Below are 115,343 nucleotides of genomic sequence, written 5' to 3'. Positions count from 1 at the left end.
TCGAGGGTGGGGTTCGGCAGGAGCCGGGCCTTTACCTTGCCCGCCTCGCGGATTTCCTTCTCCTGCCGGTATGCCTGCAGCTCGCCGTTGTTTTGCAGTGAATACTCGATTACTTGCGGCAGCGATCCCCCCTGCGCCTCTCCCTGCACCTGCAATGAGAAAACAGGTACGAGTATCGGCGCAAGGAAGAGGACGCGCCGTGTGAATGCGGTTCTTCCCAAAGGACTGGCCTCCTATTCAGTTATTAAGGACGGTTTTTGTGCGATTGCAGCTGCACGGGAGGGAGAAGGCGCATCAATCCCGGGAGGGATCAGGACGCACTCCTGCCGTGCGGGTTCAGGCGAGTAACTGCGGAGGTATGAACTTTGAGAGGTAGACTTCGGGGAGCGGCTTGAAAGGCTCAGCGGTTGCTACGTCGGTGACGACGGGAATGTAGCAGAGGTGAAAGAGCTGGACCGGCAGCGGAGCATGGCAGGCGCAATCGATGCAGCTATCGCAGCCGTCGCTTTCGGTGTGCTGGTCGAGGGGAATGGCGGGGGAGTCTTGAGACGCAGAGGGATCGGTCTGACTGGACGCAGAGATGGTGCACCCCTCGGCATGGGCGCGCTGATGCATGCCGTTAATCGCGACAAGCAGCAGGACCAGGAGGAGAAGCCTGCAGAAAAGTTTGACCGGGATTGATTTGAGCATCGCGGCGACACATTAAGGCAATCAAGGGGAAAATGCAAGAATCAATATAAGGCGGGGAGTCAGAGTTGTAACGAGGCGTTACGTTCCCCCCTTTGCGAAGGGGGGACAGGGGGGATTTGCTCTTCAGCAAATGTAGGCCGGGATAAGCCGAAGGCGTTCCCGGCGTTTCCCGCGGCATCTTGGAGCTGCCACCTTTCTGCCGGAAACGCTCCGCTTATTCCGGCCTACATGGACGGCCTTCCCGCGGTCCTTCCAGCGGCGCTCCCCGCGGGTCCGGTGGCACGCCCTGCCGCGCCTCCTCTTTCGGCTGCTCCTGCCCGGGGCGCGACCAGGGCCACCGGCCGCTTACCTCCACCTCCAGGGTGAAACTGAGGAACGTCCTTATGGCGACGATCGCGCCGAGAATGCCGACACTGGTAAAGGTGGGCTCGATGGCGACGGTGCGGATGATGTCCGCCGCCACGAGAAACTCGAGCCCCAAGAGGATGGCCCGGCTGAGCTGCCTGCGATAGGCGGCGTAGAGATCGACGGTCGCGTTCCTTCGGAGATACCCGGCTACTCCATGTGCAGTCGACAGGATCGCGCCGATGGCGATAACCAGAATGCCGGTAGCCTCCAGGGAGACTGCGGCAACCTTTATGAGTGCCGCGATGTCCATCCTCTCACCTTCTCCCCTACATCATCATCCCGCTGTTTCCTACCATTACCGTCGCCGTCCTTGTCTGCGAGGTATCAGATATGCCGGTAGCCCTGATGATGTACATGCCAGGCGTAGCGGGCGCGGTGTAAAGCCCGGTGGAGCTGATCGTTCCGCCGTTGGTGCTGACCACGCTCCAGCTGACGGCGAGGTTGGAGGTGAATTGCTGCGTCTGCCCCGGACGCAGTCTTGCTACTGACGGTGATATGGTCACGCTGCTGGTGGTCGCTGATCCCGGCTGGTGGATATTTCCGGTATTCATCGTGCCCCCCATCATGTTTCCCATGGGGCCGTTGTACACCTGGCTTCCGTTCACATACATCATGGTCACGTTGCCGTTCGCGTCGATGCTCATCTTCACATCATCGAACATCCTGTCCATCCCCTGCCCGATGGCAAAAGTGCCGTTCATCGGATCGGTATCCCCTGCCCCGTACGCATCGAGGAGAGGTCGCATCTTGTCACGCATGTGCATCCTCGACGTGCTCATATTGGCGAACATCGAGTTCATCCTTCCGGGATCGGGGTGGTTGTAAAAACCGTTCAGCGACGACATGTTGCTGAATCCGCCCATCTCTCCCACCATGAGAGTGGTGAGCGGATTGATGTTCGCTGTCCCGGACCCGCCGCTCATGGAATAGAGCGAACCCGCCCGAAGCATGAACGGCGGCGTCTTCCCGGTCGCGTTGAAGGAGAATCTGCCCGTCTGCGGATCGATCGTCGTGCTCATTTCGGGTGAATTCGCAGCGTCCTTCATGAAGGCGCTTCCGTTCATCGGTGCTCCCGTCGCTGCTACCCCCGACACGGTGACAGACGCGGCGGGCGTGCCGCCACTATCTCCGCCGCCGCCTCCGCAGCCGTGCAAGACGGATACGATGATGCATGCCACCACAAGGAGCGCTCCTTTTCCAGCTATCACATGTCCGCTCATCCCTTTTTACCTCCATTCCCGATATAAAGCCTTCTCCTGCCGCTACGCAGCACGTTCTCCCGGTTCTTCTCGAAAATTATACCGTGATGGTAATCCGATACCCCCCAATGTCAATTACATGACAGAGGCACCTGCGGACGGGGTGCTACACTTTACAGGAAGGACCCTCATTCAACAAGGGATGAGCTCAGAAGTCATCTGACGAATGGAAGAAAAAGATGAGGAGGTGCCGTATGAAGGTGCGCACTGGTACTTTGACGACGAGACAGAAGAGATTTCTTACTGCAGCGGCAGCGGGTCTGGTTGCGACCGCTCTTACCGCGGTATCGGACCGGCTCCTCAGCGGGCTGGTGAGCGAGAAGCAGAAGGCGCGTGACCGCGCGCTGAGAAAGGGGAGCGCGCACGAGATCGCCGGGCCGTATTTCGCCGAGAAGATTGCGCGCAAAGAGATCTCCGAAACGGGGAAGAAACGGGCAAGGACCGTCTTTAGCATCGCCTATTCCCTCATGTGGGGCGCCATCTATGCCTCTGTCAGGAGGAAATACCCTCGCCTTTCCCGCTACGGCGGAATCTCCTTCGCCATTCCCTTCTTCCTTGCCTGTGATGGGATGATCGCTCCACTCCTGGGGATTTCGCCGAACCTCAAGAAGGTTCCGTGGCAGCCGAGCGCAAAGGAGATGGCAAACCACGTGGCGTGGACGGCCGCGGCGGAGATGGTGCATCGCGTCGCAAAAAGATAGGCAAAGGAGGGTGCCATGTCGCGCAAAAGAGACTTTATGAACCGGGAGCTCCCACCGTGGCTCAACGCGATCCTGGTCTTTGGGACACTGGTGACGGTGGTGTACATGGAGATGAGGCGTCCGCTGCGCAAGGAGCGTCAGGACAAGGTCGTGAGGGACACCCGCAATCTCTTCATGTCCATTACCACCGCCGCCACGATCGCCCTCACTGAAAAGCCGGTCACCGCGCCCCTTTCCCGGGCGGTGGAACAGCACCGCTTCGGGCTTCTCAAGCTGCGCCCGCTGCCGCCCTGGGCGGAGATCATCCTCTCGGTGGCGCTCCTCGACTACACGCTGTACATGTGGCACTACCTGACCCACAAGGTCCCGTTCCTCTGGCGCTTTCACCTCGCGCACCATGTCGACCTCGACCTCGACGCCTCCACGGCTCTGAGATTCCACGCCGGAGAGATGCTCCTCTCGGTCCCCTGGCGGGGCGCGCAGGTGGCGCTCCTCGGGATCTCCCCCTTCAGCCTCGCGCTCTGGCAGACCATCACTCTCATGGAGATCATGTTCCACCACTCCAACGTGCGACTGCCGTACGGGGTGGAGCGCCGTTTGTGCCGCGCGATCGTGACGCCGCGCATGCACGGCATCCATCACTCCGCGATTCGGGAGGAGACCGATTCCAACTGGTCCACCATCTTCAGCTGGCCCGACTACCTCCACGGGACGGCGCGGTTGAACGTCCCGCAGGACAAGATCACCATCGGCGTCACCGCCTACCAGGACCCGCGGGAGCTGACGGTGGGGAAGGTCATGAAGCTCCCCTTCACCTCCGGCCGGCCGAGTTGGATCACCCCGGATGGACGCACGGCGCACAGGGAGGCGCTGCCCGCCCCGGTCACTTCGCTGGCGCCCGAAGAAGCCGCGTGAAAGCATCGGCTCCCGCCGCCGAAGAGGAATGGTGAGACTGCACTTTTAATGAGTTGACAGGCGCAGCCCGATTGTGGTTACGTGCTTGTAACAGTGCAGTCCATCGTTCTTTTTGTTGTGGTGGGGGTCGAATGCCGGCTGAAGAGTACAAGGCACGATTGAGCAAGATAGGCGAGTTCCTGATCGCCAACGGAGACATCAAGCCCGAGCAGCTGGCGGATGCCCTCGAGCAGCAGAAGGGGACCGGGAAGCGGCTCGGAAAGCTCCTGGTGGAACTCGGATACACCACCGAGGGGCAGATCGTCGCCGCCCTGCACCACACCCTCGGTATTGACTGCGTCGATCTAAAGAATTGCGTCGTGCACCGCGAGGCGCTTTTGCTCGTTCCGAAGGACCTGGCGGAAAAGAAGCACCTTGTTCCCCTCAGGGTCGAGGGCCGTCGCCTCCTGGTGGCGATGGTGGACCCGCTCGACTACATGACGATCCAGGAGATCTCCTTCCGGTCAGGGCTCACCGTCGCGCCTCTCGTCGCCGCGGAATCGGTCATCCACGACCTGATGGAGAAGTATTACGGCTCGTCGGCGCGGATTGTAGAGCTTCTCACCACCCTTCCGGCAGACGAGGTCGAGGCGATCAAGGAAGTGCGGCTCGATGCCGTACAGCAGGGGCGGGACGAGATCATCGACGCCGCGCCGATCGTCCGGGTTGTGAGCTTTATTATCAACGAGGCGGTGAGGCGCGGAGCCAGCGACGTGCACGTGGAGCCCCACGAGTTCGATGTGAACGTGCGACTGCGCATCGACGGCGAATTGAGCAGCCTCATGCGTTTCCCGAAGGCTGCCCAGGTAGCGGTGACCTCCCGAATCAAGATCCTCGCCAGCCTCGACATCGCAAACCGCAAGGTTCCTCAGGACGGCCGCTGCGCAGTAAAGATCCTCAACAGGCCGATCGACCTCAGGGTCTCCACCATGCCTACCGTCTTCGGGGAAAAGGTGGTGATGCGCCTTCTCGACCACGCGACCGGAAAGATCCCGCTGGCGAAGCTCGGCCTGGACGACGAGATGTTTCGCCCCTTCTTCCAGATGACGAAGTGGTCGCGCGGAATGATCCTCGTTGCGGGGCCGACCGGCAGCGGGAAGACCACCACGCTGCACGCGGTGCTCCAGCAGTTGCAGACCGACAAGAAGAATATCGTGACCATCGAGGACCCGGTCGAATTCCGGCTCGAAGGGGTAACGCAGATCGGGATACACGAGCGGGCGGGGCTGACCTTCTCCTCCACGCTGCGCTCGGTCCTGAGGCAGGACCCAGACATCATCATGGTCGGCGAGATACGGGACCACGATACAGCAGAGATTGCGGCGCGCGCGGCGCTTACCGGTCACATGGTCTTTTCCACCATCCACACCAACGACACGGTCGCGACGATCGCCCGGCTCTACGACATGGGGCTAAAGCCGTACCTCATCAATGCGGCACTCTCCGGCGTTATGGCGCAGCGGCTGGTAAAGCGGATCTGCCCCCACTGCCGGGTGAGGCTGCAACGGGAGGAGCTGGCAACGTACGGCATCCCTTTTCTCACGGTGGCGTACAAGGGGAGCGGGTGCCGCGAGTGCCAGATGACCGGCTACAAGGGGCGGGTGGGGATCTACGAGTTCCTGCCGATAACGAAGGAGATCAGGCACCTGATCTCGGCTGGGGCAGACGAAGACGAGCTATGGGTTGCCGCCCGCGCTGCCGGTACCGTCGCCCTCATCGATGCCGCCTGGAAAAAAGTGGAGCTCGGGGAGACCACGATCGAGGAGGTGGCCATCAACATGTTGGGCGGGACGATGTCCGCTTCGGAAGCGCCTCGTATGGCACAGGAGGAGCTTTCCCGCGACTCCGAAATCGTCACCCTTCCCGCGAAAGACGAATTCTTCGGCGCAGAGTTCGACGGAGCATTTCAAGATACTCAGAACCAGTTCGTCGGGAAGTAGCGGAGGGGTTGGATACACCGATAAATGGGCCGGCGCTTCCGGATACCGGAACTCGTTCCCAAGCTCCAGCTTGGGAACGCACTTGCCCGCGAGTCTCAGCCTCGCAAAGCAGTTCCACAGCAAAAAAAAGCCCTCGGCTACCTGAGCCGGGGGCTTTTCTTTGTTCGGTTCTTTCGGTACCCCGCTAAGTCCTACGCGAGGGAACCTTCAAAGACCATTTCAACGACGCCGCCGAGTGCTTCGCCGTCATAGAACGGCACGTTGACGACCGTGATGATCCCGTTCTCGACCGGCATGGTGAGGTAGTTGATCTTGATCTTCTTGTCTGCGAAATCCTGGTAGATCCCCTTCAGCTTCTCCATGGTTTCCGGCTTGTGGCAGCCTGCCATGTTCTTGCCGACCTCGAGGCCCGGGATGTTGAGCTCGTTGAACAGCGAGAAAGCCCGCTTGTTTGCAAAGGTCACATTGAAGCTGGGGTCAGATACGATGACTGCGGTGTTCAGGTTTTCCCATACCATTTCACTCATTACTTTTCTCCTCCCGCGGGCAAATGTGGTTACTGCAGTTGTTCAGTGGCCGCATCGGAGCCTTGCCCCACACGTACAACTACGCGCAGAACGAAAAAGGCGTCTTACAGCGGAACAATAAAAAGGTGTTCGTCTTGTATACGATGAGCGGGTCTTATGTCAATAGTAAATTGGGCTGGCTCCATCTGTGACTGGCAGGGGTGTTTGGGAGAGGGCGTTGTGACAGAAATCAAAAGGGCCCAACTCATCTCTGGGCCCCATCTGTTTCCGTGGAAAAGCGTTTTAAAGTACTGCACCTATCTCCTCATCGGCAGAGGACGATGGCTGAACAGCGCGGAGTGGACCCACTTGAGTCCGGAGTAGATGCCAAGGAGGATCCCGGTAAACTGGATGACCAGTATCGTCAGGAACATCGCCGACAGGTAGATGATCAAAGCTATGGAAGAAGCGACCAGCATCACCGGGAGAAGCAGTATGTTCAGGATTCTGAAAAGAGGTGATTCCGAGTTGAACACTTTGAGTCTCATGTTGAAGTTTTTCATGGCGTACCTCCGTCGCGAGCCCGCTGTTATACTTCGTTCTCCCCTTTCTGGGGCGCCGTCTTTCGCCGTGGTTCTATACTTTTAGCAGCATACGGCGTACCAATAATTGACCCGGCTCGCTGACCGTCAGACGCCCATTTTCCGCCCTTCACAGGAGGTACTTACGGTATGCCGGCAGACCCGTCCTGCCGTGCAGGAATACGTCCTGAATAACAGGATTGGTCTCACCAGACGGGACGGCAAAGAAGGGAAGTGGATAGGAAAAGTTGATTTTGGCAGGCATTTGTAGGCCGGGATAAGCCGCAGGCGTTCCCGGCAGCAGTTGGTGTACAGCTGCCGGAAACGCTCCGCCTATTCCGGCCTACATTTGGAGGCGCAACACCAGCTACCTTATGAGCTCTCCGCCGAGCGGCGAAAACCTCATCAGGAAAAAGCGCAGCGATCCGGCCGGGGGCTCGTACGCGATTTCCAGCCCGCTGATCCTGTCCCGCATAGCGTAGAGTTCGATGATCTTCTCGGCCGCGTAGTCCATGTGCGATTGGGTGTAAACCCGGCGCGGGATGGTGAGGCGCACCAGCTCCAGTTCGCAGAGGTTGTGCTGCGTCGTCTCCTTGTTTCGTCCCGCGGAGACGATGCCCCGCTCCATGCTCCTCACTCCGCTGTGGAGATAGATGGCGCTCGCCAGCGCCTGGGCCGGGAACTGCTCCTGGGGGAGATGGGGCAGGAACTTTCGTGCGTCGAGGAATACCGCGTGTCCGCCGACCGGCAGGACTATCGGCACCCCCGCCTCCTGCAGGAGCGCACCGAGGTAGTGGGTCTGTCCGATGCGGTAGGCGATCCAGTTGTCGTCGACCGACTCACGGATCCCCTCGGTGAGCGCCTCCATGCTGTACCCGGCCATCCCGCCGTAGGTCGGGAACCCCTCGAAATCGAGCAGCATCTCCCTCGCCTTCGCCCCCTTTTCCTTGTCGTTGAGCGCCAGGAACCCCCCTATGTTAACCAGATGATCCTTCTTTGAGCTCATGGTGCAGCCGTCCGTAAGGCTTCCCACCTCCCGCACGATCTCGGCTATGGTGCGGTCGCCGTACCCTTCCTCCCGCATCTTGATGAAGTGCGCGTTCTCCATGAGGCGGGTGGCATCGAGGAGCAGAGGGATGCCGTACCTGGAGGTCAACTCCCGCAGCGCCTTCAGGTTCGCCATGGAGAATGGCTGCCCCCCCGCCATATTGGCGCACGCCTCAAGGTGCAGGTACGCTATGTGCCGCGGGCCCTCTGTCTCCCCCCAGCGCGAGATGCAGTCGTCGATAAGGCTTTGCACCTTCGCGAGGTCCACATTTCCCTTGAAGGGGTGCCAGAGCGTCGCGTCGTGCGCCTCGTCGATGATCACGTCCCGAAAGGTCCCCCCCGCCCGCAGGATATGGACCTTCGTGGTGGTGAAATACATGTTCTTGGGCACATAGATCGGATCGCCGCCGTAACGCTCCAGGAGCGGCTTTATGTAGATGGTGGAGAGGATGTGCTCCGCGCCCCGCCCCTGGTGGGTGGGAATGACTTCGCGCCAGCCGTACACCTCCTGTATCGCCCTCTCCAGCGGATAGTAGCTGCGCGACCCGGCATAGTCTTCATTGCCTCGCAGCATGGCGCACCACTGCATGTCGCTCATGGCGGAGGTGCCGCTGTCGGTGAGAAGATCGATGTAGATGACCGTCTGCCGGTCCTCCTTCAGCAAGAACGTGTTGTACCCGGCCTCCTCTATCGCCTCTTGCCGCGTCTCGTATGACGGGCACCCCCCCCCGCGCATCTCGATACTTTTGATGCGATACGGCTCCACCGGGTGTACCGGGAGCCGGGCCAATACCTTATCCGTCGCCGTGCCACAACGAAGCGCCACTGTTTCTTCCAGTTCCAGCAGAGACTCCCCTGCACGAAGGGGGCTCTTGCACCCTGCGATGCGGGCAGACAGCAGTTCGAGTTTCCTTTCGGCGGAAAGATCTCCGTCCCCTCCCCTGAATCTGATGGCATCAAGATTTGCGCGGAGCTTCATATTTCGGTCCTCCGTAGGCATCCGTTGCACAGATGCATGGTGCCTCTGTATCTATATTGCATCGGCGCACCGGTCGCGCAAGAGGGTGTAGGAGAGATAAACCCTTTAGAAAAAAGAAAAAAAGGCAGGAACCGCAAAGACGCAAAGAGCGCAAAGAGAAGCGGAACCTGTTGCCTGAAGTTCCTCACTTCTCGTCGCGCTCCTGAGCTTTTAAAAGGCGCACGTTGAGCTGGAGACAGAGGTTCCAATGCTATTGCCTCTCTTTGCGTTCTTTGCGTCTTTGCGGTGAAACGAGCCTTTGACTTTCACATCCCCTGTTTCCTGCTACGTTTGACTCGTAAGGCACCCGAGAGCCAGAGCCGCCGGAGGTGGCAGAAAATGCTCAAGATCATTCTTCTCACCGTTCTCTTTTCCGCCACAGTCTTTCTCTTCTGGCCCGGCCGGGTCTCAAACCTTTTCTACTACCCCGACAACGTCTCCTACGGCACACCCGCAAATTACGGGCTTCGTTTCCACGAGGTAGCTTTCAGAAGTCATGACGGTACCGAGCTCTCCGGCTGGTTCGTCCCGGCACTCGGAAAAGCCCACGGCACCGTCGTCCACTTTCACGGCAACGCCCAAAACATGGGCTCCCACTTCGCGTTCGTCGCCTGGCTCCCCGCGCAGGGCTTCAATGTTTTCACCTTCGACTACCGCGGCTACGGATATTCCGCAGGGGCGCCGGATCGCGAAGGGGTCTACCAGGACAGCGTCGCCGCCCTCTCCTACATCTCCACACGAAAGGACATAGACCCCTCCCGGCTCCTCGTCCTCGGGCAGAGCCTGGGAGGTTCAAACGCCATCGCCGCTCTCGGGGCGAACGGTTTCAGAGGGGTCCGCGCCGTCGCCATAGAATCGGCATTCTCGTCCTATCGCAGCATCGTCAGAGAGAAAATCGGTGAGATCCCCGTCCTCGCTCTTCTCAAGTGGCCCCTCTCCTATCTCCTCCTTGGCGACCGCTACAGCGCGGAGCAAGTAGTGGATCGGATCTCTCCCGTCCCGTTGCTCCTCATTTACGGGACGAACGATCCTGTTGTCTCTCTGAATCAGGGAAAGAGACTTTTGGAGAGAGCAAAAGAGCCGAAGGAATTTTGGACAGTGACAGAGAATGGGCATCTGGAGACCTTCATTCGCGAGGACTGGCCGTATAGAAAAAGACTGGTGCAGTTCTTTTTAAAATCGCTCTCTGAGATACCTTCCGCAACAGGCAGCAAATGATGCTCAATTCTTCTTCAGTCTCAGAAAATTACGTCCAACAGGCTAAGACTTCTCTGAGAAAGTACAGGCTATGACAGAAAAGTTTTAAGAAATGAGAGAAAAGTGGTTGTAGCCACTGATAAGGATAGTATCATTTATCTGTGGGGGAGCTGGCGATGGAGTGGCCACTTCCGAAAAGCGACGCCACAGCAACAACTTGCCGCACCAGATTTCGTTAGTGCTGCCGCACCGGAGGCGTTGATGGAAATAGACCTGACGACACCGGCGCTCCTTTTTCCGGCCATCACCCTGCTGCTTCTTGCCTTCACGAGCCGGTTTCTGGCCATAGCTTCACTCATCAGGAGCCTGCACGAGCGCTACCAGCGCAATCCTGACGAGACGATCGTGGCGCAGATAGGAAACCTGCGACACCGACTTATGCTGATCCGCAACATGCAGCTTTGCGGCGCGTCGAGCGTCCTTTTATGCGTTCTGTGCATGTTCGTCCTCTTCGCCGGGAACCTGTGGCTCGGCAAGCTGATCTTCACGGTCTGCCTCATACTCATGATGATCGCGCTGGGCCTGTCCGTCCGGGAGATCCAGATTTCCGTCAATGCCCTCAACCTGCAGTTGCAGGACCTCGAGGTGAAAAAGGGAACCCGCGAATAGTCGCGGCAGGAAAAGGGTGAGCCGATGAACAGCCTGGCAATGCGATTGCTGCACTTTTGCGCCTTTGCTCTTACCATTTTGCCGTGCAAGGGAAATGCGGCGCTCCTGACGGAAGACACTACAGGGTCGAGCACCACAATGGCGGTGGGCGGGTGCATCCAGATTGCCCTGCGAGGCAATGCCACAACCGGCTTCGCCTGGGAGCTCGCACCCGGCGCGGAAGATATTCTGGCACTGGAGGGGGAGCCGGAATTCACCGCTGACAGCAGCGGCATCGGGGCGGGTGGAGTATTTACCTTTACCTTTCGGGCCGTGGCCCCCGGAGAGGCGACACTGACGCTGGTGTACCGGCGCCCCTGGGAAAAAGAGATGGCTCCGCTGAAGAACTATCAGCTGAAGGTCTCGGTGACGCCGAAATAGCTTTGGCATGAGGCGTGACAACGATGACGCTTTTCGGAAATGCGGACGTGGTGGCGCAGGCTCAGGGGGCGTACTTCTTCCTGACCGGCGTCTGGCCGATCCTCAGCATAGGCACCTTCCAGATGGTGACCGGGCCAAAGCGTGACCTGTGGCTGGTGAAGACCGTCGGTGCAGTCATTACAGCAATCGGGGCAGCGCTTTTCATGGCGGGGTACCAGTCGGAGATCGTAGGATCGATCGTGCTTCTGGCGATAGGAAGCGCGCTCGCCCTTGCCGCAGTCGATGTCATCTACGTGGCAAAGCGGGTCATTGCCCCCGTCTACCTGCTCGACGCGGCAGCAGAATTCGCGCTGGTACTCTGGTGGGTGGTGAGCCTCTCGGCGAGATGAAAGGGAAGGGGTGGCTTTTCTATCGTCCGCCCGGTTCTGTCAGCGTTTTGCCCTGAATGTGGCACAGGCAATGCCGGCAAAGATCAGCGCTATCCCCACGACGTGGAATGGGCGCAGGTGTTCTCCGAGAAAGAGTACGGCGAGTATCGTGCTGAAGGCGGGCATGAGATGCACGAACTGCCCTCCCAGGTGTGGACCCACCTTCCGCAAGCCGTAGTTCCACCCTCCAAAGGCAGCCACCGAAGCGAAAATCCCCACGTACCCTATGCTGAGAAGAGTCGCCGCCGAAAGCTCCATCCGCGCGCCTGTGCAGAGCTCTGCGCCGTAGATGGGGACAAGGAAAAGGAGGCCGCAAAGGGAGATGGCGAAGAGAAAGACGAACTGGTCGAGCCCCTGGGGGTACTTGCGCAGCGTGACCGAGTAGAAGGCCCAGGTCACGGAGGCGAGAAGGACAAGGAGGTCGCCCCTGTTGAAGGTAAGGGTGGCGATCTTCCCCAGGTCCCCGCGCAGGATGATGGTGGCGACGCCGGCGAGGGAGAGGGCGATGCCCGCATACTGCCTCAGAGAGATGCGCTGGCCGTAGAAGGCGCGGGCAAAGATGATGATGAAGACCGGTATGGCAGAATTGACCAGAGCCGCGTTTATCGCGGTAGTGGAGTGCACCGCAGTGTAGACGAGGAAGTTGAAGAGGGTGACGCTGCAAAGCCCGCAGACGGCGATCAGTTTGATGTTGTCGCGCACCAGCGGCCACTGCTTCTGAAGCCGCGGCAGGACAACAGGCGCCAGGACCAGCAGCGCCACCACCCAGCGCCAGAAGACGAGTGCGGCAGGAGGTATCATCGCAGTGACAGCGCGACTCAGTACAAAGTTGCCGGACCAGATGAGGGCGCTCAGTGTAAGGAGAAGGTAAGGCATAAGGCGCAACTTCGCCGATAATGAGCTTCTGTGTCAAGGGAAAGGTTGATAAGTGAGTACATATCCCTCTTTCACGGCAGACGCCATGATGCAATGTAGGCCGGAATAAGCGGAGCGTTTCCGGCATTCGATGGTGCAGGTACACTTCCGTTGCCGCAACGCAAAGGGAATGCCGGGAACGCCTGCCGGCTTATCCCGGCCTACAGTACAGCTCAAGCACATTGGTCCCGCGCCCGGCTTTTAATTGTTGCGCGTTTGACACCCGAGCCGAAATCGATTAATAATGCCGAAGCGTTACGGCTCGCGAGGTGCCTTATCACCGAACTGAACAGACTATACCGCTACATGCGCACCTGCTCGGGGGCCTACATCGGCGGTGCCTTCCTCCTTGTCGGCACAAACCTTTGCGGTCTCGCCATACCGTGGCTTTTGAAGCTCGCCATCGAGAACCTCCAGCATCCCACGCCGGGATCATTTTCCTCCGCCCAGTTCGCAGCCATCATCGCAGGGACCGCCATCGTCCAGGGGGTCGTGCGCGTCTTTTCCCGCACCACCATGCTGAACGCGGGGCGGCGCATCGAGTACCTCCTGCGCGAGGAGCTCTACGCGAAGCTTCTCACCCTCGACCGTCTCTACTTTTCCAGCTGGCGCACCGGCGACATCCTCTCCAGGCTTGCAAACGACCTCACCAATGTCCGGATGCTCGTCGGCTTCGGCATCCTGAGCCTCATCAACACCTTCGTCATCTATACCTGCGCGATCTTCCTCATGACGCGCATCTCCCCCTTTCTGACCGTCTGCGCCATCGTCCCCTTCCCGGTCATGATCCTCCTCGTGAAGAGGATCAGCGCCTCCATGTTCCGCCGTTCGAAGAGAACACAGGAAGCGCTGGCGCAGCTTACCAGCAGGGTAGAGGAAAACGTTTCTGCCGCCGCCGTCGTGAAGGCGTATTGCCGGGAAGAAGGGGAGATCGCCTCCTTCAGCGTGGTATCGCAGGGGTACCTCGAGGCGAGCCTCGGCATCGCGCGCCTGCGCGGGGCGCTCCTCCCGATCATGGCCTCCACCGGCGCGCTCGGCACCCTTATCGTACTTTTCATCGGGGGGACCCGTGTCATCAACGGCGAGCTCACCCTCGGCGGCTTCGTCGCCTTCAACGGCTACCTGGCGATGCTGGTGTGGCCCACTATAGTATTTGGCTGGATCCTGAACCTCATGCAGCGCGGCGCGGCATCGATGGTGCGGCTCAACGAAATCCTCGATGCGTCTTCCCGCATCAACGAGCCGATTGACCCGGTCCCGATGGAGAAGATCACCGGAGAGATCGAGTTCAGGGCCCTCTCCTTTTCGTACCAGGAGGCAGCGGTCCTGCGCGGCGTGTCGCTGAAGGTCCCGCGAGGGGCGCGCCTCGGCATAGTCGGCGCAGTCGGCAGCGGCAAGTCCTCGCTGGTGCGCCTCGTCCCCCGGCTCTTTCCCTCACCGGACGGTACGCTCTTTCTCGACGGCGTCGACCTGAACCGAATCCCGCTGAAGACTCTGCGCGACGCCATCGGTTTCGTACCGCAGGAAAGCTTTCTCTTCTCCCGCACCATCGCCGAAAACATCGGCTATGGAAAGCCGGATGCCACGCGCGAGGAGATCGAGCGTGCGGCTCGCATCGCGGGGCTCACTCCCGACCTCGCCAAATTCCCGGCAGGTCTCGACACCATGGTGGGGGAGCGGGGAGTCGCGCTGTCCGGAGGGCAAAAACAGCGTGTGGCCATTGCCCGCGCGGTGATCAAGGATCCCGCGGTCCTGATACTGGACGATCCCCTCTCCGCGGTCGATGCCGACACCGAGGAAGAGATCCTGCGGGCGCTCGGGTCGTACTACCAGGACAGGACGGTGCTGATAGTGTCGCATCGCCTCTCCCCCCTGCGCGACTGCGACAGGATCATCGTGCTGCACGAAGGTGAGATTGTCGAAGAAGGGAGCCACGACGAGCTCGTGGCGCTCGGCGGGCGCTACGCCGACATCTACCGCGAGGAGCAGCTGAAAGCGGAAATAGAAAAGCTGTAGGAGCGGCCGGCGATGTACAACTGTAGGCCGGAATAAGCGAAGCGTTTCCGGCAAAAAGGTGGCAGCCCGGTGATGCCGCCGGAGATGCCGGGAACGCCTCCGGCTTATCCCGGCCTACATTTCTACCTCCTGGTAAAGGACAGTGCATGCATTTTGGCGGGCTATACGAAGACGAAATAGTCGGGAAGGTCTACGACCGCAGGCTCATGAAGCGCTTTGTGCGCTACGTGCGTCCGTATGCCCGGCTCATGCTCGCCGCCTTTTTCATGCTCCCCATCATGGCGGCAAGCAAGCTGGCGCAGCCATACATCCTGAAGCTTGCCATCGACAACCACATCGTCACCGGCCGCCTCGAGGGGCTGCCGGAGCTCGCTGCGGGATACCTGGGGGTCATCCTCGCCGACTCCCTTTTCACCTTCGGGGAAGTGTACATCCTCCAGTATGTCGGCCAGAAGGTGATGTACGACCTGAGGGTGGAGCTCTTCACCCACCTGCAGCACCTCCCGGCCCGCTTCTTCGACCGCACCCCGGTGGGAAACCTGGTCTCCCGCCTCACCAGCGACGTCGAGGTCCTCGGTGAGATGTTCGCCGCCGGCGTTGTCACGGTGCTCGGGGACCTCATGGTGCTCGCCGGCATCGTCGGCGTCATGCTCTGGATGAACGTGCGGCTCTCGCTCGTCACCTTCACGGTTCTCCCCTTTCTGATCTGGGTCGCCTTCGCCTTCCGCAAATGGATGCGCGCCGCGTTCCGCCAGGTCCGATCCCGCCTCGGCAACCTCAGCTCTTTTCTCGCCGAGAGTCTCGGGGGGATGGCGGTCGTGCAACTCTTCAACAAAGAGAAGGCGGAAGCGCAGGAATTCACCCGGCTCAACTCGGAATACATGGACGCCAACATCCCGGTCATCACCTGGGACGCCGCCCTCTTTGCCGTAGTGGAAACTCTCTCCTCCATCGCCGTCGCACTCATCATCTGGTACGGGGGGGGCGAGATCGTCAGGGGAACCCTGACTTTCGGCGCGCTAGTCGCGTTCATCCAGTACATCGAGAGATTCTTCGCCCCCATCAGGGACCTCTCGGCGAAGTACTCCGTCATGCAGGGGGCGATGGCCGCGCTGGAGCGGATCTTCGCGCTCCTCGACCGCGAGGAGAGCCCGCCGCCGCAGCCCGCAAACCCGGTCCAGCCGCAGGCGCCACTCAAGCACATCTCCTTCAGCGACGTGTGGTTTGCCTACAACGACGAGCAGTACGTCCTGAAAGGTTTCTCTCTGGAAGTGGGGCGCGGTGAAAAGGTCGCTCTCGTCGGCGAGACCGGCGGTGGGAAGACGACGGTGACGCGGCTTCTCTCCCGCCTCTACGAGGTGAATCGCGGCGCCATCACCATCGACGGAGTCGATGTCCGGCAGATGGAGCTCACTGCGCTGCGCAGCCGCATCGGCGTCGTACTTCAGGATCCATATCTCTTTACCGGGACCATCGCCTATAATATCTCGCTCGGCGATCCCGACGCCCTTGCCCGGGTAGAGCAGGCCGCGGCCATCGTCGGCGCAGATAGGTTCATCAAGCAGCTTCCGCACGGCTTCGATGAAGAGGTGCGCGAAAGGGGTGTGAACTTTTCGGCCGGGGAGCGGCAGCTTATTTCATTTGCTCGTGCCGTGGCCTTCGATCCGGAGATACTGGTGCTCGACGAGGCTACCGCCAGCGTGGACAGCTCGAGCGAGCGGCTGATCCAGCATGGGCTGGAAGGGCTGATGGCGGGGCGCACCACCCTCGTCGTGGCCCATCGCCTCTCCACCATCCGCGATGCCAACCGCATAGTGGTCATTCATCGCGGCGAGAAGGCGGAAGAAGGGAACCACGCAGAGCTGATGGCCCAAAAGGGGCTGTATTACCGGCTGTACCAGCTGCAGTTCAAGCAGTAGAGCTTCTTGTCCCATCCCCATCCTGTCGGAACGGTTCATCCAGGATATTCCGGGAGCGTGGGTACATTGCCACGAAGCACTGCAGGAGGCCTAACGTTTCCCCCCTTCGCAAAGGGGGGAACGCGAGGCCTCCTGCGGCCCTTCATTGGAACATACTACGGCTTCCCCGGAATTCCCGGATTAGCCAAGCTGGAGCACCTGATGAAACACCTGATACTCGGTACCGCCGGGCATATCGATCACGGTAAGACCTCGCTGGTGAAGGCGCTCACCGGCATCGACACGGACCGGCTCAAGGAAGAGAAGGCGCGCGGCATCACCATCGAGCTCGGCTTCGCCCATCTTGACCTTCCTGGCGGCATCCGCTTCGGCATTGTCGACGTTCCAGGCCACGAGCGCTTCGTGCGCACCATGGTGGCGGGGGTCGGCGGGATGGACCTCGTCATGCTGGTCATCGCCGCCGATGAGGGGGTCATGCCGCAGACGCGCGAGCACCTGGAGATCTGCCAGCTTCTCGGGGTGCAGCGCGGACTGGTGGTCCTCACCAAGAAGGACATGGTGGAACCGGAGTGGCTCGAGCTGGTGGTGGAGCAGGTGCGCGAATACCTAGAAGGAAGCTTCCTCGACGGCGCCCCCATCGTGCCGGTTTCCTCCCGCAATGGTGAAGGGATCGACCTGCTCAAGGAGGAGCTCGCCCGGGTTGCAAAAGAGGTGCAGCCGAAGAAAGAGGACGCTCCCTTCCGGCTCCCGGTCGATCGCGCCTTCACGGTGACCGGTTTCGGCACCGTCGTTACCGGCACCCTCCTCTCCGGCGGCATCGCGGTCGGGGACGAAGTGGAGATCCTCCCCCGCGGCATTAGTTGCCGGGTGCGCGGGATAGAGGCGCACGGCGCGAAGGCGGACCGGGGGAGCGCCGGCGAGAGGCTTGCGGTGAACCTGCATGGCGTGGAGTACGGCGAGGTATCGAGGGGGGACGTCGTGGTGCCGAAAGGACGCTACAGCGCGACTTCCCGAGTGGACGTGCGCCTCGATTACCTCCCTTCTGCTCCGCGGGAACTGAAGCATCGCTCGACGTTGCGGCTTCATTCCGCCACCTATGAGGTCGAGGCGACGGTGATCCTATTCGACCGCGCATCGTTGCAGCCGGGGGAGACGAGCTATGCCCAGCTGCGTCTCGCCCATCCGGTCCTCCTCCTTCCTGGCGATCCGTTCGTGCTGCGCAGCTACTCCCCGCAGGCCACCCTTGGCGGCGGTACCGTCCTCGACCCCGCTCCCCCCGGGAGGAGAAGGCGGTCGGAGGAAGCTCTCCAGCTCCTCGCTTCGGTGGAAGAAGGGGGCGATCCGGACAGGATACGGCTCCTCACAGAGTCGGCGCGTCTTTCCGGGATTTCCCTCGACGAGATGTTGAACCGCAGCGGTATTTCGGGAAAGAGAATAGAAGCCGCGCTCGGGTCGCTCCTGTCGAACGGATCGGTGCTCCAGGTCGTGAAGGAACCTCGCGTCTTCCTCGCCCGCACCGCATTTGACGAGCTGAAGCAAAAGCTGGCGCTGGAGCTCGAGGAGTATCTGTCGGAAAATCCGCTGCAGGAAGGTATCGGGAAGGAAGAGCTGAAATCGCGCCTGCCGAAACGTAGCGATTCACGATTCTTCGGGCCGCTCCTGGCAGCTCTTGAAAAGGAGGGGCGCGCCCTCTCCGATCGCGATGTCGTGAGGATTCCGGGGCGAAAGGCAGGGGCACCGGTCGACAAGGCCGCCCTGCAGGCGAGTCTGGAAGAGTCGCTGACAAAGGGTTGGCTCGAGCCCCCTACCCTGAAGGAGCTCATGGAGGCAGGCAACAGCGGGGAGAAGGAGGTGCTGGATTATCTGAACCACCTGTGCCGCGAGGGGCGTGTGGTCAAGGTAAAGGCGGACGTATTCTACGCTGCGCCGGCGCTTGCCGAGATCCGGGAGAAGCTGACGACATATCTAAAAGAAAAGGCTGAGATAACGCCGCAGGAGTTTCGGGATCTCACCGGGCTGTCCAGAAAGTTTATGATCCCGCTGCTGGAGTACTTCGACAAGGAGCGCCTGACGATCCGGCTGGGAGACAGGCGCGTGCTGCGCAAAGGATAGCTGGCAAAGCCTCAATCACCAGTGTGAACAGTAGCCGAACCCCTTGAATGGGAGGTACGTAGGGGTGGCCGCCGAGGCTTGATGTATCCCTCCCTACAATCGAAAAAGGGCCATGCCTCAAAGACATGGCCCTCTTTCGTTTTGCTCAGGCAGCATTGAAGCGCGTCACTGCCCTGTGGTAGCACCGCCTCCTGTAGTCCCGGTGTCCGTAGCACCACCTGCTCCAGACCCCGTGTCGCCGGTCGAACCACCTGCGCCGGATCCCATGTCGCCGGTATCACTCGGCGGAGTCGCGGGTTCAGACGGAGATGTTACCCCACCCGTCCCGGAACCGGTGCCTTGATCACTCGGCACCAAAGTGCTGCCACCGGTCCCTGAACCGGTGTCGGTGCCAGTGCCGGTTCCGGTATCGCTCGGCATGGTGGTGCTCCCGCCGGTGCCGGTGCCTGTACCGGTCCCCGTGCCGGTGCCAGTATCGCTAGGCATGGTCGTGCTGCCGCCGGTTCCCGTACCGGTGCCTGTACCGGTATCGCTCGGGGTGGTGGTGCTGCCACCTGTGCCATAGCTCGGCGCAGTCGATCCGCCGCTGGGTGCGTTATACATGCTCCCGCCTGTCCCGGTCCCTGTGCTCGGACTCGTTGTGGAGCCGCCAGCTCCTGTGCCACCGGTGCCGGTAGTGCCGCCGGTGCCGGGAGTAGTACCGACAGCACCGCCGGGGGCACCGTAAAATGGGCCGTACTCGTAAAGGGTGGCGCCGAGCGGGGCGCTGCTTCCCATGCCGGTACCTCCACCTGCACCAAAACCGCCGCCGGTGCCGCCACCGGCCGCGCTACCGCTCTGGAAGCCTTCCTGACCGCTGGCTGCGCCTGAGGTGCTGCCACCCGCGCCACTGCCGCTCTGCAGGTTCTGCTGCTGTTGCTGGTTGTAGTCGCCGGTCGTGCTGCCGCCGGCGCCGCTGCCACCCTGCAGGTTGTTCTGCTGTTCCTGGTTTAAGTCACTGCTTGTGCCGGACGTGCTCCCACCTGCACCGCTGCCGCTCTGCAGGTTCTGCTGCTGGTTTAAGTCGCTGCTGCCGGATGTGCTGCCACCGGCACCGCTACCACTCTGCATGTCGCTCTGCTGTTGCTGGTTGAAGTCGCTGCTCGCGCCGGACGTGCTGCCGCCCGCACCGCTGCCGCTCTGCATGCTGCTTTGCCCGCTGGTCGTGCCGGAGGTGGTGCCGCCAGCTCCGCTACCGTCCTTCATGCTGCTCCCCCCACAGGCGCCGTAGGAAATACCGGAGAGGGCAACCAGCGCGATGGTGCCAAAGATCATTCGTTTGACAGCTGCCATAACGTTCTCCCTGTGATGCAAATGGTAATGGTGCTTTTATCTTTATAAATTCTACCATTACCTCTTTGGACTGACAGTGATACTTTAAAGAACGCTCAGGAACTGTCTCAGGGAGAGCGGCAACAGCTACGACGCGACGCCCCATGTATCCTTCATCTGGATCTTGTGGAGTGCATTGGCACACGTCACCTCGTGGAGAATTTTTTCCGCCTCCTCGGCCGTGAGGCCGACCTTCGGGCGCGCCCCCATCCAATGAGTCGAGTCTCCCGATGGCTCTTCCAGAGGGCGTGGCACCGGCGGCCCAGGACGGTACCGTCTGTCGAAGAAGAGTGCCGCCTCGTACTGGCGCTTATTTTTCACAACCCACACCTCCATGACCGCACCGGTGCTTTGCAGCACCCTCTCGATTACCTGGTCGTCCAGTTCCATCCCTTCCGGCATGTCCTTATACCAGCTCGTGCTCGTGTTCATAAACCCCTCCGGTATTGAGATCCTTCAAATAATCGACCGGAGAAGTTTTAACTTTAATATTTTCTAATGGCTAAATGTGGATCAGAAAAGCTATCCGGGTTGCGCTGGAGCACAGGCTTCCCAGCCTGTAGCCGCGGCGCCAGCCGCGCGTTCTGTGGCGGCTGCGCCGCCATCGCAGGCAGGATGCCTACGCTCCAGCGCGGCGCCACCCGCCAGCTTGCCCGGGATTTCCGGAGTGAGTGTTATCTGAAGGGGTACGGGGGCGGAGAAACTACCAGATATAGTCCTTCGCGATATCGCGCTTGTCGCGACCGAAGAGGACATGGAAGACGCGGAGCTTTTTGAGCCCCACCGGGGAGAGGCTCGCGAGGGGCAGGTAGATGATGCGCTTCCCCAGTTTCGAGGCAAGCTGTTTCATGAATCCGCGGGGCGGGGTCGGCGCGGCGTACACCACGTCGCGCTCCTCCGAATAGTCCAGAGCCGCCATGAGGAGAAGCTCCGCCTTCGTTAACGCGCTGTCGTAGTCACTGTCACTCCACACGTCGAACATGCGCCGCGGCGGGTAGCTCAGGAGGAACCCCCCATACTCGCAGCGGGAAATCCCGGGCCCCACCACGTTGTCCACCGGCGACGTCGCATAGAAGGCCATGTCCGATTCCTGGTCGTGCTCGCCAAGCCAGGTGATGCAGTAAGGGAAGCGGGTCCCCCCGCGGTCTTCGTCGAAGATTACCACCACGCACCCGACGCCACTCTGCACACGTCGGTTCTCCCTCACGTAGATGCGCCCCTCGTGGAAATTCCTCAGCGTCTCCCGCATGTCGATCCCGTCCAGAAGGGAGACGGTGAACGGCTCCGTCCGGGAGTGCTCCTCGCTCAGCTGCCGCGCCCCGAGTTTCTTCAGATTACGACCATACTCTTCGATGGTGATGTCCTCGGGAGGATAGGAGCAGATGGAGGGATCATCGAACCCCTGCAGCCACGACCCCGGCTGCTTCTCCCTCTTCCTACCCAGCGACTTCAGCGCCGAGCGTCCCTTCACCCGGCGCGGTTCCTTCGGGCGGAAGCGCATACGGCGGGTGCCGGACCAGAGATCCGCCGCGGTGAGTCGCACCGTCGGTATCTCGCTCGTCTCGCGCTGCCACGGATAAAACTTCGCCAGCCGGAAAAAGGCATAGGCGAAATTGTCGTCCACGCAGGAGCGGGCCGAGGTCAGCATCTGGAAGAGGTCCGGAAGGAGCATGCCGGAAAGGAGTGCGCAATTGCGGCTGAAACGGAAGAAGGCCCGCCTCTGCCAGTGGGCGACGGTGTCGCCGGTCTCCTGGCGATAGTGCCGGGCCGCCTCCTGGAAGAGGCGCAGGAGAATCCGTTGACGGTCCGGCATCTCTCCTTCCTCCCCCACCAGTCGGGCGCTGCGGTCAACGGCTTCGCGCAGCACCGCCTCCTCCGGTATCTCCCTTTTTCCCCCCTCGATGAGCTCGAAGGCGTTGAAGCTCTTGCGCATGCTGAGCCTCGGCGTCGGCATCAGCGGAGGGAGCGGAGAGCGGCGCAGCTCATAGAGGGCGGAGAGGAATGGATGTTCCGCGAGCACCTCGTGGCACGTCTCCGGATGCAGGTTCAGCACGGTAACCCCTTCCCGCCTGCTCCTGGTCAGCGGCTGGGCCTGCGGCTCCGCGAAGAAGGCGCGCACCCGGGCCAGGTGGTGCATGCCGCAGATGAAGAGGACCCGCTCGTGCTGATCGGCGAGCTGCTGCAGACGGTACGCCATCCCCTGCTCGCGACGCAGGTCGACCGTTTCCGGCTCGACAGCGGAGAAGCGCGCGGCATATTCCTCGTAGAAGGGAGCGAGCCCTATACGCTGGACGGAATAGGAATCGGGGACGGAGTCGGCGTGGTTCGGGTAGTCGTCGAGATCGAGATCGATGAGGTGCAGCGGGATGTCGTGCTCGAGGGCGAGCCGGGCACCCTCCACGAGGGGATCGGCTGGCTCGATGATGAGGTAGACGGTCTGCTCCGCCACCTGGTAGCTGAGTACGGAGAGCTCCGGCAGGCGCCGCACTCCGCGCAGAAAGTGCTCCCGCAGGGTCGGGGCAAGCTCGATGGCGATGCAGTCGGGGCGCACCTCGTCCAGCGCCTGCCGCACCAGGTGGGCGAACTCCATCCGGTAGTGCAGGATCGGGAGGGCGTGGACGTTGCCGAATCTTTCCAGGTAGAGTTGGGGCATAGGATCAGGTGGCCTGGGGTTATAATGAAGCCGGCAGCAGTGCCGTGCCACACGGTGGGACGAACGCTACAGATACCTCAGGGCGTCCTCGCCGAGGATACTTTTCACCGCGAGCGCCAGAAGCTCCCTCGAGTCGTTCCCGGCGTGCTTCATCTTCAGTGCGAACCGCGCGATGTTGATCCCGTCGCGCACCGAATACGGCTCGTCCGCCGCGTGCCCTCTCTGCAGGAAGTCGGTGACGTAGCGAAGTATGGCGACGTCGGCAAAGGGGAGGTTCTCCCTCAGTATCGCGAGCTCCTCATCCGCCTCGGGGAAATCGATGAAGATCTGGGGCTGCAGCCGCGAGTGGATGTACTCCGGTACCTCGAAGGTGGAGGAGTCCTCGTTCATGGTGACGACTATGCGGAAGTCGGGATGGGCGGAGATCCGGAGCCCGGTGATAATCGACTCCACGTACCTGCGGTCGTCCAGGAGCGGCGCCAGCGAGGCCCACGCCTTCTCGCTCATGCGGTTACCTTCGTCGAGGATCAGCACCCCTCCGGTTATCATCGCGGAGACGAGCGCGGACGCCGCATACTGGATCGTGCCGTCCGGGCCTATGACCGGCGTGATGATGAGGTCCTCCGGGCGGGTATCCATCGTCGCCTGGAAAAGATAGACATCCCGGCCGAGCCGCTCGGCCGCCGCATACCCGAGGGTCGTCTTCCCCACCCCAGGCTTTCCGATCAGCCGCGGGTTGAAGGGAAGGTCGCGCTCGTCGATCACCATCCACGCCGCCAGGAGCTGCTTCAGGAGCTCGTCATCCCCCACCCAGCGAAGCGGCAGCTCTATCGGGTTTGCCAGCGTCACCGCGATGCCGTCTATAATTCTCTTTTCCATGCTTTCTCCCTGACTTTTCACTGCATAACAGAGCAATTGAAGCGCAAAGGCATCGAAAACGCAAAGGAATTCGGCGCCCCCTTCCCTACTGAGACACCCCGTGCACCAGATCGGCCAGGCACTGCATGAAGATGGGAGAGGAGTTCAGCGACTCGGCCCTGACGAACCGCTCGATCCCCAGTTCCTTTGCCTCCTCGGCGTACTGGATATCTATCTCGTAGAGGGTCTCGATGTGATCGGAGACGAAGGAGAGGGGGACCATCAGCAGGTTCTTGCGCCCGCCGGCTGCCAGTGTCTGCATCATCTCCTCGGTGGAGGGCTCCAGCCATTTCACCGGTCCTGCCTTGCTCTGGAAGGAAAGGTGGTGGCTCACCCCGGAGACCCGCTCCATCACGAGGCGCACCGTCTCCTTGATCTGGTCGAGGTACGGGTCCCCCTGGTCGATGAAGGACTGCGGCAGGGAGTGCGCGGAGAAGACCAGCTCCACCTCCCCTCTTTGCGGAAAGTTCCCGAGCGCTTCCTCTATCTTTTCCACCAGTGCCCGTATGTAGAGGGGGTGGTCGTAGAACCGGTCAACGTAGCGGAGCTGGAAGGGGTGCCCCGCTTCCTTCAGCACGCGCTTCAGCTCGTTGAGGCTGGAGCCCGTGGTGGCCCTGGAGTAGTGCGGGTAGAGGGAAAGGGCGACGATTCTGGAGATCCCCTCCCTTTTTATGGCGGCAAGCGCTTCCAGCGTCGAGGGGCGCGAGTAGCGCATGGCAACGAAGGGGACCACATTTGCCCCGAGGAGCTCCTGCACACCGCGCCCCTGAGCCTCGGTGAGCTCCAGGATCGGCGAGCGCCCGCCTATCTGGCGGTAGTACTCCTCCACCTTCGGCGCCCGCTTACGCGCGATCCTTCTCGCGATGAACGGCTGCAGGAAAGAGGGGCCAAGCCTGATGATGTCCCGGTCGGTGAAGAGGTTTACCAGGAAGGGCTCAACGGCAGCCAGAGAATCGGGTCCCCCCATCTGGAGCATAAGGAGTGCGGTTTTTTCGGCCATGATCACCTCGTGTGGAATCTGGGGCTGAAGAAAGCGCCGGAGGTGGTCCCCGCGCCGGTTCAGCCTGCGCGGTATAGTAGCCGAAAGGTTCAGCCTGTGTAAAGACGGGAGTGGGAGGGGAGGCGGGTGGTGAAGGGAAAAGAGGGGGAAGGTTCCCCTCCCCGAGGCCGGGGAGGGGAGAAAACGGTAGCGGGAGTTACTTCACGCCGTGCTTTCTGAGGTGAGCGGAGTACGAGCGGTCGGTTCCCTTTATGTGGTTCACCAGCCAGTCCTGGAGGAAGTCCGTAACTTCGGCGGTGAGAACGACTGTGCCGGACTCGAATTTCTCCTGAAGGTCCAGTACCTGCCTTACAAGGTCCGCGTGCAGCTGGCAGTGCTTCTCCGCGTCGGGATAGCCGGTCTTGCGGAATGCTTCCTCTTCGGCCGCAAAGTGGCTCCCGGTGTACTCCACCAGGCGCTTCAGGATGGAGCCGATGATCTCCTTCGTCTTCTTCTCCTGCATCGCCTTGCTGAGCTCGTTGATCATCTCGAACAGTTTCTTGTGGTGGCCGTCGAAGAGCGCTATGGAGGTGCTGAAGCTCGCGTCCCAGACGAGGAGCTCGGAGAGACGGAAGTGCCCGACCAGTTCGTGCAGCTCGTCGACCTGCTGCGCGAGCCTCGAGGTAGCGTCGCTGGTGCCGCGCGCACTCACCACGTTGCTGTTCACCACGCTGGTGATCATCTGGATGTTGTTGGTGATTTCGTGGGTCGTCGCGGTCTGCTCCTCGGCCGCGGTGGCGATCTGGCTGACCTGCATGGTGAGATCGTTTATCTGCCCGAGTATGCCGGCGAGTGCCTCTCCCGAACGGCGCGTCTCAGCCGTTCCCTTGTTCACCTGCTCCACCCCTTCCGACATGGAGCCGACGGCGGCCTGCGTCTCCTGCTGGATCGACCTGATCATGCCGTCGATCTCCTTCGTCGCCTTCGTGGTCCGTTCCGCCAGAGCGCGAACCTCGTCCGCAACGACCGCGAAGCCGCGCCCCATCTCTCCTGCTCGCGCCGCCTCGATAGCTGCGTTCAGCGCCAGGAGATTGGTCTGGTCGGCGATGTCCTCGATGGTGCCGGCGATGGCGCCGATCTGATCGGAGCGCTTTCCGAGCCCGGCCACCGTCTGCGAGGTGTCGGTGACTCGCTGGGAGATGCTTTCCATAAGGACGGAGCTGTTTCGCACGATATCGGCGCCACGGGTCGTCTCGTCGGTAGCGATCTGTGCGTTTTCCGCGGCGTGGAGACAGCTGCGGGCGATGTCGCTGGAGGTGGCGGACATCTCCTCGCTGGCGGTGGCGATGGTGCTCGCCTGCATCGCCACATCCTCTGCTGCGGCCATCGTCGCCTCGGTAGTCGCCTTCACGAGCACTACCGAGTCGCGCACCAGGTCGGTCACGGAAAAGAACTTGTGCATCATCCTGTTCCAGTCGCCCAGCATCAGGTTGAACGCCTTTCCGAGGCGGGCGATGTCACCGGTCCCCTCTTCCTTGACGCGCAGCGACAGATCCCCCTGGGCGACCTTTTCGAGCGCGATGGTGACCTCTTTCAAGGAGGCATCGCTCTTTCGTGAAAGGACCCAGCAGGCAAAGGAAGAGATTGCAAGGATGGCAACCCAAAGAAAGAGAGCGACGGTGATGCTTCCACTGCGGTTGCAGGTGGTGAGGATTGCTACGGTAGAAGTTACGATTGCGGCATTCAGCGCAAATGCTCGTGTCGTTTGGGACATTAAGAAATCCTCCGTGGAACCGAGAGAAAGGTATCGGTGACAAGGAGTCATTTCGTCATATCTTTGGAAAACTTTAGTATTGGGCGAAAAAAGACCAGCGGCTGACCCTTTGGGCTCCCCGTACGGGGGGTACTCAAAGGATCAGCCGCTGGCTGATGCTGCACGGTACGAGAAGATCTTTCCGTTCGTCCGCCGTTCTTACCGCTCAAAAGCCGGAGAGCGGGGCGTCACCATGGGGTGTGCCTGTCTTGCGCGTAGTACACCACCACCTTTTTCGAGTCGGGAGATGCGGCAGCATCGTTCCCGGCGCGGGATCCCCTGCTCTGCGCCGCCTTATCCGGCGTGTCAGGGGCAGTGTCCCGCGCAGAAGAGCCAAGGGAGAAGATGATTCCGCACGACAGGATGATCATGATCAATAACAGTCTTTGCCAGATTCTTCTCATAGCTCGCCTCCTTCTTGCGGGGATGCATTTCCTAAATGGGGCAACCTTTTATCTCAGCAGGAGGGGGTGGGGGGCGGGAAGTATAAACGTAGTTTAATGCGACTTCTGTAGTAGTCAAGACTAATCTATTTTCACGTCGCCTCGTCCGAAGGGGCGCGCGGGATCACTCAGAAAAATAGAAGGTCCGCCGGCCAGATCCTGAAAAATAGAGAAGAGATCCAGTATTCTCCCCTAATGAAGGGCCAAGACTCATCCTTTCACTAAACTCGGATGGTGGGGATGTCGTGCGATGCACCTCGAAGGAAAGAAGATTTCCCGGAAACCTTCTCCCTCCACCGGGTCCGGTGCACAGTTTGACACCTGCTCCCTTTAATGGTAGCCTTTTCTCGTCTTTTTTTAATTAATTCAACACCCTGCTCCTTTTTTCCAAAAACCGTCTAGCTGATTTGGAGGTCCCGTGTAGGTGGAAAGCGCGGCACCCCCGGTTTTCCGTACCACTTCTGCGCGATCGGTGGCACTGCCGAACAGCACTTCCGCAGCGGGTGCTGATCACCTGGCTGAACCGCGGGGATCGTACCCGATGCTCAGCTGGTGGCGAAGAGGGGGCCCCGTATGCCTCGACTCGATGCAAGGATAAAGACCGACCTGCTGGCGAAGTTTATCTATCGCGGCAAGGGCGGCCAGACCGAGGAAACGGTCACCATAAAGGAGCTCAGCCTCAGCGGCGGTTTGCTGAGCGGCTCCGCGCATATCCCCGAGCAACTCTTCCTGCTGGTCCTGAAACTCCCCCTCAACGGTGAAGTAGAAGTCGTGGCGGAACCTGTGCGGGTGAAGCACGGCCTGGTCGCCGTCCGCTTCTACTATGCCAACAAGGCGGCGGCTTCCCTCCTTTGGCAGTACATACGCGATTTCCTGCACAACGACGGTTGCCCCTATTGCGGCTCAAAAACCGAATCGAAGGGGGACTCCTGTCCGGCCTGTGGCCACTGCCTCAACTTCGACGACGATACCTATCTCAAGTTGCACATGAAGGCCTCTTTCGTGGAGAGGATCCAGAGCCGGCTCGACCGGCTGGACGGGGAAATGCTGCAAAAGGTGATCGGCTTTCTGGACGCCGAGATGGCCGAAAAGGTGAACCAGTGCCACGAGGACATCTTCATCGGCCGCTCCCCTCACCTGCAGCAGGTCTCCACGCTGATCCGGAAGGCGGCGAACACCGACATGAACGTGCTGGTGCTCGGGGAGAGCGGGACCGGGAAGGAGCTGACCGCGAAGGCGATCCACGAGCGGAGTGTGCGGAAGGGGAAGCCGTTTGTCACGGTAAACTGTGCCGCCATACCGGAAGGGCTCCTGGAGGCGGAGCTCTTCGGCTACGAGAGGGGGGCCTTCACTGGGGCGGTCACCACGAAGAAGGGAAAATTCGAAATCGCCGACGGCGGGTCCGTTTTCCTCGACGAGATAGGGGATCTCCCGCAGCTCCTGCAGGGGAAGCTCCTCAGATTTCTGGAGGACCGCATCGTCGAGAAGGTGGGGGGGCACTTGAGCAGGAAGGTGGATGTGAGGGTTATCGCCGCCACGAACTGCGACCTGGAGTCGATGGTGCGCGACGGCTCCTTCAGGATCGACCTTTTCTTCCGCCTGAACAGCTTCACCATCAAGCTCCCGCCGCTGCGCGAGAGGGGGGAGGACAAGGTCATCCTCGCCAGATACTTCCTGAAGCGGCTGAGCAAGAGTGAGGGAACGACCTTCAGGGAGTTCTCCGAGCGCTCCATCCTCGCAATGCGCAAGTACAGCTGGCCCGGAAACGTACGGGAGCTGATAAACAAGGTACGGCGCGGGCTGGTGATGGCGACCGGAGAGGAGATCGAGCCTGCCGACATGGAGCTCGACGGCAACGCCCTCTTCACGGTCGCGAGCAGCAGGCCCCCGACTCAGGACACCCAGCGGGAGATCATCATCGAGGCCCTCACCCAGAACAACTTCATCATCTCCCACACCGCCCGCACCCTGAAAATCAGCCGCCCCACCCTCTATGCCATGATAAAGAGATATGGCATCAACCTCCCCTCCCGGAAGCCGAGCGTGCTGTACCTCGCCGACTGAGCCCTCACAGCGCGCCCCTTCGCCGTGCCACAGACGCAAAAAGGGCAGCCGATCGGCTGCCCTTTTTACATTTCCATCGTGTAGGATCCCCCCTCCCTTGACGGGAGGGGGATAGGGGGTGGGTGAAGCTGCCATCTGCTTAACTCGTGGCAACTTCCCCCCTACCCTGTCCCTCCCCCGCAAGGGGGGAGGGGACTCGCAGTCCTCTATTGCCTTACTTCTGCGACAGCCTGTGCACCGTCTCCACCATGAAGATGGCGTTTTCGGGGGGAACGGTGGGGAGGATGCCGTGACCCAGGTTGAAGATCAGGCCCGGGCGGCCGGCGTTCTCGTCCAGCACGCGCTGCACTTCGCGCTCGATGATCTCTTTCGGCGCGAAGAGGACCGTCGGATCGAGGTTCCCCTGAACCGCCATGTTCCCGAGCACGTCCCTCGCTTTCCCGAGGTTCACGTGCCAGTCGAGCCCCATGACATCGCCGCCTGCTTCCTTCACGATCTCCAGCATGGTGCCGGCGCCCTTCACGAAGTGGATTACCGGGATGTTGGTGCGGTTCAGACCGTTGATGAGCCTCTGGGTGTAGGGGAGGACGTAGCGCTCGTAGTCGGACGGGGAAAGCATGCCGCCCCAGGTGTCGAAGATCTGGATCGCCTGCGCGCCCGCCTTGATCTGGGCGTTCAGGTACTCCATGTCCATGGTGGTGATCTTTTCCATCAGCGCCGCGTACACTTCGGGCTCTGCGTACATCATCTTCTTCAGCGCAGCGAAGTCCTTCGAGCCCTTCCCTTCCACCATGTAGCAGGCGAGGGTGAAGGGAGCGCCGCCGAAGCCGATCAGGGGGACCTTCGCGGCCAGTTCCTTGCGCAGCATCTTCACGGCGTCAAGGACGTACGGTACGTCGCGCTCCATCTCGGGGATGCGCAGCGCCTCCACGTCGGCCATGGTGCGGATCGGCTTCTCGAAGACCGGCCCCGGGACGAAGTCGAGCTTCATCCCCATCGGCTCGATCGGGGTGAGGATGTCGGAGAAGAGGATCGCCGCATCGACGCCGAGGATGTCCACCGGCTGCACGGTGACTTCGGTAGCGAGCTCCGGAGTCTTGCACAGCTCCAGGAAGGTGCACTTGGAACGCACGCGCATGTAGTCGGGGAGATAGCGCCCCGCCTGGCGCATGAGCCATACGGGGACCCTGTCGACCGGTTTGCCCCAGCAGGCATCAAGGAAAGAAGTATTCATGTAAAGCCCTCCAATATAAAGTGAATGAATCAGAAGTCGTATGTCTTACGGCAGCGTCCCGGGGAAGCCCCATCCCCACCCTGTCCCTCCCCTTGAAAGGGAGGGGACGCGGGGGAAGGGGAAGCGGGGCTTGCGCGGCGGTCGTTCAGAGACCCTCCGCTACCCCTTGTTCTGCTCCCGCTGCATCTTGATCGGGACGTAGTTGCAGAACGGTTCTTCTTCCATGTAGTCGCCGTGCACCGCATCGGCGCGGGCGCGGCACCCGCCGCAGACGTTCAGGTACTCGCACTGACCGCATTTCCCCTTGTAGCTCTTGAAATCGCGCAGGTCGTTGAAGATCTCCGAGTTTTCCCAGATCTCCCTGAAGGGGGTCGTCTTCACGTTACCCGCGGTGCGGTGGAAGTAGGAGCACGGTTTCACGTTGCCGAAGCAGTCGATGAGGCAGATCGTCTGCGCCGCGATGCACCCCTTCCCGCCGCCGGTGGAGAAGGTAAGGGAGCGGCGCTCGAACTTCTCCCCTTCCGACTTCGCCTTCTGCGGCACGATGCGGTAGTAGTGCGGCGCGCAGGTCGGGCGCATGAGGATCTCGTCCTCCATCTTCTCCTGGTGGTAGTGCCAGTCGAGGATCTCCTCGTAATCTTCCTTGGAGATGAGCTCGTTCATGATCTCCTCGCCGCGGCCGGTCGGTACGATCATGAACATGTACCATGCGGTGGCGCCGAGGGACTTCGCCACCTTGAAGGTGTTGGCGATGTCGTGCTGGTTTCTCTTGGTGAAGGAGGAGTTGATCAGGAACTTCTGGCCGTGCTTCTTGAACAGGTTGGCGGCGCGCACCACCCCTTCGAAGGCGCCGGGGCACTGACGGAAGTCGTCGTGCACCTCGGGGCAGGAGCCGTCGAGGGAGAGGGAGACCATCTTGATGTCGGCCTCTTTCATCTTCTGGCACACCTCGTCGGTGACGAGCGCGCCGTTGGTGGCCATGCACATCCGCAGCCCGAGCGAGGTGCCGTAGGCGGCGAGCTCGAAGATGTCGGGGCGCATGAGGGGCTCTCCGCCGGAAAGGACCACCACCGGCTTCGAAAAGTCGGCGATATCCTTCAGCAGCTTTTTCCCCTCTTCAGTAGTGAAATCCCCTTCGGACGAAGTCAATTCCGAGGAGCAACGGCAGTGGACGCACTTCAGGTTGCAACGCTGGGTGGTCTCCCAGGCGAGCCATTTCGGTACAAACTCTTCAGCCATGGTATCTCCCGTATGGCCTGGATCGGTTGCGTTTCAAGCAGCAGGGGGCTGAACGGCGCATGCAAAGGATGGAAATTGCACCAAATCTCGATCTGCCTAGCGACTTGTGTTCGACAGGTTCGGACCTGTACCCGCTTGAATGGGGCCAAATCCGTCTCCAGGGGAAAGGTTAACGAGCGAAATCCTAAATGAAAAGGGCGGAAAACTCAAGAACAATCGCCTACTCCGACATTTTCCGGTTGAAGGTAAATACAGCCAGTGCAAAGGAAAGGGCGGCCGTGACGACGAGGTTTACGAGGTACTCCGGCGCGATCTCCCCTTTCAGGAGAGCGTCCCTCGCCCCCTCGAAAACGGCGGTCGTGGGGAGGAGCCGTATGAAGGGGAGGATCGAGGGGGGATACGAGGAGAGGGGGAAGAAGATCCCCGCCATGAAGATGAGGGGGACGATGATCACCGACGACACCCGCCCGATGTTCTCCGGCTTGTCGATGGTGGTGCCGCAGATCGTACCGAGGCAGGAGAAGGTCATGGAGGCGAGCGCCAGGCAGAGGATGTAGAGGGGGAGGTGGGCGTACTCGATGCGGAAAGGGGTCAAAACGAGGATCACCAGGAAGACCACCGCCCCCTTGATGGCGCCCTGCGAGAAGCCGGAGAAGATCTTTCCGATCACGATGTCGTACACGGTGACCGGAGTCACCCGGTACTCCTCTATCGTGCGCTGCACCTTGCGGTGAAACCACATGCTCCAGGAGCTCTCGTCGAAGGCGGCGTTCACCGCGGTCATGGTGATGAGCCCCGGCGCTATGAAGAGCGGATAGGGAATACCCTCGACGTCGGCGATGTAGCCGCGCAACCCGAAGCCGAAGGCGAGATAGAGGGTGAGGGGGTAGGCGACGACGGAGAGGAGCTCGGAGAAGATGCTCCTCCTCAGTACCAGCATGTCCCTGCCCCAGATTGAAAAGGCCCCTTTCAACACTGTCGTACCCCGCTTCTTCATTCCTGTACTTCTACATTACTCTCTCACCTTCTCCCCGGTAAGCCCGATAAAGACGTCCTCCAGGGACGGCTCGCGGAAGTGGATCCTCTTCAGGTCGGCACCCACGATATCGAGGAGCGGCTTCAGCGACTCCTCACCTGAAAGGGTGAGCTGGTACTGCGCCCCCTTTCTCTCCACGGAGGTGACGAAGGGGAGCGCGGAGAGGAGCGCCTCGTAGCCGTCACCGTTGGTGCGAAACTCCAGCTCGTATATGTGCATCTGGGAGAAGGTTTCCTTCAGCTGCGCGGCGGTCCCGTCGACGAGCGCGGTGCCGTGGTCCATGATGACTATCCGGTCGCAGAGCGTGTCCGCCTCGTCCATGTAGTGGGTGGTGAGAAAGACGGTCATGCGCCGGCGCAGGGAGCGGATGTGCTCCCAGAGCATCCTTCTGGACTGCGGATCGAGTCCCGTCGTTGGCTCGTCCAGGAAGAGGACCTGCGGCTCGTGCACCATGGCGCGCGCCACCACGAGCCGTCGCTGCATCCCGCCGGAAAAGGTGTCGGGAAAGTCGTGCTGGCGGCCGGCGAGGCCGGTCAACTCCAGGAGCTCGTCGATGCGGGGATTGTACTGGGACGGGGAGAGGCCGTGCATCCTGCCGTGCAGGATCAGGTTCTCCCGCGCGGTGAGGTAGCGGTCGAGGTTGTTCTCCTGGGGGACGACGCCGATCAGGCGGCGCACCTCCTTCGCGGCGGAGAGGACGCTGAACCCCTGGACGTAGGCGTCGCCGGAGGTGGGGCGCATGAGGGTGGTGAGGATCTTTATGAGGGTGGTTTTCCCCGCGCCGTTCGGGCCGAGAAGTCCGAAGACGGTGCCCCTCTCCACCTCCAGAGAGAAGGTGTCGACGGCCTTGAAACCGCCGTAGCTCTTGGTGACCTGGTCTATCTTGATTGCCTGCGGCATAGCGTGCAAAGCCTCTGGACAACCACCTGTTTTCTGTCGAGACACGAGAATAAGGCCGTCGTAGCCGTTGTAGGCCGGAATAAGCGGTAGCGTTTCCGGCATTTCGCTGCTGCGCGGCTCCGTCTGTGGTGGACCGCCGGGAACGCCTGCCGGCTTATCCCGGCCTACATCACCCCATCTCTACCCTGGACCGCGCTGACACCACATCACGGCATTTCGCTGCTGCGCGGCTCCGTCTGTGGTGGACTGCCGGGAACGCCTGCCGGCTTATCCCGGCCTACATGGAGGCGCTGACACCACATCAGGAGGGGGACAGGCACCTTTTAACAAAGGAGCCAGTCCCCGAGTAGCTGATCGCGCGCTACTTCACCGGGAAAAGGAGCGAGAAGAGGCTCCCCTTGTTGTCGCCGGTGACCCAGACGGCGCCTTCGTGGACGTCCATGATCCCTCTCACGATGGAGAGGCCGAGGCCGGTCCCTTTCGACATGAAGGCGGTGTTCCCCGAGGAGTGGTGCGCGATGTCCCCTACCCCGTAGAACTTGTCGAAGATGCGCACCCGCTCCTCCACCGGAATGCCGATCCCGGTGTCCTGCACCTCCAGCACGAAGAACTCCTTTGCCCACCGTAACGCCGCCGGCATCTCCGTGTAGAAGGGACGCAGCTCCTCCTCCAGCCGGGACAGGGACCGCTTCTTCAGCACCTTTCCGGAGAGACGGACCTCGCCGCCGTCGGGGGTGAACTTCACCGCGTTCTCCATGAGGTTTCTGATGGCAAGCTGCGCCAGCGCCTCGTCCACCGGCACGAGCGTCTCGTCCGCAGCGATGTGCACCCGGATCTGCCGCTCCGAGAGGGGGAGCAGGAGCATGTCGTGCACCTCCCGGCACAGCCGCATGAGGGGCACTTCCTTCTTGTGCAGGTTCGGCCCGTGCGCCTCTATTCTGGAGATGGAAAGGAGGTCCTCCACCAGCCTGCGCAGCTGCACGGTCCCCTCGTACACGGAGGTGAAGATCGTGCGCTGCTCCGGGGTCATCTTGATGTCGGCGTACTTCAGGAGAAACTCCACGCCGCCGAGGATGGAGGTGATCGGGGTCTTCAGCTCGTGGGAGGCCATCCCGATGAAGTTGTTCTTCACCGTGTTCAGGCGGCCGAGCTCGCGGTTCGCCATCTCCACCTTTTCCAGGTTTTCCCTCAGCTCCTCCTTGCTCCGGTGCAGCTCCTCCGCCTTTTCCTTCATGGAGTTGTACAGGTTGTGGTTCTCGATGAGGACCGCCAGCTGCCCTGAGATGGAGGAAAGGAGAAAGACGTCGCGCTCGGTGTAGCTCCTCTCCGAACGGGTGGCGACGGTCATCACCCCCATGACCTCGTTGACGAGTTTTATGGGGATGGCGGACCACGAACGCAGCCCCATCTCCTGAGCCGCCTCCAGCGCCTTCGGCGGGAAGGTGTCGTCGGGATTGTCGCCGCGGAACGGTTTTCCACCCATGACGGAAGCATGGTACTTCGTCCCCTTCGGAAGTACCTCCATCGCCTTCTCAAAGGAGCGGGAGATCCCGAGGGAGGCGCGCAGCTTCAGGTTTCCCCTGTCGAGGAGGTGGATGCAGGAGAACTCCACCTGGAGCATGTTGTGCAGCTGGAAGAGGAGGTCCCCCATGATCTTCTCCACCCCCTGCGCGTACTGCAGCCGGAAGGCCACGGCGTACAGGGTGAGGAGCTCGCGGTCGCTGGTCCTTTTCTCCTCCTCCACCTCTTTTCTCTTGGTGATGTCCTTGATGATGAAGACGATCCCGGTGCGGTCCCCGGAGAAGCGCATCGGGTAGCTCGCGACGTTGAACCACCCGTTCAGCTTCGGAAACCGGATGTCCTCGTCGACCTCCCCCTGCGCGCTGTGGATGAAGCGGAAGACGCGGCGCTCCAGCTCGTCGGAGCCGAAGAAGATCTCGTCGATCTGCTGCCCTATCAGAGCCTTGTAGCCGAGGGGGAAGTAGGTGTTCACCCTGCCGTTGCAGCGCGTGATCCGCCCATCCGAATCGGTGATGATGACCATGTCGGAGACCGCATCGAAGACGGCCTCCCACTCCGCCTTGCCGCGGCGCACCGCCTCCTCGACGGTGCGATGATTCCTGCGGTCCTCCGCGTCGCGCAGCTCCCGCTCCACGACCGGCACGAGGCGCGCGAGGTTCCCCTTCATGAGGTAGTCGTTAGCACCCGCCTTCAGCGCCGCTACCGCGAGATCTTCGCCGATCTTTCCGGAGACGATGACGAAGGGGATATCGCCGCCATGATCGTGCAGCACCTGCAGCGCACCCGGCGCGTCGAAGGAGGGCATCTTGTAGTCGGAGATGATGAAGTCCCACTCCTCCTCCGCCAGGGCGAGCCGCATGTCCTTCTCCGTCTCCACCCTCTTGTGCACCGGCGCGTACCCGCCGCGCGAGAGCTGGCGCAAAAGGAGGAGGCAATCCTCCTCGGAGTCTTCGATCAACAGCAATTTGAGAGGCTTGGACATGTGGACCTTCGCTATTCCGCTCTTTCTGGCCTTCTTTATCCTACTCCGCTACAGCGTGAAATAGAAGGTGGCGCCGGAGCCGGGGCTCCCTTCCCCCCAGATCCTCCCGCCGTGCCTGCGCACGATCCGGTGCGCCACCGCAAGACCTACGCCGCTCCCTTCGAATTCGTCCGCCCGGTGCAGCCTCTGGAAGAGGGAGAAGAGCTTCCCGGCATACGCCATGTCGAAGCCGGCCCCGTTGTCGCGCACGAAGTACACGGTCTCCCCCTCCCCTTCGGTGGCGCCGAACTCGATAAGCGCATCCTCCCTCTTCCCGGTGAACTTCCAGGCGTTTCCGAGGAGGTTCTCCAGGAGGAGCCGGGTCAGCCGCGGGTCGGCATGGGCGGTGAGCCCCTTCTCTATGTGGAATTCCACCTGCCGGGCGGGGTCGGCGTGCTTCATTTCCAGCGCGATGACCTGTGCGACGACGCTCAGGTTCACGTTCTGCCTGTCGAGCTCCGCCCTGGTGACGCGCGCCATCTTCAGCACATCGTCGATGAGCTGCCCCATCTTCTGCGTCGCCTGGCAAATCCGTCCCAGGTACTCCTTCCCCTCCTCGTCGAGCTTGTCGCCGTAATCGTCCAGGAGCGCCTTGCTGAAGCCATCGATGTGCCTCAGCGGCGCGCGCAGGTCGTGGGAGACGGAGTAGCTGAAGGTCTCCAGCTCCTTGTTCGATGCCTCAAGCCGCGTCCGGCACTCCGAGAGTTGCCGCTCGAGCTCCGCGATCTGCTCCGCCGGTTCCTCGCTTACCTTCTGCACGGAGTCGAGAAGAAGCACGAGCTGCGCCCGCGCCCCGCCGAAGTCGAGCTCTTTTCGTTCCGTGCGCACGAGGAAAAGGGTCTCGTCCCTGCGCAGATGGCGTTCCCACCCCTGCGCGGTACTCCCCTCCCGCACGATCTGCCGCACCGAAAGGTCGAGGAACTCGCGCCTGGTGTAGCCGTACATGGCAAGCGCCGCCTCATTGACGGCCACGAGCTTGCGCGTTTCCACCTCGCAGACCCACATCGGCTGAGGACTCAGTTCGAAAAGCGTCCGGTATGTTTCCTCGTCATGCCGTGGTGCCACTCACCCTCCCCGTCCCGAAGGACCGTTCCAGAAAAGGTAATCAAGCTTCGCATGCTACGTCAACGCCTCTTGCCGGTGTGCCGGAAGTTCACTGCAATTGTGATGGAGGCTGCCGTTTCTGTCCATGTAGGCCGGGATAAGCGGCGCGTTCCCGGCAGTCCACCCGCAGGCGCGGCAGCAGCGAATGCCGGAAACGCTATCGCTTATTCCGGCCGTACATGCAAAGCGCGTCGAACCGCATCCCGTCCTCCCCCTGAAACGTGAAGGAGGTGTGCTTCCGGCGGCTTAGCCCCCCCTACCCGTCCTCTTCTTCCTCCAGTACGGCCGGGAAGAGGATGGTGAAGAGGCTCCCCTTCCCCGGCTCGCTCTCGGCCCAGATGAATCCGTGGTGCGCGTCTATCGCCTTGCGGCAGAAGGCGAGCCCGAGCCCGGTGCCGCGCGTCTTTCCGAGGCGCCTGTTCTTTGCCTGCACGAAACGGTCGAAGATGGTGCCGAGCGCTTCCTGCGGGATGCCTACCCCCGTATCCCGCACGGTGATTCGTACGAAGGGGCCGCCGCGCGGCAGCTCCCACGCCGGGTAGCTCTGGGGGGGGATGACCGACGCCAGTGCCGAGGCATCGGCAACGGTGTCGAGCCGTACCACTATCTCCCCCCCTTCCGGAGTGAACTTCACCGCGTTGGAGAGGAGGTTCCCGAGGATACGGCTGAAGGCGCTGCGGTCCACGGAGATCTGCGGCACCCCCGGCGAGGCGTCAAAGGAGAGGGTAATACCGCCGCGCTGGGCGAGGGTCTGGAACTTGGCGAGGCTTCTCTTGATGAGGGCGTCGGCGTCCTCGTGCCTGAAGTAGAGCCGCATCTTTCCCGCCTCGAACTTGTGCACCCCGAGGAGGGTGTCGATCATCTCCACCATCTCCTCGCAGCTCTCCACCGCCGCATTGAGATACTCGCGCTGCTCCTCGTTGATCGGCCCGAGCTTTCGCTCGCGCACGAGATCGATGGAGCCTACCACCGCCGTTATCGGGGACTTCAGGTCGTGGGTGAGCATGCTCACGAAGTCTTCCTTCTCCTGCTCCAGCTCCTTCAGCTTAGAGATGTCCCTTATCATCTCCACGCTCCCCACGAGCTCCCCTTCGCCGTTTAACAGGGGCGCCGCGCTGGAGAGAACCGGCACCTCGCGGGAGCCGGTGACGATCGTGTAGGCAACGTCGAGGCACGGCTCGCCGGTCCGCAGCACGCAGACGCTGGGGAGCTCGCCGCCGGGGATCTCCGCCTTCACCACCTCCGCCAGCCTCTTCCCCTGGAGCTGTGCACCGTCACCGAGGATAAGCTCGGCGCGGCGGCTGGTGGTGATGATGCGCCCTTCCGTGTCCACAGCCAGGAGAAGATCTGCCATGCCGTTCAGCACCGCCTGCATCTTCAGCCGCTCCTCTTCGAGCTGGCGGGAGAGGCGGGCGTTCTCCTTCCTGGTCCGGTCCTGCGCCAGGGCGCGCTTCACCTTCTGGAGCAGGTCGTCGTCGGAAAACGGCTTGGAGATGTAGTCGACCGCACCCTTTTTCATGGCGTCGACCGCGATGTCCTCGCTGCCGTGCGCGGTCATCATGACGACGGGGATTTCCCCACCCTGGATCCGGTCCAGCACTTCCATTCCGTCCATGCGGGGCATCTTTATGTCCAGCATGATCAGGGAGAAGGGGTGCGCAGCGAGGGCTTCGAGCGCCTCGACGCCGTCGCGGGCCCACAACGTGTCGAACCCGGCATCCTCAAGCTGTAGCTTGAGGATCAGGGCTATGTCCGGCTCGTCGTCCACTATCAGAATCCTGTCCTTTTCCATGCCCCTCCCCTATGATCGGCACCGTGAAGCTGAAGACGTTTCCCTGCTCCTTTGGCGCCGTGTAGTAGATCCGCCCGTGGTGACGCTCCACTATCTCCTTGCAGATGGCAAGACCAAGCCCGGTCCCACCGCTCTTGCCACGCTCCGCGCTCTCTATCTGCTGAAACTTCTTGAAAAGCTTGTCCCGGTCGGCCCACTCTATCGCCTGGCCGCGATCGGCCACCGACACCGTCACGTAGTTCCCCTCCTGCTGGGCGGAAACCATGACGACCTTCCCCTCCGGGGAGAACTTCACCGCGTTGGAGAGGAGGTTGGTGACGACCTGGATCAGCCTGTCGCTGTCGCCGTACACCTTCGGCAGGTGCTCACCGACCGAGTTCACGATGGAGATCCCCCGTCCCATGGCGAGGCTCTTTATCTCCTCGATGGCGTACACCGCCACCTCCGCTATGGAGACAGGGCGGAAGTTGAACGCCATGCCGCCGGACTCGATCCCGGAGATGTCCAGGATCTCGCTGATCAGGCGAATCAGGCGCTGGGTGTTGCGAAAGCACACCGAGAGGAGCTGCCTTTCCGTCTCGGTGAGCCACTTGCCGCGGTTCAGAAGAAGCTGGAGCGATCCCTTCATGGAGGTGAGCGGCGTCTTCAGCTCGTGAGAGACGGTGGAGATGAAATCGGTCTTCATCCGGTCCACCTCCTGCTCCACGGTGACGTCCCTGATGGACATGACGAGGCCGGCAAACTTCCCCATTTCGTCCGCAAGGGAGGAGATGAAGACGTGCAGGCGCTTCCCCTTCACCTCCAGCTCCTCCTTGCGCCGCTCCCCGCCGACTGTTGCCGCGACCTCAGCGATCACCGCCGCGAGTGCGCCGAGCCCTCCCATGGCGCACACCTGCTCGATCCCCTGCCCGAGCACCCGGTACGGCACGAGCTCGAAGAGCTGCTGGGCGGCAGGGTTGAAGAGAATGACGCGGTTCACCTTGTCCGTCACCACCACGCCTTCCGCCATCCCGGTCAGCACCGCCTCCAGCCTCCCCATCTCCATGGTGAGGGCGGAGGTGCGCTCGGCAACCTTCTTCTCCAGCTGCCCGTTCAGCTCCTCAAGATCGGAGGTCTTCAGCCTGATGATCCGGTCCCGTTCCTTCAGCGCCTCCGCCATCCTGTTGAAGGAGCTCGCCAGGATCCCTACCTCGTCACCGTAATGTTCCTCCACCCGCTGGTCCAGGTCCCCTTCCTCGATCCTCTTCACCCCTCTGGCGAGCTGGCGCAGGTGCCCGGTGAGCTTGCGGCTGGCGAGAAAGGCGATGGCGAAGCAGCAGAGAATCCCCAGGGAGGCGGAGGCGAAGATGTTCGCCAGGTTCTCACGGCGCATCGCCTTGAAGCGCTCGGTGGAGACCGCCACGGCGATCGACCCGACGAAGTCCCCCCTGCTGTTCATGAGGGGGTCGATGGCGGTCTCGTACATGCGCCCCCCTACCTTCAGCTCACCGCGGAACTGCTCCCCGCGCTCCAGCACGTCCAGGACCTGCGGCGAGAGGGTCCCCGCCTTCTCCTCGTTCAGGCTGCTGGCGACCCGCAGGTCGCGCTGGGTGATGAAGCAGTCGACCTCGCTCCCCTTCACCTGGGCCGGAAGGTTGTCGTTGCCGTCCAAGACCTCGGCGGTAAGGACGCACCCCACCACCTCGCCGTCGGCGGCGACCACCGGCAGCGCCACCAGCACCGCCAGTTCCTCCCCTTTCCCTCTCTTGCCGCGGCAAAAGTCCGAGGCGCCGGAGTTACAAAGAAAGGAGTCGGAGACGATCTCCGTGGAGACGACCGGCTTTCTGGAGGTGATCGCCTGATCCACCACGTACGGCACCGACGCCCCCCCTTCCATCGCCGCACCCGCCACGACACGCTTGTGCCCGTCGAGGAGGAGGACGACGTCCATGAAGGGGAGCAGGGTGTGCCAGCGGGCCACCCGCTCGGAGAAAACTGCGTAGCGGCCGTGCTTCAGGTCCTCCTGGACGTTCGGCGCGGTTACCGGGTTCATCAGGGTGTGCTTCGCAATGAGGGCGCGGTCCAGGTACTGGCTGCGGGCAAACTTGAGGTTCGTCTCGAGGTTGCGATCGATCTCGGCGCGGATCGTGGCCGAGAGGGTCTTCATGGTGGAGTAGATGAGGGTAGAGTAGGAGGTAAGGAGGATGGCGAGGATGGACAGGAGCAGTTTTGTTCGTATGCCAAAACGTGGGTGCATGACCTATCCCTTGATATCGGCTCGCCGCGCCGGCGCCTCCACGCGGTCACGGTCCCGACGTGGTCCATGTGTCAGAGCTGTCACTTTTGTCGGTCAAGCCTTCCTTCCTCCGTGTGGAGGATGGCCCTCGGTTCGGTGCACCGAAACCGCAGTAACCGCGCGGGGTCACACGATTCTACCACAACGAAAGCAGCAATGGTTAATTAGATCCCTTCCGCCTTCAGGTCGCGGGTCATGAGCTCGATGACCGCGTCGCGCGCCGGCTTGTCCTCGTAAAGGATCTCGTACATCTTGTGGGTGATCGGCATGTCGACGCCGAGCTTTTTTGACAGGTTGTAGGTCGACTCCGTCGTCTTCACCCCTTCGGCTACCATGCGCATCTCCCCAAGGATCTCGGAGAGGGTCCTCCCCTGCCCGAGCTGAACCCCCACGGTGCGATTCCTGGAAAGGTCGCCGGTGCAGGTAAGGACGAGGTCCCCCATCCCGGCAAGCCCGGCAAAGGTCGCCGGCTGCGCCCCCATGGCGATGCCGAGGCGGGCTATTTCGGCAAGGCCGCGGGTGATGAGCGCCGCCCTCGTGTTGTAGCCGAAGCCGAGCCCGTCGGAGATCCCCGCGGCGATGGCGATGACGTTTTTCACCGCCCCCCCGAGCTCCACACCGGTCACGTCGGAGTTGCGATAGACCCGGAAGTAGTTCGTGGTGAAGGCCTCCTGGACCTGGCAGGCGGTCTCCTCAGACTCGGAGGCGGCGGCAACTGCCGTCGGCATCTCCTGCGCCACCTCCCGCGCAAAGCTCGGTCCCGAGATTGCGCTGAAGCGGGCGTACTGCTCGGGAGGGAGAATCTCCTGGTAGATCTCCGAGACGGTGGCGAGGGTGTCGACCTCGATCCCCTTCGATGCGCTCACCACGATGCTGTCGCGCGGGATCAAGGGGACCGATTTTCCCATGACGGTGCGCACCAGCTGCGAGGGGACGACACAGAGCACCATGCGGCACCCGGCGTACACCTCCTCGAAGGAGTTGGTAAAGGCGAGATTCGGGGAGAGGGTGATCCCTGGGAGGTAGACGCTGTTCTCCCGCGTCTCGCGCATCTCGCGTACCAGTTCCGGCTCGTGCCCCCAGAGGGTCACGTCGTGCCCCTTCTTGGCCAGCAGGTTTGCCAAGGTCGTCCCCCAGCTTCCGGCACCGACTACCGCTATCTTGTCCGCCATGATCCCCTCCCCTATCCGTTCATCCAAAGCCGGCAAAAAATGTTCTTCCTCGTTCGTTGTGCAATGTAGCAATGTAGGCCGGGATAAGCCGCTTCCCGGCAAGCTGCCGGAACCCGCAATGGCTCGCCCCGATCGCGATCACCCCGCCGTCGCCGGGCACTCCCCCTCCTGCAGCGCCCGGGCAGCTACCCGCAGGCTTTCCGAAGCGAGCCGGCGCAGAAAGGGGTGCAGGTGGTAGGGGAGCGGGTACGACTGCAGGCTCCGGGCGAGCCCAAGGACCTGGAGAACCGTGGAGCGCTCCCTGCCGCACTCCCTCATGAGATCGGCGACGGCAACGAGCCGCGCGGCGACGAGCCCCACCTGCGGTGCGATGAGCTCCGCGCAGAGGGCTGCGAGTACTTCCTCCTCGCTCTCCCCCTGCCGGCAGCGCCCCGCTACCTCGTAGACGCGGCGCTGCAGCATGAGCCACCCGGCGCAGAAAGGATCCTCCAGGAGTTCCCCGGAGATCCTCTCCCCCTCGAAATAGGTCAGGCCGCGGCTAAGCCGGTAATCCTCCACCGCCGCGCGAAAGGGGGCGGGTGTGAGGTCGACCCCGCTGAAAATGCGCCGCCTGAGGTAGAAGTCGGCCGGGAGCCAGGAGAGATCCCTGCTCCAGTACAGGGCGTCCCGTACCAGCGCCACCACATACTCCGGCTCCACGCGGTACAGCTCTTCCTGCTCGCCGAAGCCGTCCACCTCTTCCTCGAAGGCCGAGACGTCGAGCCCTTCGCCTCCCCAGGCCGCCAGAAGCCCCCGCCTCTCGTGCACCTGCATGCAGAGAGCCGCGAGACTCTCCTCCCCGTCCCAGCGGGAGATCAGGAGGGAGCGGTAGCCGTCCCCGTCCGGGGCGCTGACGTATCCCTGGTGAAATGGAAGGGGCGCGCAACGCTCCTGCGGGACGAGCCCCTGGAAGGAAAGCCGGCGCAAGGCGTGCTGCGCCAGCGGCGCAAAGGCAGGGTCGCACTCGCTGAGAAAGTCGGCGACGGCGTCGGCCGCCCCCTGCAGTCTCACCCTCCCCAGCCCCTCCAGCGCCCCCTGCACGACGGAAGAGTCTTCGTGCCAGAGCAGTGCCTCCAGAAGGCGTACCACCCACGGCTCTTGCGAGCGCGAGAGCTCCCGGATCGCGCCGAGCTGCACTTCCGTGGAGTACCCCAGGAAATCGTCCAGGAAGGTGACTATGACATCGTCATCTGCCTCGGCATTCCCCTCGGCCCCATGCTGCGCCCCCGGCCGGTGATGGACCGGCAGGAGCGAGCTGAAGGGGGGTGCGTCCACGTCGACGCCGTACTCCTGCAGCGCCGTGAGAAGCGCCACCCTACCCTGCTCCGGCAGTTCCCTGCGCCTGAGCGCTATCCCTATCAGCGGGGAGAGCCACTCCTCTTCCTCGAAGAAGTCGAGGAGATAGGCGTAGCGGGAGATGAGCTCGGGATCTTCCTCCTTCCCCAAAGCCCGCAGGAGGGTGTTCAGGGCGAACACCCCCGCCACCTTCAGGCGCGTACCGATCTCCTCCAGTTCCTGGAGTGTCACAGCTTCGTCCCGCACCCGGTGCACGATCTCCTGCACCGCCTGGCGTGCCACGAGGGTCCGGTCTATCTTTTCCCTTGGCTGCATCGCCTCGTTCCCCGCGCCTTGCTACTCCTCTTCTTCGGCGGCCGGGGCATCCACCACCTCGAGCCCCTCTTCCTGCTCGCTCTCTTCCTCTTTCTCGGCGAGACGGGCCACCGCGACGATGCGCTCCCCTTCCTCCATGACCATGAGGCGCACACCCTGGGTGTTCCTGCCGATAATGGAGAAGCCGGCGACCTGCACCCTGAGGATTTTCCCCTGGTCCGTGATGAGCATGAGGTCGTTGTCGTCGGAGACCTGCTTTATGTCCACCACGCAGCCGTTTCGCTCCGTCGTCTTGATGGTGATGACACCCTTGCCGCCGCGGGTCTGGGTGCGGTACTCGCCGATCTCGGTGCGCTTGCCGTACCCCTTCTCGGTGACGGTGAAGAGGGTCGAGTCGCTGAAGTTTTCGTTGATGATCGCCATCCCGATGACGACGTCGTCATCCTCCAGCGTCATGCCGCGCACGCCGCGGGAGACGCGTCCCATGGAGCGCACGTCCTCTTCCTTGAAGCGGATCGACTTGCCGTTTCTGGAGGCGAGCAGCACGTCCTGGCGCCCGTCGGTGAGCGCGACGGAGATGAGCTTGTCCTCGTCGTCCAGGTTGACGGCGATGATACCGCCGACCCTCGGGTGGGAGTACTCCATGAGGTTCGTCTTTTTCACCACACCCTGGCGGGTGGCCATCATGATGTAGCGGTCGTCCACGAACTCCTTTACCGGGAGGATGGTGGTGATCTTCTCGTTCGCCGCCAGGTTCAGGAGGTTCACGATCGCCTTCCCGCGCGCCGCGCGCCCCGCCTCCGGGATCTCGTACACCTTCAGCCAGTACACCTTCCCGGCGTCGGTGAAGAACATGAGGTAGTCCTTCGTGGAGGCGATGAAGAGCTGCTCCACGAAATCCTCTTCCTTCGTCTTCATCCCGGTCTTACCCTTCCCGCCGCGGCGCTGGGCGCGGTAGAGCGTCACCGCGTTGCGCTTTATGTAGCCGGTGTGGGAGATGGTGACGACCATGTCTTCCTCGACGATGGTGTCCTCCAGCGAGATGTCGGCGGTCTGCTGCACGATCTCGGAGCGGCGCCTGTCGCCGAACTTCTCCTTCAGCTCGGTGAGCTCCCCCACGATGATCTTCAGGACCTCCGCCTCGGAGGCGAGGATCTCTTTCAGGCGCTCGATGTAGGCGAGCACCTCGCGCAGTTCCTCGAGGATCTTCTCACGCTCGAGGCCGGTGAGGCGGTGCAGCCTCATGTCGAGGATCGCCTGCGCCTGGATCTCGGAGAGACCGAAGCGCGACATGAGGGCGACGCGCGCCTCCGGTGTGGAGGCCGACGCCTTGATGAGGGCGATGACCTCGTCGAGATTGTCCAGCGCGATCTTCAGACCTTCCAGGATGTGCGCCCGCGCCTCGGCCTTCTTCAGGTCGAAGATGGTGCGCCTGATGACCATCTCCTTCCTGTGCTCGATGAAGAAGTCGATGGTGTCCCTGAGAGCGAGGATGCGCGGCCGGTTGTGCACGATCGCCAGCATGATGATCCCGAAGGAGGACTGCATCTGGGTCTGCTTGTACAGGTGGTTCAGGATGATCGTCGGGTTCTCGTCCCTTTTCAGTTCGATGACGATGCGCATCCCCTCGCGGTCGCTCTCGTCGCGCAGGTCGGAAATCCCCTCGATCTTCTTCTCCTTCACGAGCTCGGCGATCTTCTCCACGAGGCGCGCCTTGTTGACCTGGTAGGGGATCTCAGTGACAACGATCGACTGGCGCTCGGTCTTCTTCTGCGTCTCGATGACGACCTTTGCGCGCATCTGGATGACGCCGCGCCCGGTCCTGTAGGCGGAGACGATCCCCTCGCGCCCGTAGATGTAACCGCCGGTCGGGAAGTCGGGGCCCGGGACGAGCTCCATGAGCTCCTCGAAGGAGAGCTCCGGGTTCTGGATCACCGCGACGATGCCGTCGATCACCTCGGCGAGGTTGTGCGGCGGGATGTTGGTGGCCATGCCGACCGCGATGCCGGAGGAGCCGTTCACCAGGAGGTTCGGGAACTTGGAGGGGAGGACGAGCGGCTCGAGGAGCGAGTCGTCGTAGTTCGGCCCGTGCTCGACCGTTTCCTTCTCGATGTCGGCGAGAAGCTCGTGGGCGAGCTGCTCCATCCTGATCTCGGTGTAACGCATTGCAGCGGGGCTGTCGCCGTCTATGGAGCCGAAGTTCCCCTGGCCGTCGACCAGCGGGTAGCGCAGCGAGAAGTCCTGCGCCATGCGGACGATGGTGTCGTAGACTGCGGAATCGCCGTGCGGGTGGTACTTACCGATGACGTCGCCGACGACGCGGGCCGACTTCTTGTACGGCTTGTTCCAGTCGTTGCTCATGTCGTACATGGCGAACAGGCAGCGCCGGTGCACCGGCTTCAGGCCGTCACGTACGTCCGGCAGAGCACGCCCCACGATTACGCTCATGGCGTAATCCATGTAGGAGCGCTTCATCTCATCTTCGATGTTGACGGCAACCTTGTTGTGCTGATCTAGCATTAAAGTCCTCTTCAATCAGATTTCAAACTCCCCTCCGCCCTTGCGGGGGAGGGACAGGGGCCAAAGCAGGAGTCAAGCTCACCCAACTTCTGGGCCGCCGCTGTGTGCAAATTCTAAGCCCACCGGCAAGAGACCGGTCTCTGGGCGGCTGCTGAGAGTAACATAGTTAGCCGAAGATTAAAACCCCTTTCCCACGGCACACGCGTCGGCGCTCGTGAAGCGCGTGGGCTCGACGATGGTGCCGCTCATACGACGGCGGCAGTGATGCTGCGGGGTCTAGGCAGGGGGATCTTTCAGCGGATGAAGCCGCGGTGGGAGGTCTGGCGGGCACCCTGCCAGTAAAGGGGGGAAGAGGTGAGCGGGCCATGAAGCCGCTCCACCACGAAAAAAGGTCCGGCAGCGCAGGGAGCTAAGGGCCCCCACTCGCCTACCGGACCTTCCGTTGCTGTTGATGTCGCACCACGGCACCCTTCGTTTGCGCCCTGTCCGTGGGAAAACGCCTGCCTAGCTGCGATCAGGCAGGTCAAAGCGATCTGCCATCATCACCTTGTTCCAGGCCGCCACGAAATCGTGCACGAACTTTTTCCGGGAACTCTCGCAACACCCGTAGACCTCGGCCAGTGCCCGGAGCTGGGAGTTGGAGCCAAAGATGAGGTCCACACGGGTGCCGGTCCACTTGAGCTCGCCGGTGACGAGGTCGCGCCCCTCGAACAGGTCCTTGTCTGCCTCCGTCGGCTTCCACACGGTGCTCATGTCCAGCAGGTTCACGAAGAAGTCGTTGGTGAGCGACTCCGACCGCTTCGTGAAGACACCGTGCTGCGACTGACCGAAGTTGGCGTTCAAGACGCGCATCCCCCCCACGAGGACCGTCATCTCCGGTGCGGTCAACTTGAGCTGCTGAGCCCGATCCACCAGCAGTTCCTCCGCCGATATGGCGTACTTCTTTTTCTGGTAGTTGCGGAATCCGTCCGCAGCCGGCTCGAGGACCGCGAATGACGCCACGTCCGTTTGCTCCGGCGTGGCATCGGTGCGTCCCGGGGTGAACGGAACGGTTACCGGGGAGCCTGCGTTTTTCGCGGCCTGCTCGACCGCAGCGCACCCACCGAGGACGATCAGGTCTGCCAGCGAAACCCGCTTTCCTCCGGACTGCTCGCCGTTGAACTCTTTCTGGACTGCCTCAAGGGCCGCAAGCACACCCTTCAGCCGGGCCGGCTGGTTAACTTCCCAATCCTTCTGCGGCGCAAGGCGGATGCGCGCACCATTGGCCCCGCCGCGCTTGTCGGAGCCGCGGAAGGTGGCTGCCGAAGCCCACGCAGTGGAGACCAGATCGGAGATGGAGAGCCCCGAGGCCAGGATCTTCTCCTTGAGGTGAGCGGTGTCGCTGTGGTCGATGAGCTGGTGATCGACTGCCGGCACCGGGTCTTGCCAGATCAGGTCCTCCGCCGGGACCTCCGGACCGAGGTAGCGCGAGCGGGGCCCCATGTCGCGATGGGTCAGCTTGAACCATGCCCTGGCGAAGGCGTCGGCGAATTCCTCCGGGTTCTGCTGGTAGCGCCGCGCTATCGGCTCGTAGACAGGGTCGAAGCGAAGGGAGAGGTCAGCGGTAGTCATCATCGGCCGGTGCTTCTTCGTGGGGTCGTGGGCGTCAACTATCATGTCCTCTTCGGCCACATCCTTGGCCAGCCACTGGTGCGCGCCGGCCGGGCTCTTGACCAGTTCCCACTCGTACTTGAAAAGCATCTTCAGGTACCCCATGTCCCACTTGGTCGGGTTCGGCTTCCAGGCCCCCTCGATGCCGCTGCCGATGGTGTTGCAGCCGCAGCCGCTCCCCAGGCTGCACTTCCAGCCGAGCCCCATCTCCTCGATGGCAGCGGCTTCCGGTTCAGGTCCTACATGCGACGCGGGGCCCGCGCCATGACATTTCCCGAAAGTGTGTCCACCCGCGATGAGTGCGACCGTCTCTGCGTCGTTCATCGCCATGCGCCCGAAGGTCTCCCGCACGTCGCGGCCGGAGGCGACCGGATCGGGGTTGCCGTTCGGACCTTCGGGGTTCACGTAGATCAGCCCCATCTGTACGGCGGCGAGGGGATTCTCCAGGTCGCGCTCGCCGGAGTAGCGCTTGTCGCCAAGCCACTCTTTCTCGGTCCCCCAGTGGATGTCCTCTTGCGGCTCCCACACGTCCTCGCGTCCGCCGCCGAAGCCGAAGGTCTTGAACCCCATCGACTCCAGGGCGCAGTTGCCGGCAAGGATCATGAGATCGGCCCAGGAGATAGCGGCGCCGTATTTCTGCTTTATAGGCCACAAAAGCCGGCGCGCCTTATCGAGATTGACGTTGTCCGGCCAACTGTTCAGCGGCGCGAAGCGCTGGGTACCTCCCCCTGCCCCCCCGCGGCCGTCCCCCGTACGGTAGGTGCCTGCGCTGTGCCACGCCATCCGGATAAAGAGCGGCCCGTAGTGCCCCCAGTCCGCCGGCCACCACTCCTTCGATTCAGTCATCAGCGCATAGAGGTCGTTCTTTACGCCCCCCAGGTCGAGTTTCTTGAACTCCTCGGCATAGTTGAACTCCTCCCCCAGCGGATTGCTCAGGGGAGAGTTCTGGTGGAGAATCTTGAGGTTCAACTGGTTGGGCCACCAGTCGCGGTTTGAGGTGCCAGCAGTGACAATGGGTACGCTCGGTCCGGCCGTTACTGTTACCGTGTCCATATACGCTTACCTCCCGTGCTCTTGGAATTCCCTCTCCTGGATCATTTGCGCTGTACCCGATCAGAGCCCTCCCCTATTGGAAGCGCAAAAAGAAGATTTCAACCTTCCTTCCCCAGGCAATCCCTGCAGTAACCGTAGTATTCGAGTCGCTTCTGATGGGCCCTGAATCCTGTCCGCTCTTCAATCGCTTCGACTGCTGCAGGCACCCCTTCCTGAAAGTCTTCGATTTTGCCGCACCCCAGGCAAATGAGGTTGAGATGGTCTGCCGTATTCGGCTCGTAACGGTTGTCCCTGTCGTAGAAATCGAGTTCCTTGATAAGCCCGAGACCCTTGAGCAGGTTCAAGGTGTAATAGACCGTCGAGGCGCTTATTTTCGGCACCTTTTCCTTTGCTGTCTCAAGGAGGGTGCAGGCGCTGGGATGGTTTTCCCCCCCGGCGAGAAGATCGATGATCAGAAGGCGCTGCGGAGTCAGTTTCAGCCCCTCATCCCGAAGCGCCTGCACGATCCTCTTTTTGATCTCGTCAGATTCGATGGTGCCCCCCTAATTCGTACTGGTTCCTATTAATAGAAAAAAATGATACCGGGGCTAAGCTTACTGTCAAGACGCCATGAAGGCATACAAATGCAAAACCCCGCCCTGATTCCAGCTACTTCTGGAGCCACGGCGGGGTTTTTTGCTGCAGAGGGTCATTGCGCTGGGGAGGCTTGCCCAAAACGAAAATGCCGCCCCTGAGAATTTTCCAGGAGCGGCATTTCCAGACAGCAGCGACGACGGACGGTGCTAGATATCCAGGTTCGAGACGTTGAGCGCGTTCTGCTCGATGAAGTTGCGGCGCGGCTCGACCTGGTCACCCATGAGGACGGTGAAGATCTCTTCGGCAGCGACCGCATCCTCGATCTTCACCTGCAGAAGCACCCGGTTTTCCTGGTGCATGGTGGTCTCCCAGAGCTGCTCCGGGTTCATCTCTCCGAGGCCTTTGTAGCGCTGGATGTACAGACCCTTCTTCGCGGTCTCCAGGAAGAAGGCGACGACCTCCTCCTGGCGCTCCGTGGTGAGGAGGAGCTTCTCCTCGCCGGCGCCCCCTTCGGTCTCCTTCCGTTGGGAGACGTAGGCGGTGCTGCTGCCGAAAGTCCCGGAGACGCGGTTGTAACTGTCGGCAAGGAGGCCGTAGTCGTAGGAGTTGATGAGGTCGACCGTCTGGTTGTCGGCGCGCACGCGCAGGTTACCGAAGGAGAAGACGATGGCGCCGGCCTGGGCGGTCTGGTCCTCGTAATCGACCTCGGGGAAGCACTCCTTCACCTTCGGGAGCTGTGCCACGAGGTCGGAGAGCTCCTCGATCCCCTTGCGTACGTTGCACTTCAGGAGGACGTTCAGGAGCTGGTCGTTGATCCCCTTTTTCACCACCTTGTCGAAGAGGGCGTTGTGGTCGATGAACTGGCGAAGGATGGGGATGATCTGCTTCCCGCGGTAGACGCGCTCGTCGGCGCCGAGCTTCAGCACCATCTCGTCGGTCCCCTCCTCGAGGAGGTAGCTCTGCAGCGCCGCTTCGTTTTTCAGGTATTGCTCGCGCTTGCCGCGCTTGATCTTGTACAGCGGCGGCTGCGCGATGTAGAGGTAGCCGCGCTCGATGAGCTCCATCATCTGACGGAAGAAGAAGGTCAGAAGAAGGGTGAGGATGTGGGAGCCGTCGACGTCCGCATCGGTCATGATGATGATGCGGTGGTAGCGAAGCTTCGCGATGTCGAAGTCCCCTTTCCCGATCCCGGTGCCGAGCGCGGAGATCAGGGTGCGGATCTCCTGGGAGGTGAGCATCTTGTCGAAGCGCGCCTTCTCGACGTTCAGGATCTTTCCCTTCAAGGGGAGGATCGCCTGGTACTTGCGGTCACGCCCCTGCTTCGCCGAGCCACCTGCGGAGTCACCCTCGACGAGGAAGAGTTCGCAGAGCGCAGGGTCCTTCTCCTGGCAGTCGGCGAGCTTTCCGGGGAGGGTGCCGATCTCCAGCGCCCCCTTGCGGCGCGTCAGGTCGCGCGCTTTTCTCGCCGCCTCGCGGGCGCGGGCCGCATCGATCGACTTCTCGAGGATGCGCTTCGCCATCTGGGGGTTCTCCTCCAGGTACATGGCGAGCTTTTCGTTCATGAGGGTCTCTACGTACCCCTTCACTTCGGAGTTCCCAAGCTTCGTCTTCGTCTGCCCCTCGAACTGCGGCTGCGGGATCTTCACGGAGATGACGGAAGTGAGCCCCTCGCGCAGGTCGTCGCCGGAGATCGCCACCTTCACGTTTTTCAGGAGGTTGTTGGCGTTCGCGTAGTTGTTCATGGTGCGCGTCAGCGCCGCCTTGAAGCCGACGAGGTGGGTACCACCCTCATGGGTGTTGATGTTGTTGGCAAAGGAGAAGATCTTCTCGTCGTAGGAGTCGTTGTACTGCATCGCCACTTCGATCTCCACACCGCCGCGCTCGCCGCGGAAGTAGATCGGATCGGAGTTGATGACGTTCTTGTTCTTGTTCAGGAACTCCACGAAGGAGCGGATACCCCCCTCGTAGAAGAACTCGTGCCCCTTCTCGGAGCGCTCGTCGTAGATCTTGATGCGCACACCGGCGTTCAGGAAGGCGAGCTCGCGCAGACGCTGGGAAAGGACGTCGAAGGAGAACTCCACCGTCTCGAAGATCTCGCCGTCGGGGAAGAAGGTGACCTTGGTGCCGCGCTTCTTCGTCTCGCCGCTCTCGGCGAGCGGTGCCAGCGGCACCCCTCTCTCGTAGCTCTGGTTGTAGATCTTCCCGTTGCGGCGGATTTCCAGGTGCAGCTGGCGCGAGAGCGCGTTCACCACGGAGATCCCCACGCCGTGCAGGCCGCCGGAGACCTTGTAGGAGCTGTTGTCGAACTTCCCCCCGGCATGAAGGACAGTGAGGACTACCTCCGCGGCCGATTTCCCCTCCGTGGGGTGCATGTCGGTCGGGATGCCGCGGCCGTTATCCACGACCGTGACGGAGCCGTCCAGGTGGATGGTGACGGTGATGTCGTCGCAGTAGCCGGCGAGCGCCTCGTCTATGGAGTTGTCCACCACTTCGTAGACCAGATGGTGCAGTCCCTGGGAGGCGGTGGAGCCGATGTACATCGCCGGCCTCTTGCGGACCGCCGACAGCCCCTCCAGAACCTTGATCTTGTCTGCACCGTAATCGCTTTGTTCTTCTCTGTTCATCGCTGCCTCAATTGTCATCCGTACCTGTACCTCTAGTGAAGAATCCTTCCCTCTCTAATCTGGAACGCCCGGTGCTGTGCCCCCTCCTCGAAGGGGACGTTTTGCAGGGCGGTGGTGGTGATAAAGACCTGCATCTCCCTGTTTTTGAGAAACTCCATCAGGTTCGCGTTGCGCTCCCGGTCCAGCTCGCTCGTCATGTCGTCCAGAAGGAGCACCGGCGGCGCGCCGAAGCGCCTGTGCAGGTACTCGATCTCCGCCATCTTCAGCGCCAGCACAAAGCTCCTTTGCTGCCCCTGCGAACCGAAGTGGCGCACCGGCCGCCCGTCGAGCGCGAAGTAGATGTCGTCGCGGTGCGGTCCCGCAACAGTCGTCCCCCGCCTCTTTTCCTCGGCGGCGTGCGCCTTCAGCGTTTTTAGGAGCGTCTCCTCCGGGTCGGCGAGGTACGCCTCCCGCTCCATGAGGTTCAGGCGGTAGGAGAGCACCACCTCCTCGTCGTTTCCGGAGATCTGCTTGTAGAAGAACTGCAAAAGCCCCTGCATCTCCTCCAGATACGCCACACGCCGGGCAACCACTCCTGCCGCCGCGTGCGCCAGCTGCTCGCTCCACACGTCGAGACCCGAGAGTTCCCCGCGCTTTAGCAATGCGTTGCGGTTCTTGAGGATCTTGGAATAGTCGTGGAAGAGGGCGAGGTAGCCGAGGTCGCCGGTGAAGACGGCCCGGTCCAGATAGCGGCGCCGCAGCTCCGGAGCCCCCCGGACCATGGAGATTTCCTCGGGGGTGAAGACCACCACGTTCAGGTTCCCGAAGAAATCGTCCATGCGGGTTGCGATTTTCCCGTCGACCTTCCCCTTTTTCCCCTGTTTTTCCAGAAGGAGGGAGATGTCCCTCTTGACGCAGTCCTTCTCTACGACCCCACGGATGAGGGAAAAGTCCGCCCCGAACGTGATGAGTTCCGCGTTCCTGGCCAGCTTGAAGGACTTCATGGTGGAGAGGAGATAGATCGACTCCAGCAGGTTGGTCTTGCCCTGACCGTTGTTTCCGTAGAAGACGTTGAACCGCGCGCCCGGCGTCAGTTCAAGGTTTTTCAGGTTGCGAAAGGAGCTAACTCTTAGTCCTAGTAATCTCATCCGGTCTTCTGGAACCTTGTGCCCCTTGGTTTCCTGGCGTGGAAATAGCCCAACACGCTATTTTAATGCTTTTGCCCCCTCTTTGGCTATTAATTAATTTTTCAGGCCTTCACAACGCCGCCAGAGCCGCCTCCAGCGCCAGCTCCGATCCCCGTGATCCCGCGTCCCTCCCCTTTCAAGGGGGAGGACAGGAGGGGGATGGGGTTTCCTGCCTTCGGCGCCGAATCCCCGTATTTCCACAGCAGGGCACGGGAGGTGGCGTCGTCTACAGCCTCATCGGCATGATGACCGCCATGAAGTCGCTCTCTTCTGCGGAGTTCATCACCACCGGGGAGAATTCATCCTTGAACTTGAGCTCGACCTCCTGCTCGTCCATCACCGCGAGGACGTCGATCAAGTACTTGGCATTGAAGCGTGCCGAGATCGGGGTACCGTCGTAGGTCACTTCCATCTCCTCCCGAGCCTCGCCGAGTTCCGGGTTGCTGGAGGAGATAACCATGACGTCCGGGCTCACCTCGATGCGGATCCCTTTGAACTTTTCGCTGGAGAGGATGGACATCCTTTTCAGGGAGTGGAGGAAACGGTCCCTGTTCACGTGGACGGACTTGTCGTTTCCTTTCGGAATGACCTTCGTGTAGTCCGGGAACTCGCCGTCGATGAGGCGCATGACGACGACGGTGTTTCCTTTCTTGATGACGGCGCTGTTGTCCATGAACCCGAGCATGATCGCCGCCGATTCCTCGTCGACCATCTTTTTGAGCTCGAAGATCCCTTTCTTGGGGAAGATGACCCCTTTCGCGAGCTCAGCGGAGATGCTCCCTTCGATCCCCTTTTCAGCGACAGAGAGACGGTGGCCGTCGGTGGCGACCATCTTGAGTAGCGTGCCGGACTCGTCGACCGCCTTTACGAAGACGCCGTTCAGGTTGTACTTCGTCTCGTCGTAGCAGATGGCGTAGGAGGTCTTCTCGATCATCTGCTTGAGGATCGCGTTGTCGAGAAGGATAAAGCTCTCGTCCTTTACCTTCGGGAAGTAGGGGAACTCCTCGGAGGAGAGGCCGACGATGTTGAAGCGCGCCTTGCCGCAGACGATCTCCACCCAGTCGTTGTCCCGTGTGGTGAAGTGGATTTCCTGGTCGGGCATCTCCTTTACGATCTCGTAGAGCTTCTTGGCGGAGACGGTGATCTTCCCTTCGCGGATGACCTCGATCGGGTACGAGCTGCGCATGCCGACTTCCAGGTCCGTGGCGGTGATGTTCAGCGTGTCGCTCGTCGCCTCCAGAAGGGTGTTCGAAAGGATGGGCATGGTGGATCTCTTTTCCACGATACCCTGGATGCGCTGCAGGGCTTTCATAAAGACATCTTTGCTTATCTTGAATTCCATCTTTTCTCCCTTCTCCGTCCGCGCTTCTTTTTCTAAGGTTTTTATGTCTTTTCAGTAGTAGTAGATAGATGCCTGTTGAAATGTGGACAAGCTTCGTAAAGGTGCGGCGCGTCGTCTCTTTCCGGCGTGGGAAACCCTGATGATTGCCGGGCTACTTTTTCCGCTTCCTGCACAGGAGGCTTTTCCGGGTGTGAACAACAGGGGAGTTGTCCACACTTTTCCCCATTACGCCAACACCTTTTTCTTTATGTCTTCCACAGAGGCCCGGAACTCCGCGTCGCCGGCCATCTGCTTCTCGATCTTCTTCACGGAGTGGATGATCGTCGAGTGGTCCTTCCCTCCGAACTTCTCGCCGATCTCCGGATAGCTCGCCTTGGTGAGCTCGCGGCAGATGAAGATGGCGATCTGTCGCGGCACCACGAGCGTCTTCACCCTCTTGTCGCTTTTCAGCTCCGAGAGTTTGATCCTGAAGTGGTCGGCGACGATCTTCTGGATCATCTCCACCGTGATTTCCTTCGTCTTTTCGACGATGATGTCCTTCATGACCTCGCGGGCCATGTTCAGCGTCAGGGCGCTTCCGGTGAGGCTCGCGAAGGCCTCCAGGCGGATCAGCATCCCCTCGAGCTCCCGGATGTTGCTCGTCGCGCCGTTGGCGAGGAAGAAGGCGACATCGTCCGGGAGCTCGATCCCGTGCATGTCGGACTTCTTCTTGAGAATCGCCATCTTCGTCTCGATGTTCGGCGGCTGGATGTCCGCGATGAGCCCCCACTCGAAGCGGGAGCGCAGCCGCTCCTCGAGCCCCGGGATCTCCTTCGGGAACTTGTCGCTGGTGATGACAATCTGCTTGTGCGAGTCGTAGAGGGCGTTGAAGGTGTGGAAAAACTCCTCCTGCGTCGCCTCCTTTCCCGCCATGAACTGGATGTCGTCGATGAGCAGCAGGTCCATCTTCCTGAACTTGTTGCGGAATTCCTCCATCTTCTTGTAACGGAGGCAATTGATCATCTCGTTCATGAACTTTTCGGACGAGTAGTAGCAGATCTTCGCCTTGCTGTTCTTGGCGAGGATCTGGTTCCCGATGGCGTGCACCAGGTGGGTCTTGCCGAGTCCCACACCGCCGTAGATGAAGAGGGGGTTGTAGTTGCTGGCCGGCTTGTTCGCCACCGCCTGGGAGGCGGCATAGGCGAACTGGTTGCTGGCGCCGCACACGAAGGAGTCGAAGGTGTACTTTGGGTTCAGGTTCGGCATGAACTCCGGCGCCTTCTTCTCCTTTTCCTTCTCTTTTTCCTTTTCCGGTTCCTTCGGGGGAGGGGCGGCTTTTGAGGGCTTTGGCTCCTCTTTTGCCTCCTCCTTGTTCTCCGCGACCTGGAACTCGATGTGGAACTGCACGGCGGTGAGGGCGTAGAGCACCTCTTTTATCATGGTGAGGTACTTGTCGGTGACCCACTTCTGGATAAAGGTGCTGGGGACTTTGAGGATGAGGGTGTTGTCCGTGCTTGAATGGAAGGTGAGCGGCTCGATCCAGGTCGTGTACGTCTGCCCGGTGAGCACGTTTTTCAGATGTGTTTGGGCTTCGCGCCAAACGTTTTCCATCGAGTGAATCCTTTATGCTGATGCGCGGATTGCTGCGGCCGCGACACTTTTGCATTATTCAGTGAGGTGACAGGGGAGGGGGGTACCCTCCGCAAACACCGCATTCGTGGGGCGGCGCCTTTGCCGGCGCGGCTCCTGGGTGCCGGGTCGGACTTACAGGAGCCTCTTCTGGTAAAATTGAATGCGAAGTCTAGGAAGATGCATCGCTGCAATAGGTAAGGATCACGGGGCCCCCGACGGTGTATGATGCGCTCGCCCGGGAGTTGTCCCGACTGGACTACGGCTGAGTCTCCCCGGGTGGAAAAAAGGGATCACGGGAGAGCTCATTTTACACGGTTTTTGCACAGCTTTATCAACAGATGTTGATAATAAAAAGTGTCGGGGATACCAGCTACTTACGCGGTTATTAACAGGATAAAGCCATCCTAATTTTATCGCAGCGGGCAGACTAGCAGAGCTACCCCCAATTTGCAAGGCAAAAGTTGCCGCAGGAAAAAGACCTTGACAGCTAACGGTGTTTATGTTTAAGTTCGATGCTTGCCTTTAATTCCGCAATAAATTAGCGAAGGAGTACATAGAAGATGAAAAGAACGTACCAGCCGAGCAACGTCTCCAGGAAAAGAACCCACGGTTTTCTCGTGCGCATGTCCACCAAAAACGGCCGTCTCGTGATCAAGAGGAGAAGGGCTAAAGGTCGCAAGCGCCTCGCAGTGGGTATCGCCACCAAGTAAGGACCTGCTTGACCGGTTTTGCCTTCCCTAAAAAAGAGCGCCTGCTGTCGCGCCCCGAGTTCCTGCAGTTCAACTCCGGCGGCAATAAGATGCACACAGCTCACTTCATCGTGCTCTGGAACGACTCCGGCACAGCCGGTACCCGGCTCGGCGTCACGGTGAGCCGCAAGGTGGGCAATGCGGTCATCAGAAACCGCATCAAAAGGCGCCTGCGCGAATTTTACCGGCACAACAAGCCGCTTTTCATCGAGGCAGATTTCAATATCATAGCCAAAAGGGGAGCGGAGGGTCTTGATTCTCAACAGGTCTCAATCGAACTCGCAGCCGCTCTCGGGCGGCTGCGTGAAAGATATGCTCAATAAGACGCTCATAGGCTTCATCAAGGCGTACCAGAGGTATGTCTCTCCCTTTCTAGGCTCCTCCTGCCGTTTTTACCCCACCTGTTCCCATTACTCCCTGCAATCGCTGGAAAAATATGGCCCCATGAAGGGCTCGTGGCTCACGGTGCTGCGCATTCTCAAATGCCACCCGTTCCACCCCGGCGGTTACGATCCTGTCAGATAGCTTCTCTAGGAGAACTTTTATGGAAAAAAGACTCGTTGTCGCGGTACTACTCTCCATCGGGGTCCTGTATGCGTACTCCTTTTTCTTCCCCCCCCCGAAGCAGGTAGCCCCCAATGCGTCTCCTGCCCAGCAGCTTTCCCAGCCCGCGGTTTCCGCCGCACCTGGGACTGCCGCAGCTCCCGCACCTTCCGCGCCGGCTCCCGTTGCTGCAGTACCTCAGGCGACTGCCGCCAAAGAGGTCGTGGTGGATACCGACCTGTACCAGGCCGTCTTCTCCACCCAGGGTGCCGGGCTCAAGAGGGTCGTCCTTAAGAAATACAAGGAGACTCCGGGACCCCAGGGTAAGGACGTCGTTCTCCTGGACGAGGCCAATGCCGACCGTTTCGCCTTCCTCACCGAATCGCGCGAGCTCGGCATCGCCCCCGGCGCTCTTTTCAACGCCAGCGCCGACAGCGTAAAGCTCACCGACGGCAAGAGCGGCACGCTGGAGTTCACCACGAAGACCCCCCAGGGGATCGTCTTCAGGAAGGTGTTCTCCTTCTCCGGCAACCAGTACAGGATAGGGCTCACCGAGGAGATCCAGAACGCAGGTGCGGCGAAGACCGACGGCGTCCTGCACCTCGTGCAGCACAACCGCGTGGTGGAGCACAAGAAAGAGGGGAGATACGAGGTTCACGGTCCCTCTACCCTGGTAGGGGAGAAGCTCACCGCGGACAAGATGGAGAACCTCCTCAAGGAGCCGAAGGCGTACGACAGGGGAGTCATGTGGTCTGCGTTTGCGGACAAGTACTTCATGGACGCCGTCATCTCCGAAAAGGGGAGCATCGCCTCGGTGCGTCTTTCCCGTCCGGCCAATGACGTGCTGGTGAGGGACATCGCTTCCCCGGTAGTGTCGGTGAACCCCGGGCAGGCCGCCGGCGTCTCCTACAATCTCTTTATCGGCCCGAAGGATCTCGACGTCCTCAAGGTGCAGGGGAGCAGGCTGGAAGAGGTCATCGACTACGGCTGGTTCGCCGCGCTGGCAAAGCCGCTGGTTAAAATCCTCAAATACCTGTACCAGTACACCCACAACTACGGCATCGCGATCATCATCATCACCGTCGTGCTCAAGGTGCTCTTCTTCCCGCTGACGCAGAAAAGCTACAAGTCGATGAAGGAGATGCAGAAGCTCCAGCCGAAGATGACCGAGCTGCGCGAGAAGTACAAGAACGACCGCGACCGGATGAACCGCGAGGTCATGGAGCTGTACAAGACGCACAAGGTGAACCCGATGGGGGGGTGCCTCCCGATGCTGGTTCAGATACCGGTCTTCTTCGCCCTGTACCGCGCGCTCATGTACTCCATCGAGCTGCGCCACGCGCCTTTCATGCTCTGGATCACGGACCTTTCCGCCAAGGACCCGTACTACGTGACTCCGATCATCATGGGTGTTACCATGTTCATCCAGCAGAAGATGACCCCGACGAACATGGATCCGGTACAGGCGAAGATGATGCTGGCGCTCCCGGTGGTCTTCACCTTCATGTTCCTGAACTTCCCCTCCGGCCTCGTCATCTACTGGCTGGTGAACAACGTCCTCACCATCGCGCAGCAGGCATACATCAACAAGACGACCGCCTAGGCTCTGCCAGGCTGTCTCTGTGCTGAAAGGCTAGAGCAGGTAAAAGCATGTACATCCGAGATACCATAGCCGCAATAAGCACACCGGTAGGGGAGGGTGGCATAGGGATCGTCCGCATAAGCGGGGATCTCGCCACCCGCATAGCCGGGAACATCTTCAAAGGTAAGTCGAACGGTGGCCTAAAAAGCCACCGTTTTTCTTATGGCACCGTCTTCGATCCCGCTACCGGCGACAGCATCGACGAAGCGATGCTCGTGTACATGAAGGGGCCCAATTCCTACACCCGCGAGGATGTGCTGGAGATCCAGTGCCACGGCGGGAGCCTCATCGTGCAGCGTGTCCTCGACCTGGTGGTCACGCAGGGGGCGCGTCTCGCCGAGCCGGGGGAGTTTACCAAGCGCGCCTTCCTGAACGGGAGAATCGACCTTGTGCAGGCCGAAGCGATCATGGACGTGATCTCCAGCAGGACGGAGGCGTCGCTCACTCTGGCGCGCCACCAGGTGGAGGGGCTCCTTTCCCAGCGCATCGCCGTCATAAAGGATGCCATTCTCTACGCACTGGCTTTTGTTGAGGCGTTGATCGACTTCCCTGAAGAGGATATAGATATCGCTCTTGACAGCGACGTCATGGCGCGCATCGCTCCAGCGCTCCTGGAGCTGGAGACCCTTATATCCGGGTTCGACGAGGGGAGGGTGATCAGGGACGGTGTCAGTGTCGTCATCGTCGGGAAGCCGAACGTAGGGAAGTCGAGCCTTCTGAACACGCTCCTCAAGGAGAAGAGGGCGATTGTTACCTCGGTTCCCGGTACCACCCGCGACGTCATCGAGGAAGTCATAAATATCGAGGGGCTCCCTGTGCGCCTCCTCGATACCGCCGGTATCAGGGACTCGGAGGACCAGGTAGAGCAGGAGGGGGTGCGTCTCACCCTTGACCGGATCCCGAAGGCGGATCTCGTCGTCTTCGTGATCGACGGCGCGCTCCCTTTCGCCGAGGAGGATCATGCTATCCTGGAGGCGATCGGAGGGAAGCCCTACATTGTGGTGAGGAACAAGTCGGACCTCGGCGTGTCCGAAGAGATTCCTGCCGCTCTCCTTGATCGCTGCGTCAGCCTCTCCACCCATACCGGTGTAGGGGTGCCTGAGCTGCGCCATGCCATTCACAATGAATTCCTCAGCGGGAGCGCCACCGACAGTCGCGAGTATGTGGCGGTATCGCGAGCGAGGCATCGGGACGCACTATTGAAGTCACTCTCGGCGCTGCGCCGGTTTGAGAAGAACCTGCAGGCAGGTGTCAATCTTGAGCTGCTGCCGATAGATCTTCGCGAGGCGATAGATGCGGTAGGGGAGGTCACCGGTGAGACGACGGCGGATGACGTGCTGGACCGGATCTTCTCCACTTTCTGCATAGGGAAATAAGATCCTGCTGTGAACAACCTGTGGAAACATGTGTAGTTCCACGTGGAACAGTTATAGAAAGTGACACTGTTTCAAGTTGTTATGTTCTTTTGCTCTTGCAGACGCTATCCTGTGGAAACGCAATAGCAACCAGAGGCCGCCGGGAACGCCTCCGGCTTATCCCGGCCTACAAAGACTGACCCGATATACTCAGAGTTCCACGTGAAACAGAGACAAAATTCGCCGAACAATCCAGCTATTATCTTTTGAGCTTCGCCACTCTCCCATCGCCTTGCGACCTCCCATCACTTGTGCAAGAGCAATCGCGTCCCCTCCCTTTCAAGGGGAGGGACAGGGTGGGGATGGGTTCGGTAGTGATGGGGGCAGTACACAGCATCAATAGCAGCAAAGCTTCATCCAGATCCAAATCAACAGGGAGTACCCCTTGATACACTACGAGAAGTCATACGACGTCATTATCGTCGGCGCCGGACACGCCGGTTGTGAGGCGGCACTCGCTGCTGCCAGAATGGGTTGCAGCACCCTCCTTTTGAGCATCAACCTCGACGCGATCGCCCTCATGTCGTGTAACCCTGCCATAGGCGGGCTCGCAAAGGGGCACCTGGTAAAAGAGATCGATGCCCTTGGCGGCGAGATGGGACGCAACATAGACGCCACCGGCATCCAGTTCCGCGTCCTCAACACGAGAAAAGGTCCCGCGGTGCGCGCTTCACGTGCCCAGGCGGACAAGCAGATGTACCGCCTGCGCATGAAATCCGTGCTGGAGCGCCAGGACCGGCTCGACCTGAAGCAGGGTGAGGTCACGGATCTGCACATGCAGGACGGCGCAGTGGCAGGAGTAGATACCAGGGGGGGCGTCAGATACCTTGGTAAGACCGTCGTTCTCACCACCGGGACCTTCATGCGCGGCCTGATCCATATCGGCCTCGTCCATTATCCCGGGGGTAGGGCAGGGGACCTTCCTTCGGTCGGGCTTTCCCAGCACCTGGGTGAGCTTGGATTCGACGTCGGCAGGCTAAAAACCGGGACTCCCGCACGTCTCGACGCACGTACCATCGACTTCACGAAACTCGAGCCGCAGTATGGCGACGAGCGCCCGCTTCCCTTCTCCTTTGAGACGGAAAAGATAGAGCAGCCGCAGGTTCCGTGCTACATCGCCTACACCAACCCGAGAAGCCACGAGATCATCCGCTCCGGCCTTGACAGGTCCCCCCTTTACGCGGGGATTATTGAAGGAATCGGCCCGCGCTATTGCCCGTCGATCGAGGACAAGGTCGTGCGCTTTCCGGAGAAGGACCGGCACCAGAGCTTCATCGAGCCGGAAGGGCGCGACACGGTGGAAATGTATCCCAGCGGGCTCTCCACCTCTCTCCCTGTCGATGTGCAGTGGGCCTTTTACCGCAGCATCGAGGGGCTGGAGCGCGTGGAGATCATGCGCCCCGCCTACGCCATCGAGTATGACTATGTAAATCCGATACAGCTGCACGCCTCCCTCGAGACGAAGGTGGTGCCCAATCTTTACCACGCGGGGCAGATCAACGGCACCTCCGGCTACGAGGAAGCGGCCGCGCAGGGGCTCATGGCGGGGATCAACGCGGCGCTGCGCGTGCGCGGGGAGGAGCCGCTCGTGCTGGGGCGCAGCGAGGCGTACATCGGCGTCATGATCGACGATCTGGTGACCCTGGGGACGAAGGAGCCGTACCGCATGTTCACCTCCCGCGCCGAATATCGTCTCTTGCTGCGCGAGGACAACGCGGATCTGCGGCTGCGCGAGAAAGGGCACGCCATCGGGCTGGTGCCGGAGGAGACGTACCGGGCGTTCCACGTGAAAAAGGAGCAGATCGAGAACGAGTTGGCGAAGCTTTCGCGCGAGAGACTCGTCCCTTCCACGACCGATCCGGCGCTTCTGGAGGAATGGGATCTGGTGGGGATGCAGAACGGCATGAGCTACGAGCAGCTGCTGCGTCGCCCTGATTTCACCTGCGAGGACCTGGCGCGCGTCTATCCGGCGATCATGGAGTTCCCCGAGTCGGTGCGCGAGCAGATCGAGATTCAGGTGAAATACCAGGGATACATCGGAAGGCAGCTCGAGCAGGTGGAGCGCGCGGCGAAGCTTGAGGGGGCGAAGATCCCGGAGGAGCTCGACTACAGCACCATTGCCGGCCTCTCGACCGAGGTGCAGGAGAAGCTCGCGAAGTTCCGTCCGGACACGCTGGGGCAGGCTTCCCGCATACCGGGAATCACTCCCGCGGGTATCACCATGCTTTCCATCGCGCTGAAGGGGAGGGGGCTCAAGTGAATGCAGCAGCGAAAAAAGCCCTTCTGCAAGGAGCGGCTGAATTAGGAGTCACCCTTTCCGACGCGCAGGCCGCAGCCTTCGACGCCTTCGCCGAAGAGCTCAAAAAGTGGAACAAGAAGATCAACCTGACCGCAATAGATGACGATGCAGGGATTGCGGTAAAGCATTTCGTCGACTCCCTGACCATATTCAGGGCGCTGAAGCCGGCAGGCAAGCTTCTGGACATCGGCTCCGGTGGAGGCTTTCCCTGCATCCCGGTGAAGATAGTTGCACCCGAGATAGAGGTGCTCTCAGTTGATGCTGTGGTGAAGAAGATCAGCTTTCAGAAAAACGCGGCGCGGCTCCTCAACCTGGAGCGCTTCACCGCGCAGCACGTTCGCGCCGAGACGCTCGCCGCCGACCATGCAGCCTCCTTCGACTGGATCGTCTCCAGAGCCTTCTCCGACATCCCCTCCTTCGCAGCGATGGCGCTTCCCCTTCTGAAGGAAGACGGAAAGATCATCGCCATGAAAGGACGGGAAGGATTGAAGGAAGCGGAGGCAGCCTCCGGTGCGCTGGCCGAGTTGGGTGCCAAGGTCGTCTCGGTCGACGAATTTGCACTGCCGATCGCAGGGGATGCCAGATCCCTCGTGGTGATCGCCCGCGCGTAGATTGGAAAAGGTGGCTTTCGCTGTTAATGAGCCAAATTCGCCTTCTGAGCTTGTGGGTTGTGTTTTGAAGGCCTGAGGCTGCGCGGAGTCGAAAACGCCGCCTGTAGCTCAAATTTCGATGCCGCTTTTTTGGGCAAAATCGAAGAATTTGTGGGTTGGACAACGTAGGGAACTGTAGGCCGGAATAAGCGAAGCGTTTCCGGCAAATGATGGTGTGGGACGATGCGTGCCGCGCTGATGATGTCGGACTGCCGGGAACGCCTGACGGCTTATCCCGGCCTACATTTCCCTCCCTCAAGCACAAGGTTTCTTTTCACTCAAGAAACTCATCGCTCTGCGACTGCTGCACATAACTCTGCTCCTTCATTTCCGCATGGAGGCATACCTCGCTGCTCCTTTCACATTCCTCCAACACTCGCAATATTTTTGACTTTTGCCCGATTTCTATGTTAAGGATAAAAACTTTTTTTGTTTGCCTGGGCAACATCTTTAGATAGCTCCAAGGGGGAAATCGATGCATTACTTTCAGTACAAGGATGAACAACTCCACGCTGAAGAAGTTTCCATAAAAGATATCGTCGAGAGAGTCGGCACTCCCGCCTACATTTACTCCCACGCCACCCTCGAGAGACATTTCAAGGCGATGGACGACGCTTTCGCCGGCACTCCCCATACCATCTGCTACTCCGTCAAGGCGAACTCCAGCCTCGGCGTCCTCAAGACCTTCATCAACTTGGGCGGTGGTGTCGATATCGTCTCCGGCGGCGAACTCTACCGCGCGCTGGCAGCGGGCGTCGATCCGAAAAAGGTCGTCTACTCCGGCGTAGGGAAGAGGGACGACGAGATCGCCTACGCGCTCGACTCCGGCATCCTCCTCTTCAACGTGGAGTCCGAGCAGGAGCTCGACCGCATCGACATGGTGGCGGGACACCTGGGCAAGAAGGCCGGCATCGCGCTGCGCGTCAATCCCGACGTCGATCCGGAAACCCACCCGTACATCACCACCGGGCTCAAGAAGGCGAAATTCGGCATAAATATCGAGCGGGCCCTCGAGCAGTACGCCCGGGCGAAGACCCTCCAGAACCTGGAAATCATCGGCGTCGACTGCCACATCGGCAGCCAGCTCACCAAAGTATCCCCCTTTGTCGACACCATCAAGAAGCTCAAGAGACTGGTGGCCGGCGTGCGTGAGATGGGGATCGACCTCAAGTACCTCGACCTCGGCGGCGGGCTGGGGATTCAGTACAATGACGAGGTGCCGCCGCTCCCTTCGGAGTACGGCAAGGCGATCCTCGAGGAGACGAAGGACCTCGGTCTGCACCTCCTTTTCGAGCCGGGGAGGAACCTGGTCGGCAACGCAGGGATCCTGGTGGCAAAGTGCCTCTTCACCAAGAAAGGGGACGAGAAGGACTTCATCATCATCGACGCAGGGATGAACGATCTGGCACGTCCCGCCCTCTACGGCTCCTTCCACGGCGTGCAGCCGGTTGTGAAGGATCAGGAGGGGACTGTGGTGGCGGATATCGTCGGCCCCATTTGCGAGTCCGGTGACTTCCTGGTAAAAGAACGCGAGGTCCCCAACTTCAAGCAGGGCGATTTCGTTGCCTTCATGTCCGCAGGCGCCTACGGCTTCACCATGAGCAGCAACTACAACAGCCGTCCCCGCGTCCCGGAGATCATGGTGAAGGGTGACCGCTACGAGGTGATTCGCGAGCGCGAGAAGGTCGAGGATCTCATCAAAGGTGAGCACCTTCCTTCGTTCCTGTAGGGATATCGCCAGTCTACTCGAGTAAGGCTGGGCCCTCTGGCCCGGCCTGAACCAGATTTACAAAGGAGAAGCCCATGTTTCAGGGAAGCATCGTCGCCCTCGTAACTCCGTTCAACAACGGCGCAATCGACGAGGAGAAGCTGCGGGAACTGGTGGAATTTCAGATCGAGAACGGCACCGACGGGATCGTCCCTTGCGGCACTACCGGAGAGGCCTCTACCCTCGACTATGAAGAGCACGACCGGGTGATCCAGATCGTGGTCGAGCAGACCGCAAAGAGGGTCCCTGTCATCGCGGGGACCGGCTCCAACTCGACCAGGGAAGCGATCGAGATGACGCAGCACGCGAAGGATCTCGGCGCCGATGGCGCGCTGCTGGTCACTCCCTACTACAACAAGCCTTCCCAGGACGGGCTCTACCTGCACTACAAGGCCATCGCGGACGCTGTGGCGATCCCCCAGGTGCTGTACAACGTACCCGGGCGGACGGGCGTGAACCTCCTCCCGGAGACCGTGGCGCGCCTTGCGGACCACCCAAACATCGTGGCCATCAAGGAAGCGACAGGGTCGCTGCTGCAGGCCTCGGAGGTCCTGGCGCTGTGCGGCGACAAGCTGGACGTTCTTTCCGGCGACGACTTCATCACCTTCCCGATGATGGCGTGCGGCGGCAAAGGGGTGATTTCCGTGACGGCTAACATAATGCCGAAGGAAGTCGCAGCGATGACCGACGCCTTCTTTGCCGGCAACATGGAAGAGGCGAGACAGCTCCATCTGAAGCTCCTGAAGATCTCCAACGCCATGTTTGTGGAAACGAACCCGGTCCCGGTAAAGACCGCCGTCTCCCTCATGGGGAAATGCCGCGACGAGCTGCGCCTGCCGCTGGCTCCGCTGGTGGAGAAAAACCGCGAGAAGCTGATCGCCATCATGAAGGAATACCAGCTGATCTAGCACCTTGCCATCCTCATCCCGCTCTGGCGGGGAAGGGGAGGGGAGGGCTTCAGGGACGGGATAACGATGCGGGATATGCCGAGTGGCTCGCCCCGCACAAAGAACCTCAACGCACAAACCGGAGCGAGACTATGATCAAACTAGCTGTCAGTGGGGCTGGCGGAAGAATGGGCGGCCGCATCATCGCCGCCATAAAGGAAACTGAAGGTGTGGAACTTTCCGGTGCCCTCGAGCGCCCCGGCTACGTCCTCCTCGGGCAGGACGCCGGCGTCATCTCCGGACAGGGACCGCTCGGCGTGAAGGTAACCGACGACGTGAACGAAGTCGTCAAGGGGTGCGATGTCCTCATCGACTTCACTGCGCCGAAGGTTTCCCTCAAGAACCTGGAGGTTTGCGCACTGCACGGCAAGGCGATCGTCATCGGCTCCACCGGGTTCACCCCTGAAGAGCGCGCACTCGCCGTGGAGCTTACCCGGGAAATCCCGGCAGTAATCTCCCCCAACTATTCCGTCGGTGTGAACGTCTGCTTCAAGGTCCTCTCCGACGTCGCGAAGATCCTCGGGGACGACTTCGATGTGGAGATCGTGGAGGCCCACCACCGTCTGAAGAAGGATTCCCCCTCCGGCACTGCGGTGCGGATGGGTGAGGTCATCGCCACAGCACTCGGGCGCGACTACAACAAGGTCGCCAACTTCCACCGGGAAGGGATCTGCGGCGAGCGCACCCGCGAAGAGATCGGCATGCAGACGATCCGCGGCGGCGACATAATCGGCGAGCACACCGCCTACTTCATCGGGATAGGGGAGCGGATAGAGGTCACCCACCGCGCCATGACCAGGGACATGTTCTCCCGCGGCAGCGTGCGCGCAGCGAAGTGGGTCTCCAGCGCCAAGCCCGGAATCTGGGACATGCAGGACGTGCTCGGCCTCAAGGCGTAGGGCATTTGTTCGCATTTGTTTTGTAGGCCGGGATAAGCCGCAGGCGTTCCCGGCGAACCCACCGCCACCCGCCCCGGCGCGTGGATGGAATTACTCTTGCTGCTTTCTGCCGGCTCCCCCTTTTTCCACCGGAAGGGGAGGGGGGCCTGCATTTTTTGACCAAGGAGAATTTGCTTAATGGCACAGATCAACGATAACTACCTGAAGTTGAAGGCTGGGTACCTTTTCCCTGAGATAGGTCGGCGCGTGCGAGCCTTCGCCGCGGCCAATCCGGAAGCAAAGGTGATCCGCCTCGGAATCGGCGACGTCACCCAGCCCCTCACCCCCACCGTTCTGAAAGCGTTCCACGCAGCAGTCGACGATCTCGGCGCCGAGGCGACCTTCATGGGTTACGGCCCGGAGCAGGGGTACGATTTCCTGATCAACGCCGTTATCGAGAAGTCGTACAACCCCCTGGGGGTTGAACTGAAGCCGACCGAAATGTTCGTCTCCGACGGCTCCAAGTGCGACTGCGCCAACATCCTCGACATCTTCGCCCTCGACAACACCGTCGCCATCGCCGACCCCGTCTACCCGGTGTACAACGACACCAACGTGATGATCGGCAGGAGCGGCGACGCGGACGAGAAAGGGTACTACAAGGGGCTGGTGTACATGCCGTGCACCGAGGAAAACGGCTTCCTCCCGGCGTATCCGTCCGAGAAGGTGGACATCATCTACCTGTGCTTCCCGAACAACCCGACCGGCACCGTGGCGACCAAAGAGCAGCTGAAGGGATGGGTCGACTACGCCCTTGCCAACGGCTCCGTCATCCTCTTTGACGCCGCCTACGAGGCATTCATCACCGACCCGACGATCCCGCACTCCATCTACGAGATCGAAGGGGCGAAGAAGTGCGCCATCGAATTCCGCTCCTTCTCCAAGACCGCCGGCTTCACCGGCGTGCGCTGCGGCCTGGTGGTCGTCCCCGAGGAGCTCGAGGGAACCACCTCCACCGGCGAAAAATACAGCTACAACAAGCTCTGGCTGCGCCGTCAGACCACCAAGTTCAACGGCGCCTCCTACCCCGTGCAGAGAGCGGCAGCCGCCGTTTACTCCGAAGAGGGGTGGAAGGAAACGAAGGCCAACATCGACTACTACATGGAGAACGCCCGCATCATCAGGGAAGGGCTCTCCGAGGCAGGGCTCACCGTGTACGGCGGCGTGAACGGCCCGTACATCTGGCTGAAGACCCCGGCGGGGCTCACCTCCTGGGACTTCTTCGACAAGCTCCTCACCGAGTGCCACGTCGTCGGGACCCCCGGCAGCGGTTTCGGCCCGAGCGGTGAAGGGTTCTTCCGTCTCTCCGCCTTCGGCAACAGAAACAACGTCATCGAAGCGGTGGAACGGATCAAGAAGAACCTGAAGAAGTAGATCGACGTTTCACGAGAAAAGAGAAGGCGGCCGAATTAAATCGGTCGCCTTTTCTTTTGCTGCCGGAAATTCCGGTGAGCCAGGATTCTGTGGCCTCAAGGAGTAGGCGAGGCAACGTTCCCCCCTTTGCGAAGGCTCCTCCGAGAATTCCGGGGAAGCCGTAGGATGTTCCAATGAAGGCCGCACGAGGACTCGCGTCCCCCCCTTTGCGAAGGGGGGACAGGGGGGATTTGACTTGGTGCAGCACCGTCCTGCAAAGTGCGCAACTGATGTAATCTCAAGGAGTTTCTGGTGGTGCCCATGTCGTTGATCTTTAGACTGCCGCAGCACTGCGGATCGACGACCGAGATGTACTGTTAAACGAACTGCGGTTCTGGAGGAGACTTTGAAAACAAATCCCCCCTGCCCCCCCTTCGCAAAGGGGGGAACGTTAGGTCATCTGCAGTGCTTCGTGGCAATGCACCCACGCTTCCCCGGAAGTCCCGGATGAACCTTCGCAAAGGGGGGAACGTAGGCCTTCTGCAGTGCTTCGTGGCGAAGTTCCGACGCTCCACCGGAATTCCCGGATGAACCTTCGCGAAGGGAAGACAGGGGGGATTTGCCCTTCGTCGGAAAGCTACCCTATTCCCACTTCCCTTCCAGCAGCGGCTTCACCGGATGCTCCTTCCGGCTCAACTTCAGATCCTTGAAAATGTCCGCCGAGGAGAGCGTCTCCTTCTCGGGGTCGAGCTCTATCCCCAGTTCCTCCGACGGATCCTCCGCTGCGCCTATCAGCATGATCTCCGTCCCCTCGTAATCCAGAAAATCAGGTGGATCGGCGTCGATGAACCTGCGATCCTGGAAACCCTCTCTCAGCTTGTACGGGTACGTCGCCTTCTGGTCTCCCCGCAGCCCAGCCTGTTGCGGCGCCGGCTTCTCGGGGTTCTTGATGCTCAGGATGTAGCTCGCCTCGTCCTCGATCCCCAGTTCCCGCTGCACCTCGCGCGGCTTCTCCGGCAGTTCGAGGGAATAGACGAGATGGGTATGGTCGTCATGCCGCACGATCGCATAGACCCCTTCGCCGGCCGGCCTCGCAGCGCCGACTTCGCGCGTGCCCCTGGTCTTTGTTTCGTAGCGCGCCTCCTTGAACTCCTCGACAAGGTCGTGCGGGTCGCGCACCACCATCTTGACGAACCCCCAGTTGCGGTCTCCGCCGTTATGGACTTTCGGAAGGGCCTTGCGGCCGATGATGATTTCACGATACAGCTTCTTCCCTTCCGGACTCATCACCATGAAAAAGCGCTCGATATCCCGCTCTCCCTTCGGATGCTTCTGCTCCACCTTGGGACGGTATAGAAAATAGATGTTCCCGCGTTCCAGAACGCCATCAGGATCTCTCTGTGCCATAACAACCTCCCTCGGTTCACCTCCTATAAGTGTAGCATCCGCCAAATCTGCATTGCACCCAGATTTCCTTTCAGATTGAGAGGTTATAGACGATACAAATGAAAAGGGCGACCGTGGCGGCCGCCCTCTCTTGCCTCTTTGGTGCTGTCATTTGCAGCGTCTGCTCCCATTAATGTGGCAGCAGCTTCATCATTTCCCGCATGAATGCGGGGAGGTCATCAGGCTGCCGCGACGTCACCAGCTTCCCGTCCACCACGACCTCGCTGTCCTCATACTGGGCCTCGATCTCTTTCAGTTCCGGGGCGACCGCCGGGTAGCAGGTCGCGCGCCGTCCCTTCAGGACCCCCGCCGAAGTAAGAATCTGCGGCCCGTGGCATATCGCCGCTACCGGTTTGTCCGCCTCGAAGAAACTCCGTGCAATCTCCTTTACCTTCTGGTCGGAGCGGATCGCCGCTGGCGCCTTCCCTCCCGGGATGACCAGGATGCTGTACTGATCGGGCATAACCTCGTTGAAGAGGAGATTGACCTTTACCTCGTAGCCGTGTTTCCCCCGGATCGTGCCGGTGTTGGACGACGCGATGTCCACCTCGTACCCTGCCTCCTTGAGGCGGTAGAAGGGGACCAGCAATTCACTGTCTTCAAAATTATCTGCACTGAGAAAAAGAGCTTTCATCACTTCCACCTCCACAGGCTGGTCGGCACCACCTTCCAGGCCGGCGGCAAGGAGAGGGGTACCTCATAAAATTATACTACCGGAGGAGGTTGGTAGGGGAGGGGGGTAGAACGGGATAGGATGAAAGGTCTGTGGTGAGGGGGATTACCTGACCGGCTGATAGCCGTCACGGGGATCCCACCGGTATCCCTTCGCGCTCCAGATCGCCTCAATGATCTTCCAGTCGAGGCGGAGCCCCTTCATCGCCTCGCACACGTAGTAGGCGGGCATGATCTCGTCGTCGTCGATGCGCCGGTCCCCGTTGAGGTCGGCCCAGTGGAAGTCGCCGACCGTGAGGCGGCTGTCCCCCGCGATCTTCTCGCTGTGGCTGCTTCCCTTCGCGTAGACGACGATCTGCCCCTTCACTGTCGTCTCGCTCTTCTGAGGGGCATTGGGAGGTATCTGGACGGTATATGACACGGTCTGACCGCTACCACGCCCGGTCACCAGCCACTTCACAGCGCCTCCGTTCGCCTCCACTGCGGCGGGAGGGGGGAGAGCGCTCACCAGCATCCATCCCGGCGGCAGTGTTTCCCGAATCAGAAAGCCCTGGGTCCCTTCGCGCACCGTACCGACCTTGATCTGCACAGGGATTATGCTTCCGGGAGCGGCATAGCGCGGGGTCCAGCGGACGGCGATGGGGGGGGTGAAGAGGATCCTGGCCAGGGCGACGGCAAGGCCGATGGCGAGAAGGACGGCGATGGCGACACGGAAGAGGAGAGGGCGGGAAGGTGTCGGTTCCGGAGCGGGATCCGCGGCTGCAGGAGGTTCCTCCTCCTGGCGCACGATCTCGTCCAGTTCGACCTCGAGGGCGGCGGCGAGCTTCAGGGCATTGTCACGCCTCATGGAGGGGTAGCGGTTGTTCTCCCATCGCGAGATGGTGTCGGTCGTCACTCCCACCACGCTCGCGACATAGAGCTGGGTGAGCTTTTTCGTCTCGCGGACCTGCTTCAGCCTGTTCCCGTCGATGGCGATACTCGGCTGAGCCCCCTTTTCGGTTTTTTCGGGAGATTTTTCCATGGTGTTTGATGCTGCTGTCGAATTACCTGATATCATTGGTTTTGCCGGACCCGGATCTACTCCGGACCAGCGAAAGTCGACCCGACATCGGGTCGAAATGAGATAGATGTCGATAGCAGCGACCCCAGTGTCATGCTATTTCATACCACAGCCGTGGTAAAAATTAACCGTAAAAAGAAAGGAGCAGACCCGTGAGAAAATTCATAGTCGCAGCAGCACTCGTCGCGTTAAGCGCAGGTTTCGCAATGGCAGCAGACACCATGACCTTCCCCGCCAAAAACGGTGATGTGAGCTTCAACCACAAAAAGCACCAGGAGGCAGTGAAGGACTGTAAGGCCTGCCACGAGAAGGGCCCCGGCAAGATCGAAGGGTTCGGGAAGGACTGGGCGCACAAGACGTGCAAAGGGTGCCACGCCGACAAGGGCGCCGGCCCGACGAAGTGCGGTGAGTGCCACAAAAAGTAACAGTCGGGGATACCCCCAACAAGGCAAAAATCACAACGGAGGCGGCCACTCGGCCGCCTCTTCTATTGCCGCTGCCCACTTTTTTTCCTCTGGTTAAGAATATCACCACTATTGGCGCCGATCCGGTGGACACCCCCTAGCCCTCGGGTAGACTAGCAATGGTTACACCGGCCTCATCTTTCACGGGGGGCTTCATGCAGTGGCAACGGATGACCATCGACGAATACGCGAGCTACCAGCGCGGCGTCGGCAAGAAGGTGCTGAAGATAGACGGAACGTGGTGGATCGAGGCGCGCCCGTTTTTCTTCCGCCCCCTCTTCCCGTTCACGGAGATAAAGCCGTGGTCGCAACGCTACCCCTCCAGGTGCATCGCCGGCGGCTTCATGCATGTCGTGCCGCAGCACGGCTGGTCCAATTCCACCATGAGCTTCTTCCTCTACGATGATCTCGGGTCCTACTCCCTCGCCGCCGTCAGTTCGAAAAGAAGAAGAGCCGCAACACAGGGGATGAAAAATTTCACCGCACGGGAGATAATGGATCTGGACGAGTTCGCGGAGACCGCCTACGAGGTCTATCTCTCCTTCTACGACAGGACGAAGTACGCTTACAAGCAGGAGCGCGTCGAAAGGGAGATGTTCCGCGCCTGGTCCGAAGGGGTGTACGGCAGCGACAAGGTCGTGAAAATCGGAGCCTACCATCAGGGGCGCCTGCGCGCGGTGGAGATATCGTACCGTGTCGAGGATGTGATCTTCGGCTCCACCCTCTTCTCCGACACCCACAGCCTCAACCTCAACGTGACCGATTTCCTTTTGCACCTGCACAGGGAAGGTGCGGCACAGACAGATGCCAGGTACTATTACATCGGTCTCCCCTGCGGGCGACCGTCCATTGATGATTCCAAGGTGAGCCGCGGCTGCAAGGTCCTGCGCATGCCGGCTTTTTTCAAAGTGAACCCCATGGGGCTCCTGGCAGCAAAGATCATCATGCCGGACAGCTACCAGAAGCTCGTTACTGTCACCTCACGAAGCCTCACCGGCAAAAGAGACGCCTCGAGCACGGCGGTGCCCGTCACTCTCGATGCGGCGGAGGTTCTAGGGAGCGCGGTGGATCAGCCTTGACACGCAAACTATTTCCGGACGAGCCGCAGGAAAACAAGAGCGCTGAAGCGTCGGAGGACATAAGGGACCGCCTCGTCGTCTACACCGAACAGGAGGAACTCGCCAACAGCCTTACCCACGGCGTCGGCGTCCTCTTCAGCATCGTCGCCCTCGTCGTGCTCATCATGCGCGCCGCCTCTTACGGAGACCCCTACCGACTGACCAGCGTGACGGTGTACGGCGTCTCCATGCTCACCTTCTACTCCCTATCCACCGCCTATCACACCGTCCGCAAGCCGTACGCGCGCTACGTCTTCCGCATCCTCGACCATGCCAGCATCTACCTCATGATCGCCGGGAGCTACACCCCCTTTACCCTGGTGACCTTGCGCGGGCCGTGGGGGTGGAGCCTCTTCGTCACCGTCTGGTGCATCGCCGTGCTCGGCGCCATCCTCAAGGTCTTTCACACGCACCGCACCCCGATTCTCGGCCCGATCCTGTACATAGTCATGGGATGGCTCGTGGTGATAGCGCTGAAGCCCCTTTCGGCGGCACTGGCACCGACGGGGCTGAAGCTCCTCTTCGCCGGCGGGCTCGCCTACACCCTCGGCGTCCTCGTGTACATGTGGGACAATCTCCCGTACAACCACGCGATCTGGCACGTCATTGTCCTCGTCGGGAGTGTGTGCCACTTCCTATCCATTTTCTACTACGTAACCCCCCTCCCAAACTAGCCGTTCCTCTTGATGTGCTCTCCCCAGGGAAATGCTGGGGCCGGTCCACTGGACAGACGGGAAGTACCCCTTATAATTAACAACAATTTTTATAACTCTCATTTGCGGGGAAGGAATGGCGACAATCCGTCTCATCATCCTGCTGATCCTTTTCTCCCTTTTCCCGCTGCTGGCTGGCGGAGAGGAGAAAGCGCACGAGCACAAGCATGAGGCACGGCCTCTGCCGACAGCCGCTGATGCGGCCGGAGTCGCCCTCTCGGAGCATCTCGGCGCCCGGATCCCGCTGGATGCTTCCTTCCGGGATGAAGGGGGGCGTCCGGTACGGCTACGGGAGCTGGTGACGGGGCCGACGCTCATTCTTCCCGTCTACTACGGCTGCACCAATGTCTGCAACTACCTGCAGTGGGGTGTGGCGGGGGTCCTCCCCTCTATAGCGGCGAAGCCGGTGCGAGATTACCGGGTGCTGTCGGTGAGTTTTGACGAGATGGACACGCCGGAGCGGGCAGCGCGTGCCAGAGCGATGTATCTGAACGGCATGAAGAACGGCTTTCCCCGGGAGGGGTGGCGCTTCCTCACCGGAGACGCGGCGACGATACGCCGCCTCACGGACGCAGCGGGATACGGCTTCAAGCGCCAGGGGCAGGATATGGTGCACCCGGTGGCGAGCTTTGTGGTAACGAGGGACGGGACGATCGTGCGCTATCTGTACGGGACCTTCTTCCTTCCGAAGGACCTCGCCCTCGCCTTTGCAGAGGCGCGTGAGGGGAAGAGCGGCGCCACCATCCGGAAGGTGGTGAACTACTGCTTCAGCTTCAATCCCGCCAGCAAGAGCTACGAGTTCAACCTGCTGCGCGTGAGCGCCACCGTCGTGGCCCTCTGCACAGGAGCATTCATGCTCTATCTCATCCTCGGGGACCGGAAAAAAAGGGGAAGGCGCGGGGCTGACCGCCGGGAACCGGGGCGGGCTGCGTGATAGTTCTCCCGAAGTTGCGGGAGGACCGAAACACCGGCAGGACATGAATTTTAATTTCCAGGGGGGCAAATGCAGAGCGAATCAACCCCGGCCACAACGGGTGGCGGGTTCTGGGACGATACCGGAAAAAGAGGTGTCGGCGCCTGGATCTTTTCCACCGACCACAAGCGCATAGGCCTTCTCTACCTCTACTCCACCCTTACCTTCTTCCTCGTCGCCGTCATACTGGGGCTCCTGATCCGCATCGAGCTCATGGCGCCGGGGCGCACCATCATGGGTGCGGAGACGTACAACGCCCTCTTCACGGTGCACGGCGTGATCATGATCTTCCTTTTCGTGATCCCCGCCCTCCCCGCCGCCTTCGGGAACCTGGTGATGCCGATCCAGATCGGCGCGCGCGACGTCGCCTTCCCCCGACTGAACCTCCTCTCCTGGTGGCTCTACGCCGTCGGCGCCATCATCGTCCTCGTCTCCCTCTTTTCCGGCGGAGGCGCGCCGGACACCGGCTGGACCTTCTACGTCCCCTTCAGCGCCCGCACCGGCAGCAACGTCTCCCTCGCCGTCTTCGGCGTCTTCATCCTCGGCTGCTCCTCCATCGTCACCGGGATAAACTTCGTCACCACGATCCACCGGCTCCGTGCCGAAGGGATGGAATGGGGGCGTCTCCCCCTCTTCGTCTGGTCCCTCTACGCGACGGCCTGGGTGCAGATACTCGCCACCCCTATCATAGGGATCACCCTCGTCCTCGTCATCGCGGAGAGGCTTCTCGGCACCGCCCTCTTCGACCCCGCCCGCGGCGGTGACCCGATCATGTTCCAGCACCTCTTCTGGATCTACTCGCACCCCGCCGTGTACATCATGATCCTCCCTGCCATGGGGGTCATCTCCGACATCGTCCCCGTCTTTTCCAGAAAGCCGATCTTCGGGTACAAGATGATCGCCTTCTCCTCCATCGCCATCGCCGCCTCCGGCTCACTGGTGTGGGGGCACCACATGTTTACCAGCGGGATGAGCGACATCGCCATCGCCGTCTTCTCCTTCCTCACCTTCATCGTGGCGATCCCCTCAGCCATCAAGGTCTTCAACTGGATCTCCACCCTGTACCGCGGCTCCATCTCGCTGGAGGCGCCGATGCTCTTCGCCCTCTCCTTCATCCTCCTCTTCCTCATCGGAGGGCTTTCGGGGCTCATCCTCGGCGCCGCGGCGACGAACATCCATGTCCACGACACCCATTTCGTCGTCGGCCACTTCCACTACGTCATGTTCGGCGGCACCGGCTTCGCCTTCATCGCCGCCATGCACTACTGGCTCCCGAAGTTCTACGGCCGCCGCTATGCGGAAAAGCCGGCCGTGATCGGCTGGGCCCTCATGTTCACCGGTTTCAACGTGCTGTACGGCACGATGCAGATCCTCGGTATGGAGGGGATGCCGCGCCGTTACTACGACTATCTCCCGGAGTTCGCCCGACTTAACTTCATCGCCACAGCCGGAAGCTGGATCCTCGCTGCCGGACTGTTCATCGTGGTGGTGAACCTCCTCCGCGGGCTCTTTTACGGCGAGCCGTTCGCGGGGAATCCCTGGGGAGGGGCCACCCTCGAGTGGAGTATCGCCACCCCGCCCCCCACGGAGAACTTCGAGGAGGATCCGGTGGTGAGCCACGGACCGTACGACTTCAGGGGAGCGGGGGTGCCATGAGCGAGCACGTGCACAGGGACGACGCCGGCGCCAAGCTGGGGATGTGGCTCTTTCTTTTCAGCGAGCTCCTTCTTTTCGGGGGGCTCTTCATCCTGTACGCCGTCTACCTCGGCCGCTACCCGCAGCACTTCTCCTCCGGCGGGAAGCAGCTGGACGTGGTGATAGGGACCATCAACACCCTCATCCTCCTCACCAGCAGCCTCCTCGCCGCCATGGCGGTAAGCGCGGTGCAGCGCGGTGAGCGCGGCCGCGCGCTGGGGCTGCTCGCGGGGACGATCGGCTGCGCGGCGATCTTCATGGTCGACAAGTACATCGAGTGGAGCACCAAGATCGGCCATGGCGTCTACCCCGGCTCCCGGCACCTGGAGACCGGTCCCCCGGGGGAATCGGTATTCTTCGGCCTGTACTACGTGACCACCGGGCTGCACGGGATCCACGTGCTGGCGGGCGCAGCCCTTCTGGGGTGGGCCGCGCTGCGCATCAAGACCGGCGCCATCCATGCCGACTCCTATGTGGCGCTGGAAAACGGCACCCTCTACTGGCACCTGGTCGACCTGGTGTGGATCTTCATCTTCCCCCTCTATTACCTCATCCTCTGAGGCCGCAACGAAGGAGAACGTCGTGAGAAGCGCAGAAGGTACACACCACGTCGTAAGCTACGGAAAGCTCACCCTCGTCTGGATCGTGCTCCTCGTCCTGACCGCCCTTTCCGTCGCCATCACCCGCGCGGATCTAGGCGCCTACAAGGTGTGGGGAGCCCTCTCCATTGCCTGCGTCAAATCGGGGCTCGTCATCGCCGTCTTCATGCACATGAAGTACGAGTCCGCGCTCCTGCGCGCCTTTCTCCTGGTCGCGCTGGTGACACTGGCGATCTTCATCGGGTTCACCTTTTTTGACGTCCTGTACCGCTGAAGGGGGATTTTGTGCAGAAAGAGCTGCTGACAACCGTTCAGGCCGTCGATCCGGTCTTCATCGCCATCTTCGGGGTCTGCCTCGTCATGCTGGTCGGTGTCACCGCGGCGACCGTGATCTTCGTCTTTCGCTACCGCCGCTCGCGCGCCCCGGAGCCAACCTCCCAGGTGGAGGGAAGCCTCTGGCTGGAGACGCTGTGGACCCTTCTTCCCACCCTCATCGTCCTTGCCATGTTCTACTACGGCTGGGCCGGGTATCTCACCCTGCGCACCGTTCCCGCAAACGCCTTCCCCATCACCGCCACCGCGCGGATGTGGTCCTGGTCCTTCAAGTATCCAAACGGCAAGTCCAGCGCGAAGCTCGTTGTGCCGGTGGGGAAACCGGTGAAGGTCGCGCTGGTATCGAAGGACGTGCTGCACGGCTTCTACCTCCCCGCTTTCCGGGTGAAGCGCGATGTCGTCCCGGGGATGCAGAACTACGTCTGGTTCGTGGCGGCAAAGGAGGGGTCCTACGACGTCTTCTGCTCGCAGTATTGCGGCACCAGCCACTCGGGGATGGTGACAGCGGTGCAAGCGCTTCCTGCCCAGAAATTCGAGGCGTGGCTGCAGGAAAAGGAAGCCGGGGGTGGCGCAGCAGGGCGCGCCGTGCTGGAGAAATACGGCTGCCTCGGGTGCCATTCCCTCGACGGCAGCAGAAAGATCGGCCCGTCGTTGAAGGGGATCTGGGGGCGCAGCGTCACGGTGCACTCCGGGAACACCGAGCGGGCGCTCATCGTGGACGAGGCGTACCTGCGCCACTCCATCACGGAACCTGCGGCGGACGTGGTCGATGGCTACAAGCCGGTCATGCCCTCTTTCGCGGGGCAGCTGACCGAGGAGGAGATGCGGGGGGTGCTTGCTTTCCTCCGCACCCAGGGGAAGGAAGCCCCAGGCGGTGACGGCGCGAAGATTGCGAAGGAGAGAGGATGCCTCGGGTGCCACTCCGTCGACGGGTCACGCCTGGTCGGTCCGAGCTTCAAGGGGCTCTACGGCAGGGAGACGCGAGTCTCCAGAAACGGGAAAACGGTGGTGGTGAAGGCGGACGAGACGTACATCAGGGAGTCGATCCTCACCCCGCACGCAGCGGTGGTGGAGGGGTACCAGCCGGTGATGCCGGATTTCGACGATCTGCGCGAGGCGGAACTGGGCGCGCTGGTGCGCTATATCGAGGGGATAAAATGATAGCTTCTCTGTGCAGGCTCTTCCGGCTGCGGCTGGTGCTGGTGAATGCCGTCTCTGCCACCGCAGGGTACCTTCTTTTGGCGGCGGATCCCGACCCGGCTACCATGGCCGCGCTCTTTGCCGGTGTCTTCCTCCTCGTTTCCGCGGCGTCCGCCCTGAACCAGGTGCTGGAGCGGGATCTGGACAGCGTCATGGAGCGCACGGCAACCCGCCCGCTGCCGCAGGGTGAGATCACTCCCGCTGCCGCCATGGCCGTTTCAGCTTTTTGCATCGTGGGGGGATCGCTTCTCCTTTTCCGCGCGGGCGGTCTCCTCCCTCCACTATGGGGAGGGGCGGCGCTCGCCTGGTATCTTGTCGTGTACACGCCGCTGAAGCGCCGCACCCCCTTCGCCCTCCCGCTCGGCGCACTGTGCGGCGCGCTCCCCCCCGTCATCGGCTGGTGCACGGCGGGAGGGAGGAGCACCGACTTCCGCATCGTGCTCGTCGGGGCGCTCTGGTACCTCTGGCAGGTGCCGCATTTCTGGCTGCTGCAGGGGCGTCATCGCGAGGAGTACCGGGAGGCATCCCTTCCCCTCTTCGACCCTTCCTCCGGCACGGTGAGCTCCCTGGTGCACTGCACCTGGATCGTGGCGCTCATGGCGCTTCTCCTCCTTTTTCCCCTCCTCGGCCTGATGCCACCTCTCGCGGCAGCAGGCTGCGCCGCTCTCTGCTGTCTCGTCCTTGCCAACGACTCCCGCGCCGGAAGGGCGTTTCGCATCTCCTCATTCAACCTGCTCCCGGTCCTTTTCACCGCGGCGCTGTACCTCGGCAGATGAGCTCGTCCCCTCCCGGCATCTGCTCAACGAAAGGAAGGTCATGCAGTTGAAAGGACTTCATACTGTACCCCTCGGCAATGGAGACCCGGAGCAGAAGCGCGCGGAGATACTGAGCTACTTCCATCGCACCTTCGATCTGGACGAGAGGCTGTACGAGACGCTGAAGGACGAGGATGCCTTCTACGTGCGAGCCGACCGGCTGCGGCACCCCCTGATCTTCTACTTCGGCCACACCGCCGCCTTTTTCATCAACAAGCTGGTCATCTCCCGCGTCATCGAGACGCGCATCGACCCGCCCCTGGAGGCGCTCCTTGCTGTCGGCGTCGACGAGATGTCGTGGGACGACCTGGACAAGACGCCGCGGGACTGGCCGACGGTGCGCCAGGTAAAGGCCTACCGCGACCAGGTGCGTCTCCTGGTGGACGAGGTAATCCGCACCTGGCCACTGACTCTGCCGATCGGGTGGGAGAGCCCCTTCTGGATCATCATGATGGGGATCGAGCACGAGCGGATCCACCTGGAGACCTCCTCGGTGCTGATACGCCAGCTCCCCCTCGACCGTGTGCGCCCCCTCCCCTTCTGGGAGATCTGCAGGGAATCGGGAGCGCCTCCCGAAAACATGCTCATTCCGGTCCCCGGGGGGCGGGTCGTGCTCGGGAAGGAGTTCAGCGATCCGATCTACGGCTGGGACAACGAGTACGGCCGTCACGAAAAGGAGGTCCCCGGCTTCTTCGCCTCGAAGTACCTCGTCTCCAACCGGGAGTTTCTCGGTTTCGTGGAGGCGGGAGGTTATGGCGACCAGCAATGGTGGACCGAGGAGGGGTGGAAGTGGCGCTGCTTCAGGGAAGCGGAGTATCCCCTCTTCTGGGTGAAAGGGGAGGAGGGCTTCGGGCTGCGCACCATGCTCGAGGTCATCGACCTGCCGTGGAATTGGCCTGTGGAGGTGAACTGGCTGGAGGCAAAGGCATTCTGCAACTGGCTCGCGGCCACGAGCGGGAGGCCGATCCGGCTTCCCACGGAGGATGAGTGGGTGAGGCTGCACGACGTCTGCCGGGTGCCGGACCAGCCGCAATGGGAGAAGGCGCCGGGAAACATAAACCTCGAGTACTGGTGCTCCTGCTGTCCCGTCGACCGCTTCGCCGCGGGGAACTTCTTCGACGTGATCGGCAACGTGTGGCAGTGGACCGAAACGCCGATCTTTCCATTTCGCGGCTTCAGGGTGCATCCAAGCTACGACGACTTCTCCACCCCCACCTTCGACTCGCGGCACAACCTCTTCAAGGGGGGCTCCTGGATCTCCACCGGGAACGAAGCGACCCGCGATGCCCGCTATGCCTTCAGGCGCCATTTCTTCCAGCATGCCGGGTTCCGCTACATCGAGAGCGCCGCGCCGGTCGAGCTGCACCACGACCAGTACGAGACGGACGAGCTGGCTGGCCAGTACTGCGACGCCCACTATGGAGACGAGCACTTCGGCGTGCCGAACTCGCCGCGGACCATCGCCCGGATCTGCCTCGAAACGAGCGCCGGGCGCAGGAGGGAGCACGCGCTCGACGTGGGGTGCGCGGTGGGGCGCGCCACCTTCGAGCTGGCGCGCGGTTTCTCGAAGGTGACAGGAATCGATCTTTCCGCCCGCTTCTTCCGGCTCGCCGCACGGATGCAGGAAGAGGGGTATTTGCGCTACGCCGGGCCGGAGGAAGGTGAAATCCTCTCCTACCACGAGGTGAGCCTGGAGCGTTTGGGGCTCGCTTCCCTGCCGGGGGTGGTGGAATTTTATCAGGCCGACGCCTGCAACCTCCCGGAGAAGTTCACCGGCTACGACCTGGTCCTGGCGGCGAACCTGATCGACCGGCTCTACGCGCCCCGCGCCTTTCTCGCCTCCATCCACGAAAGGATGAACCCTGGAGGGCTTCTCGTTATCACCTCCCCTTACAGCTGGCGCGAGGAATTTACTAGAAAGAGCGACTGGATCGGCGGCTACAAGGAGGCAGGGGAGAGCATCACCACCCTGGACGGGCTGAAGGCGCTCCTCACGCCGCGCTTCCGCCTGCTGGGCGAGCCGCGCGATCTCCCCTTCACCTTGCGCGAGACGCGCCGCAAGTTCCAGCACAGCATCGCGCAGATGACGGTCTGGGAGTTGAAATAAGGTGATCGGCAACGCTGCAAAGTGGCGTCTTCCCCTATCGAAGGCTCTTCAGGAAACTCCTCGGAATGTGGAGGAGTAGCCTCGAAGCACTGCACGAGAACCCGCGTTCCCCCCTTTGCGAAGGTTCATCCGGGAACTCCGGGGAAGTCGTAGTATGTCCCAACGAAGGGCCGCACGAGGCCTCGCGTCCCCCCCTTTGCGAAGGGGGGACAGGGGGGATTTGACTTGGCGAGGACTGTCCTGAAACCGCGCAACTGTTGTGGTCAGGGCAATTGGCAAAAAAGTGGTGGGGCCTATGTCGTTGATCTTTGGACTGCCGCAGCACTGCGGTTCGACGACCGAGATGTACTGTTAAACGGGCTGAGGAGACTTGAAGATCAAATCCCCCCTGCCCCCCCTTCGCAAAGGGGGGAACGTTAGGCCTTCTGCAGTGCTTCGTGGCAATGTACCGACGCTCCCCCGGAATTCCCTGATGAACCTTTGCAAAGGGGGGAACGTAAGGCAGCATTTTCTCCTGAATTCCGGCTGAACTAGCTAAAGACGCGGTTCTCCTGCTCCCTTACCCGCACAAATGTCGTGCGCTTGCTGAGCTCCCTCAGTGCCGACGCTCCCACGTAGGTGCAGGCGGAGCGCACTCCCCCCAGGATCTCCCGCACCGTGTCCTCTATCGGCCCCCGGTACGGCACCTCCACCGTCTTCCCCTCCGCCGCGCGGTAGGAGGCCACCCCTCCCGAATGCCTGTTCATGGCTGTGGAGGAGCTCATGCCGTAGAACATCTTGTACTCCTTCCCGTCGTGCTCCGTGAGCTGGCCGCCGCTCTCGGCGTGTCCGGCGAACATCCCCCCCAGCATGACGAAGTCTGCACCGCCGCCGAAGGCCTTCGCCACGTCCCCCGGGCAATTGCACCCCCCGTCGGAGATTATCCTCCCGCCGAGCCCGTGCGCGGCGTCGGCGCACTCGATCACAGCGGAGAGCTGGGGATACCCCACACCCGCCTTTACCCGGGTCGTGCACACCGACCCCGAGCCTATCCCCACCTTCACCACGTCCGCCCCCGAAAGTATGAGCTCCTCGACCATCTCCCCCGTCACCACGTTCCCCGCGATGATGGTCTTGTCGTGGAAGGCTCCGCGCACCCTTTTGACATGGGCGACGAAGCTCTCGGCGTAGCCGTTCGCCACATCGATGCAGATGAAGGAGATTCTCGGATAGTCGGAGATGATGCGGGTGAGTTTTTCGAAATCGACGTCGGAAGTTCCGGTGCTGACCATGACATGCTGGTAGATGTCGTCGCCGTGCTGAGAGAGAAAAGGTCCCCACTGGGCGGAGTCGTAGTGCTTGTGGATGGCGGTGAGCAATCCGTAGCGGGCGAGGACACTCGCCGTCTCGAAGGTGCCGGTGGTGTCCATGTTCGCGGCAATTACCGGGACGCCCGTCCACTCCACGCCGCTGTGCAGGAACTTGTATGTTCTGCGCAGCTCCACCTGGGACCGGCTCTTCAGGTTGGAGCGCTTCGGCCGTATCAGTACGTCGGAAAACCCCAGTTTGAGATCGCTCTCGACTCGCATACGCACCTCCTGGGAGGCCCTTCCGGGATTAAAGATGCCTTTGCTCAGGGTATCCCAGATCTTCCGTCTTACAAGAAGGAGCAGAGCTCTCTTTACCTCCCTGTATACCGTATGCTAGAGTGCCGCCCCGAGGGGGTCTCCGTAATGCCAGAAAAAGCCCGCATGCGCCGCAAGCGCACCACCATCTTCTGCGCACTGGCCTACATCTACATCCTGGTCTACTTCTACCGCGTCTCCATGGCGGTGGTCGCCGGGGACCTCGCGCGCGAGCTGCACCTCACCCCCCAGCAGCTGGGGACCCTGGCGAGCGTCCTCTTCTACGTCTACGGCTTGGCCCAGATCCCGCTCGGTCCGATGATAGACCGGCTGGGGGGGCGGATAGTCATCACCGGCTGCGGCGTTCTCACCACCTGCGGAGGCTTTCTCTTCGCGCAGGCGACAAATATGGCGATGGCCATGGCCGGTCGCGTCCTCATAGGTGTCGGCACCTCCTGCGTCCTCATGGCCACCTTCACCATCTTCAGTTACTGGTTCAGCAAGGACGAATTCGGGCGGGTATCGAGCCTCACCATCTCCATTGGAAATATGGGGAATCTGGCGGCGACCGCCCCACTCGCCCTGGCTGTCGCGGCCCTTGGGTGGCGCAAAAGCTTTGTGATAATCGCCTTTTTGCAGGCGGTCGCCACCGTCCTCGTTTTTCTTATGGTGCAGGATCGTCCGGGGCAAGCCGGCGCGGTGCAGGAGGGGGCCCGCAGGGAAGGGATCCTGGAGGCATGGGGGTACATAGGGCGCAACCGCGACTTCTGGCTGCTGGCCTTTCTTGCCTTCTTCTGGTACGGCAACTACCTGACGCTGCAGGGGCTCTGGGGGGGGCCGTATCTCCTCGGCGTATTGAAGCTGACCCAGGTGGAGACCGGGCGCATGCTCATGTACACCTCCATCGGCTTCATCTGCGGCAGCTTCTTCCTCGACAGGGTCTCCCGGAGACTCTTTCGCTCCTACAAGCGGACGCTCTGGACCGGGCAGTTCCTCCTGCTCCTGCTGGTGGCGTCCTTCCTCGGCCCTGCGGAGTGGATGCACCGGGCCCTTCTCGGTCCCCTCTTTTTTGCCATCGGAATAGCGGTTTCCACCGGCGCCTCCATCTATCCGATCATGCGCAGCATGTTCCCGGTCCGCCTGATCGGCACCGCCCTCACCTCCCTCAACTTCTTCGTCCTCATGGGGGCGGCGCTGACGCAGCAGATCATGGGGCTGATTATAGGGCGCTTCTCCTCGAACCCCCTGGCCGCCTCCCCGCACGCCTTCCACACGGCATTTCTCTTCCCCACCGCGGGACTCGCGGCGGCGCTGGTCTGTTATCTCTTTGCAAGGGAGTACAAGGGGCAGGACTGACGCGGGAGGTGGCGTGCGGGTACCATGTTGCATGTAGGCCGGGATAAGTCGAAGACGTTCCCGGCAATGCCGCCTCAGCGGCATACGTTGGCGGGGACAAAATGCGCGCTGTGGCAATCTCAGGGGGACTGGAAAGAAAACACTGCGGGACCTACTGCAGCGCCTCCATATGTGCGCGGAAAGCATGCAGCGTCTTTGCCCTCTTCAGATGCTTCAGCTCCTTCTCCAGCGCCAGGTCCGTCATAGTGGAGAGGACAGCCTTCATCTTGTTGAGAATCTGCATGTCGCCGCAAAACATCTCGCTGTAGAGGGGGAGCAGGCTGAACAGGTAGTGGCGCAGCACGCGGACCTTTTCGGCGCGATCCGGCGCACTCCCGGCCCGCCCGCGAGCCCTCTCGAAGAGGACCGGATCGGCTATCGCGCCGCGACCGAGCATGAGCCCCGCGGCCTGCGTCTCTTCCAGAACCCGCGCCGCATCGGTGCCGGTGCAGATGTCGCCATTGGCGATGACCGGGATGGAGGTGCTCTTCACCACTTCTGCCGTTATCGCATGGTCGGCGTGCCCGCTGTACGCTTGTACCACCGTGCGCGGGTGCAGGACCAGGAAGTCGACCTCGCACTCCTCGAAAAGGGGGAGCAGGGAAAATATTTGCCTGGGATCATCGAAGCCGGCGCGCAGCTTGATGGAGAATGTGCACGAGATGGCGCTGCGCAGCGCCGGGATGATCTCCTTTAGCTCCTCGGGGCGCTTCAGCATCCCGCCGCCGCTCAGCGAGCTGGTCATCCGCCCGAAAGGGCACCCCATGTTCAGGTTGATCTGTACCGCCCCCGCCGCCTGCGCCGCCTCCGCCGCCGATACGAGCGCCTCTCTCCCCGGTCCGATGAGCTGCACCACCAGGGGGACGCCCCCCTCCAAAGCCCCGACCTCGGCGAGATCGACGGCGGATAGCTGCTGCTTGGCAACCATCGGCCTTACCCTCATGATTTCCGTGAACACCACGTCAGGACGCACCCACTCGATGAAAAGGGAGCGGAGCGCACGGTTCGTCAGCCCCTGCATCGGGGCGAGCATGAGCGGAGTTTCGCCGGGGAGCCACGGGAGAGGGCGGGAAAGGTTCTCGGGAGCTGCAGAGATTGTCGTCATGAGGCAGGGACTTCCAGTTGGGCCCCCTCTCCGGCTGGAGAGGGGGAGGTTGTTCATTCGCCGCTCCCCCGGAGAAGCCCGGCACATGAAGGGCTCAGGGGGGATCAGCAATTCGGGATTCCCTCCCCGTAGAGGGGAGGGGCGTTGTGGGGCTGGGTTAGACGGTCCGTCTAGAGGATCTCTACGAGTTCGAAGGTGTAGGTGATGTCCTCGCCTGCGAGGGGGTGGTTGGCGTCGACGGTGATGGTATCTTCCGCGACTGCCACAACGGTCACACCGACAGGCTCGTCGTCGTCACCGGTCAGTTCCAGCTCCATCCCCACTTCCGGCTCGAAGTCGCCGTCCAGCTGCTCGCGGCTGATGGTGAACACCTCTTCCTCGTCGTACTCGCCAAACGCCTCTTCTGCGGGGATAACGACCGTTTTCGATTCCCCGGGAGCCATGCCGATCAGCCCTTCTTCTATCTGGGGGAAGAATTCTTCCTGACCGATAGTGAGCTCAAGGGGGCCGGCTTCGCAGCCGCAATCGTCGTCATCGCAGCACCCTTCTTCGAGAGTGGTGTCGAAGACCGTGCCGTCTTCGAGCTTGCCGGTGTAGTTGATCTTTACTTTGTCCCCTTTTTTTGCAACTGCCATGGTCTCATTCCTTTTGTGTGTGGTGGTCGATTTACCGGCCATGTTACAAAGGAGAGGAGGTGGCAGTCCAGCAAAATCTACCTCCCGCCGGCAATTCTCCCGCTCCCTTTTCTAACGTATTGAAAGTGCGCCGCTCTCTTTTCCGGTGCGCCTTCCCCCCCTCCCCCTTCAGGGATACCCCCGGAAATTTCGGCTTGCCACCGTGCCCGTAACCATTATTATGGGAGCTTTCGCGCCGGCACCCCCTTCCGGGGCCGCTCGGCCCCTGACGACCCCTCTTGTTTTGACACCGTCGCAGAGTTTAAACTGGTTTAGGAGAGACTAATGGATCTTGTGCTGAACGACATAGAAGTGCGGGTGCTCGGCGCCCTGGTGGAGAAGGAGCTCACCACGCCGGAGTACTACCCTCTTTCCCTCAACGCGCTGACCAACGCCTGCAACCAGAAGTCGAACCGTGACCCGGTGATGAGCCTGGAGGAGTCCGATGTGGTGCACGCCCTGGACTCCCTGCGCTTCAAGCAGCTTGCGCTTCTATCCGGGGAAGGGGGGAGGGTGGCGAAGTACCGCCACGCCCTGGTGGAAAAGTACCGCTTTTCACCGGCAGACCTCGCCCTTTTGTGCGAGCTTTTGCTGAGAGGTCCGCAAACGGCGGGGGAGCTGCGGACCAGGGGTGAAAGGATGCACTCCTTCCCGGACGTCTCCTCGGTGGAGCAGACGCTCGAAGAGCTCATGGAGCGGACACCGCCGTGCGTAACGAAGCTGCCTCGCCAGCCCGGCCGGAAGGAGCCGCGATACTGCCACCTCTTTGCCGGCGAGCCCGATCTTTCAGCAGAGGCGCGTCCTTCCGAGGGGAGGGGGGGTGGAGCGGAAAACGAGCGCATAGCGGCGCTGGAGCAAGAGGTGGCGGATCTGCGCCAGGAACTGGCCGAGCTCTACAACACGGTAACCGATCTGAAGAAGGCTCTGGAGTAAGCGGATAACAGTCCGAGAGACAGGAGATGTTATGGAAGAAGATGCAACTGCTGAAAGCACGAAGGAAAGACTGGCGTTGCAGGTGGACGTTGCCGACTGGTTGACACTGCGGGCTCACCTGGAGAGAGGGGGGCTCATCGTGGTTCACCCGGAGCTCGATATTTCGGAGGTCGGAGCCCGGATAGCTTCTGATGACGTGCCGCTGGTGGAAAACTGGATCCTGAAGGGGCAGATCGGCAAGCCGACTCATCTGCAGGTGGAAAGGTGGGATCTGGAGAAGTTGAAGCTCTTCCGGTGTCTGATCGTTTCCCCGTACGTGCTCATTCAGGAGGAGACGCCAGACCCGGAGCTGGAGTAGTCAGGGATGCGGCAGGTGGGCCCCCCCCGGGGGGGGGCCCCACCACCGTCATAGTTAGCTCTTGGTCGACCGCGCGAGCATCTTCTCCGCCAGGTCGCGGCCACTCACCTGGTAGTTTCCTTCCGCCACACGCGCCTTCACCGCCTGGATCTTTGCATCCTGTGCGGCCTGCAGTTCTCCCACATCGGCGACCATGGCCTTCCTGCTCAGTACCTTGACCTGGTCGGTCAGCTGTACCGTCGTCTGCTGAGGCTGCTCCACCTGAGCCGCTTTTGCCGCCTTCCTCACCTTGGTCACTTCCTGTGCCAACAGATTCGGGCTGGGCGCTTCGATCTTCATAGAAAATTCCCCCTGGGGTACTCAGAGTTGAGAAGGATGATAGAGGTTTTTCCCCTCTTTTGATACCATTTTCGTATCGGGAATGGCATTTCTCGCGCGAATTTTTTCTTTGCAAAGTATTGTTTTATGAAAGCTTTGTCGCTTTAGGGTCCTCCGTTCAGGCCGGAGGGAGGCTTGCACCATGCTGGTCCGGGTAAGGTACACCGACAACAGTAGCGGCACCGTGGACAACTCCATAATTCAGAGGCTGGTGCGGGCCAAGGAGATACGTGAGATACGTCGCTCCACCGGCTGGGTCACCGTCGGTAGCAACGACCCCCGCAAAGAAAGAGGGGACCGAAGACAAAGCCGTGGCACAAGAAGGTGCAACTCCGGGCTTATCGACATCTACGTGTGATGTAAAACGCCGGCGCCGCCCGCACCTTCAGTCACTCCGCAGCGCACCTCACGTCACTGCCAAATCAACCGCAAAACCACTGCCAAAAAAATCGCCGCGCAACACGCCCCTTTTCTGAAATTTCCCCATCATTCTTTATCTACTTCACATATTTCCCCCTATTTCTCTCACTCCTGCAGCCATAAAACCGCGCCCACAGCGGCTCCGTATACTTTCCACTTCCCTTCATTTTATGACTTTCGTCAAGGTTTTCCCGCCGCTCTTGCGGTAGTGTCCCTCAACAGCAAGTTACCCGGGCTCTCCGAAAGGAGGCCTGCGGACACAAAAAAGCCGAAATCGGCAAGCGAAGGGCAGGAAACCAAATGAAAAGCATCCTGAAGTGGTTCACCAACTCAAATAGCAAATCAGCAGCAAATACTACAAAAGTGAAGGAGGAGACGATGTCCATGTTTTGTTACCAGTGCGAGCAGGCAGCCAACGGTGGCTGCACGAAAGTCGGTGTATGCGGGAAGCAGCCGGAGGTAGCGGCGCTGCAGGACCAGCTGGTCTACACCATGAAAGGGATCGCCTTCTGGGCCGATAAGGCACGCCAGAAGGGGGCGAAGGACGCAGCGATCGACCGCTTCATGATCGACGGGCTCTTCACCACCGTCACCAACGTCGACTTCGACGCCGAAGAGATCGCGAAACTCGTCCGCAAGGGCGCCGCCATCCGCAACGCAGCCCAGGAGCTGTACGAGAAGGCAAACGGCGCACCCTTTGCCGGGACCGTCCCCGCCGCCGCGCAGCCGTTCGCTGCAGCCACCACTTCGGAGCTCGTGGCCCTCGGCCAGCAGCACGGCGTGAAGGACGAGACGATCGATCCGGACGTGAAATCGGTGCAGGAGATCATCATCTACGGCATGAAGGGGTACGCAGCGTACGCCCACCACGCCCTGGTGATCGGCCTCGAGAATGAGGAGATCTACGCCTACACCCACAAGGCCCTCGCCGCGACCCTCGACAAGAGCCTCGGCCTCATGGACTTCGTCGGCCTCGCCATGGAGTGCGGCCGCATCAACCTCGTCACCATGGAGCTCCTGAACAAGGCGAACACCGACAGCTTCGGCCATCCCGTCCCGACCCCGGTGCAGCTCGGCACGAAGGCAGGGAAGGCGATCCTCGTCTCCGGCCACGACCTGCGCATGCTGGAGGAACTCCTGAAGCAGACCGAGGGGACCGGCGTGAACGTGTACACCCACGGCGAGATGCTCCCTGCCCACGGCTACCCCGGGCTGAAGAAGTACAGCCACCTGGCCGGCAACTTCGGCGGCGCGTGGCAGGACCAGGCGAAGGAGTTCGTGAACTTCCCCGGCGCGATCATCTTCAACACCAACTGCATCCAGCGCCCGGCGGAGAGCTACAAGGACCGCCTCTTCACCTGGGGGCTCGTACAGTGGCCCGACGTGAAAAACATCGAGGGGATGGACTTCTCCGCGGTGATCAAAAAGGCGCAGGAGCTCCCGGGCTTCGAGGAGAACCTCGGGAAGGAGATCCTCACCGGCTTCGGCCACAACGCGGTGCTCGGCGTCGCGGACAAGGTCATCGACGCGGTGAAGGCGGGGCAGATCCGTCACTTCTTCCTGATCGGCGGGTGCGACGGCGCGAAAAGCGGGCGTAACTACTACACCGAGTTCGCCGAGAAGGTGCCGAACGACTGCGTGATCCTCACCCTTGCCTGCGGCAAGTACCGCTTCAACAAGCTCGACTTCGGCGACATCGGCGGGATCCCGCGTCTCCTCGACGTCGGCCAGTGCAACGACGCCTACAGCGCGATCCAGATCGCGGTGGCGCTGGCGGGAGCGTTCAAGTGCGGGGTGAACGATCTGCCCCTCTCCCTGATCCTCTCCTGGTACGAGCAGAAGGCGGTGGCGATCCTCCTGACCCTCCTGCACCTGGGGATAAAGAACATCAAGCTCGGGCCGACCCTGCCGGCCTTCATCACCCCGAACGTGCTGAACTTCCTGGTGGAGAACTTCAACATCGGCCCGATCGGCACCGCCGAAGGAGATCTGAAGGAGATCCTCGGGTAAGGAGTAGGCAGCATAACAGCAATAGAACAGGCAGCAACTGAAAAGGCCCCGGCATAAACCGGCGGCCTTTTCTCGTTTATTGAGACCGATGCCATGTAGGCCGGAAATAAGCGAAGCGTTTCCGGCAGAAGCTCTGGGATGCGCTGGCAGAAGATTGGTCAAACAAAATGAGAACTCGGCTCCGGCTTACCAGCCAGGGCCGAGTTTCTTTTTCGCCCGTTGAAGATGACGTATACGTTATCTTCCCCCTTTCCCGTATTGTTTTTTAGCGAGTTATGTGGTAGGCATTAACCCCGATTTAAAGGACTGTAGTAATGATCTTTTTTTTTGCGAGGGTTACGGTGGTCGACAGCCTCATTAAGATTACGATAGGAATACTCCTGCTGGCGTTCTGGGGCGTCCTGTTGTTGCAGCAGCACTACAGCGACGAGAAGATAGAGTCGCTGGTAAAGAACGACGTGCAGCAATCTTACCGGAAACGGAATCTCTTCCTGAGGGATGTCGACGTGAAGATCCTCGACAAGGGATCACTCACCTCCAGGAACGAGCTCCCCATAAAGGTCCACGTAAAGTACGAGCCCCCCTACAGCGGCGAAGATGCCGCCCGCACCCCCGTTAGCAAGACCGTCGATCTCTTCGTGAGCAAGAACGACTCCGGCGAGATGGTGATCAAGAGCAGGCAAGGGGTCGATCTGTGCGAGGTGAAGGAGATCAACGTCCTGTAGAAGGTGCCGCCCCATACCTTCTTTCCGGCTCCCCTGCTCCCTCCACCTCATTCACCTTTTCCCGCCTCCCCCCCCTTTCCCCCGTGCCTTTTCCTCGATGCATCAATGCTTTACCTCCGCTGATTCCCCTCCCCAACTTGCCAATGGTGATACAGTTATCTTAGTGTCCGTTATGGCACGGAGTGGAAAAGATGGTGACGGAGGTGCAGCATGTTCTCCTTCCGCAGTTATTTCAAGCTCGGCGATACCAGCTACAAGGATTTGGTGAAGACGACGGCCAAAGAGACCTCGAAGGACGATTGCAGCACGTACTCGGCGGCGATTGCCTATTATCTCCTCTTCGCGCTCTTCCCTTTCCTGCTCTTTCTGACCACACTTCTCGGGTATCTGCCGATCCCGGACCTCTCCGGCTCCATCATGGACGCCTTGGGGAGGATGCTTCCCGGTGATGCCTCAAAACTTGTGCAACAGCACATCAAGGAGCTCTTCACGAACAAGCAGGGGGGGTTGTTGTCCTTCGGGTTCCTCCTCGCGCTATGGACCTCCTCGAGCGCCCTGACCGCCATCATGAACGTGATGAACCGCCTCTACGAGGTGGACGAGGGGCGTCCCTTCTGGAAGGTGCGTCTCATCGCCATGTTTCTCGTGGTGGTGGTGGCGCTATTTTTCATCCTCTCCCTGCTCGCCATGATGTTCGGTCCGCAGATCGGCAATTTTGTGCTCGGCATCTTCGGTATGGGTGAGTTGGAGGATTGGGTGTGGTACATCATGCTGGCACCGGTGATCCTATGCATGCTCATCCTGGGGGTCGCGCTGATCTATCACTTCACCCCTGATGTAAAGCAGTCGTGGAAGTGGATCAGCCCGGGCGCCGTTCTGGTGATCCCGGTGTGGATCCTCGCCTCCATTGGATTCTCTTTCTACGTCAACAACTTCGGCTCCTACAACAAGACCTACGGGAGTATTGGAGCGGTTATCGGCCTGCTGATGTGGCTGTACATCACCTCCTTCATCATTCTCTTCGGGGCAGAGATCAATTCCGTCGTCGAGCACACCTCGGTGGAAGGGAAGGAACCGGGCGAAAAGGTGGAAGGGGAGAGGGAAAGGGCCCCTGGACAGGTGGAAGGGCGAAAGCGGGAGAAGGAACCGTGGAAGCCGGGAAGGGGAAAGCCGATCGGGACGTAGCGGCTGGAACGACGATGTGGACGGTGCCGACATGACGTCCGCCCTCCCCCGAAGGGAGGGGAGCATTCGGCAGCTTCAGCGACTAATGAGGGTCAGGTTGTGAGGGGATCACCTCGAGGGGCATACCCTCCTGATCCCTCCCCTGATCCTCCTTTGCGTTTACCGCACAGAGATACTCGGACCTGTTCCAGGTGGCGACACAGGAGGGGCGCTCCGGGTTCGGCTCGCAGCGGTAGATCTCGTGACCGGGGTACCCGGTGATACGCATCCCGGCGGAGCGCAGCAGCGCCTCCACCGCGGCGTGGTTCGGTATCCACCAGTTCGTGGGATCTCCTGCGAAACGGTGCTCGATAAAGGCCACCTTCGGCCATCCTTGATGCAGTAGTGCATCCCGCTCGTTGATCCACTCGTCGTACTGCTCGTACACCTCGCGACCCGGCATCGTCATCGTCTGGAAAATCATCATTTTTTGCACCTTCTGCGCCACGATGTCGAGCGCCAGGAGCGGATAGCGCAGATGGTAAAAGACCCCCATGAAAAGGACGAGGTCGTAGTTCTTCTTCTCCCGCGCAAGCTCGTAGACCTGCATACGCCGTAGCGTCACCCGGTCCTGCAGCCCCAGGAGCTGTGCCACCCACTGCGCCTGCTCCAGGTAGTGGGGGTCGATGTCGATCCCGGTCACCTGTGCCCCGCGCCGCGCCAGCTCGAAGGTGTAGAACCCCGCGTTGCACCCGATGTCGAGCGCCGTCCAGCCGGTCAGGTCCTCCGGCACGAACGGCGCTAATTCCACCCACTTGAACATGGGGAAGTCTCCCAGGAAGTGGTCTGCAGCGGTCTGGATCCCGCCGGGGAGGTGCAGGTTGTGGAACCACGGCGATAGGGCCGCAATCTTCTCGGTTATCGTCTTTTTGTATGCCTCGTCCATAGTCTCGTCCGATTAAAACGGTGGGACCGTCTTTTCCGGTCACAGCAAGGAAAGGTACCCTTCCAGCTCCTTTGCCCTGTGTGTCGCCGTATGGGAGGAGAGGACCTTGCGGCGCGCCCCCTCCCCGATCTCCAGGCGCTGCTCCTCCGGCAGCTCGCGCAGGTAGGAGAGGACCTCGCCTGGAGAGCCGGCGGTTAGGATCTCCGCCCCGGGCTCGAAGAACTCATCGATCCCGGGCCACTGGTCGCTGATCACCGGCACTCCGCACGCCGCCGCCTCGAAAAGTCTCACGCTCGGGGAATACCCGGCCGCGAGCATATCTCGCCGGGTTATGTTGAGGGTGAATCGCTGGGAACAGTAGAAGTCGCGGTGGTCCTGCGGGGGGAGGTGCTCGATCCGCTCCGTGTTCACCGGCCAGCGGATCTCGTGCGGGTACTGCGGTCCCGCCACCACGAAGCGCCCCTCGCGCCAGGAAAGCGCCGGCGCGCAGAGGAGGCGCTCGAGCCCGGGCTGGCGGTCGCTGCTGTAGGTGCCGAGGTAGCCGAGGTCCCAGGAGGCACCCTGGGGCACCGGGTAGTGCAGCGCCGGGTCGACGGAGCAGTATAGGGGGCGTGCCGCGGGGGCGCCGTAATGATCTTCCAGGAAGGCGAGGGTGGGGCCGCCGGTGAAGGAGAGGTAGAGGTGGTAGCGGGGGATGAGCTCCGCATCAAGATAGTCGCAGCGACCTTCCGCGACCTTCCCCAAGGTCACCGGTGTATCGATGTCGTAGAAGGCGGTGATCCCCTTCGCCTGCTCGGTGACCCATTTCCCCACTTCGATCCCCTCAGGGACGTAGGAGCCGACCATCACGCAGTCCGCCTCCCTGATCTTTTCCCGGTGCTCCCGGAAGAGCTCGTCCAGCGAAGAGTAGAGGAGAGTCGTGCAGAAGGGGGGGGAGGGGAGATCGCGGTTATTCGCGTACCACGGGACGTCGCGCTCCAGGAAGAGGACCTCGTGGCCGAGGTGCGCCATCTCCCGCAGGAGCCCGCGGTAGGTCGTGGCGTGGCCGTTTCCCCAGGAGGAGGTGATGGAAAGCCCGAGAACGACGAGCTTCATGGCATTCCCCCCGCAAATTCCGCCCCTTTCGGGACGCCGCTTCGGAAAAGCGACTCGAACTGCAGGGCGCGCCGGTCGTAGGTGTGCTCCTTTTTTGCCCTCGCAAATGCGCGTGCCCCGACCCTCACCGCCTCCTGCTCGGTGAGGCGCGCGAGGATCTCTGCGACCTCCGCGCCAGAATCGGCCACCAGGATCTCCTCGCCCGGCTCGAAGAACTCGCCGATCCCCTCCCAGTTGTCGGTGATGATGCACGCCGCGGCACCGGCAGCCTCGAAGACACGGGTCGCGGGGGAATACCCGTTTTCCGCCATGCTGGAGCGGCTGATATTGAGGACGGCGCGCGCGGTGCAGTTGAAGGCGTTGTGGTCGCCGGTCCCGAGGTGCCCGAGGTATCTCACGTTCTCCGGCATCCTCTTGTCACCCCAGCCGCTCCCTGCGAGGAGGAAGGCCTTCTCCGGAAGGCTCTGGGCTGCCGAGAGGAAGAACTCCTCCACGCGGGCCTCCCGGTCCGGCAGCCGGTTCCCCAGAAACGAGAGGTCGGCGGCGAAACGGGGATCGGGGGGGGCGGGGAAGTGGGTGGCGGGATCGAGCCCGTTGTAGATCGGGACGCAGGTGGCTGCGCCGAAAGAGGAGTAGCCGTGCACCACCGGCCCTCCGCCGCCGTAGGTGAGGATGAGGTCGTAGCACGGGATCAGCGGGCGGAAGGGGTCCTCCGGGTGCTCTCTCACCCGCGCGAGCGTCGCCGGCGCGTCTACGTCCCAGAAGATGACATGCGTCCTCTCACACTTCAGGTACAGGACTTCCCGTTCCAGGAGCTCGTCGAACACCCCGACCCCGCTTGCCTTCACCACAATGTCTGCGCCGTCAGCCTCCTGCAGCGCATGAAAGACCGCATCCTCTGTCGGAGGATACACCACGACGCGCGCCCACGGCGGGTCCTCCATGTCCCGGTGCGACTGGCGCTCGTAGGCGTCCGGCTCGTAGAAGGTGATCCGGTGCCCCCGCCGCGCAAGGGCGTGCAGGAGCCCGCGGTAATACGTTGCGGCTCCGTTCCAGTACGAGGAGACGAGGCTTGATCCGAAAAAGGCGATGGAAAGAGAGCGGGTCATGTCATCCCTCGTTGAGCGCCTTCTCCCCCGGCGCCCCGTTTTGGAGTCCCAGCTCGCCGCAGATGGAGATGAGGGCATCGATCCTGTGGCTGCAGGTGTGGTGCTGCATTATCGTCTCCAGCCCGTTGCGGGCAAGCTGCCGCGCCTCCTGCGGCTGGCTCAGCAGCTGTTTCAGTACCCGTTCCGTCTCGTGGCCGTCGCGGGCGAAGAGAAAGTCCTTTCCGGGGCGGAATAGTCCGTCGCTGTCCTCCCATGGGGCGGAGACGAGGGGGATGCCGCAGGCGAGCGCCTCGAAAGGCCGGATCGTGGGGATCCCCGGGAGGGCCTTCGCGTATGGGCGGCGCGGGATGTGGAGGGTCACCCTGTATTTTGAGAATACCTTCGGGACCTCGAAGTTCGGGAGCCAGCCGCCGTAGCGGATCCCCGCCTCGGCAAGGAGCTCGATCGCGCTCTCGGGATAGCGCACGCCGTAGGCGGTCGCCTTCAGCCGCAGCCTGCGCACCGGCTCCACGAAGAATTCCCTGATCTCCTCGGTGCGCTCGCCGTCCCCCCAGTTGCCGACCCAGACGAGGTCCCCTTCCTTCTCCTCCCCAGGCATGGGGTGGAAGACGCGCACGTCGGCCGCTTCGTGCCATACCCATGCCCGATCGATCCAGCGGTTGGCGAGATAGATGTCGCGGATCTTCCTGCCGTAGGCGAGGACGCCGTCGAAGCCGGAGAGGTCGTAGGCGCTCATGGAGCGGTAGTCGGTGACGGAGCGGTGATGGGTGTCGTGGAACAGGAGACGGTAGTGAGGGTTCTTGCGCCGGTGTTCGCTGATCCTGTGCACCAGCTCGTGCTCGTTCCATTCGTGGACGATGACGAGATCTGCCCCGGCGAGCGCCCGGTCGAGCTGGAGCTTCTCGAGCCGGTACGGCTTCCCTTCCAGCGACGGGTACGCCTTGCGAAACTGCGCCAGCGCGACTTCCCCCTTTTCACGGATCAGGTTGCTGAAGCTCCAGCCGTTTTCAGGCTCATAGACATCGACCCGGTGACCCCTGGCCATCAGTTCCGTGACGATCCCGCGCAGGAAGTGGGCATTGCCGTGATTCCAGTCGGAGACGATGGAGTGGTAGAACATGACGATGTGCATCGGGGGTCCTTTTCTGTAACGGGTGCTGCTGCTACCGCCGCTTGAGTTATGAACAGGCGTCACCTGCTTGCCGCTGTCCTCCGTCCCTGCAGGAGTGACCCGTATGCTGCCACGTACTGCGCGCCCATCTTCTCCGGAGTGAAATCCCTGCTCCGCGCCAGCGCCCGCTCCGCCAGTTCCCCCCTCGCTGCCGCATCAGCGCAGAGGGCCCGCAGGTGAAAGGTCAGTGCCTCCCCGTCCTCCGGGTCGATGAAGACCGCCGCACCCTCCCAGAGCTCCCGCAACGTCGGAATGTCCCCGATCACCAGCGCGCAGCCGCACATAGCCGCCTCCAGGATCGTGAGGCCGAACGGCTCGTAACGCGCCGGGAGGGCGTAAATGGAGGCCCACCGGTACCACGGGGCGAGACGCTGCTGGGGGAGGTATCCGAGGGTGCGCACCTTTTCCATCGCCACCTGCCCCCCCTCGGGGTGCGTTTCCTCCCCGGCCACGTACACCGGCCAGGGGAGTGCGCCGGCGCACCGTTCCACCAGCGAGATGTTCTTCGCGTCGTCCCAGAGGCGCCCCACCGAGAGGATAAGCTCCCTCTTCGCCCCCGGAACGAAGTGCCCTCCGCTGCGCGCGTTGTGGATGACCCTCGTGTTTTGCAGCGGGAGGTACAGTCGCTCCACCGCCGCGAGCATCGCAGCACTCGGCGCGGCAACAAGGTCCGCTGCCGCCACCCCCTGCCGCACCATCTCCCTGTAGCGGTCGAGCGAGGGGGGGGGAGGCTCCCGGCGCACCGCCTCCCACCAGGAGAGGACGCAGGAGTGTGCCACCACGAGGCAGGGGACGTCCCAGGGGAGCGTGGCGTGGGCGTAGCCGTTCAGGTGCACGAGCTCGGGGGTATGCTTTTGCGCCAGGGAAAGGAGCCACTCTCCGGCCCGCTGCAGCTCCTCCCACGGATCTTCCATCCACTCCAGCCGGTAGCCGCTCTCCTCCACCGTCACGTTCTGCAGGCGCTCCGCTTCCTTTCTCTGGTCGGGGGAGAGGGGGCGCCCCATGGTGGCGAGGACGACCTCGACGCCGTACCGGGAGAGGGCGTGCGCGAGCTCCATAGAGTAGCTCCACACCCCTCCTATGCTGTCGGAGGTCATGAGGATCCGGTGTGCTGTCCTGTCGGGGCGGAACGCTGCGGTGTATTCCGGTACGGTCATCACTCCCTCGCCTCCCTACCTGCCGTAAGCGGCGTCGAGCGCGGCGGCGACGGTGACGAGCTTCTCCGCCCCCGGATCGAACCCTCCCCCTTCCTCTCTGAGGCGGCGGGCCCACGCTATCGCTGCCCTACCCCCCCAGTTGTCCGGGGGGGTGGCGAGCGTCTCTCTTGCGGTGCCGCGGAAGTGCTCCGCGATGAAGTCGTAGAACGACCCGTTCACGTTCCTGAAGGAGACCCCCCCCTTCGTGCCGTAGAAGGTCGATTCGATGACGCAGTCCTGCCCCGCCGAGATGTTCCAGGAGCAGGCGAGGCGCACCACGCTCCCGTCCGCGAGGACCATGGAGACCGCCGCGTAATCCTCCACCTGCCCGGACGGGTCCTTCAGCCTCTCCCCTTGCGCGAATATGGAGCTCGATACGCAGCGTACGTCGGGGAAGCCGAAGAACCAGAGGGCGAGGTCGACGAGGTGGCTGCCGAGGTCGATGAGGCACCCCCCTCCCGAGAGGTCGGCGCTGTAGAACCACGGCTTGTCCGGCCCGTACGCGTTGTGAAAAACGAGATCCGCAGCGTACATCTTCCCGAGTGCCCCCCCCCTCGTCAGCTCGTACATCTTCTGGATCCCTTCGGTGAAGCGGTAGGAGAAATCGACCCCGAGGAGGCGATTGGCGCTGCGGGCGGCGCTCACCACCATCTCCGTCTCCTGCGCGCTCCGCCCGAGCGGCTTCTGGCAGAAGACGGAAAGGCCGGCGGTGAGGGCCTGGATGGCCTGGGTACAATGGAAGGCGCTCGGTGTGGCTATGACGACGCCGTCGAGGTTCAGTGGCAAAAGCTCTTCGAGGGTGGAGACGATCTTTGCATCCGGGGCGATCTTTCCCGCTTCGGCGTTTTCACGGGAGATGTCCGCGATGGCGGCGATTTCCGCCTCACCTGAAGCCGCTATCGCTTCCAGGCGGTGCCGGCCGATCCACCCGGTCCCCAGGAAACCCAGCCGGGGACGAGCCCCTTTCTTTTTCATTACTTCCCCCCCCTGGTCATGCGCACCGCCCCCTTGATGAAGCCGTCGGGGCGCTCGATGAGGGTGTGGTACGCCCTGGAGAGCTCGTCGAGGGGGAAGGAGTGCGTTACCAGCTCTGCCGGCCTGAACGCCCCCCCCTGCACCGCCTCGATCGCCGCCCGTATCCCCTCCAGGTAGCGCCTCTCTTCCCGCTCGTGCGCGTTTATCACATCGATCCCTTTCCAGTTCCACAGCTGCACGTTCACCGAACGCGGTCCGTCCTGGTGGAAGCCGGCGAGCACCACCTTCCCCCGTTCCCGCACGAGCTCACCGGCGAGATCGAGAGGCCACTGGTGACCGGTCGCCTCGATGACCCTGTCAAACCCCTTCCCGCCGCTGAGGGTCGCCCCCTCTTCCAGGACCCGCTGGTGATCGTCGAGGATTACCGCGTGCGCCGCGCCGTGGCCGACGGCGAGATCGAGGGCGCTTCTCCTTCTGGAGAGGGCGGTTACCTCCGCCCCCTTGCGTGCCGCGAGTGCTGTGACGATAAGCCCGAGAAATCCTGTGCCGATGACCGCCACCCGCTGCCCGGAGCGGATGTCGCTGCGCTTGAAGACGTTCAGCGCGCACCCCATCGACTCCCCCGGGAAGGGGACCCCGGAAAGTTCGTCCGGAAGCTTCACCACCGCCTTTGCCGGTACCTTTTCGAACTCCGCATACGCATGGTAGGAGAGGAGGGTGACCCGGTCCCCCTCGCGGATGCCGCTCACTCTCGCGCCGACCCCCTGCACGGTTCCCCACCCCTCGTGTCCGGGGGATCCGGGGGGAGCGGGGTAGCTGAACCACGGCCTGCCTTCCCAGAGCGGAATGTTGGAGGCGCACACCCCGCACCCCTCAAGCGCCACCAGGAGCTCCCCCGCTCCGGGGGTGGGAATGGCGACCTCTGCGATTGCGGCCTCTCCCGGTCCGGTGATCACCGCCGCGCGCATCCCCCCTGTCATCTGGTCACCCCCGTCGTCGGGTATTCCTGCTCGATGTACGACTTCCCGCTGCGAGCCGGGAGGTGCAGCGTCTCCCTGAGCCACTGATAGAGCTTCGCCACCCCCTGTTCCACGGAATAGCGGGGGGCCCAGCCGGTGGCCTCGGTGAAGCGGCGGGTATCCGAGACGTAATAGCGCTGGTCGCCGGTGCGCCAGGGGCCGGAGGCTATCTGCGGCAGCTCCCCGTGCAGCGAGCGGAGAAGCTCCAGGAGCTCCAGGAGGCTTACTGCGCGCTCGGGGCCGCCGCCGATGTTGAACGGCTTCCCGGAGAGAGCAGGCATCATGGAGCGCGCCCGCAGGAAGGCGTCGACGAGATCTTCCACGAAAAGGAGATCCCGTACCTGGCAGCCGTCGCCGTAGAGGGTAATGGTGGCATTGCAAAGGAGGCTGAGGACGAAGTGCGCCACCCACCCCTGGTCCTCATTGCCGCACTGGTGCGGGCCGTAGATGCAGCTCATCCTGAAGACCGTGGCGTCGATCCCGAAGGAGCGGGCGAAGTCGAGGACGTACTGGTCGGCGCTCCCCTTGGAGCAGCCGTACGGGCTCAGGAAGTCGAGGTGAAAGGCCTCGGACAAGCCGTTTTCCCGGAGATCCGGGTCGACAGGGTGGTACCGGCCGTGGGAGCGCTCCAGCGGGATGTCCCCCAGCGCTCCGTATACCTTGTTCGTGGAGGTGAAAAGGAGGGAAGGGGGGGAGGATGCCTTCCTGATCGCCTCCAGCAGTGTGAAGGTCCCCACCCCGTTGATGGCGAAGTCCTGCGCCGGGGCCTCGAGGCTCGTGGTTACGGCGACCTGCGCAGCAAAGTGGAAGACGTGCCTCGCCTCCGCCACCGCCCTCTCCAGGGTGCGGGCGTTGCGGATATCCGCGATGCGGACCTCCAGATCCTTCCCGTAGCGCTCCTTCAGGAAGGAGAGATTGCGCTCGACGCCGGGGCGGGAGATGTTGTCATAGATGATGACCCGCTCCCCTTCGTCCAGAAGGCGCTGCACGAGGTTCGTGCCGATGAAGCCGGCTCCCCCGGTGACCAGCACCCCCTTATCCGGGGCGCGCCCCCCTGCGGGGTAGCCGTTGATCTCCGCGATCTGCTGCACCGCCGGCACCCCCCCTTCCTCCAGGAGTCGGCAGAGGAGCTTCTCCGTGCCGTCCGCCCTGCGGAATCCGAAGAAGTACTCCCGGTCGTCGAGGTGAAAGCGGTCCACCGCGGCGAGCCCCGGGTCGAGGTCGTCCACCCCGTACCAGTAGGAGCGCTCCGCCTTCGCCTCCAGAAACTCCAGGAAAACCTTCAGCTGCTTCTGCTCGTCGTGCTGCCAGGTGGAGAATCCGGCTTCCGTGATCCAGATCTCGCAACGGCTCCCCCTTTCCTCCAGCACCTCCCGCACGTTGGTGATGTTCTCCGGCCACCCCTTCCAGTTGTAGTCGAAGATATCGGGAAAGCCGTGTATGCCGACGACGTCGATGTACTGCATCACCCCGAGCTCGAACATGCGGCAGAGCCAGTGCCCGTCGATCGGGCTCATTCCCCCGAGCACCGTCTTCTTGCCGCGCTGCTTCGCCCAGTAGGCCGCTCCGCCGATCATCTCCCCGAAGAGCGACCAGTGCGGGTCGAGCGTCCAGTCCCATTCGCTCAGGTTGTTCGGCTCGTTCCAGAGCTCCACATACTCGAAGTGCGCGCCGTAGCGCGTGATGCAGACGTCGAGGAAGTCCGCGTAGTCCTTTCCCTTTTTCGGGGGGGCGGAGGTCTTCGGCGCGACGGCGAGTGAGGGGGGGGTGTACAGGAAGCAGGGAAGGAGCTCCACCTTCCCGGCGAGGTACGGAAAGAGCCAGTCGTACCACTCCACCCCCCCTTCGGTGTACCAGTCGGCCCAGGAGATCCCGGTTCTCACCCTCCCGATCCCCAGTTTCTGCAGGTAGTCGACCACCCGCTCAACCCGGTCGTGCTCGCCGGGACGGAACCACTCGACGATCCCCACATGCCCGGGGAGCCCTCCTTTTCCGGTCCCTTTCATACGGTCAGTCCTCGCAGCGACAGCTCGGCGTGCGCCTCCGTTACCCGGTCGACCGCGATCTGCCCTTCCAGCCACTGAGCGAGCTCGGCTACCCCTTCCTCGAAGGTCACCCTCGGCTCGTACCCGAGGAGACGGCGGGCAGCGCTTATGTCCGCGAAGCAGTGGCGTATGTCCCCCGCACGGTAGGTGTTGGTGATTTCGGGGGCGATTGTCCCGCAGTCGAGCATCCGCGCGAGCCGCTCCAGCACCTCAAGGACGCTGTGGCTCGTGCCGCTGCCGATGTTGAAGACCTGCGACTCGTTCTGGTCGATCTCCAGCGCAAGGCGGCAGGCGAGTGCCACGTCGTGGACGCTCACGAAGTCCCTTTTCTGCAGGCCGTCTTCGAAGACGCGGGGGCTGTTGCCGTTCAAAAGGCGGGAGGCGAAGATGGCGAGAACGCCGGTGTACGGGTTGGAGAGGGCCTGGCGGGTGCCGTAGACGTTGAAGAAGCGAAGCGCGATGACGGGGATTTGGTAGGAGTTGCCGACGATGAGCCCCATCCTCTCCTGGTCGAACTTGGAGAGGGCGTAGATGGAGGCGAGGGAGGGTGCCTTCGTCTCCGGGGTGGGGATCGGGACGAGTTCCCCCGCCCCCGGCGCCGACAGCTCCCACTCCCCGCGCTTCAGCTGTTCCAGCGGACGGTGAACCCCCTGGTGGTAGCGCCCCTCTCCGTCCCGGTACAGCCCCTCGCCGTAGATGCTCATGCTGGAGGCCACGATGACCTTGCGCACCTCCCGTGACTGGGCTATCGCCTGCAGGACGACTGCGGTGCCTAAGTTGTTGACCGAGGTGTATCTCTCGATCTCGTACATGCTCTGGCCCACCCCTACCATCGCGGCGAAGTGGTACACCGCCTCGACCCCGGCGAGCGCCTTTTGCACCGTCTCGGGGTCGCGCACGTCGCCGCGCACCAGTTCAACCTGATCGTCGAGGTAGCGCGGCCGCGTCGCCGCCGGGCCGTGCACCTGCGGGGTGAGGTTGTCGAGGGCCCGGACCCTGTAGCCGTGCCGCAGGAGCTCGTCCGCGAGATGCGAACCGATGAATCCCGCCCCCCCTGTGATCAGAACAGTGCCTGCCATGACCCTTTCCCTCCTCCCCCCTCGCGTAGTTTCAGGGAGCGAAAATAATTAGAGATGTCGGTCTTTAATATGCATTAATTATATTTATTAATAACAGCGCTGCGCATCGTGTCAAATCTGCTGCCGTACGATTTCCAGTATTTATGCCTGTCCGGGGGGTGCGGCTTTCTCTTTCCCTCCACACTGGCGCCCGGCGCACCGTCCAAGACAGTCAAAAAGCGTCTCTTCCCGCTCCCTTGGCGGCCTTGCCGCTCGCCACCCTGCTGATATACTGGGACGTGCCTTGCTGCCCGGCGACACCCCTCCAACGGAAAGAGGAGCATGTCCCATCACACCGTCCAGAGCGGCTACCGCGACCTCGTCCTGCGGCTGAACAAGTTCCCCCAGGGGGCACCCCCCTCCCGGCTCCTCTACGATATCCTGTCGCTGCTCTTCAGCGAGGAGGAGGCCTCCCTCCTCTCCCGACTCCCCGTACGCCCCTTCAGCGCCGCGAAGGCTGCTGGCGTCTGGGGGAAGCCGGAAGCGGAGGCGCAGAAGATCCTGGAGGGGCTCGCCTCCCGCGGGCATCTCCTCGACCTGGAGCAGGACGGCGTCATGCTCTACCTTCTACCTCCCCCCATGGCAGGCTTTTTCGAGTTCTCCCTCATGCGGGTGCGGCGCAACATCGACCAGAAGAGGCTCTCCGAGCTCTTCTACCAGTACCTGAACGTGGAGGAGGATTTCATCAAGGCGCTATTCTGCGGCGGCGAGACGCAGATAGGCAGAGTCTTTGTCAATGAGGAGGCGCTTCCGGAGCGCCACTCCTCCCGCGTCCTCGACTACGAGCGCGCCAGCGAGGTCATCGGGAGCGCCAGCGCCATCGCCGTCGGCATGTGCTACTGCCGCCACAAGATGAGCCATGTGGGGAAGGGGTGCGACGCTCCCCTCGATATCTGCATGACGCTGAACGGTGCTGCGGAATCGCTGATACGGCACGGCTCGGCCCGCCAGGTCGATGCGGTGGAGGGGCTCGACCTCCTCCAGGACGCGCGGGACCGGAACCTGGTGCAGTGCGGGGACAACGTGCAGGACCGGGTGAACTTCATCTGCCACTGCTGCAGCTGCTGCTGCGAGGCGCTCCTCGCGGTGCGACGCCTCGCCATCCCCAGTGCGCTGTACAGCACAAACTTCCTGCCGGTCCTCTCCCCCGGGAATTGTACCGGCTGCGGCGCCTGCGTCTCCCTCTGCCCGGTGGCGGCTCTTTCCCCCGAGAGCGGGACCGAGGGGGGAAAGCCCCGCTGCGACGAGAAGGTCTGCCTCGGCTGCGGAGTGTGCGTCAGGAGCTGCCCCCGGGAGGGGCTCGCCCTGGAACCGAGGGCGCAGCGCGTCATCACGCCGGTGAATTCCGCGCACCGGGTCGTCCTCATGGCGATCGAGAGGGGGACGCTGCAGCACCTCATCTTCGATAACCAGGCGCATCTGAGCCACCGCGTCATGGCCGCCGTGCTGGGGGCGATACTGAAGCTTTCTCCGGTGAAGCAGGCGCTGGCGGCGAGGCAGCTGAAGTCGCGCTACCTGGCGCGCCTCCTCGCGAACGTGGAGGTCGCCACCTTCTCCGATTGACCCTTTTCCTCCCCTGGAGTCGTTATGGTCGCACCGGAAGTGACCACATTCTGCACCGGTTTTGCCGCGGGGATCGCCGGCTTCGCCCATTGCCTCGGCATGTGCGGGGGCTTTGTACTCTTCTTGTCGCACGGTAAGGGAGGGAGATGGGGATCGGAGCTGCAGTGGCATCTCGGAAAGCTCTTTTCCTACCTCCTTCTCGGCGCGGTGGCGGGATATGCGGGAGGGTACCTGGAGGGGGCGCTCGGCGGCTTCCTCTGGTTCCAGAAGATCATGGCCTGGGTGGTGGGGGCGCTCTTCCTTCTCGCGGCGGCGAGCCTCCTGGGGCTGATTCCGGTGCGCGGCGGAGACGGCTGCGGAGAGGGGGTCCTCTCCCTCTGCTTTACCACGGTGTGCTCTGCACGAGCCCCCGGCGCCCCTCTCCTCGCGGGGGTGGCGACCGCCTTCCTCCCCTGTCCGGTCGTCCTCGCGCTCATCGCCCACGCCCTCCGGCTGGGCTCCGTACTCTCGGGGATCGTTCTCATGGCGGGGCTCGCTGCCGGCACCGCACTCCCGCTCCTCCTCCTGGCAGGTGCGGGGCGCCGCCTCGTCCCGGCGGTGCGGGGGTGGGCGCCGCGCCTTGCGGGGATCCTGCTCCTGCTCCTCGGTGCGGGCACCGTCCTTCGCAGCACGAGCTTTTACCACCTCCTCCTCGGATGTCCCCGGAGCGGGGCACGGCATGACACCCATCCCCCGAAAGGGGAGACGGTCACAAGGGAGGTGCGTCATGCAGGCGAGCGCCACTGAAAAGATGGCGCTCTGCGCCTTTTGCGGGCTGCCGGTGCGCGTCTCCGGTGGGGGGGACGGCGCAACGTACTGCTGTCACGCCTGCAAGGTGGTGGCGGCCCTCGTGGGGCGGCACCCGGAGGCGAAGCGGGGGTGGGATCTCTTTCGCCTCGCAATCGGGACTCTCCTTGCCATGAACGTGATGATGCTTTCCCTCCTCCTCTATGCCGGGAGCGTTGAGCAGACGACGGTCCCGGTGGTCCGCTGCATCCTCCTTGCCCTCTCGGCTCCGGCTCTGGCGATCCTCCTCCCCCCCTTTTTGCGTGGCGCCGCCGGTGAGGTCGCAGGGGGGGGGTGGAAGCTCGACACCCTCATATCAATCGGCTCCCTCGCGGCCTTCGGCGTCAGCGCCCGTAACACCATCGCCGGCAGCGGCCAGGTCTACTTCGATACCGCCACCATGCTCCCGGTTCTGGTGACTTTCGGGAAGTTTCTCGAGTCGACCGCCAAAAGCCGCGCCGGTGGGCTCCTCCATGCGCTGAAGGGGCTCCTGCCCCCCTCCGCCCTGCGCCTCGACGCTGCGGGGTGGCGGGAAGTGCCGCTCGAGGAGGTGCGGGTAGGGGACCTGGTCCGGGTGCGCCCGGGGGAAAGGGTCGCGGTGGACGGGATCGTGGAGGAGGGGAGGAGCGTCCTCGAGGAGGCCCCCTTCACCGGCGAGTTCCTGCCGCGCCTGTGCACGGTGGGTGACCGTGTCAGCGCCGGGACGGTGAACGGCGACGGCGTGGTCGTCGTGCGGGCCGAGAAGGTTTTTGGCGGACTTCTCCTGCAGCGGATAGTAGCCCTCGTAGAGGAGGCGTGGCGCGTCCCTTCTCCCGCCCAGCGGGCGGCGGAGCGGGCGGCGACTTTCTTCATCCCCCTCGTCGTCGGACTCGCCGCCCTCTCTTTCCTCGCCTGGTGGGCCTGTGGAGATCCGGCGCAGGGGGGAATAAGCGCACTCTCCGTCCTCGTCGTCGCCTGTCCCTGCACGATGGGGATCGCCACCCCGCTGGCGACCACTCTCGCGGTCGCACGCGCCGCCCGCGCAGGGGTCGTGGTGCGCGGTGGGGAAATCCTTGAGCGGGTCGGGGAGGCGGATCTCGCCTTCTTCGACAAGACCGGAACGTTGACCGAAGGGCGCCCCCAGCTGAAGGGAATAACGCTGTGGGACCCGCAGGTGACGAAAGAGGAGCTGCTGGGGCGGCTGGCGGGGCTGGAAGGTGCCAGCGAGCATGTACTCGGGAAGGCGGTCCTGGAGGAGGCACGCAAAAGGGGGGTGGCGGGGGGGGACGCCTGCGAGGTGGAGGTATTCCCCGGCCGCGGCATGAGCGGAACCGTGACGTGGCACGGTGAGAAAAAGCGGGTGACGGCAGGAAGCGTCTCCTTCGTGCGCGACCACTCCCTTGGGGCCTTCGACGACGAGGACGGCACGACGATCGAAGTGGCGTGGGAGGGGAGGGTGCGGGGGAGGCTGACGTTTCGCGACGTCCTGCACAGAAGCGCCGGCGCCTGCCTCGCGCGCCTTGCCGCCGGCGGAATCCCGTCGGTCCTTCTTTCCGGAGACAATGCGGTCGCCGCCGCCGAGATAGCAGGACGCCTCGCCATGGAGAGGGTGGCGGCGCCCCGCACGCCGGAGGAGAAGGTGCAGGAGGTACGCGCCGCGGCTGCCGCAGGGCGAAGGACGATAATGGTGGGAGACGGCATAAATGACGCGGCAGCTCTTGCGGCCGCCGGCACCGGTATAGCGCTCGGGGGGGGAACCGAGCTTGCCCGCACCTCCGCAGCAGTCGTCGTCCTCTCGGACGACCTTCTGCTGGTGCCGTGGCTTGTCGAGCTCGGCCGGCGCACGCGCGGAATCATCCGCGCCAACTTCGCCTGGAGCTTCGGCTACAACGCCGTCGCCCTGGCCGCAGCGGCGCTCGGCAGGCTCCACCCCCTCATCGCCGCGCTGGCGATGGTCTTCTCCAGCCTGACGGTGCTGGCGAACTCCTCGCGCATCAGCGCCTTTCCGCAGCACTCGGAGCCATCGACATGAAAAGGAAAGGGGACAGGGGAGGGGGAGGGGGGCGCCGCGAGGTCTTCGTGGTCGGCTCCGGCCCGAACGGGCTCGCGGCGGCGATCGAGATGGCGCGCCACGGCCACGTGGTGACCGTTCTGGAAGGGAGCACCACGATCGGCGGCGGGGCGCGCACCGAGCCCCTCACTCTCCCCGGTTTCCTGCACGACGTCTGCTCCGCCATTCATCCACTGGCGGCCTCTTCCCCCTTCTTCCGCGAGCTCCCGCTGGAGCGCTTCGGGCTGCGCTGGATCGATCCCCCGGCGGCGCTGGCGCACCCCCTGGACGACGGCACGACGGTCCTCCTCATGCGCGATATCGAAGGGACCGTCGCCTCCCTCGACGGGAAGGACGCCGCCCCCTACCGGAAGATCTTCGCCCCGCTGACGGAGAAGTGGGACGGGTTGTCGCGCGACCTCCTCGCCCCGGTGCACCTGCCGAGGCACCCCCTCGCCATGGCGCGCTTCGGGATGCACGCGCTCCTTCCCGCCACCTCCTTCCTGCACAACGCCTTTTCCGGAACGCGCGCCCGCGCCCTCATTGCCGGGATGTGCGCCCACTCCTTCCTGCCTCTGGAGCAGGCCGGCAGCGCCTCCTTCGGACTCGTCCTCGGCACCCTCGGGCACTTCGCCGGCTGGCCGGTGGCGGCTGGAGGGTCGGGGCGCCTGAGTGCGGCGCTGGCGAAGTATCTGGAGCACCTGGGGGGGAAGATCCTCGTCGGGAGGAGGGTCGCCAATGTGGACGAATTCCCCGCCGCTTCGCTGAAGATCCTCGACATCACGCCGCGCCAGCTCCTCGCCCTCGCCGGGCACCGCTTTCCGGAGCGCTACCGGGAGAAGCTCGGCCGGTACCGCTACGGACCTGCCGTCTTCAAGATCGACTGGGCACTGGACGGGCCGATACCGTGGCGAGACCCTGCCTGCCTGCACTCCGCGACGGTCCACCTCGGCGGGACGCTGGAGGAGATCGCCGCCTCCGAGAGGGAGGTATGGCGCGGCGGACACCCGGAGCGCCCCTTCGTCCTCGTGGCCCAGCAAAGCCTCTTCGACCCGGAGCGCGCCCCGAAGGGGAAGCACACCGGCTGGGCCTACTGCCACGTCCCGAACGGTTCCCGCGTCGACATGACCGAGAGGATCGAGCGGCAGATGGAGCGCTTCGCCCCCGGTTTCCGCGAGCTCATCCTTGCCCGCCAAACCCGCAACAGCGCCGGGTTGCAGCTCTACAACGAGAACTTCGTAGGGGGGGATGTGAACGGCGGCGTCCAGGACCTGGCCCAGATCGTGCGGCGCCCGGTCGCCGGCCCGCGTCCCTACGCCACCCCTGACAGCACACTCTTCATCTGCTCCTCCTCCACCCCCCCCGGTGGCGGGGTGCACGGCATGGCGGGGTACCATGCCGCCCGCTGCGTCATCGCGTCGCTGCCGCGCCGTTAGCGAGATGCGCATCTTCCAGATCATAGGGATCCTCACCTCCCTCTCCGCGGCGTTTGCCTACCTGAACCATCGCCTGCTGCGCCTCCCCACCACCATCGGGCTCATGCTGCAGAGTCTGGTTCTCTCCCTTATCCTGATGGCGCTTCTCGCGCTCGGGGTGGACATCGCCCGCCCGGCGCAGGCGGTACTCTCCCGCATCGACTTCGACGTCCTCCTCCTGGAGGGGCTCCTCAGTTTCCTCCTCTTCGCCGGGTCGCTCTTCGTGCAGATGGACCAGCTCCTCGACGTGAAGTTCGACATCGCCCTCTTCTCCGTAGTCGGCGTCCTCATCTCCTCTGCCCTCATCGGCGGAGTCCTCCTCTGGGGGAGCATCCTCCTTGGTCTCGGCGTGCGACCCCTGTACGCCTTCCTCTTCGGAGCCCTCATCTCTCCCACCGACCCAGTCGCGGTTCTTCCGACCCTGCGCCGCCTCGGGGTGCCGAAGAGGACCGATGCCCAGATCGCGGGGGAAGCGCTATTCAACGACGGGGTGGGGATCGTCCTTTTCCTCTCCCTGTTGAGCCTCGCCCGCGGCAGCGGGGAGCTCGACGCCGCGGACGCCCTTCTCCTCTTTCTGCGCTCCGGGTGCGGAGGGGTCCTCTTTGGCACCATCCTCGGCTGGGCCGGCTATTTCATCATGAAGAGCGTCGACGACTACCAGCTGGAGATCCTCGTCACCCTCGCCCTGGTGAGCGGTGGCTACTCCCTCGCCCTCTCCGTGGGGGTCTCCGGGCCCCTTGCCATGGTTATGGCCGGGCTTCTCATCGGCGGACGGGGCCGGGAACGTGCCATGTCGCCGCGCACCCGGGAAAACCTGGACCGCTTCTGGGAGCTGGTGGAGGAGATGCTCAACTCGATCCTCTTCACCCTCATCGGGCTGGAGGTCCTCGTGATCAGCGGGGCGCTGACATCGGTGCACCTCGTGACCGCGCTCCTGGCGATCCCCGTCGTCCTTCTTGCCCGCTACCTCTCCGTCCTTGCGGTGGGAGCGCTGCTGCGCCTCAGGACCCCCTTCTCCTGGGGGAGCGCATGGATTATGACCTGGGGGGGGCTGCGCGGCGGCATCTCCATTGCGCTTGCCCTCTCGCTCCCCCCTGTGCCGGAGAGGAGCGTCCTTCTTTTCGCCACCTACGTGGTGGTGGTCTTCTCCATCCTCGTGCAGGGCTCCACCCTCCGCCGCCTGGTGCCGAAGAAGCACCCCCGCCCTTAGCCTCCCCCGCGCTCTGGTTGACAAGAGGGGGGTGGAACTTAAAATTTTGGAAGAATATAATTAAAAAAGACTGGAGGCCGCTATGGCAACAACCGCCAGTGACTATCTGGTGCAGCGTCTCTTCGCCTGGGGAGTGCGCAGGGTGTACGGGTATCCCGGGGACGGCATCAACGGCGTCATGGGAGCACTGAACCGCGCCCAGGAGAAGGTGGAATTCATACAGGCACGTCATGAGGAGGAGGCGGCCTTCATGGCGTGCGCCCATGCCAAGTTCACCGGCGAGGTCGGGGTGTGCATGGCGACCTCCGGACCGGGTGCGATACACCTGCTGAACGGGCTGTACGACGCGAAGCTCGACCATCAGCCTGTGGTGGCGATCGTAGGGCAGCAGGCGACGGCGGCGCTGGGGGCGGAGTACCAGCAGGAGGTGGATCTGATTTCCCTCTTCAAGGACGTGGCGGGGCAGTACGTGCAGATGGCGACGAACCCGGCGCAGATCAGGCAGCTCGTCGATCGCGCCATCAGGATTTCCATGGCGGAGCGCACGGTGACCTGCATCATCCTGCCAAACGACGTGCAGGAGATGGGGGCCGTTCCCTCACCGGAGCGCAAGCACGGCACGACCTTCACCGGGATCGGCTTCACCAGGCCGGAGGTGGTCCCCAGGAAGGACGATCTGCGGCGCGCAGCGGAGATCCTCAACTCCGGGCGCAGGGTCGCCATGCTCGTCGGGGCAGGGGCGCTCGGGGCGGGGGAGGAGGTCGTCGAGGTCGCCGAGCGGCTCGGCGCCGGGGTGGCGAAGGCGCTCCTCGGGAAGGCGGCGCTTCCGGACGATCTCCCCTTTGTGACCGGCTCCATTGGTCTTTTGGGGACGAAGCCGAGCTGGGAGCTCATGATGAACTGCGACACCCTCCTCATGGTGGGGAGCGGCTTCCCCTACGCGGAATTCCTCCCGAAGGAGGGGCAGGCGCGCGGGGTGCAGATCGACATCAACCCGCGCATGCTGGGGCTGCGCTACCCGATGGAGGTGAACCTGCAGGGGGATGCCGCCCTTACGCTGCGCGCCCTGGTACCCCTTCTGGAGAAGAAGAGCGACCGCGGCTGGCGCAGCGACATCGAGCGGGAGGTCGCCGAGTGGTGGCAGGTCATGGAGGCGCGCGCCATGATCGCCGCCAACCCCATCAACCCGCAGCGCCTCTTCTGGGAGCTCTCCTCGAGGCTTCCGGACTATTCCATCGTAACCTGCGATTCCGGCTCTGCAGCGAACTGGTACGCCCGCGACCTGAAGATCAGGCGCGGCATGATGGCCTCCCTTTCCGGTACGCTCGCCACCATGTGCCCGGGGGTCCCGTACGCCATCGCCGCGAAGATGAACTACCCCCAGCGTCCGGTCGTCGCGCTGGTGGGGGACGGCGCCATGCAGATGCTCGGCATCAACGGGCTGGTCACCATTTCAAAGTACTGGAAGAGCTGGAGTAATCCGCACCTGGTGATCCTCGTGCTGAACAACCGCGACCTGAACCAGGTCACCTGGGAGCAGCGGGTCATGAACGGAGACCCGAAGTTCAGCGCCTCCCAGGACCTCCCCCCCTTCCCGTACGCCCAGTACGCTCAGATGCTCGGGCTGGAGGGGATCGAGCTGAACGACCCGGCAAAGATCGGTGCGGCATGGGAGCGGGCGCTGCGCGCCGACCGCCCCGTCGTCATCGACGCCCACTGCGACCCGGACGTCCCCCCCCTCCCGCCGCACATAACGCTTGAGCAGGCGAAGGGGTACATGTCCTCCATCTTTGAAGGGGATCCGAACGTCGCCGGGATCCTGAAGCAGTCGGCGAAGCAGATGATGTCGGCGCTTCTGCAAAGAAGCGAGAAGAAGAGGTGAAGGGGGTAGTCGAGCACCTGTCGGTGGAGGTTCTGAAGATCCCCACCGACTCCCCGGAGGGGGACGGCACCTTCCGCTGGGACTCCACCACCATGGTCCTTGTCCACCTCGCCGCGGAGGGGGCACGCGGCATCGGCTACAGCTATGCCGACGCCGCGGCGGCTACCCTCATCGAGGGAAAGCTGGCAGAGCTCGTCCTCGGGCGCACCCCCTTCGACATCCCCGCCTGCCGCGCCGCCATGACCGCCTCCCTTAGAAACCTCGGTGCCGACGGGATAGGCATGCTCGCTCTCTCCGCAGTCGACGCCGCCTTGTGGGACCTGAAGGGAAAGCTCCTGGATCTCCCGCTGGTGCGGCTTCTCGGTGGCGCCAGGGGAAGCGTCCCCGTCTACGGAAGCGGCGGCTTCACGACCTACACCCGCGAGCAGCTGCAGCGCCAGCTTTCCGGCTGGGTGGAGCACGGCATCCCCCGGGTGAAGATGAAGGTGGGGGCGGGGGTGCGGGAGGAGGTGGATCGGGTGGGGGCGGCGCGGGAAGCGATCGGCGCGAAGGCGGAGCTCTTCATCGATGCGAACGGCGCCTGCACCCCGAAGGGAGCGCTCGCCCTTGCAGAAGCGATCCTCCCCCACCGGGTGAGCTGGTTCGAGGAGCCGGTGCCGCACTCCGACCGGGCGGGGCTTCGCCAGGTGCGGGAACGGGCTCCTGCCGGCATGGAGATAGCGGCGGGTGAATACGGCTTCACCCTCGGCTACTTCCACGACCTCCTCGCCGCCGGTGCGGTCGATGTCTTGCAGGCGGACGCCACTCGTTGCGGCATCTCCGGCTTCATGGAGGCCGCCGTCCTGGCCTCTGCCTACGGGGTGCCGCTCTCGGCCCACTGTGCCCCGTCGCTGAACCTGCACCCCTGCTGTGCCTCCCCGGCCGTGCGGCACCTCGAGTACTTTCACGATCATGTGCGGATAGAGAGGCTTCTTTTCGAAGGCTTCGTGGAGCCGGCCTGCGGCGAGCTCGCTCCCGCCCCGGCAAGGCCGGGGCTCGGGGTGACGCTCAGGGAGGATGTGGCGCGGCGCTACCGGATGTAGGGAAGGAGGAGAAGGTCAATGCCAGATCCTCGTCAGCACGAGGAGTTCGTGCACACGTCGTTGAACCCCGGCGCCCTGGAGGCGGACCTGAAATATCAGGTCGACGCCGAGGTTCGCTTCGACGCCGGGAGCCGGGCGCTCTACGCCACCGACGCCTCCAACTACCGCCAGGTGCCGATCGGGGTGGTGATCCCGAGGAATGCGGGCGCGGTGGTGAAAGCGCTGGAGGTATGCCACCGTCATGGCGCTCCCGTCGTCTCCCGCGGCGGGGGGACCGGGCTGTGCGGCCAGACCTGCAACGTGGCGGTGGTGATCGACCACTCGAAGTACCTGAACCGGATCCTGGAGATCGACCCGGACCGGAAGTTTGCTCGCGTTGAGCCGGGGACGATCCTCGATCACCTCAGAAGCCAGGCCGAGAATTACCACCTCACCTTCGGACCCGACCCCGCCACCCACAGCTACAACACCTTGGGGGGCATGATCGGCAACAACTCCTGCGGGGTGCATTCCGTGATGGCGGGTCGCACGGTGGACAACGTCCTCGAGCTCGACGTGGTGACCTACGACGGCGTCCGCATGACCGTCGGCCCGACCTCGGAGGAGGAACTCCGCGAGATCATCGCGGCCGGTGGGCGGCGCGGCGAGATCTACGGGGGGTTGCGGGACCTGCGCGACCGGTACGGTGATCTCGTGCGGCAGCGCTACCCGAAGATCCCGCGCCGCGTCTCCGGGTACAACCTGGACGAGCTCCTCCCGGAGCGGAATTTCAACGTCGCGCACGCGCTTGTCGGAACGGAAGGGACGTGCGTGACGATCCTGGAGGCGAAGCTGCGCCTCGTGCACAGCCCCCCCGCTCGCTCCGTGCTCCTTCTCGGCTACCCCGACGTCTACTCCGCCGCCGACCACATCGACGACATCCTGCGCTGCGACCCCATCGGACTGGAGGGGCTCGATGAGATGCTGACCCACTTCGTGAAGGAGAAGGGGCTGCACCCGGAGAACCTGGAGCTCCTTCCGGAAGGGAAGGGGTGGCTCCTTGCGGAGTTCGGCGGCGACACGAAGGAGGAGGCGAACGAAAACGCGAAGCGCGCCATGGAGGCGCTGCGCAAGGTGAAGAGCCCCCCGTCGATGAAGGTGTATCTCTCCGAGCACGAGGAGAAGAGGATCTGGGAGATCCGGGAATCGGGACTCGGTGCCACCGCCAATGTGCCGGGGGTGCCGCTGAGCTGGCCGGGGTGGGAGGATGCCGCGGTCCCGCCGCACAACCTCGGCGCCTACCTGCGCGACTTCCGCAAGCTCCTGGACGAGTACTCCCTCACCGCCGCCCTCTACGGACACTTCGGGGACGGCTGCATCCACTGCCGCATCACCTTCGACCTCTTCAGCGCCCAAGGGGTAAAGAACTTCACCTCCTTTCTCGACAGGGCCACCGATCTCGTGGTCCGCTACGGCGGCTCCTTCTCCGCCGAGCACGGTGATGGGCAGTCGAAGGCGATCTACCTGCGCAAGATGTACGGCGACGAGCTCATTGAGGCCTTCCGGCAGTTCAAGACCCTCTGGGACCCCCAGTGGAAGATGAACCCCGGGAAGGTCATCGACCCGTACCGCCCGGACGAGAACCTGCGCCTCGGGGTGGAATACAATCCGATCCAGCCCGAGACGCACTTCCGCTTCCCCAATGATGAGGGGAGCTTCGCGCGCGCCACCCTGCGGTGCGTCGGCGTGGGGAAGTGCCGCAGGACGCACGACGCCTTCATGTGCCCCAGCTTCCAAGTCACCAGGGAGGAGATGCACACCACCCGCGGCCGGGCCCACCTCCTTTTCGAGA

General features: G+C 62.2%; 95 protein-coding genes (2 of these 95 only partly in view). 47 read left to right on the top strand and 48 right to left on the bottom strand.

The window, feature by feature from the left end:
• The 4 genes from LPW11_RS08530 to LPW11_RS08515 form a co-directional block, all read right to left on the bottom strand.
• Positions 1-221: the start of a TolC family protein gene (locus LPW11_RS08530; RefSeq protein WP_230997702.1), read on the bottom strand. The gene continues 1,075 nt to the left of window position 1, outside the view; only the first 221 of its 1,296 coding nucleotides appear in the window; its start codon is at positions 219-221; its stop codon lies off the left edge, out of view.
• A 115-nt stretch (positions 222-336) separates the two neighbouring features.
• Positions 337-690: a hypothetical protein gene (locus tag LPW11_RS08525; RefSeq protein ID WP_230997701.1), complete on the bottom strand. Its 354-nt coding sequence runs from the start codon at positions 688-690 to the stop codon at positions 337-339.
• A gap of 214 nt (positions 691-904) precedes the next feature.
• Positions 905-1,348, bottom strand: coding sequence for a DUF1622 domain-containing protein (locus tag LPW11_RS08520; protein WP_230997700.1), 444 nt, complete (start codon positions 1,346-1,348; stop codon positions 905-907).
• Between the two features lie 16 nt (positions 1,349-1,364).
• On the bottom strand, positions 1,365-2,318 hold the full coding sequence (locus LPW11_RS08515) for an Ig-like domain-containing protein (protein ID WP_230997699.1): 954 nt from the start codon (positions 2,316-2,318) through the stop codon (positions 1,365-1,367).
• A 233-nt stretch (positions 2,319-2,551) separates the two neighbouring features.
• Here LPW11_RS08515 and LPW11_RS08510 point away from each other — a divergent pair, with 233 nt between their 5' ends.
• From LPW11_RS08510 to LPW11_RS08500, 3 genes are all read left to right on the top strand, one after another.
• Complete coding sequence (locus LPW11_RS08510; RefSeq protein ID WP_230997698.1) at positions 2,552-3,058, top strand: DUF1440 domain-containing protein; 507 nt, start codon at positions 2,552-2,554, stop codon at positions 3,056-3,058.
• Positions 3,059-3,073: 15 nt separating this feature from the next.
• On the top strand, positions 3,074-3,973 hold the full coding sequence (locus LPW11_RS08505) for a sterol desaturase family protein (protein WP_230997697.1): 900 nt from the start codon (positions 3,074-3,076) through the stop codon (positions 3,971-3,973).
• A gap of 131 nt (positions 3,974-4,104) precedes the next feature.
• A complete protein-coding gene (locus tag LPW11_RS08500) occupies positions 4,105-5,952 on the top strand; it encodes a GspE/PulE family protein (RefSeq protein ID WP_230997696.1) in 1,848 nt (615 codons plus the stop codon).
• Between the two features lie 191 nt (positions 5,953-6,143).
• On the opposite strand, the gene LPW11_RS08495 is transcribed toward LPW11_RS08500, so the two are convergent.
• The 3 genes from LPW11_RS08495 to LPW11_RS08485 form a co-directional block, all read right to left on the bottom strand.
• Positions 6,144-6,479, bottom strand: a complete 336-nt coding sequence (locus tag LPW11_RS08495; protein ID WP_230997695.1) for a hypothetical protein — start codon at positions 6,477-6,479, stop codon at positions 6,144-6,146.
• 296 nt (positions 6,480-6,775) lie between these two features.
• Positions 6,776-7,021 (bottom strand): hypothetical protein, encoded by a 246-nt coding sequence (locus LPW11_RS08490; protein ID WP_230997694.1) that lies wholly within the window; start codon positions 7,019-7,021, stop codon positions 6,776-6,778.
• A 385-nt stretch (positions 7,022-7,406) separates the two neighbouring features.
• Positions 7,407-9,065, bottom strand: coding sequence for a tryptophanase (locus LPW11_RS08485; RefSeq protein WP_230997693.1), 1,659 nt, complete (start codon positions 9,063-9,065; stop codon positions 7,407-7,409).
• 378 nt (positions 9,066-9,443) lie between these two features.
• On the opposite strand from LPW11_RS08485, the gene LPW11_RS08480 reads away from it, so the two are divergent.
• From LPW11_RS08480 to LPW11_RS08465, 4 genes are all read left to right on the top strand, one after another.
• Entirely contained in the window at positions 9,444-10,322 is an 879-nt protein-coding gene (locus LPW11_RS08480) for an alpha/beta hydrolase (RefSeq protein ID WP_230997692.1), read from the top strand.
• A gap of 240 nt (positions 10,323-10,562) precedes the next feature.
• A complete protein-coding gene (locus LPW11_RS08475) occupies positions 10,563-10,970 on the top strand; it encodes a DUF2721 domain-containing protein (protein ID WP_230997691.1) in 408 nt (135 codons plus the stop codon).
• 24 nt (positions 10,971-10,994) lie between these two features.
• A complete protein-coding gene (locus LPW11_RS08470; RefSeq protein ID WP_230997690.1) occupies positions 10,995-11,390 on the top strand; it encodes a protease inhibitor I42 family protein in 396 nt (131 codons plus the stop codon).
• Between the two features lie 23 nt (positions 11,391-11,413).
• The gene (locus LPW11_RS08465) at positions 11,414-11,779 is read left to right on the top strand and encodes a hypothetical protein (protein WP_230997689.1); all 366 of its coding nucleotides are present in this window, start codon (positions 11,414-11,416) and stop codon (positions 11,777-11,779) included.
• A 39-nt stretch (positions 11,780-11,818) separates the two neighbouring features.
• Here LPW11_RS08465 and LPW11_RS08460 read toward each other — a convergent pair whose 3' ends face one another.
• Complete coding sequence (locus tag LPW11_RS08460; RefSeq protein ID WP_230997688.1) at positions 11,819-12,694, bottom strand: DMT family transporter; 876 nt, start codon at positions 12,692-12,694, stop codon at positions 11,819-11,821.
• 345 nt (positions 12,695-13,039) lie between these two features.
• Between LPW11_RS08460 and LPW11_RS08455 the strand changes: the two genes are divergently transcribed.
• The 3 genes from LPW11_RS08455 (at position 13,040) to selB (ending at position 18,780) form a co-directional block, all read left to right on the top strand.
• Positions 13,040-14,749 (top strand): ABC transporter ATP-binding protein, encoded by a 1,710-nt coding sequence (locus LPW11_RS08455; RefSeq protein WP_230997687.1) that lies wholly within the window; start codon positions 13,040-13,042, stop codon positions 14,747-14,749.
• Positions 14,750-14,895: 146 nt separating this feature from the next.
• Positions 14,896-16,668, top strand: coding sequence for an ABC transporter ATP-binding protein (locus tag LPW11_RS08450; RefSeq protein WP_230997686.1), 1,773 nt, complete (start codon positions 14,896-14,898; stop codon positions 16,666-16,668).
• Between the two features lie 201 nt (positions 16,669-16,869).
• Positions 16,870-18,780, top strand: coding sequence for a selenocysteine-specific translation elongation factor (selB, locus tag LPW11_RS08445; protein WP_230997685.1), 1,911 nt, complete (start codon positions 16,870-16,872; stop codon positions 18,778-18,780).
• A 165-nt stretch (positions 18,781-18,945) separates the two neighbouring features.
• On the opposite strand, the gene LPW11_RS08440 is transcribed toward selB, so the two are convergent.
• The 7 genes from LPW11_RS08440 to LPW11_RS08410 all read right to left on the bottom strand — a co-directional run bounded on the left by LPW11_RS08440 (position 18,946) and on the right by LPW11_RS08410 (position 26,918).
• Complete coding sequence (locus LPW11_RS08440; protein ID WP_230997684.1) at positions 18,946-20,112, bottom strand: hypothetical protein; 1,167 nt, start codon at positions 20,110-20,112, stop codon at positions 18,946-18,948.
• Between the two features lie 126 nt (positions 20,113-20,238).
• Positions 20,239-20,583, bottom strand: coding sequence for a hypothetical protein (locus LPW11_RS08435; protein WP_230997683.1), 345 nt, complete (start codon positions 20,581-20,583; stop codon positions 20,239-20,241).
• Positions 20,584-20,854: 271 nt separating this feature from the next.
• Positions 20,855-22,804: a hypothetical protein gene (locus tag LPW11_RS08430; protein ID WP_230997682.1), complete on the bottom strand. Its 1,950-nt coding sequence runs from the start codon at positions 22,802-22,804 to the stop codon at positions 20,855-20,857.
• 66 nt (positions 22,805-22,870) lie between these two features.
• Positions 22,871-23,683 (bottom strand): AAA family ATPase, encoded by an 813-nt coding sequence (locus tag LPW11_RS08425; RefSeq protein ID WP_230997681.1) that lies wholly within the window; start codon positions 23,681-23,683, stop codon positions 22,871-22,873.
• An 85-nt stretch (positions 23,684-23,768) separates the two neighbouring features.
• Complete coding sequence (hemH, locus tag LPW11_RS08420) at positions 23,769-24,722, bottom strand: ferrochelatase (protein WP_230997680.1); 954 nt, start codon at positions 24,720-24,722, stop codon at positions 23,769-23,771.
• Positions 24,723-24,918: 196 nt separating this feature from the next.
• Positions 24,919-26,475: a bacteriohemerythrin gene (locus LPW11_RS08415; protein ID WP_230997679.1), complete on the bottom strand. Its 1,557-nt coding sequence runs from the start codon at positions 26,473-26,475 to the stop codon at positions 24,919-24,921.
• A gap of 227 nt (positions 26,476-26,702) precedes the next feature.
• Positions 26,703-26,918 carry a hypothetical protein gene (locus LPW11_RS08410; RefSeq protein ID WP_230997678.1) on the bottom strand — a complete coding sequence of 72 codons (216 nt, stop codon included), beginning with the start codon at positions 26,916-26,918 and terminating at the stop codon, positions 26,703-26,705.
• Positions 26,919-27,530: 612 nt separating this feature from the next.
• Here LPW11_RS08410 and LPW11_RS08405 point away from each other — a divergent pair.
• The gene (locus tag LPW11_RS08405) at positions 27,531-29,021 is read left to right on the top strand and encodes a sigma-54 interaction domain-containing protein (RefSeq protein ID WP_230997677.1); all 1,491 of its coding nucleotides are present in this window, start codon (positions 27,531-27,533) and stop codon (positions 29,019-29,021) included.
• Positions 29,022-29,235: 214 nt separating this feature from the next.
• Here the strand turns inward: LPW11_RS08405 and hemE are convergent, their stop codons facing one another.
• The 17 genes from hemE to dnaA all read right to left on the bottom strand — a co-directional run bounded on the left by hemE (position 29,236) and on the right by dnaA (position 56,486).
• Positions 29,236-30,255 carry a uroporphyrinogen decarboxylase gene (gene hemE / locus LPW11_RS08400; RefSeq protein WP_230997676.1) on the bottom strand — a complete coding sequence of 340 codons (1,020 nt, stop codon included), beginning with the start codon at positions 30,253-30,255 and terminating at the stop codon, positions 29,236-29,238.
• Between the two features lie 159 nt (positions 30,256-30,414).
• On the bottom strand, positions 30,415-31,494 hold the full coding sequence (locus tag LPW11_RS08395; protein WP_230997675.1) for a radical SAM/SPASM domain-containing protein: 1,080 nt from the start codon (positions 31,492-31,494) through the stop codon (positions 30,415-30,417).
• Between the two features lie 220 nt (positions 31,495-31,714).
• The gene (locus LPW11_RS08390) at positions 31,715-32,470 is read right to left on the bottom strand and encodes an ABC transporter permease (protein ID WP_230998263.1); all 756 of its coding nucleotides are present in this window, start codon (positions 32,468-32,470) and stop codon (positions 31,715-31,717) included.
• A gap of 36 nt (positions 32,471-32,506) precedes the next feature.
• Positions 32,507-33,430: an ABC transporter ATP-binding protein gene (locus LPW11_RS08385; protein WP_230997674.1), complete on the bottom strand. Its 924-nt coding sequence runs from the start codon at positions 33,428-33,430 to the stop codon at positions 32,507-32,509.
• Positions 33,431-33,791: 361 nt separating this feature from the next.
• Positions 33,792-35,933: a hybrid sensor histidine kinase/response regulator gene (locus tag LPW11_RS08380; RefSeq protein WP_230997673.1), complete on the bottom strand. Its 2,142-nt coding sequence runs from the start codon at positions 35,931-35,933 to the stop codon at positions 33,792-33,794.
• A gap of 48 nt (positions 35,934-35,981) precedes the next feature.
• Entirely contained in the window at positions 35,982-37,037 is a 1,056-nt protein-coding gene (locus LPW11_RS08375; RefSeq protein ID WP_230997672.1) for an ATP-binding protein, read from the bottom strand.
• 295 nt (positions 37,038-37,332) lie between these two features.
• Complete coding sequence (locus tag LPW11_RS08370) at positions 37,333-38,868, bottom strand: hybrid sensor histidine kinase/response regulator (RefSeq protein ID WP_230997671.1); 1,536 nt, start codon at positions 38,866-38,868, stop codon at positions 37,333-37,335.
• Complete coding sequence (locus LPW11_RS08365) at positions 38,798-41,104, bottom strand: ATP-binding protein (RefSeq protein ID WP_230997670.1); 2,307 nt, start codon at positions 41,102-41,104, stop codon at positions 38,798-38,800. Before LPW11_RS08365 ends, LPW11_RS08370 begins: the two co-directional genes overlap by 71 nt.
• 203 nt (positions 41,105-41,307) lie before the next feature.
• Positions 41,308-42,315 carry an NAD(P)H-dependent glycerol-3-phosphate dehydrogenase gene (locus tag LPW11_RS08360; RefSeq protein ID WP_230997669.1) on the bottom strand — a complete coding sequence of 336 codons (1,008 nt, stop codon included), beginning with the start codon at positions 42,313-42,315 and terminating at the stop codon, positions 41,308-41,310.
• 138 nt (positions 42,316-42,453) lie between these two features.
• Complete coding sequence (locus LPW11_RS08355; RefSeq protein ID WP_230997668.1) at positions 42,454-43,965, bottom strand: HEAT repeat domain-containing protein; 1,512 nt, start codon at positions 43,963-43,965, stop codon at positions 42,454-42,456.
• A 21-nt stretch (positions 43,966-43,986) separates the two neighbouring features.
• Positions 43,987-46,485, bottom strand: a complete 2,499-nt coding sequence (gene gyrA / locus LPW11_RS08350) for a DNA gyrase subunit A (protein ID WP_230997667.1) — start codon at positions 46,483-46,485, stop codon at positions 43,987-43,989.
• Between the two features lie 504 nt (positions 46,486-46,989).
• Positions 46,990-49,188: a catalase/peroxidase HPI gene (katG, locus tag LPW11_RS08345; protein WP_230997666.1), complete on the bottom strand. Its 2,199-nt coding sequence runs from the start codon at positions 49,186-49,188 to the stop codon at positions 46,990-46,992.
• A gap of 98 nt (positions 49,189-49,286) precedes the next feature.
• The gene (locus LPW11_RS08340; protein WP_230997665.1) at positions 49,287-49,691 is read right to left on the bottom strand and encodes a Fur family transcriptional regulator; all 405 of its coding nucleotides are present in this window, start codon (positions 49,689-49,691) and stop codon (positions 49,287-49,289) included.
• Between the two features lie 279 nt (positions 49,692-49,970).
• Complete coding sequence (gene gyrB / locus LPW11_RS08335; protein WP_230997664.1) at positions 49,971-52,388, bottom strand: DNA topoisomerase (ATP-hydrolyzing) subunit B; 2,418 nt, start codon at positions 52,386-52,388, stop codon at positions 49,971-49,973.
• A gap of 32 nt (positions 52,389-52,420) precedes the next feature.
• Positions 52,421-53,515 (bottom strand): DNA replication/repair protein RecF, encoded by a 1,095-nt coding sequence (gene recF, locus LPW11_RS08330; protein ID WP_230997663.1) that lies wholly within the window; start codon positions 53,513-53,515, stop codon positions 52,421-52,423.
• A 265-nt stretch (positions 53,516-53,780) separates the two neighbouring features.
• Complete coding sequence (dnaN, locus tag LPW11_RS08325) at positions 53,781-54,896, bottom strand: DNA polymerase III subunit beta (protein WP_230997662.1); 1,116 nt, start codon at positions 54,894-54,896, stop codon at positions 53,781-53,783.
• Between the two features lie 225 nt (positions 54,897-55,121).
• Positions 55,122-56,486, bottom strand: coding sequence for a chromosomal replication initiator protein DnaA (gene dnaA, locus LPW11_RS08320; RefSeq protein ID WP_230997661.1), 1,365 nt, complete (start codon positions 56,484-56,486; stop codon positions 55,122-55,124).
• Between the two features lie 581 nt (positions 56,487-57,067).
• Between dnaA and rpmH the strand changes: the two genes are divergently transcribed.
• From rpmH to LPW11_RS08265, 11 genes are all read left to right on the top strand, one after another.
• Positions 57,068-57,217: a 50S ribosomal protein L34 gene (gene rpmH / locus LPW11_RS08315; protein ID WP_230997660.1), complete on the top strand. Its 150-nt coding sequence runs from the start codon at positions 57,068-57,070 to the stop codon at positions 57,215-57,217.
• 8 nt (positions 57,218-57,225) lie between these two features.
• Positions 57,226-57,579: a ribonuclease P protein component gene (gene rnpA, locus LPW11_RS08310; protein ID WP_230997659.1), complete on the top strand. Its 354-nt coding sequence runs from the start codon at positions 57,226-57,228 to the stop codon at positions 57,577-57,579.
• A complete protein-coding gene (gene yidD / locus LPW11_RS08305; RefSeq protein WP_230997658.1) occupies positions 57,569-57,781 on the top strand; it encodes a membrane protein insertion efficiency factor YidD in 213 nt (70 codons plus the stop codon). The genes rnpA and yidD overlap by 11 nt, the downstream gene beginning before the upstream one ends.
• Positions 57,782-57,800: 19 nt before the next feature.
• Entirely contained in the window at positions 57,801-59,402 is a 1,602-nt protein-coding gene (yidC, locus tag LPW11_RS08300) for a membrane protein insertase YidC (RefSeq protein ID WP_230997657.1), read from the top strand.
• A 47-nt stretch (positions 59,403-59,449) separates the two neighbouring features.
• Complete coding sequence (gene mnmE, locus LPW11_RS08295) at positions 59,450-60,817, top strand: tRNA uridine-5-carboxymethylaminomethyl(34) synthesis GTPase MnmE (protein WP_230997656.1); 1,368 nt, start codon at positions 59,450-59,452, stop codon at positions 60,815-60,817.
• A gap of 424 nt (positions 60,818-61,241) precedes the next feature.
• Positions 61,242-63,116 (top strand): tRNA uridine-5-carboxymethylaminomethyl(34) synthesis enzyme MnmG, encoded by a 1,875-nt coding sequence (gene mnmG / locus LPW11_RS08290; RefSeq protein ID WP_230997655.1) that lies wholly within the window; start codon positions 61,242-61,244, stop codon positions 63,114-63,116.
• Positions 63,113-63,766, top strand: a complete 654-nt coding sequence (rsmG, locus tag LPW11_RS08285; protein ID WP_230997654.1) for a 16S rRNA (guanine(527)-N(7))-methyltransferase RsmG — start codon at positions 63,113-63,115, stop codon at positions 63,764-63,766. The genes mnmG and rsmG overlap by 4 nt, the downstream gene beginning before the upstream one ends.
• Before the next feature lie 514 nt (positions 63,767-64,280).
• Entirely contained in the window at positions 64,281-65,534 is a 1,254-nt protein-coding gene (gene lysA, locus LPW11_RS08280) for a diaminopimelate decarboxylase (protein WP_230997653.1), read from the top strand.
• Between the two features lie 74 nt (positions 65,535-65,608).
• Positions 65,609-66,481 (top strand): 4-hydroxy-tetrahydrodipicolinate synthase, encoded by an 873-nt coding sequence (gene dapA / locus LPW11_RS08275; protein WP_230997652.1) that lies wholly within the window; start codon positions 65,609-65,611, stop codon positions 66,479-66,481.
• A gap of 131 nt (positions 66,482-66,612) precedes the next feature.
• Entirely contained in the window at positions 66,613-67,419 is an 807-nt protein-coding gene (gene dapB / locus LPW11_RS08270) for a 4-hydroxy-tetrahydrodipicolinate reductase (RefSeq protein ID WP_230997651.1), read from the top strand.
• A 177-nt stretch (positions 67,420-67,596) separates the two neighbouring features.
• A complete protein-coding gene (locus tag LPW11_RS08265) occupies positions 67,597-68,832 on the top strand; it encodes an LL-diaminopimelate aminotransferase (RefSeq protein ID WP_230997650.1) in 1,236 nt (411 codons plus the stop codon).
• A 621-nt stretch (positions 68,833-69,453) separates the two neighbouring features.
• On the opposite strand, the gene LPW11_RS08260 is transcribed toward LPW11_RS08265, so the two are convergent.
• The 3 genes from LPW11_RS08260 to LPW11_RS08250 all read right to left on the bottom strand — a co-directional run bounded on the left by LPW11_RS08260 (position 69,454) and on the right by LPW11_RS08250 (position 71,950).
• A complete protein-coding gene (locus tag LPW11_RS08260) occupies positions 69,454-70,218 on the bottom strand; it encodes a hypothetical protein (RefSeq protein ID WP_230997649.1) in 765 nt (254 codons plus the stop codon).
• Between the two features lie 169 nt (positions 70,219-70,387).
• Complete coding sequence (locus LPW11_RS08255) at positions 70,388-70,891, bottom strand: type 1 glutamine amidotransferase domain-containing protein (RefSeq protein ID WP_230997648.1); 504 nt, start codon at positions 70,889-70,891, stop codon at positions 70,388-70,390.
• 144 nt (positions 70,892-71,035) lie between these two features.
• The gene (locus tag LPW11_RS08250) at positions 71,036-71,950 is read right to left on the bottom strand and encodes a helix-turn-helix transcriptional regulator (RefSeq protein WP_230997647.1); all 915 of its coding nucleotides are present in this window, start codon (positions 71,948-71,950) and stop codon (positions 71,036-71,038) included.
• 191 nt (positions 71,951-72,141) lie between these two features.
• Between LPW11_RS08250 and LPW11_RS08245 the strand changes: the two genes are divergently transcribed.
• From LPW11_RS08245 to ovoA, 10 genes are all read left to right on the top strand, one after another.
• On the top strand, positions 72,142-72,414 hold the full coding sequence (locus tag LPW11_RS08245; RefSeq protein ID WP_230997646.1) for a cytochrome c7: 273 nt from the start codon (positions 72,142-72,144) through the stop codon (positions 72,412-72,414).
• 194 nt (positions 72,415-72,608) lie between these two features.
• A complete protein-coding gene (locus tag LPW11_RS08240) occupies positions 72,609-73,532 on the top strand; it encodes a hypothetical protein (protein WP_230997645.1) in 924 nt (307 codons plus the stop codon).
• Positions 73,529-74,245 carry a PAQR family membrane homeostasis protein TrhA gene (gene trhA / locus LPW11_RS08235; RefSeq protein WP_230997644.1) on the top strand — a complete coding sequence of 239 codons (717 nt, stop codon included), beginning with the start codon at positions 73,529-73,531 and terminating at the stop codon, positions 74,243-74,245. Before LPW11_RS08240 ends, trhA begins: the two co-directional genes overlap by 4 nt.
• 115 nt (positions 74,246-74,360) lie before the next feature.
• The gene (locus tag LPW11_RS08230; protein WP_230997643.1) at positions 74,361-75,218 is read left to right on the top strand and encodes an SCO family protein; all 858 of its coding nucleotides are present in this window, start codon (positions 74,361-74,363) and stop codon (positions 75,216-75,218) included.
• Between the two features lie 69 nt (positions 75,219-75,287).
• Positions 75,288-76,913, top strand: a complete 1,626-nt coding sequence (ctaD, locus tag LPW11_RS08225; protein ID WP_230997642.1) for a cytochrome c oxidase subunit I — start codon at positions 75,288-75,290, stop codon at positions 76,911-76,913.
• The gene (locus LPW11_RS08220; RefSeq protein WP_230997641.1) at positions 76,910-77,512 is read left to right on the top strand and encodes a cytochrome c oxidase subunit 3; all 603 of its coding nucleotides are present in this window, start codon (positions 76,910-76,912) and stop codon (positions 77,510-77,512) included. The genes ctaD and LPW11_RS08220 overlap by 4 nt, the downstream gene beginning before the upstream one ends.
• A gap of 22 nt (positions 77,513-77,534) precedes the next feature.
• Entirely contained in the window at positions 77,535-77,825 is a 291-nt protein-coding gene (locus tag LPW11_RS08215) for a cytochrome C oxidase subunit IV family protein (protein ID WP_230997640.1), read from the top strand.
• 11 nt (positions 77,826-77,836) lie between these two features.
• Complete coding sequence (gene coxB / locus LPW11_RS08210; RefSeq protein ID WP_230997639.1) at positions 77,837-79,045, top strand: cytochrome c oxidase subunit II; 1,209 nt, start codon at positions 77,837-77,839, stop codon at positions 79,043-79,045.
• A complete protein-coding gene (locus LPW11_RS08205) occupies positions 79,042-79,860 on the top strand; it encodes a protoheme IX farnesyltransferase (protein ID WP_230997638.1) in 819 nt (272 codons plus the stop codon). Before coxB ends, LPW11_RS08205 begins: the two co-directional genes overlap by 4 nt.
• A gap of 40 nt (positions 79,861-79,900) precedes the next feature.
• Complete coding sequence (ovoA, locus tag LPW11_RS08200; protein ID WP_230997637.1) at positions 79,901-82,006, top strand: 5-histidylcysteine sulfoxide synthase; 2,106 nt, start codon at positions 79,901-79,903, stop codon at positions 82,004-82,006.
• Positions 82,007-82,536: 530 nt separating this feature from the next.
• On the opposite strand, the gene LPW11_RS08195 is transcribed toward ovoA, so the two are convergent.
• The gene (locus LPW11_RS08195) at positions 82,537-83,574 is read right to left on the bottom strand and encodes a GMP reductase (RefSeq protein ID WP_230997636.1); all 1,038 of its coding nucleotides are present in this window, start codon (positions 83,572-83,574) and stop codon (positions 82,537-82,539) included.
• 144 nt (positions 83,575-83,718) lie between these two features.
• Here LPW11_RS08195 and LPW11_RS08190 point away from each other — a divergent pair, with 144 nt between their 5' ends.
• Positions 83,719-84,966, top strand: a complete 1,248-nt coding sequence (locus tag LPW11_RS08190; RefSeq protein ID WP_230997635.1) for an MFS transporter — start codon at positions 83,719-83,721, stop codon at positions 84,964-84,966.
• A gap of 151 nt (positions 84,967-85,117) precedes the next feature.
• On the opposite strand, the gene LPW11_RS08185 is transcribed toward LPW11_RS08190, so the two are convergent.
• Both LPW11_RS08185 and LPW11_RS08180 read right to left on the bottom strand, forming a co-directional pair.
• Entirely contained in the window at positions 85,118-86,110 is a 993-nt protein-coding gene (locus LPW11_RS08185) for a tRNA dihydrouridine synthase (RefSeq protein ID WP_230997634.1), read from the bottom strand.
• Positions 86,111-86,280: 170 nt separating this feature from the next.
• Positions 86,281-86,745, bottom strand: coding sequence for an FKBP-type peptidyl-prolyl cis-trans isomerase (locus LPW11_RS08180; protein ID WP_230997633.1), 465 nt, complete (start codon positions 86,743-86,745; stop codon positions 86,281-86,283).
• Positions 86,746-87,069: 324 nt separating this feature from the next.
• On the opposite strand from LPW11_RS08180, the gene LPW11_RS08175 reads away from it, so the two are divergent.
• Together LPW11_RS08175 and LPW11_RS08170 are read left to right on the top strand one after the other, a co-directional pair.
• A complete protein-coding gene (locus tag LPW11_RS08175; protein ID WP_230997632.1) occupies positions 87,070-87,717 on the top strand; it encodes a YceH family protein in 648 nt (215 codons plus the stop codon).
• A gap of 31 nt (positions 87,718-87,748) precedes the next feature.
• Positions 87,749-88,075 carry a DUF2288 domain-containing protein gene (locus LPW11_RS08170; RefSeq protein WP_230997631.1) on the top strand — a complete coding sequence of 109 codons (327 nt, stop codon included), beginning with the start codon at positions 87,749-87,751 and terminating at the stop codon, positions 88,073-88,075.
• Between the two features lie 54 nt (positions 88,076-88,129).
• Here LPW11_RS08170 and LPW11_RS08165 read toward each other — a convergent pair whose 3' ends face one another.
• Positions 88,130-88,414, bottom strand: coding sequence for a flagellar biosynthesis anti-sigma factor FlgM (locus LPW11_RS08165; protein ID WP_230997630.1), 285 nt, complete (start codon positions 88,412-88,414; stop codon positions 88,130-88,132).
• 181 nt (positions 88,415-88,595) lie between these two features.
• On the opposite strand from LPW11_RS08165, the gene LPW11_RS08160 reads away from it, so the two are divergent.
• The 4 genes from LPW11_RS08160 (at position 88,596) to LPW11_RS08145 (ending at position 92,793) form a co-directional block, all read left to right on the top strand.
• Positions 88,596-88,811 (top strand): GSU3473 family protein, encoded by a 216-nt coding sequence (locus LPW11_RS08160; protein ID WP_230997629.1) that lies wholly within the window; start codon positions 88,596-88,598, stop codon positions 88,809-88,811.
• Between the two features lie 440 nt (positions 88,812-89,251).
• Complete coding sequence (gene hcp, locus LPW11_RS08155) at positions 89,252-90,883, top strand: hydroxylamine reductase (RefSeq protein ID WP_230997628.1); 1,632 nt, start codon at positions 89,252-89,254, stop codon at positions 90,881-90,883.
• Positions 90,884-91,197: 314 nt separating this feature from the next.
• A complete protein-coding gene (locus LPW11_RS08150) occupies positions 91,198-91,608 on the top strand; it encodes a hypothetical protein (protein ID WP_230997627.1) in 411 nt (136 codons plus the stop codon).
• Between the two features lie 210 nt (positions 91,609-91,818).
• Positions 91,819-92,793 (top strand): YihY/virulence factor BrkB family protein, encoded by a 975-nt coding sequence (locus tag LPW11_RS08145; protein ID WP_230997626.1) that lies wholly within the window; start codon positions 91,819-91,821, stop codon positions 92,791-92,793.
• An 82-nt stretch (positions 92,794-92,875) separates the two neighbouring features.
• Here LPW11_RS08145 and LPW11_RS08140 read toward each other — a convergent pair whose 3' ends face one another.
• From LPW11_RS08140 to LPW11_RS08100, 9 genes are read right to left on the bottom strand one after another with little or no spacing between them, the layout of a single operon-like run.
• Positions 92,876-93,718, bottom strand: coding sequence for a TIGR04290 family methyltransferase (locus tag LPW11_RS08140; protein ID WP_230997625.1), 843 nt, complete (start codon positions 93,716-93,718; stop codon positions 92,876-92,878).
• Positions 93,719-93,757: 39 nt separating this feature from the next.
• A complete protein-coding gene (locus tag LPW11_RS08135) occupies positions 93,758-94,813 on the bottom strand; it encodes a CgeB family protein (RefSeq protein ID WP_230997624.1) in 1,056 nt (351 codons plus the stop codon).
• On the bottom strand, positions 94,810-95,922 hold the full coding sequence (locus LPW11_RS08130) for a CgeB family protein (RefSeq protein WP_230997623.1): 1,113 nt from the start codon (positions 95,920-95,922) through the stop codon (positions 94,810-94,812). The genes LPW11_RS08135 and LPW11_RS08130 overlap by 4 nt, the downstream gene beginning before the upstream one ends.
• Before the next feature lies 1 nt (position 95,923).
• Positions 95,924-97,054, bottom strand: coding sequence for a CgeB family protein (locus LPW11_RS08125; RefSeq protein ID WP_230997622.1), 1,131 nt, complete (start codon positions 97,052-97,054; stop codon positions 95,924-95,926).
• Between the two features lie 59 nt (positions 97,055-97,113).
• Positions 97,114-98,250, bottom strand: coding sequence for a glycosyltransferase family 4 protein (locus LPW11_RS08120; protein WP_230997621.1), 1,137 nt, complete (start codon positions 98,248-98,250; stop codon positions 97,114-97,116).
• 15 nt (positions 98,251-98,265) lie between these two features.
• Positions 98,266-99,264: a Gfo/Idh/MocA family protein gene (locus LPW11_RS08115; RefSeq protein ID WP_230997620.1), complete on the bottom strand. Its 999-nt coding sequence runs from the start codon at positions 99,262-99,264 to the stop codon at positions 98,266-98,268.
• Positions 99,264-100,244, bottom strand: a complete 981-nt coding sequence (locus LPW11_RS08110; protein ID WP_230997619.1) for an MDR/zinc-dependent alcohol dehydrogenase-like family protein — start codon at positions 100,242-100,244, stop codon at positions 99,264-99,266. The genes LPW11_RS08115 and LPW11_RS08110 overlap by 1 nt, the downstream gene beginning before the upstream one ends.
• Positions 100,241-102,289, bottom strand: a complete 2,049-nt coding sequence (locus LPW11_RS08105) for a GDP-mannose 4,6-dehydratase (RefSeq protein ID WP_230997618.1) — start codon at positions 102,287-102,289, stop codon at positions 100,241-100,243. Before LPW11_RS08105 ends, LPW11_RS08110 begins: the two co-directional genes overlap by 4 nt.
• Complete coding sequence (locus tag LPW11_RS08100; RefSeq protein WP_230997617.1) at positions 102,286-103,407, bottom strand: SDR family NAD(P)-dependent oxidoreductase; 1,122 nt, start codon at positions 103,405-103,407, stop codon at positions 102,286-102,288. Before LPW11_RS08100 ends, LPW11_RS08105 begins: the two co-directional genes overlap by 4 nt.
• 321 nt (positions 103,408-103,728) lie before the next feature.
• Between LPW11_RS08100 and LPW11_RS08095 the strand changes: the two genes are divergently transcribed.
• The 8 genes from LPW11_RS08095 to LPW11_RS08060 form a co-directional block, all read left to right on the top strand.
• Positions 103,729-105,009 carry a 4Fe-4S dicluster domain-containing protein gene (locus LPW11_RS08095; protein ID WP_230997616.1) on the top strand — a complete coding sequence of 427 codons (1,281 nt, stop codon included), beginning with the start codon at positions 103,729-103,731 and terminating at the stop codon, positions 105,007-105,009.
• A gap of 24 nt (positions 105,010-105,033) precedes the next feature.
• Entirely contained in the window at positions 105,034-105,795 is a 762-nt protein-coding gene (locus tag LPW11_RS08090) for a sulfite exporter TauE/SafE family protein (RefSeq protein WP_230997615.1), read from the top strand.
• Positions 105,776-107,845, top strand: coding sequence for a heavy metal translocating P-type ATPase (locus LPW11_RS08085; RefSeq protein WP_230997614.1), 2,070 nt, complete (start codon positions 105,776-105,778; stop codon positions 107,843-107,845). Before LPW11_RS08090 ends, LPW11_RS08085 begins: the two co-directional genes overlap by 20 nt.
• Entirely contained in the window at positions 107,842-109,299 is a 1,458-nt protein-coding gene (locus LPW11_RS08080) for a phytoene desaturase family protein (protein ID WP_230997613.1), read from the top strand. The genes LPW11_RS08085 and LPW11_RS08080 overlap by 4 nt, the downstream gene beginning before the upstream one ends.
• Complete coding sequence (locus LPW11_RS08075; protein WP_230997612.1) at positions 109,259-110,548, top strand: cation:proton antiporter; 1,290 nt, start codon at positions 109,259-109,261, stop codon at positions 110,546-110,548. Before LPW11_RS08080 ends, LPW11_RS08075 begins: the two co-directional genes overlap by 41 nt.
• Before the next feature lie 82 nt (positions 110,549-110,630).
• Positions 110,631-112,430, top strand: a complete 1,800-nt coding sequence (locus tag LPW11_RS08070; RefSeq protein WP_230997611.1) for a thiamine pyrophosphate-requiring protein — start codon at positions 110,631-110,633, stop codon at positions 112,428-112,430.
• The gene (locus LPW11_RS08065) at positions 112,427-113,512 is read left to right on the top strand and encodes an enolase C-terminal domain-like protein (protein WP_230997610.1); all 1,086 of its coding nucleotides are present in this window, start codon (positions 112,427-112,429) and stop codon (positions 113,510-113,512) included. The genes LPW11_RS08070 and LPW11_RS08065 overlap by 4 nt, the downstream gene beginning before the upstream one ends.
• A gap of 18 nt (positions 113,513-113,530) precedes the next feature.
• A protein-coding gene (locus LPW11_RS08060; RefSeq protein WP_230997609.1) for an FAD-binding and (Fe-S)-binding domain-containing protein crosses the window boundary here: on the top strand, positions 113,531-115,343 show its 5' portion. Its footprint extends 1,109 nt past the window's final position; the window shows 1,813 of its 2,922 coding nt (coding positions 1-1,813); it begins with the start codon at positions 113,531-113,533; its stop codon lies off the right edge, out of view.

This window comes from Geomonas sp. RF6 (assembly GCF_021044625.1).
In the GTDB taxonomy this organism is placed as follows: Bacteria; Desulfobacterota; Desulfuromonadia; order Geobacterales; family Geobacteraceae; genus RF6.
This window is presented reverse-complemented; position numbering and strand designations above follow the sequence as displayed.

Bases quoted from the DNA above. Each gene is read 5' to 3' on its own strand.
- hemE (WP_230997676.1), bottom strand. From the start codon at position 30,255: ATGAATACTTCTTTCCTTGATGCCTGCTGGGGCAAACCGGTCGACAGG.
- LPW11_RS08460 (WP_230997688.1), bottom strand. From the start codon at position 12,694: ATGCCTTACCTTCTCCTTACACTGAGCGCCCTCATCTGGTCCGGCAAC.
- gyrB (WP_230997664.1), bottom strand. From the start codon at position 52,388: ATGAACAGAGAAGAACAAAGCGATTACGGTGCAGACAAGATCAAGGTT.
- LPW11_RS08105 (WP_230997618.1), bottom strand. From the start codon at position 102,289: ATGAAAGGGACCGGAAAAGGAGGGCTCCCCGGGCATGTGGGGATCGTC.
- LPW11_RS08095 (WP_230997616.1), top strand. From the start codon at position 103,729: ATGTCCCATCACACCGTCCAGAGCGGCTACCGCGACCTCGTCCTGCGG.
- LPW11_RS08250 (WP_230997647.1), bottom strand. From the start codon at position 71,950: ATGGAAAAATCTCCCGAAAAAACCGAAAAGGGGGCTCAGCCGAGTATC.
- LPW11_RS08185 (WP_230997634.1), bottom strand. From the start codon at position 86,110: ATGACGACAATCTCTGCAGCTCCCGAGAACCTTTCCCGCCCTCTCCCG.
- hcp (WP_230997628.1), top strand. From the start codon at position 89,252: ATGTCCATGTTTTGTTACCAGTGCGAGCAGGCAGCCAACGGTGGCTGC.
- LPW11_RS08100 (WP_230997617.1), bottom strand. From the start codon at position 103,407: ATGGCAGGCACTGTTCTGATCACAGGGGGGGCGGGATTCATCGGTTCG.
- LPW11_RS08490 (WP_230997694.1), bottom strand. From the start codon at position 7,021: ATGAAAAACTTCAACATGAGACTCAAAGTGTTCAACTCGGAATCACCT.
- LPW11_RS08430 (WP_230997682.1), bottom strand. From the start codon at position 22,804: ATGCCCCAACTCTACCTGGAAAGATTCGGCAACGTCCACGCCCTCCCG.
- LPW11_RS08365 (WP_230997670.1), bottom strand. From the start codon at position 41,104: ATGCACCCACGTTTTGGCATACGAACAAAACTGCTCCTGTCCATCCTC.
- LPW11_RS08115 (WP_230997620.1), bottom strand. From the start codon at position 99,264: ATGAAAAAGAAAGGGGCTCGTCCCCGGCTGGGTTTCCTGGGGACCGGG.
- LPW11_RS08435 (WP_230997683.1), bottom strand. From the start codon at position 20,583: ATGAACACGAGCACGAGCTGGTATAAGGACATGCCGGAAGGGATGGAA.
- hemH (WP_230997680.1), bottom strand. From the start codon at position 24,722: ATGGCCGAAAAAACCGCACTCCTTATGCTCCAGATGGGGGGACCCGAT.
- LPW11_RS08425 (WP_230997681.1), bottom strand. From the start codon at position 23,683: ATGGAAAAGAGAATTATAGACGGCATCGCGGTGACGCTGGCAAACCCG.
- rpmH (WP_230997660.1), top strand. From the start codon at position 57,068: ATGAAAAGAACGTACCAGCCGAGCAACGTCTCCAGGAAAAGAACCCAC.
- LPW11_RS08255 (WP_230997648.1), bottom strand. From the start codon at position 70,891: ATGAAAGCTCTTTTTCTCAGTGCAGATAATTTTGAAGACAGTGAATTG.
- LPW11_RS08480 (WP_230997692.1), top strand. From the start codon at position 9,444: ATGCTCAAGATCATTCTTCTCACCGTTCTCTTTTCCGCCACAGTCTTT.
- dapB (WP_230997651.1), top strand. From the start codon at position 66,613: ATGATCAAACTAGCTGTCAGTGGGGCTGGCGGAAGAATGGGCGGCCGC.
- mnmE (WP_230997656.1), top strand. From the start codon at position 59,450: ATGTACATCCGAGATACCATAGCCGCAATAAGCACACCGGTAGGGGAG.
- LPW11_RS08125 (WP_230997622.1), bottom strand. From the start codon at position 97,054: ATGCACATCGTCATGTTCTACCACTCCATCGTCTCCGACTGGAATCAC.
- LPW11_RS08085 (WP_230997614.1), top strand. From the start codon at position 105,776: ATGCAGGCGAGCGCCACTGAAAAGATGGCGCTCTGCGCCTTTTGCGGG.
- LPW11_RS08470 (WP_230997690.1), top strand. From the start codon at position 10,995: ATGAACAGCCTGGCAATGCGATTGCTGCACTTTTGCGCCTTTGCTCTT.
- LPW11_RS08205 (WP_230997638.1), top strand. From the start codon at position 79,042: ATGATAGCTTCTCTGTGCAGGCTCTTCCGGCTGCGGCTGGTGCTGGTG.
- LPW11_RS08505 (WP_230997697.1), top strand. From the start codon at position 3,074: ATGTCGCGCAAAAGAGACTTTATGAACCGGGAGCTCCCACCGTGGCTC.
- LPW11_RS08090 (WP_230997615.1), top strand. From the start codon at position 105,034: ATGGTCGCACCGGAAGTGACCACATTCTGCACCGGTTTTGCCGCGGGG.
- LPW11_RS08405 (WP_230997677.1), top strand. From the start codon at position 27,531: ATGCCTCGACTCGATGCAAGGATAAAGACCGACCTGCTGGCGAAGTTT.
- dnaA (WP_230997661.1), bottom strand. From the start codon at position 56,486: ATGGAAAACGTTTGGCGCGAAGCCCAAACACATCTGAAAAACGTGCTC.
- LPW11_RS08385 (WP_230997674.1), bottom strand. From the start codon at position 33,430: ATGCCGCAGGCAATCAAGATAGACCAGGTCACCAAGAGCTACGGCGGT.
- yidD (WP_230997658.1), top strand. From the start codon at position 57,569: ATGCTCAATAAGACGCTCATAGGCTTCATCAAGGCGTACCAGAGGTAT.
- LPW11_RS08120 (WP_230997621.1), bottom strand. From the start codon at position 98,250: ATGACCGTACCGGAATACACCGCAGCGTTCCGCCCCGACAGGACAGCA.
- LPW11_RS08110 (WP_230997619.1), bottom strand. From the start codon at position 100,244: ATGACAGGGGGGATGCGCGCGGCGGTGATCACCGGACCGGGAGAGGCC.
- ovoA (WP_230997637.1), top strand. From the start codon at position 79,901: ATGCAGTTGAAAGGACTTCATACTGTACCCCTCGGCAATGGAGACCCG.
- LPW11_RS08180 (WP_230997633.1), bottom strand. From the start codon at position 86,745: ATGGCAGTTGCAAAAAAAGGGGACAAAGTAAAGATCAACTACACCGGC.
- LPW11_RS08220 (WP_230997641.1), top strand. From the start codon at position 76,910: ATGAGCGAGCACGTGCACAGGGACGACGCCGGCGCCAAGCTGGGGATG.
- LPW11_RS08370 (WP_230997671.1), bottom strand. From the start codon at position 38,868: ATGGAAAAGGACAGGATTCTGATAGTGGACGACGAGCCGGACATAGCC.
- LPW11_RS08515 (WP_230997699.1), bottom strand. From the start codon at position 2,318: ATGAGCGGACATGTGATAGCTGGAAAAGGAGCGCTCCTTGTGGTGGCA.
- LPW11_RS08485 (WP_230997693.1), bottom strand. From the start codon at position 9,065: ATGAAGCTCCGCGCAAATCTTGATGCCATCAGATTCAGGGGAGGGGAC.
- LPW11_RS08160 (WP_230997629.1), top strand. From the start codon at position 88,596: ATGCTGGTCCGGGTAAGGTACACCGACAACAGTAGCGGCACCGTGGAC.
- LPW11_RS08520 (WP_230997700.1), bottom strand. From the start codon at position 1,348: ATGGACATCGCGGCACTCATAAAGGTTGCCGCAGTCTCCCTGGAGGCT.
- dnaN (WP_230997662.1), bottom strand. From the start codon at position 54,896: ATGGAATTCAAGATAAGCAAAGATGTCTTTATGAAAGCCCTGCAGCGC.
- LPW11_RS08465 (WP_230997689.1), top strand. From the start codon at position 11,414: ATGACGCTTTTCGGAAATGCGGACGTGGTGGCGCAGGCTCAGGGGGCG.
- LPW11_RS08450 (WP_230997686.1), top strand. From the start codon at position 14,896: ATGCATTTTGGCGGGCTATACGAAGACGAAATAGTCGGGAAGGTCTAC.
- LPW11_RS08150 (WP_230997627.1), top strand. From the start codon at position 91,198: ATGATCTTTTTTTTTGCGAGGGTTACGGTGGTCGACAGCCTCATTAAG.
- LPW11_RS08080 (WP_230997613.1), top strand. From the start codon at position 107,842: ATGAAAAGGAAAGGGGACAGGGGAGGGGGAGGGGGGCGCCGCGAGGTC.
- LPW11_RS08355 (WP_230997668.1), bottom strand. From the start codon at position 43,965: ATGCAGCCAAGGGAAAAGATAGACCGGACCCTCGTGGCACGCCAGGCG.
- ctaD (WP_230997642.1), top strand. From the start codon at position 75,288: ATGCAGAGCGAATCAACCCCGGCCACAACGGGTGGCGGGTTCTGGGAC.
- LPW11_RS08170 (WP_230997631.1), top strand. From the start codon at position 87,749: ATGGAAGAAGATGCAACTGCTGAAAGCACGAAGGAAAGACTGGCGTTG.
- LPW11_RS08195 (WP_230997636.1), bottom strand. From the start codon at position 83,574: ATGCGAGTCGAGAGCGATCTCAAACTGGGGTTTTCCGACGTACTGATA.
- yidC (WP_230997657.1), top strand. From the start codon at position 57,801: ATGGAAAAAAGACTCGTTGTCGCGGTACTACTCTCCATCGGGGTCCTG.
- recF (WP_230997663.1), bottom strand. From the start codon at position 53,515: ATGAGATTACTAGGACTAAGAGTTAGCTCCTTTCGCAACCTGAAAAAC.
- LPW11_RS08265 (WP_230997650.1), top strand. From the start codon at position 67,597: ATGGCACAGATCAACGATAACTACCTGAAGTTGAAGGCTGGGTACCTT.
- katG (WP_230997666.1), bottom strand. From the start codon at position 49,188: ATGGACACGGTAACAGTAACGGCCGGACCGAGCGTACCCATTGTCACT.
- LPW11_RS08175 (WP_230997632.1), top strand. From the start codon at position 87,070: ATGGATCTTGTGCTGAACGACATAGAAGTGCGGGTGCTCGGCGCCCTG.
- LPW11_RS08140 (WP_230997625.1), bottom strand. From the start codon at position 93,718: ATGGACGAGGCATACAAAAAGACGATAACCGAGAAGATTGCGGCCCTA.
- LPW11_RS08395 (WP_230997675.1), bottom strand. From the start codon at position 31,494: ATGGCTGAAGAGTTTGTACCGAAATGGCTCGCCTGGGAGACCACCCAG.
- selB (WP_230997685.1), top strand. From the start codon at position 16,870: ATGAAACACCTGATACTCGGTACCGCCGGGCATATCGATCACGGTAAG.
- LPW11_RS08070 (WP_230997611.1), top strand. From the start codon at position 110,631: ATGGCAACAACCGCCAGTGACTATCTGGTGCAGCGTCTCTTCGCCTGG.
- gyrA (WP_230997667.1), bottom strand. From the start codon at position 46,485: ATGCTAGATCAGCACAACAAGGTTGCCGTCAACATCGAAGATGAGATG.
- LPW11_RS08525 (WP_230997701.1), bottom strand. From the start codon at position 690: ATGCTCAAATCAATCCCGGTCAAACTTTTCTGCAGGCTTCTCCTCCTG.
- LPW11_RS08260 (WP_230997649.1), bottom strand. From the start codon at position 70,218: ATGGCACAGAGAGATCCTGATGGCGTTCTGGAACGCGGGAACATCTAT.
- LPW11_RS08145 (WP_230997626.1), top strand. From the start codon at position 91,819: ATGTTCTCCTTCCGCAGTTATTTCAAGCTCGGCGATACCAGCTACAAG.
- LPW11_RS08135 (WP_230997624.1), bottom strand. From the start codon at position 94,813: ATGAAGCTCGTCGTTCTCGGGCTTTCCATCACCTCCTCCTGGGGAAAC.
- LPW11_RS08130 (WP_230997623.1), bottom strand. From the start codon at position 95,922: ATGACCCGCTCTCTTTCCATCGCCTTTTTCGGATCAAGCCTCGTCTCC.
- LPW11_RS08495 (WP_230997695.1), bottom strand. From the start codon at position 6,479: ATGAGTGAAATGGTATGGGAAAACCTGAACACCGCAGTCATCGTATCT.
- dapA (WP_230997652.1), top strand. From the start codon at position 65,609: ATGTTTCAGGGAAGCATCGTCGCCCTCGTAACTCCGTTCAACAACGGC.
- LPW11_RS08165 (WP_230997630.1), bottom strand. From the start codon at position 88,414: ATGAAGATCGAAGCGCCCAGCCCGAATCTGTTGGCACAGGAAGTGACC.
- LPW11_RS08075 (WP_230997612.1), top strand. From the start codon at position 109,259: ATGCCGCCCGCTGCGTCATCGCGTCGCTGCCGCGCCGTTAGCGAGATG.
- LPW11_RS08475 (WP_230997691.1), top strand. From the start codon at position 10,563: ATGGAAATAGACCTGACGACACCGGCGCTCCTTTTTCCGGCCATCACC.
- LPW11_RS08500 (WP_230997696.1), top strand. From the start codon at position 4,105: ATGCCGGCTGAAGAGTACAAGGCACGATTGAGCAAGATAGGCGAGTTC.
- LPW11_RS08240 (WP_230997645.1), top strand. From the start codon at position 72,609: ATGCAGTGGCAACGGATGACCATCGACGAATACGCGAGCTACCAGCGC.
- LPW11_RS08230 (WP_230997643.1), top strand. From the start codon at position 74,361: ATGGCGACAATCCGTCTCATCATCCTGCTGATCCTTTTCTCCCTTTTC.
- LPW11_RS08455 (WP_230997687.1), top strand. From the start codon at position 13,040: ATGCGCACCTGCTCGGGGGCCTACATCGGCGGTGCCTTCCTCCTTGTC.
- LPW11_RS08410 (WP_230997678.1), bottom strand. From the start codon at position 26,918: ATGAGAAGAATCTGGCAAAGACTGTTATTGATCATGATCATCCTGTCG.
- LPW11_RS08440 (WP_230997684.1), bottom strand. From the start codon at position 20,112: ATGGCAGCTGTCAAACGAATGATCTTTGGCACCATCGCGCTGGTTGCC.
- LPW11_RS08190 (WP_230997635.1), top strand. From the start codon at position 83,719: ATGCCAGAAAAAGCCCGCATGCGCCGCAAGCGCACCACCATCTTCTGC.
- LPW11_RS08360 (WP_230997669.1), bottom strand. From the start codon at position 42,315: ATGGCGGACAAGATAGCGGTAGTCGGTGCCGGAAGCTGGGGGACGACC.
- lysA (WP_230997653.1), top strand. From the start codon at position 64,281: ATGCATTACTTTCAGTACAAGGATGAACAACTCCACGCTGAAGAAGTT.
- LPW11_RS08380 (WP_230997673.1), bottom strand. From the start codon at position 35,933: ATGTCCAAGCCTCTCAAATTGCTGTTGATCGAAGACTCCGAGGAGGAT.
- LPW11_RS08415 (WP_230997679.1), bottom strand. From the start codon at position 26,475: ATGTCCCAAACGACACGAGCATTTGCGCTGAATGCCGCAATCGTAACT.
- LPW11_RS08510 (WP_230997698.1), top strand. From the start codon at position 2,552: ATGAAGGTGCGCACTGGTACTTTGACGACGAGACAGAAGAGATTTCTT.